Consider the following 97,032-nt stretch of genomic DNA (forward strand, 5'->3'; position numbering starts at 1 on the left):
GGCGTCGGCAACTACGCCATCGTTGCCAGCAACGCCCAGGGCAGTGGGCTGGGCAACTACGACATCACCTACGGCAACGGCACCCTGACCATCGACAAGGCCGCGCTGACCATCACGGCCAGTGACGCCAGCAAGACTGCCGGCCAGGTGGCGACCCTCAGCGGCTTCACCACCGCCGGGCTGGTGGCGGGGGACCAGGTCAGCGGTGTCAGCCTGGCCAGCCGCGGTGCCGGGGCAGGGGCTGCGGCCGGCAACTACGCCATCGTCGCCAGCAACGCCCTGGGCAGTGGCCTGGCCAACTACGACATCACCTATGTCGACGGCCTGCTCACCGTCACCGGGACCCTGCCTTCCAGCACCGTCACCGACCCGCGCGTGGCGACGGCGCAGAAGACTGGCAAGCAGTCCGGAAATGAAGCCGAACGGCCCCTGGTGGTGGTCACCCCGGCACTCTTCGCACCGGCCGAGTTCGGCGCGCAGCTCAACCTCGTCAACAACGGCATTCGTCTTCCCGAAGGAATCTGAAGATGCGTTCGACACCCGTGCTGGCCGGCCTTGCCGCCTCACTGATCAGCCTGTCCGTCTCCGCCGCCACCGCGCCGGATGCCGGCCAGGTGCAGCAGGGCCTCGACCAGCAACCCCTGCAGCTCAGCCCCCGGCAGTCCCTGCCGCTCAACCTGCCGGACGCACCCGCCGACCCGGCGGCGGACGCCGGCCCGCGCCTGCAGGTCAACGGCTTCACCCTGGAAGGCAACAGCGCGCTGGGCAGCGAGGAGCTGCTGGGCCTCTTGGCGGACCTGCCCGGCAAGGAACTCAGCGTCGGCCAGCTGCAGGCCGCCGCCAACCGCATCACCCGGCGTTACCGCGAGCAGGGCTACCCCCTGGCGCGCGCCTACCTGCCGGCCCAGGAGATCGAGGGCGGCGTGGTGAAGATCGCCGTGCTGGAAGGGCGCTACGGCGAGATCAAGGTGGACAACCCGGTGGGGCTGGGCGGCAGCGCCCTGGCGCCGCTGTCCTCGCTGAAGGCCGGTGACGCCGTGCAGGGCCAGCCGCTGGAGCGCAGCCTGCTGTTGCTGCAGGACACCCCCGGCGTGGAGGTGAAGTCCACCCTGCGCCCCGGTGCCAGCACCGGCACCACCGACCTGCTGGTGGGCCTGCAGCAAGCGCCCCTGGTCACCGGCTCGGTGGACATGGACAACTACGGCAACCGCTTCGTCGGCCAGTACCGCCTGGGCGGCACCCTGAACCTGAACAACCCGCTCAACCTCGGCGACCGTCTCAGCCTGCGGGCCATGGGCAGTGACCAGGACCAGCACTACGGCCGCGTGGCCTACCAGTTGCCGCTCGGCCCCTGGGCCACCCAGTTCGGCGTCGCCTACTCGGACATGGACTACGAGCTGGGCAAGGACTTCGAGGACCTGCGCGCCCACGGCAACGCGCGCATCGCCAGCGTCTACGCCATCCAGTCGCTGGTGCGCTCGCGGGACTTCAGCCTGTTCACCCAGCTGCAGTTCGACGACAAGCGCCTGAAGGACGACATCGACCTGTTCGACGAGAAGAGCGACAAGCACGCCCGCGTCGTCACCCTGACCCTCAACGGCAACAGCCGTGACGACCTGCTCGGCGGCGGGGTCAACAGCTTCGCCCTCGGCTGGAGCCAAGGCAGCCTGACCCTCGACGGTGCCCAGGCCCAGCGCACCGACGACGCCACCGCCGGCACCCGTGGACGCTTCCACAAGCTCAACCCCAGCCTGGTGCGCCTGCAGCGCCTCAGCGACCGCTTCAGCCTCTACACCCAGCTCCAGGGCCAGTGGGCCGACGGCAACCTGGACAGCTCCGAGAAGCTCTACCTGGGCGGCGCCTACGGTGTTCGCGCCTACCCCCAGGGCGAGGCTTCCGGCGACCAGGGCTGGCTGGCCAACGTCGAGCTGCGCTACGCCCTCACCGAGGCCTGGCAGTTGTCCACCTTCGTCGACCACGGCGAAGTGCGCCTGAACAAGGACACCTGGACCTCGGGCGACAACCACCGCAGCCTCTCCGGCGCCGGCTTCGGCGCCCTGTGGGCGGCCCATGGCTGGCAGGTCAACGCCGTGGCGGCCTGGAAGCTGGGCAACGCCGAAGCCGAGAGCGACGTGGAACGCACGCCTCGCGTCTGGGCCCAGGTGGTGCGCGCCTTCTGAGCCGTTGTCCCCTACCTGATGGTCAGGGGCAGCGCGGGCGGCGTAGAGTGGCGAACCCCTGCACCAGGAGCTCGCCATGTCACTGACGCACCTGCTCGTCCCGACCTTCTCGAATCAGCTGAACAGCCTGGCCCAATGGCTGGAGAAAGCCTCTCTTCATGCCCGTGAGCACGGCGAGGACGCCGACGCCTGGCTGGCGCTGAAGCTGGCCCCCGACATGTACCCGCTGGCTGCCCAGGTGCGTTTCGCTGCCTTCCAGGCGCTGGAACCCTGCTACCGGCTGCGCGGCCAGTCGATCCCGGAAGGCTGGCTGGAACGCCGTCGCCAGGCCTGGGCCGCCCATGACCACCCCGGCTCGCTGGAACAGGCCCAGGCGTGCCTGCGCGATGCCCTGGCCGAACTGGCTGCACTGGAACCGGCTGCGTTGGATGGCCGGATGGATGCGCCCATCGCCCTGGAGCTGCCCAACGGCATGGTCTTCGACATGAGCGCCGAGCAGTACGCCCGGGACTGGGCCCTGCCGCAGTTCTACTTCCACGCCATCACCGCCTACGCCATCCTTCGCCACCACGGCGTGGCGCTGGGCAAGGCCGACTACGTCGCGCACATGTTCGCCTACCTGCGGCCGGGGACCGTGCCGCAGGGGTAATGCTGCAAGGGGCCTCCACGAGAGCGGTGCTCCGGGTCGTTCGCCCAGCGCAACGGCCCGGGGTACGGCCGTCAGGCACGCATTTTTCACGCTCGGGTATCGGCTGCTGCGCACCGTGGAAACCCCGTCATTTCCTCCTATGCTCCAGCGGTAGTCGTCGGTAAACGACATCGTTTTGTCACGCACGACATGCGACCTCAAGGAGGCGAGGGCAGCGCCGATAGCCGGGTGGTTCCCCTCCGCGACGCGCCGTACCGCACGTGGCGAACACCCACTCTCGAGAGCACTTGGAATGAACATCAAGCAGAAGCTGACCTGGGCCTTCGCGGCCATCGCGTGCGTGCCCATCCTGCTGGTCGCCGTGGTGGTGATCTACAACCTGCGGTCCCAGGCCGAGGCGGACTTCCTCGATGGCAGCAACCGCGAGATCCGCCAGATCGACAACGCCATGGGCATGTTCTTCAAGGGCATCAGCGAGAACGTGGACTACATGGCCGCACTGCCCCAGGTGGTGGCCGCGCCGGTGCTGAAGAACTACACATCCGCCGATGCGCCGAGCATCCCGCTGCCGGAGACCAACAAGAAGCTGGAAGCCTTCTTCGACCGCTTCGCCAAGGCGCACCCGACCACCGCCTACCTGTCCTATGGCCGGGTCGACGGCGGCTACGCCATCTGGCCGGCCGACCCAGGGCTGAAGAGCTACGATCCCCGCGTCCGCCCCTGGTACAAGACCGCGCTGGCCAACCCCGGCCGCACGGTACGCACCGCTGCCTACTACTGGGCGCCCGACGATGCGGTGCTGATCGGCACCGTGCGCTCCGTCAACGATGCCCAGGGCAACCTGGCCGGCGTGGTGGGGCTGGACGTCTCCCTCAAGCAGCTCACCGACCTGGTCAAGCAGATCCGCATCGGCGAGACCGGCTACCTGATGCTGGTGGAGGAGAGCGGCAACGTGCTGGTCGACCCGAGCGACTCGGCGCACAACTTCAAGTCCCTGAACGACCTTGGCGAGGGCTACGCCAAGCTGGCCAATGCCCAGGGCCTGGTGCAGGTGGAGCTCAACGGCAAGCGCTACATGGCCAACGTCTGGGCCTCCCAGGGGCTCGGCTGGCACTTCATCGGCCTGATCGAACACGGCGAGGTGATGGCCAAGGCCAACGCGCTTGCCTGGCAGATCGGCATCATCGTGGCGGTGCTCGCCGTGCTGTTCGCGGTGGTCGGCGCGGTGTTCGCCAACCTCATCGTCAACCCGATCCGCAGCGTGGCCGATGGCCTGGAAGGCATCGCCCAGGGCGAGGGCGACCTGACCCGCAGCCTCTCGGTCACCGGCAAGGATGAAACCGCCGTGCTGGCGGGCTGGTTCAACCAGTTCCTCGGCGCCATCCGCCAGCTGGTGCAGCGCATCGTCGAAGCCTCGGCGGCCCTGCGGCACACCTCCGAGGGCAGCACCCGCGTGGCCCGCGAGATGAACGATGTCGCCGAGCGCCAGCGTGGCGCCGTGGAGATGGTCTCCACCGCCTTCAACGAGATGGTGGCCACTGCCAACGAAGTGGCCCGCTCCTGCAGCGCGGCGGCCACCTCCGCCGACGACGGCCAGCGCCAGGTGCACGCCGGGCAGACCCAGATCGAAGGCGCCACCGAAAGCGTGCTGCGCCTGAGCGAGAACCTGAAGCAGTCCGCCGATTCCCTCCAGGAGCTGGAGAAGGACAGCCAGAACATCAACGCCATCCTCGACACCATCCGTTCCATCGCCGAGCAGACCAACCTGCTGGCGCTCAACGCCGCCATCGAGGCCGCGCGGGCCGGCGAGCAGGGGCGCGGCTTCGCCGTGGTGGCGGACGAGGTGCGGGCCCTGGCGCAGCGCACCGCCGTGTCCACCGGCGAGATCGACAGCCTGCTGGGTGGCCTCGCCCGGCGCACCCAGGACGTGACCCGGCAGATGCAGAACAGCCTGGAAATGTCCCGCGCCAGCGTCGAGCGCATCGACCTCGCCAGCAAGAGCTTCGAGCAGATCCGTGGCGCGGTGGACCACATCCGCGACCAGAACACCCAGATCGCCACGGCGGCCGAGGAGCAGCACCACGTGGCCGAGGACATCAACCGCCACATCGCACAGATCCAGGACGATGCGCTGCTGGTGGAGAACCTCGCGCAATCGGCGCGGCGCGACTCCCACGAGCTGGCCCAGCTCTCCGAGCAGCTGCATGGGCTGGTGGGGCGCTTCAAGGCCTGAGCCCTTCCGGTTCGTACCTTCCACCGCCGGCACCCTGCCGGCGGTGGCGTTTCCGGCCGGGCGAACGTGGCTGTTGATCGCCCGGCTTCCTGCCAGGGTGTCGCTTCTGGTTGGTTGCATGCCGCTTGTCGGCCCTGGCCCGGCAACGCGCTTTGCTAGGTTGGACGGCCTTGACCGAGCCCACGGCCGACGACCACGGAGCAGCCCCTTGAGCCACGCCACCGCGTCCCACCGAACCGACACCGCGTCGAGCGACATCCCGCCACCTTCGGGTGACGCCAACCCGATCCTCACCGGCTACCGCGTCGGCCAGGACAATCTCCGTGGGCACTGGCTGGTGCCTTTCGACATCCACGGCGCGGTGTTCCTCACCTCGGCGCTCACCGTGCTGCTCTTCGTGGTGCTGACGTTGGTGTTCCGCGAGGCGGTGGAACCGGTGTTCACCGGCCTGCGCGACCTGCTCACCGGTCGCCTCAACGGCTTCTTCCTCGGTGCGGCGAACGTGTTCGTGGTGTTGTGCCTGGCCCTGGTGGTCTCGCCCCTGGGGCGGGTGCGCCTCGGTGGCACCCAGGCCCGGCCGGACTACTCCTACGGCAGCTGGTTTTCCATGCTGTTCGCCGCCGGCATGGGCATCGGGCTGATGTTCTACGGCGTCGCCGAACCCATCTCCCACTACCAGACCGCCCTGGCCGGCCTGCAGCTGGGCGAGGGCGGGGCGCGCATCGACTGGGCACCGTTGGCCGGTGCGCCGGGCAACCCCGCCGAGGCCGCGCGCCTGAGCATGGCGGCGAGCATCTTCCACTGGGGCCTGCACCCCTGGGCGATCTACGCCATCGTGGCGCTGGCCCTGGCGCTGTTTTCCTTCAACAAGGGGCTGCCGCTGTCGATCCGCTCGATCTTCCACCCCCTGCTCGGTGAGCGGGTGTGGGGCTGGCCGGGGCATGTGATCGACATCCTCGCGGTGTTCGCCACGCTGTTCGGCCTGGTCACCTCCCTGGGCCTGGGCGCCGAACAGGCGGCGGCCGGCATCGACTTCCTCTTCGGCACCGGCGCCTCGCTCACCGCCAAGGTGGTGCTGATCGTGGCTATCACCCTGGTGACGCTGTCCTCGGTGGCCGCCGGGGTGAACAAGGGCATCAAGCGCATGTCCGAGCTGACCATGGTCCTGGCCGTGGCGCTGCTGTTCTTCGTGGTCCTCGCCGGGCCCACCCGCGTGCTGCTGGCCGGCACTCTGGACAACCTCGGCGCCTACCTGCAGTACCTGCCGGCGCTGTCCAACCCGCTGGAGCGCAGCGATGCCGCCTTCAGCCAGGGCTGGACGGCCTTCTACTGGGCCTGGTGGGTGAGCTGGTCGCCCTTCGTCGGCATGTTCATCGCCCGCATCAGCCGGGGGCGCACCGTGCGTGAATTCCTCATCGCGGTGCTGCTGGTGCCTTCGCTGGTGTCGGTGTTCTGGATGAGCTCCTTCGGCGGCGCCGCGTTGCACCAGGTGTTCAGCGGCCTCGCCGGGGTGCAGGAGGCGGCCCTGGAGCTGAAGCTGTTCGTGATGCTCGCGCACCTGCCCTGGAGTGCGATCACCTCCTTCGTCGGCATCGTCCTGGCGCTGCTGTTCTTCATCACCTCGTCCGATTCTGGCTCCCTGGTGATCGACACCATCACCGCCGGCGGCAAGCTCAATGCACCGGTGGTGCAGCGGGTGTTCTGGGTCGTGCTGCAGGGCGTGCTGGCCATCGTCCTGCTGGTCGGCGGCGGCCTGGCGGCATTGCAGGCGATGGCGGTGTCCACCGGCCTGCCGTTCACCTTCGTCCTGCTGGTGGGGTGCGTCGCGGTGGTCAAGGGCCTGCTCAGCGAGCCCCGTGGCCAGGTGCGCCGCTCCATGGCAGGCGGGTAGGGCGTACAGGACCTCGCAGGCGTGAACGGGGTGGTGGCAGAGGGCGCGGATTTCCGCTCTACTGCCGCACCTTGGCGGGGGCGAGCGGCCTCCGCGTTCCCCTGCGACTGCGAGGTACACGGATGTTGGCTCAGGCCTTTCACTACAAATGCTGGGCGGACCGGCGCACCCTGGACGCCATCGCCCTGATCGATGCCAGCCGCTTTGCCGATTCGCTGGCCTTCACCCTGCAGCAGCTCAACCACATGGTCATCGTCGAAGACCTGTTCCGCGCCCGCCTGAGCGGCGTGGCCGAGCCGCACCCGGCCACCAACAGCCAGGCCATGCCGCCCTACGCGATGCTGCGCGAGCGGCTGCTGGCGTCCGGCCAGTGGTACGCCGCCCAGGCCGAGGACCCGGCCGATGGCGAGATCACCTTCCGCTTCACCGACGGCCAGGCCGGGCGCATGAGCCGCCAGGAAATGCTCTTCCACGTGCTCAACCACGGCACCTACCACCGGGGCAACATCGCCCATGCCCTGGACCTGGCCGGTGTGCCTCATCCCGCCGACACCTACACCGTGTACCTGCACGCGGTGCAGCCGGAGCGTCGACAACCCTCTGATGCGCCGGTGCGCTGAGGCCTCCCCGTGACGATACCGGCGCGATTGGCCCAGGTGTTCGAATGGCTGATGAAGCTGCTGCAGGCCGCCTTGACCCTGGGCTGCGCGATGGTGACCGGGGTCGTCTCCGGCATCGCCCTGGACGGCGGCCCCATTGCCGCCGTGGCGCTCACCCTCGCGCACCTCGCCCTGGCGCTGTGCGTGCATGTGGCTGGGCGCCCGCTGGGATGGCTTGACGGTGTTGCTGGTGCGGGTGCTGGCGGTGGAAATCCAGCCGATGCGCCGTGGCCTGCGGGTGCGCTGGTCCCGCCAGAAGCGCCTGCGCGGGCTGGGGGGCTACGTTTTCTGTGCCGACGCCGTGCCACCGCGCGGTCCCCGTGCGCGCCTGCGCATGATCGCCCTCGGGCCCGGCGCCAACCTGCTGCTGGCGGCGCTCGCAGCCCTGGTCGCGCTGCTGTGCATCGACTCGCCGCCGGCCTTTGGCATCGCCCTCGGCATGGCCAGCAGCAACCTGAGCATGGGCCTGGCCAACCTGGTACCCACCCTGCGCCCCATGCCCAGCGATGGCGCTCGCCTGCTCATGGCCTGGCGGGGCGCCGACGAGTCCGGCCCGGCGTTCGCCTACGCCCGCCTGCTGGCCCTCAGCGTGGCCGGTGTGCCCGCCGAGGCCCTGCCCGAGGCGGACCTGGCGAGCCTGGAGCAGCAGCCGATGCCCATGCCGCTGGTGGCGCTGGCCTACCGCCTGGATCGCGCGCAGGCGGCCGGTGATTGGGCAGCGGCGACGGCCATGCAGGCCCAGCTGGAGGCGTCGCTCACCGCGCACCCCCAGGCGCGTACCGAGTGTGCGGCGGTGGTGGCCTTGCTGCGGGGCGAGCTGGCCTTCAGCCAGGCCATGGCCAGTGGCCGTGCCGACGGCCTGGACGCCGTGCTGAACAACCGCGAGGTGGCCTGGTACTCACCGACCCTGCCGGCCCGTTGCCGAGCCTTGCAGGCACTGTTCAGCGGTGACGAAGCCGGGGCCGAGCGTGAACTGGAAGTAGCGGTGGCGCTGGGGGCCAACGCCAGGGTTCGCTCGTCCCACCCCCTGCAGCTCGCGCTCGCCGGGCATGTCCGCGCGTTGTTCAAGGGCCGGACCGCCGAAGGAGCGCTGCATGTCCCGTAGCCAGCGCCTGCTCGACCTGTTGCAGATCCTGCGGCGTCACCGCTACCCGGTGGCCGGTCACGTGCTGGCCGGCGAGCTGGGCATCAGCCTGCGCACCCTCTACCGCGACATCGCCACCCTCCAGCAACAGGGCGCCCACATCGAAGGTGGCGCGGGGCTGGGCTACGTGCTGCGCCCCGGCTTCGAGCTGCCGCCACTGATGTTCTCCCTGGAGGAGATCGAAGCCCTGGTGCTGGGCATGCGCTGGGTCGGTCGCCGTGGCGACCGCCGTTTGATGGGGGCTGCGCGGGACGTGCTGGCCAAGGTCGGTGCCGTGCTGCCACCGGCCCTGCGCGAGGAGCTGGAAACCAGCACCCTGCTGATCGGCCCGGCGCCGGCCAGCGACGTGTCCGACGCGCTGCTGGAGCAGGTCCGCGATGTCATCCGCCGGGAGCACCGGGTGCAGCTCGGCTACCGCGATGCCGACGGGCAGGCCTCGCAGCGGGTGGTCTGGCCGTTCGCCCTGGGCTACTTCGAGCAGGCCCGCGTGCTGGTGGCCTGGTGCGAGCTGCGCCAGGCCACGCGGCACTTCCGCCTCGACCGGGTGGAGGCCCTGCAGGACCTCGGCCAGCGCTACCCGCGCCGGCGCCAGGTGCTGCTGCGTGAGTGGCGCGCGCAGGAAGGCATCGCCGAGCAGTGAGGCTGCTGCCAGAAACTGACAGGGGAGGGGCCTAGCCTGTGCGCATCGAGTGACGACGCCCGTCGCTCCACACAAGGAGCCCCACCCATGATCGACTCCAGCCTGCTCAACCTGTACGTCGATGACCCGGCCCGCAGCGCCGATTTCTACCGGCGCCTGCTGACGGGGGACATCGTCGAGCAATCCCCGACCTTCGCCCTGTTCGTCTTCCCCAATGGCTTCAAGCTCGGCCTCTGGGGCCGTACCGGCGTCGAGCCGGCCACCACCGTGCGTGGCGGCGGCAGCGAGCTGTGCGTCCATGTCGACAGCGACGAAGAGGTGGACCGCCTGCACCAGCGCTGGCGCGAGCAGGGCGTGGAGATCGTCCAGGCACCGCTGGCCATGGACTTCGGCTACACCTTCACCGGCCTCGACCCGGACGGCCACCGCCTGCGGGTGTATCACCTGGCGATGTAGTGCCGGAAGCGGCGGCTCGCAAGCTTCAGCCCCGCTCGAATCCCCCGGCCAGCCCAGGGGATACCGGGCGGCCCCGGGTCAGAGGCCGACGAAGAAGCCGATGGCCAGTGCGTTGATGAGGTCGATGAAGAACCCGCACACCAGCGGCACCACCAGGAAGGCCTGGGGCGCGGCGCCGTACTGCTTGGTCACCGCGCTCATGTTGACGATGGCCGTGGCGGTGGAGCCCAGGCTGATGCCGCCGAAGCCGGCGCAGATGACGCTGGCCTCGTAGTTCCTGCCCAGCAGGCGGTAAACCACCCACACCGTGAACAGGACGGAGAGCACCACCTGCAGGCCGAGCGTGCTGAGGATGAAGCCGAGCATGCCGTGCAGCTCCCAGAGTTTGAGGCTCATCAGGGCCATGGTGAGGAACATGCCCAGGCAGATGTCGGAGATCAGCGACATGCCGCGCCCGGCCCCCGCCCAGCTCTGGATGCGGCGCGGGCTCAGCCATTGCAGGCCGTTGCGCAGGATGATCCCCGCCATCAGCGCACTGACGAACATGGGCAGGCGCAGGCCGGCCGAGCTCAGCAACTGGTCCAGGCCGTAGCCGAGCATCATGGCGAGGTTGAGCCACATCCAGGCCCAGAGGATGTCGTAGTAGCTCACGCTCACCTGGGAGGTGTCTTCGTAGGTGGCGCCGATGGCCAGGTCATGGTCCGGGGAGGTGGCCAGGCGATCGCGGCGGATCAGGTAGTTGGCGATGGGGCCGCCGATGACGCACGCCGCGATCAGGCCCACGGTGTTGCTGGCAACACCGATCTCCAGCGCGTTGCCGATGCCCAGGTCGCGGACGAAGGTGTCCGTCCAGGCCAGCGTGGTGCCGACCCCGCCGATCAGCGAGATGGACCCCGTCATCAGCCCGGCCTTCGGGTCGAGCCCGAACAGGCCGGCCATCCCCAGGCCCAGCAGGTTCTGCAGGATGATGAACAGGCTGGCGAGCGCGGTGAGCACCAGCAGCGGCCGGCCGCCCTTGAGCAGGGTGCGGACGTCGGACTTGAGGCCGATGCCGGCGAAGAAGTAGAGCAGCAGCCAGTCCCGGACCTTGAGGTCGAAACTGACCTGGATGTCCAGCGCCCAGTACAGGATGGCCACCACCAGGGCGCAGATCAGCCCGCCGATCACCGGCTCGGGAATGCTGTAGCGGCGCAGCAGTTCATAGCGCGAGCAGACAGCCTTGCCGGCGAACAGCAGCATGATCGCCAGCGTGAAACTGATGAAACCGCGAATCTCCAGGGTGTGTTCAAGCATCAGGGGCTCCCGGCAGGCAGCGCGGTTCTGGTGGCGCCGGACAGGGGCCGGGCCGTGCGATCCACGCCGTCGTGTGCAAAAAACAAGCGGCGAAGGCTAACCGAAACAGGCGGGGCCAGGATTGACCGGTGACGGCCCCGGGCGCGCCCTGCGTTCGCCGTTACTCCTGCGGAATGTTCGTCGCACTGGCCTGTCAGCCGAATGCGGGGGCTTTTCGACGGCACCTGGCCAAGGCTAGGTCATCAGAAAGAACCCCGAAGGCTATTCCGCATGTCTGCCATGCCTGTGGGCTGAATGCCTACGCAGTGGGCTCGGTAAGACGCTGCCGGGTCGCACGGCTCGATGAACGCGTGCAGCCGCTCTGGCCCGGCCCTTTCAAACAAAACCGCACACCGTTGCAACGCGAGCACGCGCCTTCAATTCCCGGGAAACGGCCTGGGGGAAGCTTGAGTCTCCATTCATCCCTCCCTGGAGAACCCCCATGGCCGTCGCCATCGCCGCCCCCGGCAAGACCCTGCTGGACCCGAAGAACCACACGCTGATCCTCATCGACCACCAGTCGCAGATGGCCTTCGCCACCAAGTCCATCGACGCTGTGACCCTGCGCAACAACGCCGCGCTGGTGTCCAAGGCCGCCCGTGAGTTCGGGGTGGACACAATTCTCACCACCGTCGCGGAGAAGAGCTTCTCCGGCCCGATCTTCGACGAGATCAAGTCGGTGTTCCCCGAGCATCAGGTGATCGACCGCACCACCATGAACACCTGGGAAGACCCGCGCATCGCCGTGGAAGTGAACCGCATCGGCAAGCCGAGGATCGTCCTCGCCGGCCTGTGGACCTCGGTATGCATCGTCGGCCCGGCCCTGTCCGCGCTGGACCAGGGCTTCGAGGTGTACGTCATCACCGACGCCTGCGGCGACGTCTCCAGCGAAGCCCACGAGATGGCCATCCAGCGCATGGTGCAGCTGGGCGCCCGCCCGATGACCGCCCTGCAATACCTGCTGGAACTGCAGCGTGACTGGGCCCGCGGCGAGACCTACGACCAGACCGTGAAGACCGCCATCGCCAACGGCGGCGCCTACGGCCTCGGCCTGATCTACGCCAAGACCATGTTCAATGCCTCGGAAGGTCACTGAGATGCGCATCGAACAGGTTCTCTACCGCGCCTCCGCCGAGGCCACCGGTGGCCGTGACGGTCGCGCCATCTCCTCCGATGGCGTGCTCGACGTCGCCCTTACCACGCCCCGCGAGCTGGGCGGCGCCGGCGGCGTCGGGACCAACCCCGAGCAGCTGTTCGCCGCCGGCTACTCGGCGTGCTTCCTGGGGGCGATGAAGTTCGTCGCCGCCCGCGACAAGCTGGCCATCCCCGCCGACGTGTCCATCGAGGGCGTGGTCGGCATCGGCGCCATTCCCAACGGCTTCGGCATCGAGGCCGAGCTGCGCATCAGCCTGCCGGGGCTCGATGCCGAGGCCGCGCGCACCCTGGTGGAGCGGGCGCACATCGTCTGCCCGTATTCCAACGCCACGCGCAACAACATCGACGTGACCCTCACCCTGATCGACTGAAGGAGCAGACACCATGCCCCGCATAGCCTTGCTGAGCGCATTGATCGCCCTGGCCGTCGGCCAGGCCCAGGCCGCTGACTACAGCGGCGTGGAACACAACACCCGGACATTTCTCGAAGCCCTGGAGAAGGGCGGCGGCAAACCGCTGGAAACCCTCAGCCCGCAGGACGCACGCGCCGTGCTGGTGGGCGCGCAGAACTCGGTGAAGGTCGACCTCTCCGGCATCAAGGTGGAGGAGAAGACCATCCAGGCCAACGGCCAGCCCCTGAAGCTGACCGTGGTACGGCCCACCGACGCCAAGGGCACGCCCCCGGTGTTCATGTACTTCCACGGCGGCGGCTGGGTGCTGGGCGACTACCCGACCCACGCACGGCTGATCCGCGACCTGGTGGTGAACTCCGGCGCCGTGGCCGTCTACGTCGGCTACGCCCCATCGCCCGAGGCCCGCTTCCCCACCGCCATCGACCAGGCCTATGCCGCCACCTGCTGGGTCGCCGAGCACGGCAAGGAGCTGGGCGTGGACGGCAGTCGCCTGGCGGTGGCCGGCAACAGCGTCGGCGGCAACATGGCCGCCGTGGTGGCGCTCAAGGCCAAGGAGCAGGGGGCGCCTGAACTGCGCTTCCAGCTGCTGCTGTGGCCGGTGACCGATGCCCGCTTCGATAACGCGTCCTACACCCAGTTCGCCCAGGGCTACTTCCTCACCCAGCCGATGATGAAATGGTTCTGGGACAACTACACCACCGACGCCCAGCAGCGCGCCGACATCCATGCCTCGCCGCTGCGCGCCAGCGCCGAACAGCTCAAGGGCCTGCCGCCGGCACTGGTGCAGACCGCCGAGTTCGACGTGCTGCGCGACGAGGGTGAGGCCTATGCCCGCCACCTGGACGCAGCGGGCGTCGAGGTCACCGCCGTGCGCTACAACGGCATGATCCACGACTACGGCCTGCTCAACCCCCTGGCCCACGTGCCGACGGTGCACACCGCGCTGCGCCAGGCCGGGGTCGAGCTGCGGCGGCACCTGCAATGAGCGCCCTCCGGCCCGGTGAAGGGCAGGGGGGCGATGATCCGGTCACCCTGCTCATCCGCCATCGCGTCCATGCCGCCCATGCCAGGGAGTACGAAGCCTGGCTGCGGCGCATCGTCGGTATCGCCCAGGGCTACCCTGGGCACCTCGGGGTGGACGTGATCCGCAGCCATGAGCAGGGCGTGCCGCTGTTCACCAGCGTGCTGCGTTTCACCGGGCCGGAGTGCCTGCAGGACTGGCTCGGTTCCGAGACCCGACGCCAGCTGGTGGCGGAAATCTCGCCGCTGCTGCTGGAGGACGAGGCCCTGGAGCTGAACCCGGCGCGGGAGTTCTGGTTCGCCCCGGCCAGCGCCGAACAGCCACCGCCCCCACGCTGGAAGCAGGCCTGCGTCAGCTTCCTGGTGATCCTGCCGCTCAGCCTGCTGGTGCCCTGGGCCTGGCAGCCGGCATTCGCCGCCTGGCCCTGGCTGGGTGGCTACCTGCCGAGCAACGTGGTGATCACCCTCAGCATCGTCCTGCTGGTGGTCTACCTGTTCATGCCGCGCGTGACCCGCTGGCTCGCGCCCTGGCTGGAAGGCCCCGGCCCCGGAGGTCCCCATGACCGATGAATCCACCCCCAATGGCCGGCGGCGGTTTCTCGCCGCCTCGTCCATCCTCGGCGCCGCTGGCGCGCTGTGGCCCGCGCTCCCGGTGTTCGCGGGCGAAGGCAAAGGAGCTTCCCCCATGCATCCCGATCTGATCCTCCACAACGGCCGGTTCCACACCGTGGACCGCGAGAAACCCACCGCCAGCGCCGTGGCCATCCGCGACGGGCGCTTCGTCGCGGTCGGCAGCGAAGCGGAGGTGATGCCCCTGCGCGGGCCCGCCACCCAGGTGGTCGACCTCAACCGCCGCACCGTCATCCCCGGGCTCAACGACTCCCACCTGCACCTGATCCGGGGCGGCCTCAACTACAACCTGGAGCTGCGCTGGGAGGGCGTGCCCTCGCTGGCCGATGCCCTGCGCATGCTCAAGGACCAGGCCGACCGCACGCCCTCGCCGCAGTGGGTGCGGGTGGTGGGCGGCTGGAACGAATTCCAGTTCGCCGAGCGGCGCATGCCGACCCTGGAGGAGATCAACCGCGCGGCGCCCGACACGCCGGTGTTCATCCTCCACCTCTACGACCGCGCGCTGCTCAACCGCGCGGCGCTGCGGGTGGTCGGCTACGACCGCAACACGCCCAACCCGCCCGGCGGCGAGATCGTCCGCGACGGCAACGGCGAACCCACCGGCATGCTCATCGCCCGGCCCAACGCGATGATCCTCTACGCCACCCTGGCCAAGGGGCCCAAGCTGCCGCTGGAGTACCAGGTCAACTCCACCCGCCAGTTCATGCGCGAGCTGAACCGCCTTGGCGTCACCAGCGCCATCGACGCCGGCGGGGGCTTCCAGAACTACCCGGACGACTACCAGGTGATCGAGCAACTGGCCCGCGACGGCCAGCTCACCGTGCGCATCGCCTACAACCTGTTCACCCAGAAACCGAAGGAAGAACTGGACGACTTCAAGCGCTGGACCGGCTCGGTGAAGTACGGCCAGGGCAGCGACTTCTTCCGCCACAACGGCGCCGGGGAAATGCTGGTGTTCTCCGCCGCCGACTTCGAGGACTTCCTCGAACCGCGCCCGGACCTCGCCGCCAGCATGGAGGCCGAGCTGGAGCCGGTGGTGCGCCACCTGGTGGAACAGCGCTGGCCGTTCCGCCTGCACGCCACCTACGACGAGTCCATCTCGCGCATGCTCGACGTGTTCGAGAAGGTCGACCGTGACATCCCCTTCAATGGCCTGCCGTGGTTCTTCGACCACGCCGAAACCATCAGCCCGCGCAACATCGAGCGGGTTCGGGCGCTGGGCGGCGGCATCGCCATCCAGGACCGCATGGCCTTCCAGGGCGAGTACTTCGTCGAGCGCTATGGCGCCCAGGCCGCCGAGAAGACCCCGCCAATCCAGCGCATGCTCGCCGAGGGCATTCCGGTGGGTGCCGGCACCGACGCCACCCGCGTCTCCAGCTACAACCCCTGGACCTCGCTGTACTGGCTGGTCAGCGGCAAGACCGTCGGCGGCCTGGCCCTCCAGCCCCAGGGCCTGCCCCGGGAAACCGCGCTGCAGCTGTTCACCCAGGGCAGTGCCTGGTTCTCCAGCGAGCAGGGCAAGAAGGGGCAGATCAAGGTGGGCCAGCTGGCGGACCTGGTGGCCCTCTCGGCGGACTTCTTCAGCATCGAGGACGAGCAGATCAAGTGGCTGGAGTCGGTCCTCACCGTCGTCGACGGCAAGGTCGTGCACGCCGCCGCCGAGTTCGACCGCCTCGGCCCACCGCAACTGCCGGTGCTGCCGGACTGGTCCCCGGTGGCCCGTGTTCCGGGCCACTGGCGGCCGGGCGCGCCGACGGTGGCCGCCGTGCACCAGTGCGCCGGCGCCTGCAGCGTCCACGCCCACAGCCACGAGCGGGCCCGCCAGTCGAAGGTGCCGGTGAGCGACTTCACCGCCTTCTGGGGTGCCTTCGGCTGCTCCTGCTTCGCCTTCTGAGGCCAGGACGCGCCTCCAGGCCCCGCCCTCGTGCGGGGCTTTTCCATTCCGGGGGCGGGGCGTGGAGCCATTAAAAAAAGCGGGTCTCAGGCCCGGATAACATCGTTTTTCAGGGGGTGGCCCATTCCCTATATTCGCCGGCACACAGCACTGCTGCTGACCTTGTCTAGCCGGATCGGGAATGGAAATGAGCAAGAACCTAGAAAGCCCCCGCGACGCCATCGCGGGTATCGGAACCCAGGTGGTCTGGGCGGGCGAGCAGGATGGCCACCCCTACAACGCCACCCAGACACCCATCGTCTTCAGCGCCGCCTATGGCTACCAGGACGTCGACCACTGGTACGACGTCGCCCTGGGCAAGCGCGAAGGCTACATCTACAGCCGCATGGGCAACCCGACGGTGACCACCCTGGAGGCCAAGCTCTGCGAACTGGAGCAGGCGGAATCGGCGGTCGCCTTCAGCAGCGGCATGGCCGCCATCAGCGCGGTGCTGCACACCTTCCTCTGCCAGGGCAAGCGCGTGGTCTCGACCCGCGACAGCTACGGCGGCACCAACAAGATCTTCGAAGAGTTCCTCCCGCGCATGGGCGTGGACGTGGTGCTCTGCGACACCCTCGACACCCAGGCCATCGAGGCGGAGATCGCCCGTGGCTGCGACCTGCTGTACCTGGAGACGCCCACCAACCCGACCCTGAAGGTGCTGGACATCCGCCGCCTGGTGGCAGCGGCCAAGCGCGTCGGCGCCCTGGTGGTGGCCGACAACACCTTCGCCACGCCGCTCAACCAGAACCCGCTGGCCCTGGGGGTGGACGTGGTGGTGCACAGCGCCACCAAGTTCCTCTCCGGCCACGGTGACGCCCTGGGTGGCATCGCCTGCGGCGCCGAGCACCTGATGGCCAGCGTCCGGCACTACCGCGAGATCAACGGTGCCGCGCTGGATGCCTTCTCCGCCTTCCTGATCATCCGCGGCATCAAGACCCTGGCCCTGCGCCTGCGCCAGCAGCAGCGCAGTGCCCAGGCCCTGGCCGAGTACCTGCTCACCGAGCCCCTGGTGGAAGCGGTGAACTACCCGGGCCTGCCCAGCCACCCCGGGCACGCCATCGCCCGTGGGCAGATGCGCGGCTTCGGCGCCATCGTCAGCTTCGTCCTGCGGGGCGGCATGGACACCGTGACCCGCCTGCTGCCACGCCTGCGCTACGCCCACCGGGCCGGCAACCTCGGCGCGGTGGAGACCATCTACGGTCCCGCGCGCACCACCAGCCACGTGGAGAACACCCTGGAGGAGCGCCTGGCCCTGGGCATCTCCGAAGGGCTGGTACGGGTTTCCGTCGGCATCGAGGAGACCGAGGACCTGCTGGCCGACCTGCAGCACGCATTCGCCGGCGTTCGCGCCGAACTCGCCGCCGTGGCACCTCGCCAGGGCGAACCTTCACTGACCGGATGTCGCACCGAGGTGGAACTCTGACATTCGCCCCACTCCTGGCCGGAGAGTCAGCGAGTCCTTCATGAAAAGGAATAACAAGAAAAACCTGACGGCAAACAGTTTGGTTCTGCCTTGAAGTTGTTCGCAGAAACGTCCTTGTCCGCACACTTTCATGAGATTCAACTTATGTCCCTACATACAACAAACGACAAAGCGACATCGGGGCCTGATTTCAAACAGGACATGCAGACCCGCCACATCGTCATGCTGGCGCTGGGCGGGGTGATCGGCACCGGCCTGTTCCTCACCTCCGGCTACACGGTCAACCAGGCGGGGCCGCTGGGCGCGGTCATCGCCTACGTCATCGGCGCGGTGATGGTGTACATGGTGATGATGTGCCTGGGCGAGCTGGCCGTGCACATGCCCGAGACCGGCTCGTTCAGCAGCTACGCCTCCCGCTACCTCGGAGCGGGCACCGGCTACACCGTGGCCTGGCTCTACTGGCTGACCTGGGCGGTGGCCATCGGCTCGGAGTTCACCGCCGCCGGCATCCTCATGGTGCGCTGGTTCCCGGACACCCCGGTGTGGATCTGGAGCGCGCTGTTCGCCCTGACCGTCTTCATCAGCAACGTGGTGTCGGTGCGGCTGTTCGCCGAGACCGAGTTCTGGCTGTCACTGGTCAAGGTGCTGGCCGTGCTGGCCTTCCTGGTGGTCGGTGCCGGCGCCATCTTCGGTGTCTTCGAGACCCGCCACGTGCAGAGCGCGGGCCTGGCCAACTTCACCCGCGAAGGGCTGTTCCCCACCGGTTTCTGGTCCATCGCCATGACCCTGCTGGCGGTCGCGTTCGCCTTCTCCGGTACCGAGCTGATCGGCATAGCCGCGGGCGAGACCCGCGACCCCAAGCGCAACGTACCGAAGGCGATCCGCACCACCGTGGTTCGCCTGGCGCTGTTCTTCGTCGGCACCATCTTCGTCCTGGCGACGTTGCTGCCCCGGGAGCAGGCCGGCCTGGTGGAGAGCCCCTTCGTCACGGTGTTCGAGTCCATCGGCATTCCCTACTCGGCGGACATCATGAACTTCGTGATCATCAGCGCGCTGCTCTCGGCCGCCAACTCCGGGCTCTACGCCGCCTCGCGGATGCTCTGGACCCTCAGCGACCAGGGCCACATGCCCAAGCGCTTCGCCACCCTCAGCCGCATGGGCACGCCGTTCAACGCCATCGTCGTGAGCATGGCCGGCAGCATCGCCTCGCTGCTCAGCAGCGTGTTCGCGCCGGACACGGTCTACCTCGCCCTGGTGTCCATCTCCGGCCTGGCCGTGGTGGTGGTGTGGATGAGCATCGCCGCCAGCCAGATGGCCTTCCGGCGCCACTACCTGGCCAACGGCGGCCGGCTGGAGGACCTGGGCTTCCGCGTGCGTGGCTACCCCTGGGTGCCGCTGGGCGCGTTGGTGTGCTGTGCCCTGGCGTGCATCGGGATTGCCTTTGATCCGGCCCAGCGAGTTGCGCTCTACTTCGGCGTGCCGTTCATTGCCTGGTGCTACTTCGTCTACTGGGTGACCTGCAAGCTGCGCGAACGGCGCCAGGCTTCACCCGTGGCCCCGGCAAGGGTACCGGGGGCGGCCTGAACCACGCCTTCCCATTGCGCCGTCCCGAGGTCCCGACCATGCACCCGAAAGCCCTGCCTCCCCTGAACTGGCTGCGCGCCTTCGAAGTCTCGGCGCGGTACCTCAACTTCACCCACGCGGCGGAGGAGCTGCACCTCACCCAGGGGGCGGTCAGCCAGCAGATCCGGCAGCTGGAAAGCCACCTCGGGGTGGCGCTGTTCAAGCGCCTGCCCCGGGGCCTCGGGCTGACCGAGGAAGGCCAGTCCTACCTGCCGGTGGTGCAGGACGCCATCACCCGGCTGGCGGTGGGCACCAACGAGATCTTCGGCCAGCACAAGCGCCGGCCGATCAAGGTCCGTGGCAGCCTGTCGTTCCTGCACTTCTGGCTGGCACCCCGGCTGGCGGACTTCCGCCGCGCCCACCCGCAGCTGGACATCCGCTACATCAGCAACCTCTGGGTGAAGGAGCTGGACGGCGAGGACGACGTGGAGATCCGCTGGGGCCACGGCCAATGGCCGGGGCTGGTCTCCCAGCGGCTGACCTGGGACACGCTGTTCCCGGTGTGCGCGCCGGAGCTGCTGGCCCAGGGCCCGCTGCGCGAGCCGCGCGACGTGGCCCGCCACCCGCTGCTGCACGTGCTGGGCTACGAGGAGGGCTGGGGCTACTGGTTGCAGCGCGCCGGCGCCGATGACGTCGACTACGCCACCGGCCCGCAGTTCGACACCCTGGTATCGACCCTGCGCCTGGCCGAGCTGGGGCAGGGCATCGCCCTGGCGCGCTCCTCCATGGTCGAGGACCTGCTGCGCGAAGGGCGCCTGGTGGAGCTGTTCGACTGCCGCATCGAGGCCAGCGAATCCTTCTACCTGGTCAGCGGTTCCGGCACCGACCTGCATCCGGATGCCCAGGCCTTCGCCACCTGGCTGGTGGCCCAGGCCCACCGTTCCACCTGAGCTTGGAGTGAACATGCATTACGTGAGTACCCGCAGCGCCTCGGTGCGCGCGGATTTCCGCAGCGTCGTGCTGTCGGGGCTGGCCCCCGACGGCGGCCTGTTCGTGCCGGCCAGCCTGCCGGTGTTCAGCGTGCAGGAGATCGCCACCTGGTCCTGGCTGCCCTTCGAGGAGCTGGCCTGGCGGGTGATCGCCCCCTTCGTCGGCCAGGCCATCGCCGAGGACGACCTGCGCGGGCTGCTCAAGGCCTGCTACCAGGGTTTCGGCCACCGCGCCATCGCCCCCTTGCGCCAGGTGGACCGCAACGAATGGGTGCTCGAGCTGTTCCATGGACCCACCCGCTCCTCGAAGGATTTCGCCGCCCAGCTGCACGCGCGCCTGGCCCGTCACTTCCTCGAACGGGAAGGGCGTGAGGCCCTGGTGCTCGGCGCCACCAACGGCGACACCGGCCTGGCGGCGGTTGCCGCCTTCGGCGAGTGCCCGTGCAGCCGGGTGGTGATGCTCTATCCCGAGCAGGGCGTGCCAGGCGATCGCCTGGTGGCGTTGCAGGCGGCCGAGTCCGCACGGGTTCAGGGCATCGCCGTGGCGGGCAGTTTCGACGACTGCCAGCGCCTGGTGTCGCGGCTCTTCAGCCAATGGCCCAGCGAGCACCTGGCCATCGGCTTCAACTCCTCCAACTGGGTCGGCGTGCTGGCGCAGATCGTCTTCTACTTCCACGCTGCGCTGCAGTTGGGCGGCGGCCAGCGTCCCATCGGCTTCAGCATTCCTGCCGCCAGCTTCGCCGAGGTCTATGCCGGTTACGTGGCGCAGAAGATGGGGCTGCCGGTGAACCAGATCATCGTCTCCACCAACCGCAACGACGCCTTGCACCAGTTCATCCACCGCAACCGCTATGGCACCTGCGAGGCCCGCTCGACGCTGTCGCCGGCCATGGATTTCTCGGTGTTCTCCAACGTCGAACGGCTGGTCTGGGAACTCTACGACCATGACGACCAGGCCGTGCGCCGGTTGATGGAGCACCTGGAGGCGAGCGGCGAACTGAGCATCGCCAACGCGCCCTGGCTGCAGGCGCGGATGCTGATCGACTCCTACGCCGTGGACGACGCCCAGACCGAGGCGGAGATCGTCGCGCTGTTCCGCGACACCGGCCTGTGCATTGACCCGCACACCGCCACCGGCGTCCTGGCCGCGCGGCTTTACCGGCGCAGCGTGGTGACCCCGATGGTCACCCTCGGCCAGATCGCGCCGGAGAAGTCCGCCGCGCTGCTGGCCCGCCTGGGCGCCTGGCCGGCACCGCTGCCGGCCCGGGCGGCGCCGCGCGCCCACGCCCGCTGCCATGCCCGCACGGACCTGGAGGGCCTGCGCCAGGCCCTGGCCGGGGCCTGAGGACGCGACCGCGATGAAGCGCATCCTCGACCCGCTGGACGAGCGGATACTGGCCGAGCTGACCGCCAACGCGCGGATCGCCCACGCCGAGCTGGGCACCAAGGTGAACCTGTCGCGCAACGCGGTGCGCCAGCGCATCGAGCGCCTGGAGCGCGACGGGGTCATCCAGGGCTACACCCTCAAGGTGGGCGAGGGGCGGCGTGCAGCGGCACTGATCAGCGCAGTGATCTTCGTCTACCGCCACGACCGCATGCGCGGTGAAGAGGTGCTGCGGGACCTGCGGGCTATTCCCGAGGTGACCCAGTGCGACGTGATGAGTGGCGAGTTCGACCTGATGCTGCGGGTCGAGGCCGCCACGCCGGATCGCGTCCACGGCGTCTGGCGGCAGATCGCCGGGATTCCTGGCGTGGCCAATACCGTCACCTCGTTCGTGCTTTCCGCCGTCATCTGACCCCCTCCTCGCTCCACGACCCGGGCCCCGGCACGCCACACGTGCCGGGGCCTTTTCGTCTGCGCCCGGTGCACGCCGCCGCAGCCCCAGGGGGCGGGCCGTGGGGCCGCTCCGGCACTGGGCAGAACGCCCAATGAATACAGCAGATTGGCCTATTCAACTGCCACAGGCCGGCTCTTAGGCTGACCCCATCGAGCAAACGCCGGATTGGAGGCACCTGATGACCGAATACAAGATCGCCCTCGTGGGCTTTGGTGGAGTGAACCGTGGCCTGGCCCGCCTGGTGGCCGAGCGCAACGGGGCCTGGCAGCGCGAGCTGGGCTTCAGCCTGAAAATCGTCGGGGTCACCGACCTGTTCCTCGGCTCCCTCATCGACCGCAACGGCCTCGACGCCGCCCAGCTGGCCAACCTGCCCGTCACCCAGGGGGCGCTGGCCAGCCTGCCGGGCGGCACCGCCGAGGCCTTCAACGAGGCCGTGATCAAGCAGTCCGGCGCGGACCTGATCGCCGAGGCCACCTTCACCAACCCGGTGGACGGCGAACCCGCCACCACCTTCTGCCGCTGGGCCCTGGAGAGCGGCAAGCACGTGGTCACCACCAACAAGGGGCCGATTGCCCTGCATGGCGCCGAGCTCAAGGCCCTGGCCAAGCGCAACGGCGTGGCCTTCGAGTACGAAGGCGCGGTGATGAGCGGCACCCCGGTGATCCGCATGGCGCGACAGACCCTGGCGGGAGCCGGCATGGTCGGCTTCGAGGGCATCCTCAACGGCACCTCCAACTACGTGCTGACCCGCATGGAGGAAGGCCTCGGCTTCGACGAGGCGGTGGCCAAGGCCCAGGCGCTGGGTTACGCCGAAGCCGACCCGACGGCGGACGTGGAAGGCCACGACGTGCGCCTGAAGGTGGTGATCCTCGCCAACGAGCTGCTGGATGCCCACCTCTCGGTGAGCGACGTCGCCTGCAGCGGCATCAGCGCCCTGACCCCGGCGGACCTGACCCAGGCCCGGGAGGAGGGTGCTCGCTGGAAACTCATCGGCTCTGCCCAGCGCCAGGCCGATGGCTCGGTGGCTGCGCGGGTGGAGGCCCGCAAGCTGGACCTCGGCCACCCGCTGGCCGGGATCAGCGGCGCTACCAACGCGGTGGCCTTCAACACCGAACTGCTGGGCGCGGTCACCGTGTCCGGACCGGGTGCCGGCCGTATCGAGACCGCCTTCGCGCTGCTCTCCGACATCGTCGCCCTCCATGCCACCCACGGCCGCCCGTAAGCCCAGGAGCCTGCCCATGACCGTTTCGTCCCTGGCCTTGGCCACCGCTGTCGAGCCCTCCGGCATCGACGTACACAACCCCTTCGACGGCAGCCTCGTCGGCAGCGTGCCCTGCCTGGGCGCCGCCGATGTGCCGGCCCTGCTGGCCAGTGCCCGCGAGGGTGTACGCCAGTGCGCGGCGCTGCCCCGGCACCGTCGCGCCGCCATCCTGGAGGAGGCCGCCCGCCGGGTGGAGCAGGAGGCCGCCGTCTTCGCCGCGCTGATCGTCGCCGAGGCCGGCAAGACCCTGCGCCAGGCCCAGAAGGAGGTGAAGCGCTGCATCAACACCCTCAAGCTTTCCGCCGAAGAGGCGCGGCGCAATGCCGGCGAGGTGGTGCCCTTCGAATCCTACGAGGGCTCCGAGTCCCGCCAGGGCTGGTTCACCCGTGAACCCCTGGGGCTGATCGTCGCCATCACCCCCTACAACGACCCGCTCAACCTGGTGGCGCACAAGCTCGGGCCGGCCATCGCCGGGGGTAATGGCGTGCTGCTCAAGCCGTCCGAACTGGCTCCGCTGTCGGCCTGCAAGCTGGTGGATTGCCTGCGCCAAGCGGGCCTGCCGGAGGCCGTGGTGACCATCGCCACCGGCGGCGCGGAACTGGGCAAGGCGCTGACCTCGGCCCGGGAGGTGCGGATGATTTCCTTCACCGGTGGCTTCGTCACCGGCGAGCACATCGCCCGCAACGCCGGCCTCAAGAAGCTGGCGATGGACCTGGGCGGCAACGCACCGGTCCTGGTGCTGGACGACTGCGAGCTGGAAGCCACCGTCGAATCCTGTGTCTCCGGTGCGTTCTGGGCCGCCGGGCAGAACTGCATCGGCACCCAGCGCCTGCTGGTGCAGGCCTCGATCTACGCCGAGTTCCGCGAGCGCTTCGTCGCCCGTACCCGCGCGCTGGTGGTGGGTGACCCGGCCCGTGCCGAGAGCGACATGGGCCCGATGATCACCGAGCAGGCCGCCCGCGCCACCGAACAGGTGGTGGCCGAGGCCCTCGCCGAGGGAGCGACCCTGCTGTGCGGCCAACGCCGCGAGGGTGCGCTGTATCACCCCACGGTGCTGGAAGGGGTGGACCATCGCAGCCGCCTGTGGCGCCAGGAGGTGTTCGCGCCCGTGGTGGTGCTGGAGCCTTTCGAGACCCTGGAGGAGGCCGTGGCCCTGGCCAACGAACCGGAGTACAGCCTGCACGCCGGCATCTTCACCCGCGACCTGCGTCGCGCCCTCTGGGCGGCCCGGCGCATCGAGGCCGGCGGCGTGATGATCAACGACTCCTCCGACTACCGCTTCGACGCCATGCCCTTCGGCGGCTTCAAGTACGGCAGCCTGGGCCGCGAGGGCGTGCGTTTCGCCTACGAGGACATGACGCAGCCCAAGGTGGTCTGCATCAACGACCTCAACTGAACCGTCAGGTGACGACCCTTTGCGGTCGTCCTTTGCACCGGACGACGCCGCTCGCCGCGCCGCCCGGTGCGTTTTTTTGGATATGTCTGCGTAGCTGTTGTGAACCTAAGGAAGGCATTGCGCACCGAACGTGATGCGCACATCGATGAAGATTTTGGCGAAGACGTTGGAGCGGCCAAACGCCCCTTTCAGGAGGCCGAGCGGCATCGTCGTGTAAGGGGTTGAGCGACATGGATGTCGCGAGAGCGCTGCCGGGCCAGGGATGGCCCGTCAGCGCGGGCCCCGGAACGATGATGGCGCGAGGGTAGTCTGGCGAAGCCAGACCCGTATGCAGGGGCAAGCGCTTTTGGTTCCTTTTCTGGCGACTGAGAAAAGGGACTCGCCTGGCAAGGCGAAACAGAAACCATCAGCAAAACTCGGCAATCGGCTTGGCAACAGACCTTCTAGCAACACTTAATGCAGACAGAGTTTTTTAGGGAGCCTTGCATGATCACGCGATTCCACGAGGGCCCGCGCATGGCCCAGGCCGTTGCCTACGGGCCGTTCTTCGAGACGGCGGGCATCTGTGCCGACGACCCGACGCTGGACATCCGCGCCCAGGCGCGCCAGGCCCTGGCGCACATCGACGCTTTGCTGGCGGAGGCCGGCCTCGGTCGCCGGGACCTGGTGCGGGTGCAGGCCTGGCTGGCCGACTACCGCGACTTCGACGCCTTCAACGAGGTCTATGACGCCTGGCTGGCGGCAGGTCCGAAGCCGGTCCGTGCCTGTGTGGGCAGTGCCCTGGGCGGCTACGCGGTGGAGGTCCAGGTGCTGGCCTATCGACAGTCGCCCGGCGCCTAGCGGGGGCGTGCCGTGACGCAGGGCACGGCGCGGTCAAACCGGGGGAGGCCGGCAACACGCGGGGCAGGTATGCTTTCGCTCCTTGTGTCGCACACGCTCCCCCGAAAAGAACATGAAGAATGTCGCCGTCCTCGTGTACCCCGACGTGCTGATGCTGGATGTCTCCGGCCCGGTCGAGGTGTTCTCCATCGCCAACCGCTACCTGCCGCCCGAGCAGCAGTACCGGGTGTTCACCGTCAGCACCGGCGAGGCCATCGTGCGGGCCTCCAACGGCATGCGCCTGGTGGCGGACCACCTGCTGGACGATGCGCCTCGCGAGCTGGACCTGCTGCTGGTCCCCGGTGGTCCCGGCGCCTACAACTTCAACCAGCCGGAGCTGCTGCCCTGGCTGCGCGAAACCGTGGCGCGCACGCCCCGGCACGGTTCCATCTGCACCGGTGCGTTCATCCTCGGTGAGGCCGGGCTGCTGGACGAGCGTCGCGTCACCACCCACTGGAACTACACCGAACGCCTGGCGCGGCGCTTCCCCCGGGCCCAGGTCGAGGTGGACCGGATCTACCTGCAGGACGGGGAGCTGGTGACCTCCGGCGGCATCACCGCCGGCATCGACATGGCCCTGGCGATCCTCGCCGACGACCACGGCCGCAAGATCGCCGTGGACGTGGCCAAGGTGCTGCTGGTGGCCATGAAGCGCCAGGGCGGCCAGGCCCAGTTCAGCCCGCTGCTGGCAGAGGTGGCGCGGGAGGACACCCCCATCGCCCGCGCCCAGCGCCATGTGCTGGACCACCTGGCGGAAGACCTCAACGTCGAGGCGCTGGCCGGGGTCGCCGGGCTCAGCAGCCGCCACTTCGCCCGGTTGTTCACCCGCGAGGTGGGCATGACCCCCACCGCGTTCATCCACGACGCGCGCATCGACCACGCCCGGCGCCTGCTGGAAAGCACCGACCTGCCGCTCAAGACCATCGCCTTCCGCAGCGGCTTCGGCAGCGTGCGCTGCATGCGCGAGCTGTTCACCGAACGCCTCGGGCTCACCCCCGCGCAGTACCGCCACCAGTTCGGCTAGTGGCCTCACCCGGGGCATGTCCGAATTACGCCCCTCGTTGTCCGCCTGGCTCCCCATGGTTTCGTTTTCGCCCGCAGGGCCGAGCGGCATCATGGCTTCCACGATTGCGCGCCGCCCTCCATCCCTTCCGGATGGGGCTTCGGCGTCCGCAGAAAAAGGGAGGAGGGGCCATGGAGACACAGGAGCAGGACCGTGCCCGCACGGCGATCCACCTGGCGCCCTGGCAGCTGCAACGGGCCAAGGAGCTGATCGCGGCCCACCTCGGCCGTTCGCTGACGGTGGCCTGGCTGGCCCGTGAGTGCGGCCTGTCGCGTTGTCATTTCTCCCGCGCCTTCCAGGGCAGCACCGGGCTGTCGCCCCACCAGTGGCTGACCCGCGCGCGGCTGGACCGTGCCCGGCAGTTGCTGCTGGGCGAGCGCACCGTTGCCGAGGTGGCCCAGGCCTGCGGTTTCACCGACCAGGCGCACTTCGCCCGGGTGTTCGTCCGTCATGTGGGCACGCCGCCCAGCCAGTGGCGGCTGGCGCGCCTGCGGGAGCAGAGCGGAGCGCGCATGAGCCGGGGCATCGAGCACCCGGCCCCGCGCCCGTCGCGGCTTACTTGCCGATCAGAGTGAAGTAGCTGGTCATCAGGTTGCGGTAGTTGGGGATGTGCTCGGAGAGCAGGTTGCCCAGCCCTTCGATGTCGTTGCGCCAGTCACGGTGCAGTTCGCAGGCGACGCTGAACCAGTTCATCAGCTGCACGCCGGCGGCGTTCATGCGCGCCCAGGCGGCCTGCTGCACGGTCTTGTCGAAGGTGCCCGAGGCATCGGTCACCACGAACACCTCGAAGCCTTCGGCAATGGCCGACAGCGCCGGGAAGGTCACGCACACGTCGGTCACCACGCCGGCGATGATCAGTTGCTTGCGCCCGGTCTTCTTCACGGCGGCGACGAAGTCCTCGTTGTCCCAGGCGTTGATCTGGCCGGGGCGGGCGATGTAGGGCGCATCGGGGAACTGGGCCTTCAGCTCGGGCACCAGCGGGCCGTTGGGGCCCTGCTCGAAGCTGGTGGTGAGGATGGTCGGCAGGCCGAAGAACTTGGCGACGTCGCCCAGGGCCAGCACGTTGTTCTTGAAGTCGCTGGGGGTGAAGTCCTGCACCAGCGAGATCAGGCCGGACTGGTGGTCGATCAGCAGGACGACCGCATCGTCCTTGTTCAGGCGGTTGTAGGGCTTGGACATGGTGTTTCTCCTTGTGGCGGTGGCCCGCAGCGGGGCGATTGGGGCGCCGTATCACCCCCGGGTCGTTGGCGGGTGGGTACGGGCGCTGCCGCCACTATCGGTGAGCGCACAGGGCGTCGGCTTGCATCGATGTGCTCGATTGGGAGGGCGGGGGATCGACGGCGGCGGACGCGGGGAGGGCAGGTGTGCCCTGAGGCGGTTCCGGCGTTTTCAGGAAGCGTGCGGGGTGCTCTGAAAGACCCGTTCCAGAGGGGTTGGATGGTTCGGGTGGCACGTCATTGAAGCAGGTGTGCGACACCCTGGCTTGTACATTTGTTCTTATTTCCGTGTCGCGTGGTTAACGCTTGAGATGGGAATTTCTTTCATCTAGGTTGAAAAAGTTCCGCTGAAAAGCGGCCCTGTTTCCGCCTGTTCGACGACGAGTTGCCACCATGATCCGCCTGGGTGACGCCTGGATTTCGCTGGAGCGAAGAGAAGCCTTCCTGAACGGTGCCCCGGTGCGCCTGGGCAGCCGCGCCTTCGATGTGCTGGAAGCCCTGCTCGCCGCCCCCAACCGCCTGGTGACCAAGGCCGAGTTGCTGCAGGCGGCGTGGCCCGACCTGGTGGTGGAGGAGAACAACCTGCAGGTGCAGGTCTCGGCCCTTCGCAAGCACCTGGGCCTGGATGCGCGCCTGCTGGAAACGGTGCCGCGCCGGGGCTATCGCCTCAACCTGCAGGCAACCGTGGTGGCGGCCGCCGAACCGCCTGTCCGACCGGTGCCCGCTGCGCCGGTCGGGCGCGCCGACGTGCATGTCATCGACGACGAGCCGGCCGTGCGCACGGCGCTGGTCCGCCAGCTGCGCTCGGCGGGTATCGAAGCCACGGCCTATGCCTCGGCGCCCGAGTTCCTCGCCCGCTGCCCCTGTGATCGCCCCGGCTGCCTGCTGCTGGACGTGCGCCTGCGCGAGGGCAGCGGCTTCGACCTGCAGGACGAACTGGCCCGGCGCGGCGTGCCGTTGTCGGTGGTGTTCATGAGCGGCTTCGGCACCATCGACATGTCGGTCAAGGCCATGAAGGCCGGCGCCGAGGGCTTCCTCACCAAACCGGTGGACGAGGCCCAGTTGCTGGCGGCGGTGGGCGAGGCCATGGGCCGGGCCTGCATCCTCCACCAGCAGCGCCATGCCCGGCAGGCGGTGCAGGCGCGCTATGCCAGCCTCACCCCACGGGAGCGCGACGTGTTCCGACTGCTGCTGGAGGGCCGCCAGAACCGCGACATCGCCCAGCAGCTCGGCCTGCAGGACGTGACGGTGAAGATGCATAAAAAGCACGTCATGACAAAACTCGGCGCGAGCAACCTGATACACCTGCTCGTGGCGGGCCGCACGCTGGGGATGCTGCCCCAGTTCGACCCGGTCGCCGAACCGGCCTGACCCGGCATGCACGCCGCCATCCCCTGTCCTCTGCCCAGGGCTAGCCATGAAGGTCGTGTGCGTCGTCGACGACGAACCCAAGGTCCGCAAGAGCCTCGACAACCTGTTGCGCTCGGTCGGCCTGCGCGCCGTGTGCTTCGAGTCCGGCGAGGCCTTCCTCGCCTCACGCTGGCCGGAGCAGGCCGATGCGCTGCTGCTCGATGTGCGCATGCCTGGCCTGAAGGGCGCTGAGGTGCAGGCGCTGCTGGCCGAGCGCCGCTGCCCGCTGCCGGTCATCTGCATGTCCGCCGAGGCGGGCGCGCAGGGCGCCGAGTCGGCCCTTGCCCGCGGCGCCCATGCCTTTCTCGCCAAGCCCTTCAGTGCCGAGGCGTTGCTGGCCGCGCTGGCGGGCCTGCCCGGGTGGGCTGCGTGAGCCCGCCGCCACTGCTGCATGACTTGCCCGACGCTCTGGCCGCCTGCTTCGACGAGCACTGGCTGGCCCGTGTCGATTGGCAGCCCCTGGACCGCAACGGCGAGCTGAGCCGCTGGCGGGTGCGCGACAGCCGTGCCGGCCGCCAGTGGCTGGTGGTGCGTGCAGGCCCCCAGGCCGCCCATTGGGAACTGGCCGGGCTGGATCATGAATACGCCCTGGGTTCGCGGCTGGACACGGCCTGGGCGTTGCTGCCGGTGGCGCGCCTGGGTGGCGCCGACGGCACCCTGCTGGTGCTGGACGACGACGCTGGCATGCCGCTCTCCCTCACCTGCCGCGAGCCCCTGGCGGTGGAGCCCTTCCTGCGCCTTGCCCTGGCCGCCGCCCAGGCGCTGGGCAAGGTCCATCGCAGCGGCCTGGCGCACCGCAACCTGTGCCCGGACAACCTGTTCCTGATGCCCGACGGGCGCATCCGCCTCACCGGCTTCGGCAAGGCTGGCGCCCTGGAAAACGCCGCTCCCGGGAGCCCGGCCCTCAACGATCGGCAACTGGCCTACCTGCCGCCGGAGCGCGACGGCACGCCCGAGGCCGACCTCTATGCCCTGGGGGTGTGCTTCTTCCAATGGCTCACCGGGCGCTACCCCTTCGTCGCGGGCGACCCGCTGGAGTGGCAGCACCGCCATGCAGCCGTCGCCGCGCCCGCACCTTCGCAGTTGCGGTCCGGCGTGCCCGCCGCAGTGGATGCGCTGCTGGCCGCCATGCTGGCCAAGCAGGCCGACGCCCGGCCGCGCCAGGCGATCCAGGTGGAGAGCGAGCTGCGCCGTTGCCTGGAGGCCTGGCGCGAAGGCGCCGCGCTGCACCGGACGGCAGGCGGTGCTGCGTTGCTGGTGGCCCGTGAGGCCGAACTGGCGACCCTGGCCGCCGCCCGCGAACGCCTGCGCAAAGGGCAGGGCGGGGCCGTGCTGGTGGCGGGCGAGGCCGGCATCGGCAAGACCTCGCTGATGCGCCGCTTCCGCCGCGAGGAGGATGACGCCAGCGTGCTGTTCGCCAGCACCAAATGCGAACTGTCCCGCCGCCGCGCGCCCTACGAGGCCCTGGCCGGGCTGTTCGGCGGCCTGTGCGAGCGCCTGCTGGCCGAAACACCGGCCCAGGCCCAGCGCTGGCGTGAACACCTGCAGGGCGTGGTGGGCACCCATGCCCAGCGGGTGGTGCGCCTCATTCCGCCGCTGGCGCCCTTGCTGGGGGATGGCCGTTTGCCGGCCGAGGCATTGCCGCCCAGCGAAGCGCGGCGTTACCTGCACGGCGTGCTGCAACGGCTGCTGGGCGCCCTGGCCCGGCGGGAGCATCCCTTGCTGCTGTTCGTCGACGACCTGCAGTGGATCGACGAGGAGAGCCGCGACTTCCTCTGCGAGCTGGCCCCTTCGGCCTTCGACCACTGCCTGCTGGTGCTCGCCTACCGGCCTGCCGAATGCCGGGCGGGCAGCCTTGCCGCGCCGTTGTTGGCCGCATGCGAGGGGCTTGGCGAGCGCTGTGTGCGCATCGACCTGGCGCCCCTGGGCGCGCAGGGCATCGGCGACCTGCTGGGCGCCGGCCTTAGCCTGCAGCCCGAGGCCCATGCCCGCCTGGCCGGGCACCTGGAGCAACAGGGGCACGGCAACCCGCTGTACCTCACCCAGTTCGCCGCCCTGCTGCGCGAGGCCGGCGATACGCCGCTGATGGCCGACGGCCCGGTGGTGGACGTGGCCAGCCTGCTGGAGGTTCGCCTGCGGCGCCTGCCGGAGAGCACCCGGGAATTGCTGGGTGCGCTGGCCCTGCTGGGCAACCGCACGCCGCTGGACGAACTGGCCCAGGCCAGCGGCCTGCCCGCCGATACCGTGGCCCATCACCTGCACCCCGCGCGAGAGGCCGGCCTGCTGGAGGAGCAGGCGGAGGGCCTGGCCTTCGCCCACGACGCCTTGCTGGAGTCGGTGCGCGGGCAACTGCCGGCGCAGCGCCAGGCCGGCATGCACGCCGGCTTCGCCCGCCAGTTGCTGGCCGGGCTGGCCACGCAGGCCCCCGCTGCGGCGGTGTTCCGGGTGGCCGCCCAGGTGCTGCGGGTGACCCCGGCCACGCTGGATGCCGAGGACCGGCGCCGCTTCGTCGACCTGCTGCTGCGTGCCGCCTGCCTGGCCGCCGACGCCGTCGCTCCCGGTCCGTTGCTGGACTACCTGCACCAGGCCGGGGCCCTGCTGCAGGGGCTGGACGACCCGGCCCGTGCCCGAGAGGTGGAGCTGTTGCACGTCCACGGGCTCATACTCGGCGCCGACTACCTGGCGGCCGATACCCGCCTGCAAGCGCGGCTGGCCGACACGGCGGATGCCCTGGAACGCATCGCCCTGCAGCGCCTGCGGGTGGAGATCCACTGCCTGCGGGGTGACTACCCCGGTGCCCTTGCGTGTGTCGCCGCCGCCCTGGCCGAGCGTGGCGTGGTGTTCCCCTGTGCGCCCACGCCGGAGCAGGCCGCCGAAGCCTGGCAGGCCCTGCTGGCCGAACTGGACGGCCGTCCGCCGGCGTACTTTGCCGAGCTGCCCGAGGCGCAGGATGCCGAGGCGCTGGCGGTGATGGAGCTGCTGGCCGCGCTGGTGGTGCCCGGGTCGTTCATCCAGCCGAACCTGATGCTGCTGGCCACCGCGCGCATCGCCCACATGGCCCTGCAGCACGGGCTCAGCGCAGCGGCCGTGCAGGCCCTGGCGTGGCTCGGCGTGGCAGCGGCCGAACGCTTCGAATGCCATGCCGAAGGCTTTGCCTTCAGTGCCGTGGCGCGGCGACTGGCGGAGCAGCCGGCCTATGCCGCCAGTCGCGTCTCGGCCCTGGTGGCTCTGGACCAGGTGAGCGTCTGGACCCAGTCGCTGCCCTTCGCCCTGGAATGCGCCGAGCAGGCCTACCGCGCCAGCCTGGCCCAGGGCTCGCCCAGCTTTGCCTGCTACGCCAACAACCACATCGTCTCGGACCTGCTGGTGCTGGGCGCCCCCATCGAACGCATGCTGGGGCAGATCGACAGCGGCCTGGAACTGGCGCGCAACCTGGAGTTCCTCGACGCGCAGACCATCCTCCACGCCCAGGCCCGCTACATCCGTCGGCTGGCCGGGGAGGGCGGCGGTCACCTGCCGATCCCGGACGTGGAGATCCTGCGCCAGCGGGTGGCGTGGAGCCACATGGGCCCGCTGCGCTTCTGGTGGAGCCTGTTCGAAGGCCTGCTGGCCTTCCTCGAAGGGCAGCTGGAAGAGGCGGCCGTGCACCTGGACGCCGCCTGGGCGCTGACCTGGTCCGCGCCGGTGCACATCCACCAGATCGACCTGGCGATGTTCAGCGTGCTCAACCGCGCCGCCCTGCAGACCGCCACCGGCCGGCCGCAGGACTACGCCGAGCCGCTGCGCCGCCTGCGCCTTTGGGCGGCGCTGAACCCGCGCTATTTCGCCGACCGCCTGGCCCTGGCCGAGGCCGAGGTGGCCCGCGCCGAAGGCGACCCGGTGCGGGCGCTGCGCCTCTACGAACGCGCCATCGCCTGTGCCGAAGCCTGTGGTGCCATCCACCTCAAGGGCCTGAGCCACGAGCTGGCGGCCCGCTGCCACGAAGCGCTGGAGCTGCCCGGCACCGCCCGTGAGCACCTGCGCCAGGCCCATGCCGCCTGGCGGCGCTGGGGCGCCCACACCCTGGCGGTGCAACTGGAGCAGGCCCACCCCTTCCTCTGCGAGGGCAGCAGCGTGGGGGATGGGCCCCGACCGGCTGCCGAGCAGCTGGACCGGCTGTCCATCACCCGCGCCTGCCAGGCGCTGTCCCGCGAGATCGAGCCCGCCGCGCTGATCGAGACGCTGCTGGCCAACGCCGCGATGCACGCCGGTGCCGGCTACGTCGCGCTGCTGCTCCACGAGGGTGGGAACCTGCACGTGGAAGCCTGCGGCCAGGCCGACCACGATGGGGTGACGGTGCGCCTGCAGCCCGAGGCGGAGGCCGCCCAGCTGGCGCCCCTGGGCCTGGTGCGCGAGGCCCTAGAACGGCGCGAACCGGTGCTGGTGGAAGGCCCCTACGCCCTGCGCTGCTACACCGGTGACCCCTACCTGGGGCAGCTGGAGAACGGCACCGTGCTGTGCCTGCCGCTGCTCAAGCAGCGCGAGGTGGTGGGCGCGTTGTACCTGGAGAACCGCCTCACCACCGGCGCCATCGACCCGGCCCGCATCGACCTGCTGGCGCTGCTGGCGGCCCAGGCAGCGATTTCCCTCAGCCATGCCCGGCTCTATGGCGACCTGCTGGCGGAGAACCGCCGGCGCCGCGACAGCGAGAGCACCCTGCGGCGTACCCAGGCGCTGCTGGCCCTGGGGCAGGAGGTGAGCCGCTACGGCACCTTCGTCTGGCGGGTGGGGCGGGAGCCGTCGTTCTGGTCCGCCGCACTGGTGGCCGAACTGCGCCTGGAGGCCCCGGCCGACGGCGCCTACCTCAGCCAGCCCGGCGCCCTGGTGCATGCCGACGACCGTGCGCGCTTCGGCCAGGCCCTGGAAACCGCCCTGGCCGAGCGGCAGGGTGCGCGCCTGGAGTTCCGTAGCGTCTCCATGGACGGTTCGCCGCGTTACCTGGAGCTGGTGCTGGAGCCCGCCGAACACGAGACCTTCATCGGCGTGGTCTCCGACGTGACCGAGCGGCGTCGCACCGAGGCCGAGCTGCGCGCGGCGCGCAGCGAGCTGGACCGTACCTCCCAGGCCACCATCCTCGGCGAGCTGGCAGCCTCCATCTCCCACGAGATCAACCAGCCCCTGGCCGCCATTCTTTCCAATGCCGGCGCCAGCATCCGCTGGCTGGAGCGCGACTCGCCCTCGGTGGAGGAGGCCCTGGAGGGCCTGCGCGACATCCTCGCTGAGTGCCGTCGCGCTGCCGATATCGTCCGTGCCACCCGCGCCCTCGCCCGTCAGGCACCGAGCCAGCGGCGCCCCCTGGCATTGGGCAAGGTCATCCGCCAGGTGCTGGCGATCACCCGCGCCGAGCTGGACGACAAGCACGTGGACGTCAGCCTGCGGCTGGCCAGCGGCGTCACCGTCGAGGGCGACGCCATCCAGCTGCAGCAGGTGATGCGCAACCTGATCCAGAACGCCGTGGAGGCCATGCAGTGCCAGCCGCCCAGCACCCGTCGGCTGGTGCTGGAGAGCCAGGTCCTCGGCAGCGAGGTGCTGGTGCTGGTGGAAGACAACGGCCCGGGCGTGGCCGAGGAAGCCCAGGGGCGCATCTTCCAGGCCTTCTTCAGCACCAAGGCCAGCGGCATGGGCATGGGGCTGGCCATCTGCGAGTCGATCCTCTGCGCCCATGGTGGGCGGCTCGGCGCGATCCGTGGCCGACGCGGCGAGAGCCTGTTCTTCTTCACCCTGCCGCTGGCGGCCGGGTGAGGGCGGTTTAAGGGTTTTTCAGGTTCGCCAAAGGACGCCTCGGCTGCCGCCGGGCGAGGCTCTGCCCATCCCCAAGGAGAGCCGCCATGACCGCACTGACGCTCGTCGCCGACACCGCCCTGGATGCCGAGACCTACCGCCTGACCCAACGCCTGCAGTCCGCCCTGGAGGGCGCGCCCCAAGGCGATGGCTCGGTGCTTTCGTCCCTCAGCCGGCAACTCTGCGACCACCTGCTGGCGCGCTACCGGGGCGCCGAGCGCACCTCTGGTGAACGGGCCGCGCTGTCGCCCTGGCAGGAGAAGCGGGCCAAGGAGATCCTCGCCCGCAGCCTGCACAGCCGCCTGCTGATCGCCGACGTGGCGCAGCAGTGCGCCATGTCCCGCAGCCACTTCTCCCGCGCGTTCAAGAAGACCACCGGCCTTTCGCCCCAGGAATGGACCCTGGACCTGCGCGTGCGCACCGCGAAGCAGCTGCTGGCCGAGGACCGCCTGTCCATCGCCCAGGTCAGCCTGGAATGCGGCTTCGCCGACCAGGCCCATTTCAGCCGCACCTTCAGCCGCCTGGTGGGCATGACGCCCAAGCACTGGCGCCAGCTCAATCGCGAGCAGGCCCGCGCCTGACTGTCTTCAGGGATATGGCCCTGGGGATAGGGTGGCGGTTCACGTCCGTTGCCGCCGGCCCTTGCGGGGTTCGGGTTGCGGCGGCTCCCCGGTCTCGCGCCAGCGCCTGAGCAGCATTTCGATGAACAGCTCGGCGGTGCTGGAAAGCGGCTCGCCGTCGCGGCGGACCAGGCCGATGGTGCGTTCGATATGCGGGGGCGGCAGGTCCCGTGAGCAGAGGTTCTCGTGCTCGGCGTCGGGCATCGCCATGCGCGGCAGGATGGCCACGCCGAGGCCGCTCTCCACCAGGCCCAGGGAGGTGGACAGGTGCTGCACTTCGTAGAAGCCGTTGAGGCGGATGCCGTGGCCGGAGAGGGCGCTGTCCAGCAGCATGCGGTTGCCGCTGTCGCGGCTGACGGTGATCAGCCGGACGTTCTGCAGGTCCGGCCAGCCCACTTCCGGTAGCGCGGCCAGCGGGTGGTCGCTGCGCATGGCGAGGACGAACGGGTCCCGCAGCAGCGGGGTGAAGCTCACGTCCGGGTGCTGGGCGCTGATCATGTTGATACCGAAATCGGCGTCGCCGCTCACCACCCGTTCCAGCCCTTCGTTGGCACTGACGTCGAGGATGCGGATGCGGATGCCCGGATAGGCCTCGTTGAACACGCGGATGACGCTGGGCAGGAAGTAGAACGCTGCGGTGGGAATGCAGGCGATGGTGACGGTGCCCTTCTGGTGGGTCTTCAGCTCGCGGATGCCCTGCAGCGACGACTCGTAGTCCTCCAGCATGCGCCGTGCACGGGGCAGATAGTCCTTGCCCACCTCGGTCAGCCAGGTGCGCCGTGTGGTGCGCTCCAGCAGCTTGGCGCCGAGGGTTTCCTCCAGCTTCTGCAAACGACGGGAGAGGGCGGGCTGGGACAGGTGCAGGGCCTGGGCGGCTTCCTGGAAGGACTGCGATTCGGCCACCCGGACGAAGGCGGCAAGGTCAAGGAACTCTATTCGATGCATGAAAAGTCAGCCCGTTTGCTGGTTTGTGCATTAATCCGATTTGGTTATTTATCGTGGTCGATATTTGCATTTGAAGCATTAAAACGGCGCTGACAAGCTCTGTCCATCGTTGAAACGGTCATGGGTTAGACCAAGATGATGAACAGCATCCCCTGCATGATCATGCGCGGCGGCACCTCCCGCGGCCCCTTCATCCACATGAACGACCTGCCCGAATCCGTCGAGGCACGGACCGAGGTCCTGCTCGACCTGATGGGCTCCGGCCACCCGCTGCAGGTGGACGGTATCGGCGGCGGCAACTCGCTCACCAGCAAGGTGGCCATCGTCGGCCGCTCCTCCCGGCAGGACGCTGACGTGGACTACCTGTTCGCCCAGGTGGACGTCATCGAGCGCCGGGTCGACTACACCCCCAACTGCGGCAACATGCTTTCTGCCGTCGGCCCCTTCGCCATCGAGACCGGCCTGGTGGCGCCGACCTACGGTGAGACGCGGGTGCGGGTGTTCAACCTCAACACCCAGCGCATCATCGAGTGCGTCGTGCCGACGCCCCGTGGCCGGGTGGAGTACGAGGGCGAAACCTGCATCAGCGGCGTGCCGGGCCGCGCGGCGGGGATCCGCCTGAGCTTCCTCGACGTGGCCGGTGCCAAGACCGGTGCGCTGCTGCCCACCGGCCAGGCCCTGGAGTGGATCGACGGGGTGGAGGTCAGCTGCATCGACGCCGCCACGGCAACGGTGCTGATCCGCGCCGCTGACCTGGGGGTGGACGGCCATGCCGACCCCGCCGTGCTGGATGCCGATGGGGCGCTGCTCGCGCGGCTGGAACGCATCCGCCTGGAAGCCGGGCGGCGCATGGGCATGGGCGATGTGAGCGGCTCGGTCCTGCCCAAGCCCATCCTCCTGAGCCCCGCTCGCCAGGGCGACGCCACCCTCTGCGCCCGCTACTTCGTGCCCCAGCGCTGCCACAAGGCGCTGGCGGTGACGGGGGCCATCGCCCTGGGCGCGGCGGTCAACGTACCGGGCAGCCTCGCCCAGCGCCTGGCCCTGGACAGCGGCCGCACCGAGGCGGGGCGGACGCTGGAAGCGGTGCGCATCGAGCACCCCTCCGGCCACCTCGACCTGCAGGTCGAGCTGCGCGGCGGCAATCCCCTGGACATCGCCCGCGTCTCACTGATCCGGACGGCCCGCAAGATCATGGACGGGCGCCTGTTCTACCTCCTTCCCGAGGCCCTGCACTGACCGCCGGGCCTCACCTCCCATCCCCGACATAACAAACACAAGACGGGTAATCGACATGCATGCCACAGCCTTCGCACACCCCTTCCGATCCAGCCGGCCACTGCGGCCGTACCCCGACGCGACAGCCTGACGGGCCCTTACCCGCTCCCTCGATCAGCGGCTTCATGGCGGGCGGTTCGCGCCGCCCGCCCGAGGCAGGAACCTAATAACTACAAGAGTCCAACGCCATGCTTTCTCTGCTCGGTTTGTCCATGGTGGTCGTGTTCACCTACCTGATCATGACCAAACGCCTTTCCCCGGTCGTGGCCCTGACCCTGGTCCCCATTGCCTTCGCGCTCGCCGGCGGCTTCGCCCCCGAACTCGGCAAGATGATGCTCGACGGTCTGAAGACGGTCGCCCCTTCGGCCGCGCTGCTGCTCTTCGCCATCCTGTTCTTCGGCATCATGATCGACGCCGGGCTGTTCGACCCGCTGATCCGCCGCATCCTCCAGACGGTCAACGGCAACCCGGTGAAGATCGCCATCGGCACCGCATTGCTGTCGCTCATGGTCGCCCTGGACGGCGACGGCACCACCACTTACATGATCACCGTCGCCGCCATGCTGCCGCTGTACCGGCGCATCGGCATGAATCCGCTGGTCCTGGCCTGCATCGCCATGCTCTCGCTCAGCATCATGAGCGGCATGAGCCCCTGGGGCGGTCCCGCCACCCGCGCCATCGCGGTGCTCGGGCTGGATGCCAGCGCGTACTTCATTCCCATGCTGCCGACCATGGTCGGCGGGGCGCTGTGGGTGGTGTTCACCGCCTGGGTACTGGGGCGCCGCGAGCTGAAGCGCATCGGCAGCGTGCACCTGAAGACCGGCGGCGACGATTGCTACATCAAGGCCATCCTGGCGGACAGCCCGCACAAGCGGCCGCGCCGCATCCTGCTGAACCTGCTGCTGGTGATCGGGGTGATGACCGCCCTGGTCATGGGGCTGATGAACGCGGCGGTGCTGTTCATGCTCGGCTTCGTGGTGGCGCTGATGGTCAACTACCCGCGCCTCGAAGAGCAGAAGGAGCGCATCCTCGCCCACTCGGGCAATGCGATGACCGTGGTGCTGCTGGTGTTCGCCGCCGGTGTGTTTGCCGGGATCTTCTCCGGCACCCAGATGGTCGATGCCCTGGCCAACTCCCTGGTGCAGATGATCCCCGCCAGCTGGGGCCGGATCTTCCCGCTGGTGGTCGCCATCACCAGCATGCCGCTGACCTTCGTCCTCTCCAACGATGCCTACTACTTCGGCATGGTGCCCATCCTGGCCCAGGCGGCCTCGGCCTACGGCATCGATCCGGTGGAGATCGCCCGCGCCTCGGTGCTGGGCCAGCCGGTGCACCTGATGAGCCCCCTGGTCGCCTCCACGCTGCTGCTGATCGGCATGGTCGACCGGGACATCGGCGACTTCCAGCGCTTCACCCTGAAGTGGGCGGTGCTGACCTCGCTGGTCATCACCGCACTGGCCCTGCTCAGCGGCGCCATCAGCCTGGTCGCCTGAGCCTCCCCGTCCGTCAGCGTCCCGCCCCCTTCCGGGAGCGGGCGATTTCCCACCCGTGAGGTGCACCATGTCTCCCCATCACGCCCTGCGCCGCAGCGGCGCGGTACTCGCCTGCGTGGCCGCCGCGCTTGCACCCGAGGCCGTTGCCGAGGGCTTCTTCGCCGACAGCAAGGCCACCCTGCAACTGCGCAACCTCTACTTCAACGACGACTTCAAGGACGAGTCCGGGATGTCGCCCCGGGCCGCTGCCAGCGCCCAGTCCCGCCGCGAGGAGTGGGCCCAGGGGTTCCTGCTGGATGCCCAGTCCGGCTATACGCCAGGCCCGCTGGGGTTCGGCCTCGACGCCCTCGGCCTGCTGGGCGTCAGGCTGGACTCCGGACGCGGACGGGCCGGTACCGGGTTGCTGCCGCGCCATGACGATGGCCGGGCGGCGGACGAGTTCTCCAGCCTGGGCCTCACCGCCAAGGCGCGCCTGGGCGGAACCACCCTCCGGCACGGCACCCTGCAACCCAGGCTGCCGGTGCTGGTGCGCAACGATGCCCGCCTGCTGCCGCAGACCTTCGAGGGCACCCAGGTGTCCAGCGTCGACATCCCCGGCCTCAGCCTCACCGCCGGCTACCTGAGGGAGGGCCGCCAGCGCGATTCCAGCGACGACCGCCCCCTCACGGCCGATGGCTACGGCGGCGACCGGGGCGAGGGCTTCTGGTTTGCCGGCGCCGACTACAAGGTCGGCAAGCCGCTGGTGCTCAGCTACTACCTGGGCGAGCTGGAGGCCTTCTATCGGCAGCACTACCTGGGGCTGGTGCACACCCTGTCCCTGGGGCCCGGCAGCCTGACCAGCGACCTGCGCTACTTCCGCAGCCGCGATGTCGGGCAGGCCCGCAACGGCGAGCTGGACAACCACATGCTCAGTGCCCTGCTGACCTACAGCGTCGATGGCCATGCCCTGAGCGCCGGCTACCAGCGCCTGAATGGGGAAGGGGGCTTGCCCTTCGTCGAAGGCGCCACCGTCTACAGCTTCAGCAATGCCGGGGTGGGCAAGTTCGTCGAGGAGGACGAACGCACCTGGATGCTCGGCTACGCCTACGACTTCGCCGCCCTCGGCGCGCCGGGGCTGAGTGCCGGCCTGCGCTACTTCAAGGGACGGGATGGAACCACCGTACTGCGGGGGGCCGAGGTGGCGGCCAATGAGTGGGAGCGTGATCTCGACCTGGCCTATGTGGTGCAGACGGGCGCCCTCAAGGGGTTGGGCCTCAAGTGGCGGCACATCGCCTACCGCTCCAGCTACAGCCGCGACCGCGACAACAACCGGCTCTACCTGACCTACGACATCGCCCTCTGGTAGGGCCGGATGCTGCGTGCCCAGCGGACCACCCGGGCGCTCGGACGGGCGCCCTGCAACCCAAGGAGATACCCCCGATGGACTGGCTGACACAGCCTGAATTCTGGATGGCCCTGGCGCAGATCGTCGCCATCGACATCCTGCTGGGCGGCGACAACGCCGTGGTCATCGCCCTGGCCTGCCGCCACCTGCCCGAGGCACAGCGTCGCCGGGCGATCCTCGGCGGCGTGGCGGGTGCCATCGCATTGCGCATCCTGCTGCTGTTCTTCGCCCTGCAACTGCTCGCCTTGCCTTTCCTCAAGCTGGCCGGGGCGCTGATGCTGCTGTGGATCGGCATCAAGCTGCTGCAGCCCGAGCCGGAGGCCGCCCACGAGGTGGCGGCCGGCACCGGTTTGTTCAGTGCCATCAGGACCGTCATCGTCGCCGACGCGGTGATGAGCCTGGACAACGTGCTGGCCGTGGCCGGTGCGGCCGGTGGCAACCTGCTGCTGGTGAGCCTGGGCGTGCTGATCAGCATCCCCATCATCGTCTGGGGCAGCCAGCTCGTCCTGCGCCTGCTGGATCGCTACCCCCAGGTGGTGCTGCTGGGCGGCGGCCTGCTGGGCTGGATTGCCGGCGGCATGCTGGTGACGGATGTGGCCCTGGCCGGCTGGTTGCCCGAGGCCGCCTGGGTCCGGCCGCTGGCATCCGCTTCCGCTGCCGCGCTGGTCATCGCCTGCGGGCTGCTGGTGGGCCGCCGGCAACCGACCGTCCCGGCTGAGGGGGGGCAGGCCGACCCCGAGGGCTGAGGTGCTGGGCATTGTGCGATCCGGTTCATGGCGGCATTCGGCAGCGAAGGATGCAGGGCGGGACGGCGGACGGCACCCTCCGGATCGACCGCCCTTGTCCACGAGGTAGCCCGAATGTCCAACCTGCGCCGTCGCTGGTTGCCCCTTGTGTCGGCCTCGACCCTGGCCAGCCTGCTGGCCCTTGCCGCCCCCACTCACGCCCAGGAGCCCACCATGCAGATCCGCCTCGAGCTCGACGATACGACCCTCACCGCCACCCTCGACGACACGCCCAGCACCCGCGAATTCCTCGCCCAGCTGCCGATGGAACGGGTCCTCCAGGACTACGCCGAGACCGAGAAGATCAGCGACCTGCCCAGGCGGCTGACCACCGAAGGCGCGCCCGACGGATACACGCCCAGGGCCGGTGACCTGGCCTACTACGCGCCCTGGGGCAACCTAGCGATCTTCCACAGGGATTTCCGCTTTTCCCGCGGGCTGGTGCGGCTGGGCCGGCTGGATGGTGGGGTGGAGGCCTTGCGCCAGGCCGGGCCGCTGAGGGTGGTGATCCGTCGGCTCGAACCCTGAGGACGGTAAAAGCGAAGCGGCGGCCCAAGGGCCGCCGCGGTGTTTCAGGGGGTGTACTGCTCGGTACTGACCGGTTCCAGCCAGTCCACCGCCTTGCCGTCCTGGGCGTCCTGCAGGGCGATGTGGCGCATGGCCTGGGTGGCCGTTGCACCGTGCCAGTGCTTGACGCCCGGTGCGATGCGCACCACGTCACCCGGGTTGATGACCCGGCGCGGCTTGCCCCATTCCTGCACCCAGCCCTGGCCGGAGGTGACCAGCAGGGTCTGCCCGCGCGGGTGGCTGTGCCACACCGTGCGGGCGCCAGGGGCGAAGGTGACGTGGGCGCCGCTGGCCGGGCTGTAGTCGGTGGCGGTGAAGAGCATGTCCACCACCGCCTGGCCGGTGAAGTAGTCGGCCGGACCGCTCTGGCTGGCCTGGGCGCCATTGGCTTGCACCTGGATGCCTTCGGCCTCGCCGGCAAGGGCCGTGCCGGTGCAGAGCTGGGCGAGCAGCAGGGTGGTGCGGAACGGGTGCTTCATGGCGGTTCTCCGGTGTGGTTGGGGCCGACACCTACGCGTCGGCAAAGCGCGCCCGGGACAGGGGCAGGCTGCGTAGCCGCTGGCCGGTGAGGGCGGCCACGGCATTGGCCACGGCCGGTGGCACGCCGGGCAGGCCCGGCTCGCCGACGCCGCCCATGGGCGCACCGCTCTCGACGATGCGCACGTGTACCCGGGGCATGCGCGCCTGGGGCAGCACGGCATAGGCGCCGAAGTTGCGGGCACGTGGCTGGCCGTTCTCGTACACCACCTCTTCCAGCAGGGCGGAGGACAGGCCCAGGGCCACGGCCGACTTCACCTGCGCTTCGACGATGGCCGGGTTGACGATGGAGCCGGGGTCGAAGGCCACCCAGACGTCGTGGACCACGATCTGCCCCTGCTCGATGGACACCTCGGCGATGGTCGCCACTTCGCTGCCGAAAGGGGAGGCCATGGCCACGCCCCGGGCCCGCCGGCTGCCGTCGGCAGCGGTGAAGGGGCCGCGCTTCCAGCCACCGGACAGCGCCGCCACCGCTTCCAGCAGGGTCTTGTGCCGGGGTTGCTCGGCCAGCAGGTGCAGGCGCAGCGCATAGGGGTCCTGCTGGCCGGCATCGGCCAGTTCATCGAGGAAGGACTCGTAGAAGAAGTCGTTCATCGAGTGGCCCACCGAGCGCCAGAAACCGAGGGTGGGCGGGTGCTCTACGTACACCTGCGACACGCGCCGGTGGGGGATGGCGTAGACCTTGCCGGCCAGGCCTTCCACGGCGTTGTCGTTGGCCTTGCCCTGGACCCGGCCGAACCAGCGTTCCGTGGCGCTTTCACCCATGGTCTCGGCCACCAGCGCGTGGGGCAGCCCCTGGGCATCGAGGGTGGCCCGCAGGCGTGTCACGCCCATGGGGCGGAAGGCGTCGCGGAGGAACTCCTCCTCGCGGGTCCAGATCAGCTTGATCGGCGCCTTCACCGCCTTGGCCAGCAGGATGGCCTGGGTGAACGGGTTGGCGGTGCCGTAGAGGAAGTGCCGGCCGAAGAAGCCGCCCAGGGGCGGGGAGTGCAGGATGACCTTCTCCGGCGGCAGGCCGGCCACCTTGGCGGCAGCCTGCTGGAACATCTCCGGGGCCTGGTTGGGCAGCCACAGCTCCAGGGTGCCGTCGGCGTTGTAGCGGGCGAGGGTGGACGGCGGCTCCAGCTGGCCATGGGCGAGGTAGGGCGCGTCGTAGGTGGCTTCGATGACCGTGGCCTGCGGCCCGAACTGGGCGTCGGGCTGGCCGCTCTGCTCGGCCACCACACCCGGCCCCGGCGTGGCTGCCAGGCGCTCGCGAAAGGCCGCCGAGGAGAAGTCCGCCGGCATGGCGTGGGCGGTGCCTGCCGGTGCCTCGCGCCAACTCACCCTGAGGCTTTCCACCGCACGGCGGGCCTGCCACCAGCGCTGGGCCACCACGGCCACGGCGCCAGGCAGGCGGTGGACGGAGTGCACGCCGGGCATGGCCTTGACCTCGGCCTCGTTGGCCAGGGCTTCCGGCTCCATGCCCATGCGCGGGGCGTGCTGAACGGCGGCCAGCAGCATGCCGTCGAGCGTGAGGTCGATGGTGTAGGCCACCTTGCCGGTGGCCTTGTCGCGGGCGTCGAGGCGCTTGACTGGCTTGCCGATCCAGCGGAAGTCCTTCCTGTCGCGCAGTTTCACCTCGGCGGGAGGCGTCAGGGCGGCGGCCAGGGTGGCCAGTTCGCCATAGCCCAGGGTGCGGCCGGAGGCGGGGTGGACGACCTCGCCAGGGCGCGTGTCGAGGCTGGCCAGCGGTACGTCGAGCTTGGCGGCCGCCACCTGCAGCAGCATCTGCCGCGCACTGGCGCCCAGGCGGCGCATCACCTCGATGCTGGAGCGCACCGAGAAGCTGCCGCCGGTGAAGCGGGCACCGTTGACCAGCAGGTAGTCCGGCCCGGGTGGCGCGCACTCGACGCTGAAGCGTTCCGGAGCGATGTCCAGCTCCTCGCCGACGATCTGTGCCAAAGCGGTGTAGATGCCCTGGCCGCCCTCGACGAAGGGGCTGCGCAGCAGGGCACTGCCGTCGGCACGGATCTCCAGGAAGGCCGGCAGGCGCGTGCCGGGTTTCACCGTGGCGACTTCGGCCGCGCGCAGCACCGGGGCCGGCAGCAGCGCGCCGAGCACCAGGGCACCGAGGCTGGCGCCGACGAACCGGCGGCGTGAGAGGTTGAGCGGCGTGCCATCGATGGGCAGCGTGCCGAGGAACTGCGATAGGTTCATGGCGGTATTCCTCAGGCCTTGGCCAGTTGCTGCACCGCATCGGCGATGGCGTTGTAGGTGCCGCAGCGGCACAGGTTGACCATGGCGTTGGTGATCTCCTGCTGGCTGGGCCTGGCGTTGCGCTTGAGCAGGGCGGTGGCGGTGAGCACCTGGCCGGATTGGCAATAGCCGCACTGGGGCACCTGGTGCTCGACCCAGGCCTCCACCACGTGCTGGCCCACCGGGTCCTGCTCGATGGCTTCGATGGTGGTGATGGCCATGTTGGCCACGGCGCTCACCGGCATCACGCAGGCGCGCAGCGGCTGGCCGTCGGCGAGCACGGTACAGGCGCCACACTGGGCCGCGCCGCAGCCGTACTTGGTGCCGGTCAGGCCGAGTTCCTCGCGGATCACCCACAGCAGCGGGGTATCGGGGCTGGCGTCCACCTGGCGGCGGGTCCCGTTGATCATCAGTTCCATCGTCGTGTCCTCGGTGGGGCGTTCTGCACGCGGGAGTGGGGCCAGGTATTAGCCCAGAGACGTGGCGCCGGGGAAACGCCGCCCCGCCGAATGCCCCTATGCACGGCATCGAACAATCCATTCATCGATGCCGTTCATGGCCACATTCGAGGCGGCGATATGGGCCGTATGGCCCGTCGCTGCTAGGGTCGCGAACTTTCCCGTCGTGTCAGGACACCGCCATGCAACAGCTGGACATGCTGGTCATCGAACGCGCCCTGGCCTGGTCCCGCGAGGGCCGGGTCATCTGGCTCAACACGGTGCTGGCCACCTTCGGTTCCGCCCCTCGCGAGCCTGGCTCGCTGCTGGTGGCGCGTGAGGATGGCCAGCATGTCGGCTCGCTCTCCGGCGGCTGCGTGGAGGAGGACTTCCTCGAACGGCTGGTGGCCGGTGACTTCAACCAGGCGGTGACGCGCATTCGCTACGGTGACCCCGATGGGCCGCAGGGCGCGCGCATCCGCCTGCCCTGTGGCGGCATTCTCGCGGTGTTGGTGGAGCGCCTGCTGCCGGTGCCGGACACCTGGGCGCACCTGGAGGCGCTGCAGGTGGCGCTGGCCGGGCAGCGTGCCTGCCGTCGCCACGTGGACCTGGAGCACGGCGGCCTGCGCCTGGAGCCGGACGATGGCCTGGGTACCCGGCTGGAGACCGCTGCCGACGAGCGCAGTGTCGCCATTCGCGTCGGTCCGGTGGCGCGCCTGGTGATCGCCGGGATTTCCCCGGTCTCGGTGTTCTGCGCCCAGTTCGCCCAGGCCATGGGCTTCGAGGTGATCGTCTGCGATCCACGCGAGGAGGCGCTGGCGGGCTTCGCTGTGCCCGGCGTGGAGGTACGGCCGGTGCTGCCTTCGCTGTTCATCGCCGCCGATGGCTGCCATCGCGCCACCGCCGTGGTGGCCCTGACCCACGACCCGCGCATCGACGACCTGGCGATGATCGAGGCAGTGCGCACGCCGGCCTTCTACATCGGGGTGATGGGCTCCCAGCGCACCTCCCGCGCGCGGGCCGAGCGCCTGCGCCGCTCCGGCGGCCTGGACGAGGCCCAGGTCGCCCGGTTGCACATGCCCATCGGCCTGGCGCTGGGCAGCCGCACGCCCGCCGAGATCGCCCTGGCGGTGATGGCGGATGTGCTGCGGGTGTACCGGGGGCGGCCGCGGGACGCGCTGTGACGCGCCCTCAGCGGGCGTCCACCTTCAGTGCGGCGATCAGCGCCGACATGGCGCCGGAGGGCTGGCGGCGGCTGGGGTAGTAGAGGTGGTAGCCGGCCCAGTAGGGGCACCAGTCCTGCATCACCGAGCGCAGGTGGCCGCTGCGGATGTAGGGCAGGGCGATGTCTTCCGGCACATAGGCGATGCCGAGGCCGGCGATGGCCGCGTCGAGGCAGTCGTAGATGCTGTTGAAGATCAGCTGGCCGGGCACCCGTACGTTGCAGGCCTGGTCGCCCTGGCCGAACTCCCAGGCCCACAGCCCGCCATAGGTGGGCAGCCGCAGGTTGATGCAGCTGTGCGCCTGCAGGTCGTCCGGGTGGTGCGGCAGGGCGCGCCCTTCGAGGTAGCGCTGGGTGGCCACCACGGCGAAGCGCAGGTCGGGGCCGATGCGTACGGCGATCATGTCTTGGGCCAGGCTGTCCCCCAGGCGTACGCCGGCGTCGAACTGCTCGGCGGCCAGGTCGACAAGCTGGTTGTTGGAGTGCAGCTCGACATGGATGCCCGGGTGTTGCGGCAGGAAGCGCTTCAGCCGGGGAAACAGCACGGTCCGCAGGGCATGGTCGGAGGCGGTGATGCGGATGCTGCCGGTGGGGCTGTCGCGCAGGTCCGCCAGGTCGGCCATGCCGGCGTCGATCTCGGCCAGGCGTGGGGCCACGGTGCGCAGCAGGCGCTCGCCTGCCTCGGTGGGCGCGACGGTGCGCGAGTTGCGTGCCAGCAGGCGGGTGCCGAGGCGCTGCTCCAGGCCCTTCACCGCGTGGCTGACGGCCGATTGGGAGATCCCGAGGTGGGCGGCGGCACGGGTGAAGCTGCCCTCGCGGGCTACGGCCACGAGGGCCACCAGGCCGCTGAAGGCATCGCGGAGAAGGTCGTCGCTCATGCGGGGGCTCCTGGGCGGGTGGGGATCAACGTGCATCACCGATGGCGGGGCCGTGCCCGGCCTGCTGGCGACCCGGTTTGCGGATGCGCCAGCCGGAGCCGATCAGCACGCCGGAGAGTAGCAGCATCACGGCGCCTCCCAGCAGGGGCGCGCTGCTGCCGAAGCGGTCGAGCAACTGCCCGCCGAGGGCGTCGCCGAGCATGATGGCCAGCTGGATGGCGGCCACCATCAGGCCGCCGCCGCTCTCCGGTTCGTCGTCGATCTCGCGGGCCAGCCAGGTGGACCAGCACACCGGGATGGCGGCATTGATCGCGCCCCAGCCGACCATGAGCGCAGCCACGGCCCCCAGCGAGTGGCCCAGCTCGACCAGGCCCAGTGTGACGACGGCCAGGGCCAGGGGCAGGTAGCGCAGCAGTGGGTAGAGGCGCTCGCGCTGAAGCATGTGGCTGGCGAAGTGGGTACCGGCGAACCCGGCCAGGCCCAGGCCCAGCAGCAGGCCCGAGAGCTGCCGGGCATCGATGCCGGTGGCGTGCTCCAGGAACGGGCGGAAGTAGGTGAAGGCCCCGAATGCGCCGGCGAAGGTGAGCATGGTGGCGAGCATGCCCAGTTGCACATGGCGCCGGCGCAGCAGGCCGAACAGACGACCCACCGGTATGCTCGCCAGGGGCGGCATCGACGGCAGGCTGTGCAACTGCCAGAGGAGGGTGGCCAGCACCAGGGGCACCAGGCCGCCGAACACCACGCGCCAGCCGAACAGGCCGCCCAGGTAGGCCCCGATGGGGGCGGCGAAGGCCGTGGCCACGGCATTGCCCATGAAGATCCAGCCCAGTGCGCGGGGCACCTCGCTTGCCGGCACCAGGCGGATCACGGTTGCCGTGGAGAGCGACCAGAAACCACCGATGGCCAGGCCCAGCAGGGCGCGGGCGGTCATCAGCAGGGTGAAGCTGGGGGCCAGGGCGATCAGCACCAGCGACAGCAGCATCAGCACGGTCATGGCCATCAGCACCCGGCGGCGGTCGTAGCGCCCGGCAAGGGGGGCGATCAGCAGGCTGGCCAGCACGGCGAACAGGCCGGAGATGGAAATGGCCTGGCCGGCCTGGCCCTGGGTGGCGTGCAGGTCCTGGGCGATGGGGGTGAGCAGGCTCACCGGCATGAACTCCGAGGCGATCAGCAGGGCAACGCAGAGGGCCAGGGAGCCGACGGCACTGCCGAGGGCGGTGTTGCCTGGGGTGGACGGGATGGGGCGCATGGGATTCTCGCGGAAAGGATGGGCCCTGGCGCTGCCTGGGCAGCACCGCGAGCGGTAGGTAGGGAAAGGCCGGAGTGGCGTTCGTTCAGGTGGGGGCCATCATAGGCAGCCGGGCACCGGCGAAGAACCGCAGGGGTTGCACGCGGCCATGAGCCGGATTGGACAATCGCGTCAGTCCGGGTGGCGCAGGGCCTCGATCACCACCTGCATGGCCCGGGACAGCTCGCGCTGGTTCGAGTAGTACAGGTGGTAGCCGGGGAAGGTGCTCCACCAGTCCTGCAGCACCGGCACCAGGTGCCCGGCATCCAGGTGCGCCTGCACCCGGTCCAGCGGCACGTAGGCCAGGCCGAAGCCGGCGACGGCGGCGCTGACGATGGCACGCACTTCGTTGAACACCAGTTGCCCGTCGACCCGAACGTTCAGGGCCTGGCCGTCGCGGCACAGCTCCCAGGCCCAGAGGTTGCCGCGGGTGGGCAGGCGCAGGTTGATGCAGCGGTGCTCGGCCAGTGCCTGGGGCGTGGCGGGCGCCGGGTGCCGTGCGAGGTAGGCGGGCGCGGCCACCAGGGCGAAGGTCAGGTCCGGGCCGATGCGCACGGCGGTGATGTCCCGGGCCAGGCTGTCTCCCAGGCGCACGCCGAAGTCGAAGCGCTCCTGGACGATGTCCACCAGGGTGTTGTCGGCGTGCAACTCCAGGTTCAGTTGCGGATAGCGGGGCAGCAGGGGCTCCAGCCGTGGCCAGAGCAGCGTCTCGATGGCGTGCTCGGTGGCGGTGATGCGCAGGGTGCCGGTCGGCAGCTCGCTGAGGTCGGTGACCCACCTCAGTTCGGCTTCGATGGCCTGCAGGCGCGGCGCGACCACGGCGATCAACTGCTCACCGGCCTCGGTCACCGAGACGCTGCGGGTGGTGCGGGTCAGCAGGCGCACGCCGACCCGCGCCTCCAGGCTGCGGATGGTGTGGCTGAGCATGGATTGCGACATGCCCAGGCGCGCGGCGGCACGGGTGAAGCTGCGCTCCTCGGCCACGGCCAGCAGGGCGAGCAGGTCGCTGTAGGGTTCGCGGGGCATGGCGGTCCGGGCGGGGGAGGGTGTGCGGGAATTCTTGCGGGGCCGAGGTCCCAGCGCAAGGGGCGCCCGGGGTGGGCGCCCGTCGGCGGTCAGGCGGAAAGGGTGGCCGAGTCGATGACGAAGCGGTACTTCACCTCGCCCTTGAGCATGCGCTCGAAGGCGTCGTTGATCTGCTCGGCGCGGATCAGTTCGATGTCGGCGACGATGCCGTGCTCGGCGCAGAAATCGAGCATCTCCTGGGTTTCGGGAATGCCACCGATCATCGAGCCGGCGATGCTGCGGCGCTTGAAGATGAGCTTGAACACCTCCGGCGGGGTATGCGGACTGGCCGGTGCGCCTACCAGGGTGAGGGTTCCATCGCGCTTGAGCAGGGCCAGGAAGGGGTTGAGGTCGTGGGGCGCCGCCACGGTGTTGACGATCAGGTCGAAGCTGCCGGCGTTGCCGGCCATCTCCTCGGCATTGCGCGACACCACCACCTCGTCGGCGCCCAGGGCAAGGGCGGCCTCGCGCTTGCCCTCGGAGGTGGTGAAGGCCACCACCTGCGCGCCCAGGGCATGGGCCAGCTTGATGCCCATGTGGCCCAGGCCGCCGATGCCGACGATGCCCACCTTCTTGCCCGGACCCGCCTGCCAATGGCGCAGCGGCGACCAGGTGGTGATGCCGGCGCACAGCAGCGGTGCCACGGCGGCCAGTTGCTCCTCGGGGTGGCGGATGCGCAGCACATAGCGTTCGTGCACGACGATGCGCTCGGAGTAGCCACCCAGGGTCCAGCCCGGCGCGTCCGGGGTGGGGAAATTGTAGGTGCCGACCATGCCGTCGCAGTAGTTCTCCAGGCCAGCGTCGCAGTCGGCGCAGTGCTGGCAGCTGTCGACGATGCAGCCCACACCCACCAGGTCGCCCGGTTCGAGCGTCGAGACATGGGCGCCTACGGCGCTGACGCGGCCGACGATTTCGTGGCCCGGCACGCAGGGGAACCGGGTGCCGGCCCACTCGGCGCGGACCTGGTGCAGGTCGGAGTGGCAGACGCCACAGAAGGCGATGTCGATCTGCACGTCATGGGCGCCGGGCGCGCGGCGCTGGATGGTCATGGGTTCGAGCGGCTTGTCGCCGGCATGGGCGCCGTAGGCGTGAACGGTCATGGTGGGCTCCTTCAGCTGGTGGGCTTACTTGAGGTGGGCGCGGAAGAACGCGGTCAGGCGATCGAAGGGGATCAGCCCCACACGGTCGTACAGGTCCACATGCCCGGCGCCGGGGATCACCACCAGCTCCTTGGGCTCGGCCGCACGGCGGTAGGCGTCTTCGCTGAACTCGCGGGAGTGGGCGTCCGCGCCAGTGATGAACAGCAGGGGGCGCGGCGAGATGGTTTCGATGTCTTCGAACGGATAGAAGTTCATGAACTTCACGTTGCTGGTCAGGGTGGGGCGAGTGGTCAGGTCCGCGCTCTGCCCGGCAGGCGTGAAGGCGCCACGGGGCGTGCGGTAGAAGTCGAAGAACTCCCGCTGGATCGGGTCGGTGTCAGGCTCAAGACGGGTGACCGTGCCGCCGGTGTAGCGTGTGGCACCGCCGGTGTACTCCACGTAGCGCTGCTGGGCGGCCTCTTCGAGGATGCGCTTGCGCTGTTCCAGCGTCAGGGAGTGGTGCAGTGCCTGGCGATTCGCCGCACCCATGTCGTACATGCTGACGGTGGCGATGGCCTTCATGCGCGGGTCGATCTTGGCGGCGGCGATGGCGAAGCTGCCGCTGCCGCAGATGCCGAGCACGCCGATGCGCTCGCGGTCGACCCGGTCATGGGTGCCGAGGTAGTCCACGGCGGCACTGAAGGCTTCGGCGTAGAGGTCCGGGGAGACGGCGTTGCGCGGCTGGCCTTCGCTCTCGCCCCAGAAAGGCAGGTCGATGGCCAGGGTGATGAAGCCCTGCTCGGCCAGTTTGGTGGCGTACAGGTTGGCGCTCTGTTCCTTCACCGCGCCCATGGGGTGGCCGACGATCAACGCCGCATTGCGGCTGCCGGGGGCGATGTCGCGGGGGATGAACAGGTTGCCGACCACGCGCATGCGGTACTGGTCGAGGAAGGTCACCCGTTGCTGGGTGACCTTGTCGCTGGTGTAGAAGTTGTCTGCCTGATGGGACATGTCTGCTGCCGTTGCCACGAGTGAGTTGAACAGGAGGCCGAGGGCCAGGAGGAAGGTCTTCATGGTCTGCTCCGAGCAGGTGCCGTGGAGAGCAGGACTCTAGGGCGCCTGCGCCGGGCCAATAAGTGGGCTTTAGCGCAGGCGGCGATGCACCAGATTGCATAATCCGGTGCGTCACAGTGGAGCGCCTCGCAACCGTGGCGCCTCGGTCGAGCTCATGGTTCTCGGGGAATTCCGCACGTTTCAGGCGTTGCCCCTGAATCGCCCGGTCAGCCGCGCAACCCGTTCGCCGAGGGGCGGGCGGTGTCCAGGTCACTGCAGTTGGGCGACAGTTCGGGCGCTACATCGTCGGGCTGGGCCATGACGCCCGCCAGCCGCCGTACCCGCAGGCGGGGCGGTTGAAGGTGGTGTTCCAGGCATTCCATGACCCGGGGAACTGCGCAATGGTCATCCAGTACCCGCATCGCGCGTTGATGGCGCCACGGGTGCGGGTGGTGCCGGAGTGCCTGCCGGAGGCGTTCGCCCAGGACGCTGCCCTGCGGCGTTAGAAGCCTTTCGCAGCCTGAATGCAAGCACCCCGCCGGGTGGCGGGGTGCAGGGGGTCAGCCTTTCAGCGGGGGCGTGCGCGGCGGGACGATCCGGCGCGAGCCGGTGGACTCGAACGCGGCGGCGTAGCGCAGCAGGGCGTTGTCGTCATAGGCGCGGCCGGCGAAGGTCAGGCCCACCGGCATGCCGATGTCGGCCATCACGCCCATGGGCACGGTGACGGTGGGTACGCCCAGGTGGCGGATGGCGAGGTTGCCGTTGGCGACCCATACGCCATTGCTCCAGGCGATGTCGGCGGAGGCCGGGTTGACGTCGGCATCCGCCGGGGCCACGTCGGCCACGGTGGGGAACAGCACGGCGTCCAGGCCCTGGGCCTGCATCCAGTCCTCCAGGTCGATCTTGCGGGTGTACTCCAGGGCGCGCAGGCCGTCGGGCAGGGTCTCGATGCGGTCCCAGGGGGTGATGCCGCGCTCGGCCATGGTCACGTACTCGGCCATGCTCGCCGCCAGGTCGCCCTCGCGGTTGGGCAGGGTGCCGGGTTCGTGGGGGAAGATCTGCGGGCCATCCACGTCCTTCAGGCGGTTGAGCTTCGGATCGCCGTTGGCCTGGAGGAAGTCGTCGAAGGCCCAGGCTGTCAGGTCCCACAGCTCGTGGTGGAGGAACTCCTTGGCGACGATGCCGCGGTTGAACACCGTGGGCGCGCCGGGGCGGTCGCCCTCGCAGTTGGAAACCAGCGGGAAGTCCACTTCCACCACTTCGGCGCCGGCCGCTTCCAAGGCCTGGCGCGCCTGCTCCCACAGGGCGATGACGCTGGGGCGGGTGTGGATGCGCTGGCCGGTGGGGCCGCCGATGCCGGGGTTCTCGCTGGTGCCGGCGTCCGGGTCCTGGTTGATGAACATGCGTGGCACGCCGAAACGCTTGCCGGCCAGGGCTTCGGTGCCGGCGGCCAGGTCCTGGTAGCGGGCGGGGCGGACTTCGCTCACCGAGGGGATCGGCACCCAGGGCTGCAGGCGCCAGAGGTCGCCGCGCTTCTCGGCGTCCTCGGCGACGATCACGTCGAGCACGTCCAGCAGGTCGGCCATGGTGCGGGCGTAGGGCACCACCACGTCCATGGTCGGGGTCAGCGGCCAGTTGCCACGGATGGAGATCACCCCACGGGACGGGGTGTAGGCGCACAGGCCGTTGTTGGAGGCGGGGCCCCGGCCGCTGGACCAGGTCTCCTCGGCCAGGCCGAAGGCGGCGAAGCTGGCAGCCGTGGCGGTGCCGGCACCGTTGGAGGAGCCGGAAGCAAAGGGCGCGGTGAGGTAGCCGGCGTTGTAGGGGCTTTCGGCACGGCCGTAGACGCCACGCTGCATGCCGCCGTTGGCCATGGGCGGCATGTTGGTCTTGCCCAGGCAGATGGCGCCGGCGGCGCGCAGGCGTTCGATGGTGAAGGCGTCGCGGTAGGCCACCAGGTCCTTGAAGGCGGGGCTGCCGGAGGCGGCCGTCAGGCCCTTGACCAGGTAGCTGTCCTTGGCGGTGTAGGGGATGCCATCCAGCGGGCCGAGGGTTTCGCCCCGGGCGCGGCGGGCGTCGGAGGCCTCGGCTTCGGCGAGGGCCTCGGGGTTGCGCACCACCACGGCATTGAGGGCGGTGGTGGTGTTCGGGCCGTCATAGGCGTCGATGCGGGCGAGGTAGGCCTTCACCAGCTCGACGGCGGTGGTCCGGCCCGACTCCAGCGCAGCGCGCAGGTCGGCAATGGAAACTTCGGTTACTTCGATCATGGGGTCACCGCTGGCAGGTGCCGCGTGGCACGCGTGGTTCGGAATTCGGCGGGCAGGGCCCGGGGCTCGATGCCTCCCGGGCCGTGGGCCGGGCGAGTCGAGGCGACCTATTTAGCATCTGGCGGCGTCGGGCGGAATCTCCTGGTCGCGTTTTCGCATGTGGGTGGCCTGTTCGCGTCCGCCAGCGGGTTTTGGCGAGGCGGTTTTTCCTCTTGTAGACTTCCCCCGCCTTGTCAGAAAAGAACGCCGCATGAATCGGCCGTATCCTGCACCTGCCTTCCTGAACACGCTTTCCCTGCCCAGCCTCTTCGGTCTCTGGGCGTGCCTGCTCGTGGCCCTGGTGCTGGCAACCGCGCCGGCTCGGGCGGAGGAGGTGGTGGATGCCGCGGCGATGAGCGAGCAACCGCTGTCGCTGACCGACGCCCTGGGCCTGCTGGAGGACCCGCAGGCCCGCTACGGCCTGGACGATGTGCGCAGTCCGCCGCTGGCCGAGCGTTTCGAGGGTGGGAGAGCGCCGGCCAACGCCCTGGCGCTGGGCTTCACCCGTTCGGCGTTCTGGCTGCGGGTGGCGCTGCACAATCCGGGCGACGTGCCGCTGCGCCGGATGCTGGTGGTGGACAACCCGCGCGTGTCCCAGGTCGACGCCTTCCTGCCGGACGGCCAGGGGGGCTATCGCGCGGTGCTCACCGGCAGCGACCGACCGTTCGACACCCGTCTCTACCCCAATCGCAACTTCGTCTTCCCGCTGCTGCTGGCCCCTGGCGAGACCCAGGTGGTGTACCTGCGGGTGGCGTCCAAGATTGGCCTGCTGGTGCCGCTCAAGCTCTGGGACGAGGCGGCCTTCCATGTTGCCGAGCGCGAGGACTACGCGATCCAGGCGTGGTACTTCGGCATCGCCACCGCGATGATCCTCTTCAACCTGCTGCTGTTCGCCGTGCTGCGCGACCGCACCTACCTGTTCTACGTCATCTACGTCGGCCTGATGATGCTGGGCTTGGCCAGCAAGAACGGCCTGGCACCGGAGTCGCCCTGGGACGCCTTGCTGCTGAATTCCAACGAGGCCTATTACTCCGGCGTGTCCCTCGCCCTGGTGGGCATGCTGCTGTTCACCCGGCGCATGCTGCAGACCCGCGAAAGCCTGCCGCGTACCGACCGGCTGATGCTGGCGCTGGTGGGGCTGTACCTGCTGACCCCGGCGCTGTACTGGATGGCGCTGCCGGTGTTCGCCCGCGCGGCAGTGCTGCTGAACCTGGCCACGGCCTTGCTGATCGTCGGCGTGGCCGTGGCCTGTGCCTTCAGGCGCCAGCGCACCGCGTACTTCTTCATCGGTGCCTTCGCCCTGCTCATCGCCGGGGGCACCACCACCATCCTGCGGGCCATCGGCCTGTTGCCCACCAACGTCTTCACCGTGGACGGCACCCAGCTCGGCTCGGCAATGGAGATGATGCTGCTGGCCTTCGCCCTGGCCGATCGCTACAACGTCATGCGCCGCGAAAAGGCCCGGGTGAAGGACGAGCTGCTACGCGCCCAGCAGCAACTGGTGGAGACCCTGCAGCAGTCGGAACGGCTGCTGGAGCAACGGGTGGCCGAACGTACCGACGAGTTGCAGGTGCTCAATCGTCGACTGAAGACCCTCAGCCTCACCGACGGCCTGACCGGCATCGCCAACCGGCGGCACTTCGACGTGATGCTGAGCCAGGCCTGGAGCCATGCGCAGCGCAACGGGGAGCCGCTGGCCCTGGCCGTGATGGATGTGGACTGGTTCAAGCCCTACAACGACCACTACGGCCACCCGGCCGGCGACGCCTGCCTGCGCCAGGTGGCGCAGGCCCTGAGCGCCACGCTGTGCCGTTCCAGCGACCTGATGGCGCGCTACGGCGGCGAGGAGTTCGTCTTCCTCGCCCAGAACAGCGGCGTCGAAGGGGCGCTGGGCCTGGCACGCCGCGTCGCCGAGGCCATGGAGGCGCTGCACCTGCCCCATGAGCGTTCGCCCCTGGGCCACGTCACCCTGAGCATCGGTGTGGCCGCAATGGTGCCGCAGCCCGGCCAGCTCCCCGAGGTGTTGTTGCAGCGTGCCGATGCCGCGCTCTACGAGGCGAAGCGAGGCGGTCGCAACCAGGTGGTGGTCGACGGCTGACGGCCTTCGGCATTGCAGAACACCCTGCGCCGGAGGGGCCACCCTTGCATCCTGCAAATGGCAGGGTGATGTCGAGCGCACGCAAGTGACTGATTTGCCTGGGGACCCGCCACGGGGGTGGTGTGGCATGAGGTCTGCACCCAAGGGAGGACACCGAACCCAAGGAGCCTCCCCATGAGCATCGCCATCCAGGAACTCTTCCAGGCATTCCCCGGCTACGAGATCGCCATCACTCCCCGGCCCGACGGCATGCTGCTGCTGTGCCTCAAGCACGGTGACGCAGAGCCCCTGCGCAAGGCCATCGACGGTGACGTGGTGTTCTGCGAGCAGCGCGTGCGCCGTGTCATCCGTGAGTTGACCCGCGACCTGAAGCTGGCCGCCGGGGAAGTGAGCTGGAAGGGCGAGGGCAACCAGTGGGTGCGTGCCGAGCTGCCCACCTTCACCGGTGACCCCATCCACTTCACCGCCGCCAAGACCCTGTTCGCCCGCCGCGCCGTGCGCCGCCCGGGCCAGGCCCTGGCCGACGCGGTGCGTTGATCAGCGCTGGGCCACCAGGAACAGGCGCGGGAACGGCAGCAGCACGCTGCCGTCGTCCAAGGTCGGGTAGGCCTCAGCCAGTTCGGCCTGGTAGGCCGCCAGGAAGGCCTGCTGGTCGGCATCGTCCAGCGGTGCCAGGAAGGGGCGCAGCCCGGTGGCGCGGAGCCACTCGATGATGGCCCCCGGGCCGCCCGCCAGCGGGTGGTAGTAGGTGGTGCGCCACAGGTCGACGCGGGCGCCGGCCTGGGTCAGCAGGCGGTAGTACCACTTCGGTGCATGGCGCGCCTCCCGGGCTCCGGCCGCCTCGCGCAGGGCGTCCGCCCAGGGGCCGCGGGCAGCCACTTCGCGCATCAGGCGGTGGGAGTCCTCGTCGAGGTTGTCGGGCATCTGTACCGCCAGGCAGCCGCCGGGTGCCAGTTGCGCCAGCAGGCGCGGCAGCTGGGTGCCATGGTCCGGCAGCCATTGCAGGGAGGCGTTGGCAAAGATCAGGTCCGGTGCCACCTGGGCAGTCCACTGGGCGATATCGCCTTCGAGGAAGGTCACGCCCGGCAGGCGCTGGCGAGCGGCGTCGAGCATGTCGGGCGAGCTGTCCAGCCCGCTGATGGCTGCGTGCGGGTAACGCTCCACCAGCAGTTGGGTGGAGTTGCCGGGGCCGCAGCCGAGGTCGATGGCGTGGTGCACGTCGGTCAGCGGCACCCGCGCCAGCAGCTCGATGGCCGGGCGGGTGCGTTCGTCTTCGAACTTGCGGTACTGCTGGGCGGACCAGGTCATGGCGGGCTCCTCCGACGGGAAGCGCCCATCATCCTCGCAGCCGCCTGTTCACGCCAGCGCGGGCGGCTCCGATGCTGCCGGGCGGTAGAGCACCAGGCGGTAGGTGACCAGGCAGATCATCCAGTCGAACAGCAGCGTCCAGACGTTGTGCGAGAGAAAGTGCGCGCCCTGCATCATCCGTCCCAGGGACAGCACCGACCCCAGCACCAGCGCGCCCATCAGGGCCGCACGGGCCAGCCGTGGGCGGCGGTCCCGCAGGAAGAAGAACAGTGCCAGCAAGGCAAAGCCGCTGGAGGCGTGTCCGCCCGGCCAGCAACGCCCGGGGTGGTCGGTGGGCGCACGCTGGGACAGCAGCGGGGTGTAGACCTCCTCGCCACCGAAGGCCGTGAGATCCCAGGGGCAGTGCACCTCTGTCAGTGCCTTGAGCGGCGTGACGATGGCGGTGGACAGTCCCAGCGCCAGCACCAGGTAGCCCAGCGAGCGGCGCCAGCCGGCCATGCGCTTGAACACCAGGCTGGCGACGAAGCCCACCAGGGCGAACACCGCCATCACGATCACGGCCTGCTTGACCCGGTCATGCAGGATGGTTTCGAGGAAGTAGCTGTGCCCGCCGACGAATCCGGTGGCCGGGTCGTAGAAGGCGTTGGCGATGGCGAAGTCCAGGCGCGTCGGGTCGAGCACCAGCAAGACGGCCATGCAGACCAGGGGCAGCACCGCCCACAGGCGGAAGTTGAACGGCCGCGAGACGACCGTCGCGCGGGGCGGGGTATCGGCCTCCAGTTCGGTAGGGAAGGTGGCGTCGGGGGTGTGGTTCATGGTCGGTCCTTATACGGTCAGGCCCTCCCTGCCGGACGTGCAGGTGGGCATGGGCGCCGACCTTAAGCGCGGGCGTGTCATTTTTGCGTGAAAAACACAGTGCTGAAGTCCCCGTGAAAACCCGCACGGCGATTGATGTTTTTTTCACGCGGTTTTGACACCCGGTTGATTGATGCCCCCCTAGTCTGGCCCTCCCTGTCACTGGGAGTGGATGGAATGACTGACCCCCGTCGGGCCCAATCGGGCAGCACCCTGGAGCCGGCTTTCGTGCCCGCGTCGCTGGACGCGGCTGCGCCCCGGCCGAGCCTCTGGCGGCGGCTGGCCAACTGGCGCGAGGACCAGGTGGCGCGCCGCGCGCTGCGCCTGGCCGGGGAACCCTGCCTGGTGCTCGACCTGCCCTGTGGCAGCGGCCGCTTCTGGCCGGTACTGGTGGGCTGGGCCAACCGCATCGTCATCGGCGCCGACGAATCCGCGCGCCGCCTGGACGTGGCCCTGCACGAACAGCCGGCGAACGTGCTGCAGCGCATCCGCCTGCTGCAGACCTCCGCCTTCGGCATCGACCTGGGCGAGAACGCCGTCGACTGCATCTTCTGCATGCGCCTGATGCACCGGCTCGGCGAGCCCGGTCAGCGCCTGGCCATGCTGCGGGAATTCCACCGGGTCACCCGCGACACGCTGATCCTCTCGCTCTGGGTGGACGGCAACTACCGCGCCTGGCGTCGCCGCCGGCTGGGCCGTGGCGACCGCGACCGACACGTCGCACGCCGCAGCGAGGTCGAGGCCGAGTTCCGCCAAGCCGGCTTCGAGATCATCGGCCACCAGGACGTCCTGCCGGGCTGGGCGATGTGGCGGGTGTATACCTTGCGCAAGGTGGAGTGAGCTGGCTGTCTCATAGGTCGACTGCGTCGCTCAGCCCTTGCAGCCCTCATCCAGCAACAGTTCAGCAGCCGGAGCGCCGGCTCCGGTGTCCACGCGCAGCAGGCAGGGGTGGCGCACGGTGCTTTCCAGTACCTGGCTCTGCACCGGCAGCAGGTCGCCGATGAAGGCGCTCTGCAACACCGGGTTGCCCTGGAAACGGTTGCCGCCGAGCACGATCTGCTCCAGCCCTTCTACCCGCACCATGGCTTTGCCAATGCCCCCCAGGGTGTTGCCGGTGAGCACCAGGCGGCCGGGCAGGCGTTGGGGGTTGCGCAGGCTGACGGCGTATTCGGGGCTGTTGCCGATCTGGTTGCCCACCAGGAACAGCGCGCCGCCGACATTATTGGCGTCGATGCCGCTGCCTTGGGTGTTGCCGATGAGGTTGCCCTCCAGCAGCAGCGGCCGGAGTTCGCTGGGTGCCAGCTGGTTCAGCAGGATGCCGGTGCCGCGGGAGGCACCCAGCAGGTTGCGGCGGATGCCCAGGGCACCTTGCTGCTCTACCACTTCGATGCCGGCCTTGGCGGTGTTCAGCACGCTGTTGTCGGCGATCAGCCCGCTGACCTGGCCGCGTGCGCGCAGGCCGCTGTTGTTCTGCACGCCGTCGATACGGTTGCCCAGGACTTCGACCTGGCTGTCTTTCAGGTCCACCGCGTACTGCTGCTGGTCGCTGAAGCGCGACCCCTGCACCCGCGCGCGGGCGTGCTGCAGCTCCAGGGCGGTGGACAGGTCGTTGAAGGTGCTGTTGCGCACCAGCACCCGTGCCGGTGCTGTGGAGGCGGGCTGCTGGGGGCTCAGGGCCGTGGTGATGCCCCGGGTGAAGTTGGCGTTGTAGCCGAGCCGCTCCAGGTGTGAATCCTCGATGTGCAGGGTGCTGCCGGCCCAGGCCATCACGAAGGGGCGATACGGGTCCTGGGTGTCGCCTGCCGATTCGCCTTTCCAGCTGGAGAGGGTGGCGCCTTTGAGCTGCAGCAGCCCTCGGTTGATCAGCGCGGTGCCGGAGGGGGTGTACAGGTACAGCGTGCTGCCTTCGACCCGCAGGGCTGCGCCAGGGGCGATCACCAGCGGGTAGCTGAGCAGGTAGCCGTCCTTGTGCCGCTTCAGCACGCGGGGGTCGTTGAGTGCGCTGGAGAGCTGTTCCAGGGTCAGGCTGCCGCCGCTGATCACCACCGCTTGCGGGTGGTGGGCCTGGTAGCCGGCGATGGCGCGGAACAGGCCGTTCCTGGCGAAGGGCTCGAAGTACCAGCTGCCCTGCTGGGAGGAGAACATCGTCTCCAGGCTGGCGTGTGCGCGGCCTGCGGGCACGGCCGTTTCCAGGGGCGGGAGGACTGCCTGGGCGATGGCGTCGCGGGCGTGCTGGAGCTCGGCCTGCTGGCCATCCCATGGCAGCAGGCTGAGGGCCGGATGGGGCGGCTGGTAGCTGGCCGCCTGGGCATCAAGGCCCAGCAGCAGGGGCAACAGGCCTGCGAGCAGGCGGCGGCCGGAGCGGAATATGACCTGGCGCATGTGCGGTCCTTCTTTCAATCCTGGGTCGGGTACATCGGCTTGATGGGGCCGCCGATCTGGCTGTAGTTGTCCACGTCGCCGCCCATTTCGTCGTAGAGCCGCCGGGCCCAGGGATGGCCCGGGTAGCGGTGCAGGTAGGGGATCAGCCAGGCGAGCTTGTAGGGCGCGGCCTCGTCCTGGTCGTGTGCCTGCAGCTCCGGCAGCTTCTCGGGTTCGAGCTGGCTGCGGGCGGCGAAGCTGGCCAGCAGCCACAGCGTCTGGCGCTCGTCGCCGCTGAGCGGCCGGCCGTTGGCTTCGGCGCTCTCCACCAGCAGCACCAGCGGGACCAGGGCGTACTGGGTGTAGGTGCTGGCGAGCTTGCCGCGGGCCACTTCCAGGGGCAGGTAGGCGTAGTCGCCGTTGGTGCTCCGCTGGGCCTGGGCGAGGCCCCGCCGCAGGCTGTAGTCGGCCCAGGCGATGAAGTCTTCGCGCTCCACCAGCATCCCCACCGAGGCCACGGCCCAGCCGGCCCAGTAGTCATGGTTGTTGAAGTAGGGGAAGTCCGGAACGTGACGAGGCTGGTACTCGGCGATCACCCGTTCCGCCAGGCGCTCCAGCCAGGCCTTCTGCTCGCTGTCCAGCTCATAGCGGCCGTCACTGAGGGCACGCACCTTGAGCAGGGTGGAGCCGATGGCAGCCAGCGCCCATTTGCGTGCGGCGATGCCGGTCTTGCTGGCGTCGGGGTTTTCCAGCGCGCGGGCGTGGGCCCAGTGGCCGAGCCAGGTGTCGAGGCAGGCGAGGGCCTGGTTGGCCCGCTCGGGGCGCTTCGCCCGCTGGAACTCCTTGGAGGCGCGGATCAGCCCGCCGATGTAGCCCTTCACCTGGTCCTGGACCTTCTTGGCCTGGATATCGGGCGTGGCGCTCAGGCGCGATTTGGTGACATCGCGCTGGTCGTACTTGCTCTCGAACTGCAAGGCGCCCGTGTAGGGCTCGGGCGCGGGGTACGGGCAGCCCAGGCTGCGGTAGTCGCCCACCATGGCGGCCTGGGGCGTTGCCTGGTTGGCCCAGAGGGAGTTGACCGCCTGTGCCGGGCTCATGGGCAGCACCAGCAGCAGGGCGAGGGCGCAGAGCAGGTGGCGGCTCAGCGGCATAACTGCACGTCCACCTGGGTCGATTGAGCGATGTCCACGGTGGGTTCCATGAACACTGAAAGCAGGTTGGCACCCTTGAACGCCTCGGCCCGGCTGAGTTCCAGGTAGTAGTGGCCACCGGTGACGACGGCCTCGCGGCGGAACCACACCTTGTCCCGGGCGCCATTGTCGTAATAGACGATCACGTAGAAGTCCTTGAGGTTGCGGTCGCTGATGCGGATGTCGAGGAAACCGTCCATGCCGCTCAGGTCGCGGCGCTGGTCGCCGGCATTGCTGAGCAGTTCGATGCGCTGGTTGACCTTGAGCACACCGGTTTGCAGTGTGTTGCGGGCCAGGGGCTCGGCGCGGCAGCCACCCTTGATGGCGGGAATCAGCTGGCGGTAGCTGAGCGGGTCTTGCAGGCGGTAGTTGGCCGGCAGCTCCCAGACGATGAGCCTGGGCGGCTTGTCCGGCGAGTAACTGTCCGATTGCAGGTACTCCAGCAGCGCGCCGTCCTGGCCGGCGCCGGGGAGGGCGTAGTTGAGGATGTCCACGTCGAGGTACTGCTTGAGGAAACCGTCGAAGTTGAACTGCTTGCTTTCGTCCTCCCGCGCGGCCGAGTTGGAGGTGCCGACCAGCACCACGTCCGGGTCCGGGGCGTCGTCGAACAGGGCGTCGGCATCGTCGCTGACCGGGATGGTCTGGAAGCCGCGCACGTACTGGAAGCCGTAGTTGTTGCCGCAGATGCGCGAGAGCGCCAGGTTCATGGTGCCGTCCTTGGGCACCATCACGCCGGGCTCGGTCTGGTAGTGCTTCTTCGCCAGGCCGGCGTACAGCGGATGGCGGCGGATTTCGTCGGCCACCAGGCGGGCAGTGGCCTCGGCCCCGGCCGGGGTCCAGTGGTGGTCACGGCGGAAGAAGTATTCCTTCTGCGGCGGGTGCTCCACCAGTTGCATGACGTCCGGCACGATGGCGCCGCCGGCCCGCAGCTGCCCCGCGAAGTGGCGCAGGCTGGCGCTGGCCTTGGCGTAGTCGAAGCCGTAGGCGCGGTCGGGGCGGATCTTGTCCCGGTGCATCAGCCCGCGGGTGGGCTGGATGGCGATGACCACGTCGGTGCCCTGGGCCTTGAAGGTGCGCATCAGCCGGGCGAATTCGGGCTCCATGGCGGTGGGGATGCCGAAGTCGTTGGTCAGGTCGACCACGGAGCGAAACAGCCAGCGGTCCTTGCCCGGCGCAATCTCGCGCATGAGCTTCATGTTGCCTTCGGCGTACTGCTGGGGATCGGTCAGGCCGGGGCAGAGCAGGCATTCCAGGTCGCCGCAGGTGGGCGCCTCGGCAGCGAGCGCCGGGAGGCTGGCGAGGGCCAGGAACAGGGCCAATCCGTGCTGCAAGGTCTTCTTCATGGTCGAGGCGGGTTCATCCGTTGTTGAGGTGGGCGCCCGTGGGGACGGGCGCCGATCCCTGTCGTCGCATCACTCGGTGGGGTCGACGCTGTTGGCCAGGCTGAGGGTGCGGTAGCCGCCGGCCTGGGGCAGCAGCACGTAGCTGTAGGAGCGGCCCTTCTTCAGGAAGAGTTCGTCGAACTGCGCCAGGCTCTGTTCGCCGGCGTAGGCGGCGAAGCCGATCTTGATCTCGTTCACCATGCGGCTGCCGGTCTGGTTCTTGCCCAGTGCCTGGACGATGTCGTGCTTGCCGTCGCGGGTCTTCAGCGCCACGTCCTGGCCGGTGAGGTTGTAGAAGGCCACCTGGGCTTTCTTCGGCTCGTTGACGAAGGCGTCGGCGATGACGATCAGCTCGCTGCCGGTGTAGAGCAGGGTGGTGGCGGTGTTGGCCTTCAGCTCGGGCTCGACGGCCAGGGTGCCGGTGGCGATGCGGTGCTTGCCCTGGGGCACGAAGCGGTAGCCGCCGATCTGCCCGGCCGGCACTTTCTGCGGGTTGACCTTGCCGCTCAGGGTCACGTCGATGCCCTTGTCGGAGAGGTTGAGCACCCGCACGAAGGCGGAGTCGGCCGGGGCGACGGCGTCGTAGAGGTCGGCATTGGCATCCTTGGCGGCTTGGGCCGGCAGGTGGATGGCCAGCAGCAGCGCCAGTGCGCTCAGCAGACGGGAAGTGATTCGCATGAGGGGTCTCCTTGGTCGTCGAATCAGAAGTGGCTGGGCTGCTCGGCGCGGGCGCGCGCGGCAACCATGTTCTGGGCGAGCACGGTGCGCACCGGGAATTCCCAGATCACCGTGTCGAGGCCGGGGTCGGCCAGTTGCGGCCCTTGCAGCAGCAGCTCCATGGCCTGGAAGGGGCCACGGGCTTCCTGGGCCAGGGTCACCAGGTCGCTGTGCAGGTATTCCTTCATGAAGCCGACGAAGTTCCAGTCGTCGATCTTGCTGTAGCTGGTGCCCACCAGCAGCAGCGGGCTGCCTTCGTCGTCGAACAGCGCCGCATCGCTGACCGTCTGCTCGGCCTTGAGGGTCTCGAACAGGGGCAGGTCGACCGGGGCGAAATCCGTGGCGGCCAGGCCGGTGTCGAACTGCACGTAGTTCATCAGGTCACCCTTGTGCGGCTTGCTGCCCACCTGCTGCGAGCGGTAGGCCGTGGTGCCGACCAGGGCGGGGTTGCCCCGGGCGAAGGTGGCCGCTGCGAGGCGTGCGCCTTCGGGGCTCCAGTGGGTGTCGTTGGGCAGGAACAGGGCCTGGTCGTCCCGCGCGGCGAGAAAGGCGTGGCGCACCGGGGTGACGTCGACGCCTGCGGCTTTCAGTTGCTCGACGAAACGGTCGTACAGCGCCACCGCGCGCAGGTCGGGCTGCACGCGGGCGCGGGCGGCGTAGATGTCCAGTTTCATCGGCACGGGCAGCAGCACCAGCTTCTTGCCGTGCGCCGCCAGGCGGTCGTGCACCTGGACGATGGCCTGCACCTGCTGCTGCAGGTTGGCGGGCAGGTCGCGGGTCACCAGGTATTCCTGGTTGGTGAAGAGCCAGCCATCCCGGCCGAGCACCACGCCGCTGGTGGCTTCGCCGAAGAGCAGGAAGCGGATGTCCGCCCAGGCCTGCACGGACGGCTCGCGGAGGAAGAAGCGCTTGTCGTAGAACTGCTCGAACTTGCGCAGCAGCTTGCCGTCCACGAACAGCGACCAGGTGTCGGTCTGGGTCTTGCCGAAGCTGAACACGGCCGGCAGGGAGTAGAGGAACATGCCGCCCAGCAGGGCGATGAACAGCAGTCCATTCCACAGGCTGGCCGACGTGATCACGGGGAATTTCATCGGGTCCGCTCCTAGAACTGGAAATACAGGAAGGGCGAGAAGGAGTTCGCCGCCAGGCTGCTGAGGGCGACGAAGAAGCCGCTCCAGAGCACCAGGGCCTGGACGCCGCCGAAGTGCTGCATGACGTAGCCGTCCTTCAGTCCGGCGTAGTAGCGAACGTTGTTGCGGCCGGCCAGCACGAGCCAGGCCAGCGCCACCAGGTTGAAGGCCATGGCCATGCGCGAGGTGCCGAGGATGTACAGGTCGAGGCTGCCGAGGCCGTTCAGGCCCAGCAGGCCGGCGTAGATGTCCAGGCTGTGGCGCAGGTCGTTGGTGAAGAACAGCGGCATGCTGAGGAGGATGAGCACGGCCGTGCGCATGTTGCGCCAGAAGCGGTAGGGCGTCGTGATCTTGGTGGCGATGCCCAGCTGGCGCTCGATCACCATGGCCACGCCGAAGAACAGCCCCCAGAAGATGAAGGCGAAGCTGGCGCCATGCCACAGGCCCGACAGCAGCATGGTGAGGACCAGCGCCGGCATCGGCCCGGCCACGCGCTTGCGCACCAGCGGCATGAACACGTAGTCCCGCAGGTAGTGGGCCAGCGTCATGTGCCAGCGCTGCCAGAACTCGGTGACGCTCTGGGCCACGAAGGGCTGGTTGAAGTTCTCCGGGAAGCGGAAGCCCATCATCAGCGCCAGGCCGATGGCCATGTTGCTGTAGCCAGCGAAGTCGAAGTAGAGCTGGAAGCAGGCCGCCAGCAGGCCGAACCAGCTCTCCACCAGTTGCAGCTCGCCCTGGGCGATGAACAGGCCGCTGACCGGCGCCAGGTTGTCGGCGATCAGCACCTTCATGATGAAGCCGACCATGAAGCGCCCCACGCCGATGGAGAACAGCTCCAGGGAGTGGGTGCGCTGGCGCAGCTGCGGTGCCAGCTGGCTGTAGCGCAGGATGGGCCCGGCCACCAGGTGCGGGAAAAGGGCGACGAAGGCGGCGAAGTCGATGAAGTTGCGCGTCGGCTCGGCGTCCTTGCGGTAGATGTCGATGATGTAGCTCAGGGCATGGAACACATAGAAGGAGATGCCCAGCGGCAGCAGGATGTGCTCCAGGGTGAAGGTGTTGATGCCCAGCGGGGCCAGCAGCGCCGCCAGCACCTCGGCACCGAAGTTGGCGTACTTGAAGTAGCCGAGGGTGGCGAGGTTGCCGATCACCCCCAGCCACAGCAGGCGGCTGGCAGCCTGGCGGTTGCCGGCCTCCTGCTGTTGCCTGATGCGCAGGCCGAACCAGAAGTTCCAGTAGGTGATGCCGACGAACAGCAGCAGGAAGTCCGGCCGCCACCAGGCATAGAACAGGTAGCTGGCGGCGACGATGACGCTGGAGCGCCACGCCGGCCGGGCGAGGAAGTACACCAGCAGGAAGACCGGCAGGTAGAGGAACAGGAAGACGTTGGAGGCGAAGATCATCGGATGCTCCCTCAGTAGCGCATGACGAGGCCGAAGGAGATCTGGAAGTCGTCGCCGCTCTCCAGGGCGTCGCCGGCCCGGAGGTAGCTGGCGCTGACCAGCGCGTTCAGGTCGAGGTGCTTGCCCTCGTAGGCGAGCGGGAACATCTTCCAGTAGTAGTTCAGGTCCAGCACCTGGCCGACGTCGCGCTGGCCGTTGCCGCGTCCGGCGCGGATCGCCTGGCGGCGGTCGCGGGCCTGCTGCTGGTCCACGCGCACCGGCAGGTCGCCGTCGGCATCGCGCAGGTAGAGGTCGCTCAGGCGGATGTCCAGCGAGCTGCGGGCCGTGGGCCGGGTTTCCAGGGCCACGCCGTAGTACTTCAGGTTGCGCATGTTCAGGGCCACGAAGGAGCTGACCAGGCGGGTGCTGTAGCTGGACGGGTTGACGATGCGGTCGGACTGGATGCGGTTCAGGCGGAAGCCGTCGGCCTCGTTGTCCGGGGCGTCGGTCAGGCCCGCGCGCAGGGCGATCCGGGGTTCCCAGGGCGCGTCGTGGAAGCGCTTGCCGACCTCGCCCAGCATCAGCCAGCCACGGCTGTCACCCCGCTCGCTGACGCCGTCGGCGTCGGTGGTGCGGGTGCGCCCCCGGAGGCGTACCGCTTCCAGGTGGTAGTCGCTGAACAGCGGGCTGACGCGCAGGTCGTCGCCGCTGAAGAACAGCCCGGCGCGGGTGCCGGTGAAGTCCTGGGCGTCGTCGGGGTCGGCGTTGCTCCGGTCGTCCTCGTGGAGCACGCGTGCGCCGACCCAGTTGCGCTCGCTCCAGCGCCAGGCGTACTCGCCCATGGCGTAGCGCGTGTTCTCCTCGGTGGGGTCGAGGCTGTTGACGTCGGTGTTGTAGTTCCAGAACTTCTGCGCCACGGCGACGAAGCCATGGGAGAAGGCGTCGCGGTAATCGAAGCGCAGCGATTCGATGCTGTCGTCCCACCAGATGCCGTAGGTGTCGTAGAAGCGCTGCCGCCCGGCGGAGAAGGAGAAGCGCGGGTCGTCCCCCAGCAGGTTGCGGCGCACATAGAGTTCGCGCAGTTCGCTGTAGAAGTGCTCCGGGCGTTCGTTGCGGGTGCTCTGCTGGAAGTTGTCGTCCTGCAGCGGCGTGGCGGACTGGCTGGAGTCGTAGTTGATCCAGGCGCGGCCGAAGACTTCCCATCTGGCCCAGCGTTTCTCCGGGGAATACCAGTGGTAGCTCGGCTCGTAGCGCAGGCTGTAGAAGCCCTTGCGGTCGGCGCCCAGCACCGAGTCCTCGGGGCCGTAGCCGCCCTGCAGGGTGAGCTTGTTGAAGAACTCCGAGGTCACCGGGGGCAGGGTGTCCAGCGAAAGCGCAGCCGGCTCGGCGGGTGTCGCGGCCGGGCCGAAGGCGTCCTCTTCGGCGGCCGCGACCGCGCCGCTGACCGTCACGGCACCGATGCACAGCAGTGCCTTCCACTCGTTCACAGGCGGTACTCCTTGTAGATCGCGTCACGGGCGAGGGTGGCCCGCTGCAGCTCGTCGCTGCTCATTTCCTTTTCCAGGCGCTTCAGCAGGCCGTTGGCGCGGAACTCGCCCAGGCCCTTGGCGGCCTCGGCGTAGGCGTGGGCCTTGACCTTGTCGTGGCAGATAGCGCGGCCGAAGTTGTAGAGGCTGGCGATGCGGTAGTAGGCCGAGGGCGAGCCGTTGAGCGCCTGCTGGTGGAAGATCGCCAGGGCCTTGTCCAGGTCCGGCTCGTCGAGGCCGCCTCGGCTGTAGAGGTCCCCGAGCAGCAGCTGGGCTTCGGGGTAGTTGGCGTCGAGCAGTTCCTGGATCAGTCCATGGGCCTTCTCCGGGTCGAGGGTCAGCCAGTTGGTGACCATCAGCACCGAGGCCTTGAGGGCCTTGGCCCGCAGCGGGTCGGTGCGGGCAATGCGCTCGATCAGGGCGAAGGCTTCGTCGGCGGTGAAGTCCTGGGGGGAGGAGGTCATGTTGTTGACCTTGCTCACCATGGCCGGCACCCACTTGCGCTCGATGGCGTTGTCCAGCCAGGCGCGGACTTCGGCATTGGTCTGCGCCAGCAGTTTGGCCTGGGCTTCCGCGCGAGCCTTGTCGGCGGCGCTGGCCTCGGTCTTGGCGTCGCCTTCCAGGCCTGCGTCGGCCTCCCGCAGGGCACGGTTCTCGATGGCGATGAGGCCACTCTGGGTGGAGTAGATGCTGTCCAGCAGGGTGCCGATGCGGTGCACCGCCTCCACGGGCAGGCGCTCCTTGTGCTCGAACAGGGTCTTGGCGAAGGCGGGGAAGGCGGTGTCCTGCGCGTCGCCGAGGAAGTCGTAGTAGCGCAGCACGGCGCGGGTGTCGACGAACACCGCAGCACGGTACTCGCGCTCGGCGTCGTCGCGGCGGCCCTGGCGTTCGGCGAGCACGGCCTTGTACAGCTGGGGCCGGCAGAACTCCAGGCAGGACGACTCGTAGAGGCCGATCAGCTTGGCCACGCGGGGCGCCTGGAAGTACTCGGGGAAGACCAGGAAGATCTCCAGGGCGGCATCCAGGGTGCGCGGGTCGCGGGCATGGGGGAATCGGTCCAGCGCCTCGCGCACGTAGCCGGCATTGGCCTTGCGCATGCGCGGGTTGCGCTCCAGCAGGCGGCTCAGCGAAGACAGCGCGAGCACCTCGCCACGGCCCTCGGCGAAGGCCTCCTTGTACAGCGCGAGGGCTTCTTCGCCGTTGGCGGCATCACCGGCGGCGAGGCGGTCCCCCAGCAGCAGCTTGGACGCCAGGTCGCCGCGCTCGGCGAGGCTGCGCAGGTCGGCGATGACGTCGGCGTTCGGGTCCTTGTAGAGGGCGTAGCGGATCTGTTCGAGGCTCTGGACGGCGCCGGCCGGACCGGCGCAGCCCAGCAGCATCGCTGCGACCAGGACTGTGGATTTCCCCTTCATCGTCTGGCCTCAGCGGGTGGCGCCGAGCAGCGGTAGGCCGAGGTAGAAGTCCACCGCCACCGGTTGCTGGTAGGCCTCGCGGGGCAGGGGCTGCTCGGGCTTGAGGGTCAGCACCACGCTCTGGGTCTGGGCGTCGACGCTGGAGGCGACGATCTCCCCGGCGATCACCTGGTCGCTGCCGTACACGCTCATGTCCACTGCGCGCACGCGGTTCATATCGGGCAGCTTGGCGAAGGGCACGCTGGCGCGCACCACGAGGTCCTCGTCCTTCGGCAGCAGGTGCACCAGGGGGGCCTGCTTGTAGTTGAAGCCGTCCAGGCGGCGGCTGGGGAAGTACAGGTCGCAGTCGCAGGGGCTGTTGATCAGGGTCTCCACGGTGGCGCGGTTGAGCAGGGCCTGGACATCGCCGGGGGCGAGGTTGGAGAGGGCGGCCATGTCCGCCGGGCTGGTGAAGCTGGTGGCCAGCTGGGTGGAGATGCTGGCCAGCGGCTCGCCGGTGGTGACCGAACGCTGGCCGGGCTTGAGCAGGTACTTGACGTAGCCGTTCTCCGGCATGGTGAGCACGTAGGCGTCGGCACTCACCGTGGCCTGTGCGGCGGGGATGCGGAAGAACAGCAGGTAGGCCTTGTAGCTGACGATGCCCAGGGCAGCGAGGCCGATGAGGCTGAAGGCGAGGGTGCCGGCGGCGGCCTTGAGGCGGTCCAGCGGAGTGCGGGCGAGGGCGTGTTTCTGCTTGCGCTCCTTGATGTAGTTCTCGCGCTGCATGACGTTGAACAGCCCGTTGATGTCGGCGATCTCGCCGGACATGTAGGACGAGATGATGTAGCGCAGGATGTCGCGCTTCTGCGCGTCCAGCTCGACGAACTGCGCGCCGACCTCGTTGCCGCGCTGGGAGACGATCTTCAGCTTGGCGTCGATGTTCAGGTCCAGCTTGGCCAGGCGCAGCTTGATGGAGGCGTTCATCAGGGTGCCGAGCTTGAGCGGCTGGGCATGGATGAGGCCGATGCCGCCGAGGGAGATGTCCTGGATGTCGCATTCCAGGCCGGTGAGGCCGCCGCCGCTGAGGATGACCTTGGCGGGAATGCGGGTGCGCACGTGCTGGCGCTCGTCGATGGCTTCGTGGATGACGTTTTCGGGTACGAGGGTCGTGCTGCTCATGGCTGTCGCGCCTGCTTAGATTTGAGTGAGTTCGAGGAGCACCGAAACGACGCCCAGGAAGATCGCGATGGAGGAAAACATCATGGCCTTGGAGGACCAGCGGTTGAGCCGGACGTCGAAGCTGACGCCGCGGTTGCTCAGGGTGGTCTTCTGGCGGGTCCAGCTCTGCTGGTCCATGTGGAAGAGGGCGTACACCTTCATGATCGAACCCACGATCTGGTTGTAATAGAGAACGAACGGATACAGGGCATCCACCGGGTGGCCGCTGAAGTGGAACAGCAGCGTCACCAGCGTCCGCGACAGCAGCACCCAGAACAGGTACACCAGCAGGTACTGCACGCCGAACAGCAGGGCGGCGGCCACCGAGGCGGTGAGGCCCATCAGGCAGGTCCACATGGACAGGCGCTGGTCGTAGAGCACGTACAGGGTGAAGGCCCCCAGGCGATCCCGGCCCAGCAGGCTGGTGGCGCGGAAGTTCTGCCGCAGTGAGTTGCCGTACCAGCGGAACATCAGCTGGCGCGTCGCACGGAAGAAGTTGCTGTCCGGCGGATGCTCCACGGTCAGGGTGTGGCTGTCGGGGACGTAGAAGGTGTCCCAGCCGGCGCGCATCAGGCTGAACCAGGAGGACTTGTCGTCGCCGGTGAGGAACTGGAAGCGCCCCAGGCGCCAGTGTTCGAGGAAGTCCGCCTCGACGTCGCGGATGAACTCCGGGTCGGTCATCACGCTGGCGCGGAAGAACGACAGCCGGCCGGTGAGGGTCAGCACGCGGCGGTAGAGGGCCATGGAGCACATGTTGATGTGCCGCTGGACGAAGCGCATGGTGTGCCACTCCTTGACCAGCTTGCCGCCCTCCACCTCGCAGTATTCGTTGGTGGTCAGGCCGCCGACGCTGGGCAGCAGGGCGAACATCTTCACCGCCCGCTCGACGCAGCCGGGCAGCATGATGGTGTCGCCGTCCACCACGCCCACCACCGAGTTCTGCAGCGGCATCTGCCGCGACAGCGCACGGAAGGCGTGGGCCAGGCCATCGCGCTTACCGGTGCCGCGGGCACGCACGATGATCAGCCTGATGTCGCTGCGCTCGCGCACCTCGTCCCGCATGATCGCCTTGATGAAGTTCTCGTCACCCTTCTCGACGATGGAGGCGATCACCGTGCAGGGCACGCCCAGGCGCTGCACCTCCTGGAACACCGAGCGATAGACCTTGAAGGTGGTGGTGGTGGGAATGCGGAAGCTGGTCACCACCATGAACAGGTGGTCCGGCAGCGCCTCGTCACCCATCGCCTCGACCTGCTTGCGCATGCGCGGGAACTTCCAGTGCAGGAAGTACATCCCCCTCAGGAAGTGGATGGCCGCGTTGCTGTAACGCCAGATGCCGATGGCCCCGATGATGAAGATGAACTTGTGGTGGGCCGGGTCCAGGTACTCCGGGGCCACCATCTCCGAGGCCAGGGCGACCAGCGCGAACAGGCACGTCCAACCGATCAGCTTGCGCAGGCGTCCGCAGGACGCGGCGTCTGAAGCGTGCATCCAGTACTACTCCATTCGTTCGATACGACTTCCATTGGCACGCGCGCCGCTTGGCATCCGTGCCTCCCCGCAACGGGGCCGCGAGGGCCCCGCTGCGCTCAGTCCATCAGTTCCGGTGTGCGCCCGTAGACGTCATCCAGCCGCTTGATGTCGTCCTCGCCCAGGTAGCTGCCGGACTGCACCTCGATCAGCTCCAGGGGGATCTTCCCGGGGTTGGTCAGGCGGTGAACCGAGGCCACCGGGATGTAGGTCGACTGGTTCTCGCTGAGCACGAACTGCCTGTCGTCACAGGTGACGAAGGCTGTGCCGGACACCACGATCCAGTGCTCCGCGCGGTGGTGGTGCATCTGCAGCGAGAGGCTGGCGCCCGGTTTCACGGTGATGCGCTTGACCTGGAAGCGCGTGCCCTCGTCGATGCTGTCGTAGGCGCCCCAGGGACGGTGCACCCGGCTGTGGCTCTCGGCCTCGGGGCGGGATTGCTCCGCCAGGTGCCCGACCAGTTGCTTGATCTCCTGCACGCGGTCCTTGTGGGCGACCATCACGGCGTCCTTGGTCTCCACCACCACCACGTCGTCCAGGCCGACCAGGGTGACCAGCTTGTGCTCGCTGTGGACCAGGCTGTTGCGGCTGTTCTGCAGCACGACGTTGCCGCGCGTGACGTTGCCGGCGGCGTCCTTGCGCTGGATCTCCCAGAGCGATGACCAGGAGCCGACGTCGCTCCAGCCGGCGTCCAGGGGCACCACGCAGGCGTGCCGGGTGTGCTCCATCACGGCGTAGTCGATGGAGTCGTCGGGGCAGTGCTCGAAGCTCGCCGGGTCGATGCGGAGGAAGCCGAGGTCCTGCTCGCTGCGGGCCAGGGCTGCCTGGCAGGTCTCGTAGATGCCAGGCTCGTGCTGCTTGAGCTCCTCCAGGTAGCGGCTGGCGCGGAACAGGAACATGCCGCTGTTCCAGAAGTGATTGCCCGCCTCGACGAAGCGCCGGGCCGTGGCCAGGTCGGGCTTCTCGACGAAGCGCTCCACCGGCAGCACGCCCTCGGGCAAGCCATTGCCGTGGGAGGCGGTGCGGATGTAGCCGTACCCCGTCTCCGGGCTGGTGGCCGGCACGCCGAAGAGCACCAGGGCGCCTTGCTCCGCCGCCAGTCGGGCGCGTGCCAGGGCACTGTGGAAGGTCTGGACGTCGTCGATGACGTGGTCGGCCGGCAGCACCAGCAGTAGTTCGTCACGCCCGGCTTCGAGCAGCGTCAGGGCGGCGATGGCCACGGCCGGCGCGGTGTTGCGGCCGAAGGGTTCCAGCAGGATGGACTGGGCCTTCCTGCGGATGCCGGCCAACTGGTCGGTGACGATGAAGCGGTGGGCTTCGTTGCAGACCACCATCGGCGGCTCGAGCCCTTCGAGGGCCAGGCGCTCCACGGTCTGCTGGAACAGGGTGTTCTCGCCGACCAGGGCAAGAAACTGTTTCGGATACTGCTTGCGCGATAGCGGCCAGAGGCGCGAGCCACTGCCGCCGGACAAGATGAGCGGAATCATGCCGTCTCTCCCGGGCGTTCAAGAGTCAGTTCACAAGGGCGTTCAACGTCGTGTTGCCTGGCGACGGCGTGCTTCTCGGTGGGGCCGGTGGTGGCCCCGTGGCAGCCTGTCGCGTCACGCCGCAGCGGTGGTACGCACCGCTGCGGCAGGGGTCACCAGCAGATGCCTTCCTTGCCCTGGCCGCTGGGGGTCTGCATGAAACCCACCAGGTCCAGGACCTGCTTGTCGGGTGCAACGGATGCCAGGACTTCACCGAACTGGCGGTCGTTGTTGCCGAGGATGATGACGTCGGAGTCGTCCAGCACTTCGTTCAGGTCCTTGCGCAGCAGGGCCGACACGTGGGGGATCTTCGACTCGATGTAGTCCTTGTTGGCGCCGAATACGCGGGCGTACTCGACGTTGCGGTCGAAGATCTTCAGCTCGTAGCCCTTGCCGATGAGCATCTCGGCGAGCTCCACCAGCGGGCTCTCCCGCAGGTCGTCGCTGCCGGCCTTGAACGACAGGCCGAGCAGGCCGATCTTGCGCTTCTCGTAGGCGGTGACGAGGTCGAAGGCGCGCTCCACCTGGACCTTGTTGCTGCGCATGACCGAGGCGAGCATCGGGTGCTCGACGTCCAGGGCGCCGGCGCGGTAGGTCAGGGCGCGCACGTCCTTGGGCAGGCAGGAGCCGCCGAAGGCGAAGCCCGGGCGCAGGTAGTAACGGGACAGGTTGAGCTTGTGGTCCTGGCAGACCACGTCCATCACCTCGCGCCCATCGACGCCGCAGGCCTTGGCGATGTTGCCGATCTCGTTGGCGAAGCTCACCTTGACCGCGTGCCACACGTTGCACGTGTACTTGATCATCTCCGCCACCTCCACGGGCTTGCGGATGATGGGCGCGTCCAGCTCGCGGTAGAGCTCTTCGAGGAGGTCGCCGGACTCGCGATCCAGTTCGCCGATGACGGTCATGGCGGGGTAGTCGTAGTCCTGGATCGCCGTGCTCTCGCGGAGGAACTCCGGGTTGGTGGCAACGCCGAAGTCGACACCGGCACGTTTGCCGGAGCAGTCCTCGATGAGGGGGATCACCACGTTCTTCACGGTGCCCGGCAGCACGGTGCTGCGCACGACCACGGTGTGACGCGTGGACTTGCCGCGCAGCGCCTCGCCGATCTGCCGGCACACGGCTTCCAGGTAGACCAGGTCGAGGTCGCCGTTGCGCTTGCTCGGGGTTCCCACGCAGATGAACGACATGTCGGTGGCCATGATGGCTTCCCGCACATCGGTGGTCCCGCGCAACAAGCCCGCATCGACCCCCTTGCGCAACAGTTCTTCGAGACCCGGTTCGACGATGGGTGACTTTCCTGTGTTGATCAGATCGATCTTTTGTCGGGAAACATCAACTCCTACAACTTCATGTCCCCGGGAAGATAAACAGGCCGAACAGACTGCGCCTACATAACCGAGACCAAAAATGCTGATCTGCATATATCCCTCTGCACAATAAAAGAATCGCCACCCCTCCATGGAGGACTGCTGTCATTTGTAGTTTTTATCTGACACTTCTGGAGGATGTTTCACTGGCTGAATTAAGCACCTTCTTCCAGACTAAGAGGAATTAATTGCAGTATTCAACACTTGGTCGAAAAAAATTTATTTCCCTTTTAAATCAATAACTTAAAAATCGCATTTTACATGGCGTCAAAAATCATACGCAAACTCGCCTAATTTTTGGCGTCAATAAAATATCTATTTTATAGCGCGACTCGCTATAAAAAACTGTGTTTCAGAGTAGGAAAATTCCAGGTGTGAGCGGTACTTTTAAATTGGCTGGATTGTTTGTTTTAGTTGTTTTGATGCGCACTTATTAAATTGGAAATTTTGTTATTCGGAGCGCGCTTTATTGTTGTTTAAGTTGTTCTCAAGTAGATGCAGAGGCGCGTGAGGGCTGTCGACTGCATGTTCTACAGGGCGTGTCCGTTGAACGGTCCTGCCTAATTTCCATGTCGTCCGCCGCGTTTCATCAGGGACAGTCAATCACTCGCGAGCCTCACCATGTCCCGACAGCATCCCCTGTCGAGCCTGCCCCTGCCTGGGGGGCGGCGCCTCGACGTCGACGAATCCCAAGACCGTCTGCACCTGTTTCTGGATGGCCAGCCCCTCCTGGAGCTGGGCGCCCAGCCCGGCGAGCAGCCGCTGCTCAAACCCCTGCAGCCTGCGCTGCCCGATGCTGATGCGCTGGGGTTGGCGAGCTACCTGTGGTTCGCCCGTGAGCCTGGGTGCCAGGCGTTGCGCTGGCAGTTGAGCGTCGCTCCGGCAGAGGCGCTGGCTGAGGGCTGGCTGGTGCCGGCGCAGGAGCCTGGCGTGTTCGTGTGCGAGCGTGGGGTGTTCTGGCAGCGGCCGGCGCCCTGGGTGCAGGCGCAGCCGGCATACCCGGAGCGGTTGGTGATGAGCGAAGGGCGGCGCCACCCACGCCGGCCGCCCAAACCGAGTGGCGAGGTGTATCGGCGTTTCGACGCGCGGCTGGGGGCCTGGTTCTCCCTGCGCACGCTGGACATCGAGGCCGATCTGGAGCGCTTCAACCGCTGGCAGAACTCACCCCGGGTGCTGGCGTTCTGGCAGGAGGGCGGCAGTCTCGACCATCACCGTGCCTACCTGCAGCGCCTGGCCGACGATCCGCACACCCTGACCCTGGTGGGCTGCTTCGACGACGAGCCGTTCGCCTACTTCGAGGCCTACTGGGCCAAGGAGGACCGCATCGCGCCGTTCTATGCAGTGGACGACTACGACCGGGGCATCCACATGCTGGTGGGGGAGGAACACCATCGCGGGCCGCACAAGGTGGCCGCCTGGCTGGCGGGGCTGACCCACTACCTGTTCCTCGACGACCCGCGCACCCGTCGCGTGGTGGCCGAGCCCCGCGCCGACAACGCGCGGATGATCGGCCACATGCAGGGCCTGGGGTTCTACCGCGAGAAGGAGTTCGACTTCCCCCACAAGCGCGCCGCCCTCATGGCCATCAGCCGCGAGCGCTTCTTCGACCGCTGCACGCTGGCCTGAGCCGCACCCGGGCTGAAGCCCGGGCTACAGCGTGGCGCTACCCGTAGCCCGGACTTCAGTCCGGGAATCCTCCCGATTCAGATCCCGGACGTAAGCCCAGGCGACGGGGTGGGGATTGGCAGGGAAGGGCTGGGGTTGCGCTATGCCACTCCCGGGCTGAAGCCCGGGCTACAGGGTGGTGCTACCCGTAGCCCGGACTTCAGTCCGGGAGTCCCCCCAATGCAGATCCCGGGCATAAGCCCAGGTGACGGGGTGTGGGTTGGCGGGAAGGAGCGGGGCAGGGAAGCCCCGCGTCAGGCGGGAGGGTCAGGCGATGCGTTCGGGTTGTTCGGCGTCGTTCTGTGCGCGGGTCACCTTGCGGCAGTGCACCAGGGCGTCGCGGATCATGAAGTTGACCAGGGTCGGCGAGACGCCCAGCTCCTTGGCGATGTCCTTCTGCGGCACGCCGTGCAGGCGGTACATCTCGAAGGCATAGCGGGTTCGGGCTGGCAGCTCGCCGAGGGCATCGGCGATGTGTTCCAGGGTGGCGTAGTTGATGTGCGAGGCCTCGGGCGAGGCGCCTTGCATCACCACCACGTTGAGGCCTTCCTCCTCGGTGCCGGCATAGCGCTGCTCCAGGGCCTGCTTGCGGTAGTGGTCGATGGCCAGGTTGCGCACGATCTGGAACAGGTAGCTGAGCTGGGCCTTGATCGAACTGGTGATCCTCGGCGCCGACTGGAGGCGGAAGAAGGCGTCCTGCACCACGTCTTCGGCCCGGGTCCGGCAGCCGGTCACCCGCATCGCGATCTTCACTAGGATGGAGCGATTGTCGATGAAGACCTGCAGAAGTGGGGAATCAAACCGGCTAGTTGAGAGTTGATCCGTCATGGAAATCACCTTGCACATGGGTAGGCATAGGGCCCGGTTACCTGTGGGCTCCCGTTCAGCGGGGTAACAAATTATGACCAATGATAATCATTGTCAAATGCGATAGATAAGCAATTCACATCGAAACGAAGCAGATCACACCGAGGTTTCCAGCGTGTTGCGGGGCCATGACGGAACCGGGACGGCGGTTGTGAAAAAAGAATGTGCGCGGGGGCTTGAGGAGTAGGAAGGGCTGTAGGACTGGCCTACAGGAGCCGGCCCCTCGCCGTGATGACAGGCGACGCGTCGACCGGGGCCTGAGAGCCCACTCCGGACCGCTAATTATTCCCGTTCGCCATCCGTACTCCTCAGTGCAAGCACGGGCAGGTCGCCCGGCCCAACCCGCATGAGGAGACAGACATGGTGTTCGATCGTGATGACGTGGTGTTCCAGGTGGTCATCAACCACGAGGAGCAGTACTCGATCTGGCCGGACTACAAGGCCATCCCCGCCGGCTGGCGCGCTGCCGGCAAGAGCGGGCTGAAGCAGGAGTGCCTGGCGTACATCGAGGAGCACTGGACCGACATGCGCCCGCTGAGCCTGCGCAAGCAGATGGAACAGGCCAAAGGGGTGGCCTGAGGTGAGCGCGCCGATCAGCCTGCGCCTGTTCTGCCTGCCGTACTCCGGCGCCAGCGCCATGGCCTACAACCGCTGGCGGCGCATCCTGCCCGCCTGGCTGGTGGTGCAGCCGCTGGAACTGCCGGGGCGCGGCATGCGCATGGACGAGTCGCTGCACACCCGCCTCGACACGCTGGTGGCGCAGCTCGCCCGCGAGGTCGCGCCCCAGGTGCAGCAGCCCTACGCGCTGTTCGGCCACAGCCTGGGCGGGCTGCTCGCCTTCGAGCTGGCCCACGCCCTGCGCGAGAAGGGGCTGCCCGAGCCCCTGGCGCTGTTCCCCTCGGCCACCGCCGGCCCGGCCCGGCGCAACGTCGATGACTACCGCGAAGCCAAGAGCGACGCCGAGCTGATCGCCAGGCTGCGCAGCCTCCAGGGCACCCCCGAGGAGGCGCTGGCCAACGAGGAGCTGCTGCGCCTGACGCTGCCCATCCTGCGCGCCGACTTCCTCGTCGCCGGCAGCTACGCCTACCGCCGGCGCGAGCCGTTGCAGGCGCCCATCCACGTGCTCGGCGGCAAGGCCGACGAGTTGCGTGTGGATGAGCTGCTGGACTGGCAGGACGAGACCGCCACCGGCTTCTCCCTCGACCTGTTCGAGGGGCACCACTTCTTCCTCCAGCAACAGGAGGCCGCCGTGCTGCGCACCCTCAAGCGCTACGCCGAGCAGCACCTGCTGCGCCTGCGCGCCCGCACGTCGCGCCAGGTTCCGCTAGCGGCCGGCTGAGCCGCCCGGCGCGGCCGTCGTGCCGGGCGCGCCCCTTCGTTTCAACGAACCCCGAATTCAAGCCGCATCAGGCAGGACGACAACATGATGGACGCCTTCGAACTCCCCAGCACCCTGGTCCAGGCCCTGCAGCGCCGCGCTGCCGAACAGCCGGAGCGCCTCGCCCTGCGCTTTCTCGAAGGCGAGGGCGACGGCGTGGTCATCAGCTACCGGGAGCTGGACCGGCGCGCCCGGGTGATCGCCGCTGCCCTGCAGGCGGAAGCGGAGTTCGGCGACCGCGCGGTGCTGCTGTTCGACAGCGGCCCCGATTACGTCGCGGCGTTCTTCGGCTGCCTCTACGCCGGCGTCATCGCCGTGCCGGCCTACCCGCCGGAGTCCGCACGCCGCCATCACCAGCTGCGCCTGCTGTCGATCATCGATGACGCCGAGCCGGCCCTGGTGCTGACCAGCGCCGCCCTGCGCGAACCCCTGCAGCAGCTGAGCACCGACCTGGGCGCTGCCGGCCCGGCGCTGCTCTGCGTCGAGGACCTGCAGGACGAACTGGCCGACGCCTGGTGCGAGCCGGTGCTGGCCGCCGACGACATCGCCTTCCTGCAATACACCTCCGGCTCCACCTCGCTGCCCAAGGGCGTGCAGGTGAGCCACGGCAACCTGGTGGCCAATGAGCTGCTGATCCGCCGTGGCTTCGGCATCGGCGCGGACGACGTGATCGTCAGCTGGCTGCCGCTCTACCACGACATGGGCCTGATCGGCGGCCTGCTGCAACCCATCTTCAGCGGCGTGCCCTGCGTACTCATGTCGCCGCGCTACTTCCTCGAACGCCCGGTGCGCTGGCTGGAGGCCATCGCCCAGTACGGCGGCACCGTCAGCGGCGGCCCCGACTTCGCCTACCGCCTGTGTTGCGAGCGGGTCAGCGCCGCGGCCCTGGCGCGGCTGGACCTCAGCGGCTGGCGCGTGGCCTTCTCCGGCTCCGAGCCGATCCGCCAGGACAGCCTCGAACGCTTCGCCGGCCAGTTCGCCGCCTGCGGCTTCTCCGCCGCCAGCTTCCTCGCCTGCTACGGCCTGGCCGAGGCGACCCTGTTCGTCACCGGCGGCGTGCGCGGCCAGGGCATTCCCGCCCTCGGCGTGGACGGCGCCGCACTGGCTCGGAACCGCATCGAGCCGGGCGCCGACAGCCTGCTGCTGAGCTGCGGCTTCGGCCAGCCCGGGCACGCGGTGATGATCGTCGAGCCGGCCACCGGCGCCGCGCTCGGCGAGAACCAGGTGGGCGAGATCTGGGCCAGCGGCCCGAGCATCGCCCACGGCTACTGGCGCAACCCGGAAGCCACCGCCAAGGCCTTCGTCGACCGTGACGGCGTGAGCTGGCTGCGCACCGGCGACCTGGGTTTCAAGCGTGATGGCGAACTGTTCGTCAGCGGCCGCCTCAAGGACATGCTCATCGTCCGTGGCCACAACCTCTACCCGCAGGACATCGAGCGCACCGTCGAGACCGAGGTCGAGCTGGTGCGCAAGGGCCGCGTCGCCGCCTTCGCCGTCGAACAGGACGGCGAGGAGGGCATCGGCATCGCCGTGGAGATCGGCCGCAGCGTGCAGAAGGCCCATGCGCCGGAAACCCTGATCCGCATGATCCGCATGATCCGCCAGGCCGTGGCCGACGCCTGCCAGGAGGCGCCGCGCGTGGTGGTGCTGCTCAACCCCGGCGCGCTGCCCAAGACCTCCAGCGGCAAGCTGCAACGCTCCGCCTGCCGCAGCGGCCTGGAAGACGGCAGCCTCGACGCCTACGCCTGCTTCCCCGATGCCGCCGCCAGCGCCACGCCGGTTGCCAGCAGTGAGGCGGCCGGTGACCTGCAACAGCGCATCGCCGCCCTCTGGGCCGAGCAGTTGCAGGTGCCGGTGGTGAACGCCGACGACAGCTTCTTCCTGCTCGGCGGCAACTCCATCGGCGCCGCCCAGGTGATGGCGCGCCTGCGCGACGAACTGGGCCTGGAACTGGAACTGCGCCAACTCTTCGAGGCCCGCTCCCTGGCCGAATTCACCGCCGCCGTACAGGCCCAGCAGGCCAGCGGTGCGCCGCGCCAGGGCGCCATCCCGCGCCTGCCGCGCAACCAGGACCTGCCGCAATCCCCGGCGCAGAACCGCCTCTGGTTCCTCTGGCAGTTGGACCCGCAGAGCGCCGCCTACAACATCCCCGGTGGCCTGCGCCTGCGGGGCGAGCTGGATGAAGGCGCCGTGCTGCGCAGCTTCCAGCAACTGGTGCAGCGCCATGAAGCGCTGCGCACGCGCTTCCTCGAACGCGACGGCGTCGCCCTGCAACGCATCCTGCCGTCTCAGGAGCTGAGCCTCTCGCGCCTCGACCTCGGCCACCTCGACGGTGCCGAGCGCGAGGCCCGCGCCGCCCAGCTGCGCGAAGAGGAAGCCCAGGTGCCCTTCGACCTGGAGCAGGGCCCGCTGCTGCGCCTGACCCTGGTGCGCCTGGACGACGAACAGCACCAGCTGTGGCTGACCCTGCACCACATCGTCGCTGACGGCTGGTCGCTGAACCTGCTGCTGGACGAATTCTCCCGCCTCTATGGCGCCGCCTGCGGTGGCCCGGCGGCGGACCTGGCGCCCTTGCCCCTGGGCTACGCCGACTTCGCCGCCTGGCAGCGCCAGTGGCTGGCCGACGGCGAGGCCGAGCGCCAGCTGGCCTGGTGGCGCGAGCAACTGGGCGACGAGGCCCCGGCCCTGCAACTGCCCACCGACCGCCCGCGCACCGCCCAGCGCAGCCACGCCGCCGCGCGCCACAGCCTGCGCCTGGATGACGACCTGGCCAAGGCCCTGCGCGCGCTGGCCCAGGCCGAGCATTCGACCCTGTTCATGGTGCTGCTGGCGGCCTTCCAGGGCCTGCTGTTCCGCCTCAGCGGGCAGGCGGACATCCGCGTCGGCGTGCCCGGCGCCAACCGCCAGCGCCTGGAAACCCAGGGCCTGGTCGGCTTCTTCATCAACACCCTGGTGCTGCGTGGCCAGCTCGACGGCCGCCGCACCTTCAGCGCACTGCTGGCCCAGGCCCGCGAGGCCACCCTTGGTGCCCAGGCGCACCAGGACCTGCCCTTCGACCGACTGGTGGACGCCCTCGGCGGCGAGCCGTTCCAGGTCATGTTCAACCACCAGCAGCGCGACCTCTCCGCGCTGCGCCGCCTGCCGGGCCTGCTCGCCGACGAGCTGCCCTGGCACAGCCGCGAGGCCAAGTTCGACCTGCAACTGCACAGCGAGGAAGACGCCCGTGGCCGCCTGACCCTGGCCTTCGACTACGCCACCGAACTGTTCGACTCTGGCAGCGTGCGCCGCCTGGCCGAGCGCTTCGTCAGCCTGCTGCGCCAGGTAGCCGAGCAGCCTGAGCGGGCCCTGGGCGATATCCAGTTGCTGGACGAGGCCGAGCGCAGCCAACTGGCCGGCTGGGCGCGTGCGCCGCAGCCCGTCGCCAGCCTCTGGCTGCCCGAGCTGCTGGAACGGCAGGCTGCCGCCGACCCGCAGCGCATCGTCCTCAGGTGGGCCGAGGGGCAGCTGGACAGCGCCACGCTGCACCGCCGCGCCAACCGCCTGGCCCATCGCCTGCAAGCCCTGGGCGTCGGCCCGGACGTGCCGGTGGCCATCGCCGCCGAGCGCTCGCCGGAGCTGCTGGTGGGCCTGCTGGCCATCATCAAGGCCGGCGGTGCCTATGTGCCGCTGGACGTCGACTACCCCCGCGAACGCCTCGCCTACATGCTGCAGGACTGCGGCGCGCGCCTGCTGCTGACCCAGTCGCACCAGGTGGAACGCCTGCCGATTCATGAGGGCGTCCGCGTCATCGAGCTGGACCGGGAGGAGGGCGACTGGCCCGACAGCCCGCCGACTGCCGCCGTGCACGGCGACAACCTCGCCTACGTCATCTACACCTCCGGCTCCACCGGCCAGCCCAAGGGCGTCGGCAACACCCACGCCGCCCTGGCCGAGCGCCTGGCCTGGATGCAGGCGCAGTACCGCCTGGACGCCAGCGACGTGCTGCTGCAAAAGGCGCCGGTGAGCTTCGACGTCTCCGTCTGGGAATGCTTCTGGCCGCTGGTCACCGAGGCGCGCCTGGTATTGGCCGCACCCGGCGAGCACCGCGACCCGCGCCGCCTGGTGCAGTTGGTGCGCGAACACGGCGTGACCACGCTGCACTTCGTGCCGCCGCTGCTGCAGCTGTTCATCGAGGAAGCGGGCGTCAGCGAATGCACCTCCCTGCGCCGCCTGTTCTCCGGTGGCGAGGCGCTGCCCGCCGCCCTGCGCGACCGGGTGCTGGAGCGCCTGCCGGCGGTGCGCCTGGACAACCGCTACGGCCCCACCGAAACCGCCATCAACGTCACCCACTGGCAATGCCGCACCGAGGACGGTGAGCGCTCGCCCATCGGCCAGCCCCTGGGCAACGTGCTCTGCCATGTGCTGGATGCCGAACTCTCGGCGCTGCCGGTCGGCGTGCCGGGCGAGCTGTGCATCGGCGGCGCGGGCCTCGCTCGTGGTTACCTGGGCCGCGCGGCGCTGACCGCCGAACGCTTCGTGCCCGACCCCTTCGGCGAGCCGGGGGCGCGTCTTTACCGCACCGGTGACCGCGCGCGCTGGGGCACCGACGGCGCGCTGGACTACCTCGGCCGCCTCGACAGCCAGGTCAAGCTGCGTGGCTTCCGCGTCGAGCCCGAGGAGATCCGCGCGCGCCTGCTGGCCCTGCCCGGTGTCGGCCAGGCCGTGGTGGTGCTGCGCGACGGCCCCGGCGGCCCGCGCCTGGTGGGCTACTACTGCGCCAACGGCGCTGCCGAAGAGGAAGCCCGGCAGACCGAGCGCCTGCTGCAGGCCCTGCGTGACGAGCTGCCGGACTACATGGTGCCGGCGCAATTGATGCGCCTGGAGGCACTGCCCGTCGGCCCCAGCGGCAAGCTGGACCGCCGCGCACTGCCCGAGCCGGCCTGGCAGCAGGCCGAGCACCGCGAGCCGGCCACTGAGCTGGAGCAACGGGTCGCCGCCATCTGGCGCGAGGTGCTGGGCATCCAGCGCATCGGCCTGGACGACGACTTCTTCGCCCTGGGCGGCCACTCGCTGCTGGCTACCCAGATCGTCTCCCGCACCCGCCAGGCCTGCGACGTCGAGCTGCCGCTGCGCGCGCTGTTCGAGGCCAGCACCCTGGCCGGTTTCTGCGCCGAGGTGGCGCGCATCCAGGCCAGCGGCCAGGTGGACAGCCAGGGCGTGATCGCCCGCGTCGACCGCCGCCGCCCGGTGCCGCTGTCCTACTCCCAGCAGCGCATGTGGTTCCTCTGGCAGCTGGAGCCGGACAGCCCCGCCTACAACGTCGGCGGCCTGGCACGCCTCAGCGGCCCGCTGGACGTGGCCCGCTTCGAGGCCGCCTTGCAGGCCCTGGTGCAGCGCCACGAGACCCTGCGCACCACCTTCCCCAGCGAAAACGGCGTGCCGCGCCAGCAGGTGGCTGAGCAATCTTCCCTGGTGATGGGCTGGGAGGATTTCTCCGCCCTGGATGCCGCAACGCGCGAAGCCCGCCTGCAGGCGCTGGCCGATGACGAGGCCCACCGGCCCTTCGACCTGGAGACCGGCCCGCTGCTGCGGGTGGTGATGGTCAAGGGCGGCGAGCGCGAGCACCACCTGGTGGTGACCCTGCACCACATCGTCACCGAAGGCTGGGCGATGGATATTTTCGCCCGCGAGCTGGGCGCGCTCTACGAGGCCTTCCTCGACGACCGCGAATCGCCCCTGGCGCCCTTGCCGGTGCAGTACCTCGACTACAGCGCCTGGCAGCGCCAGTGGCTGGAAGGCGGCGAGCGCCAGCGCCAGCTGGACTACTGGACGGCCCAGCTGGGCCACGAGCACCCGCTGCTGGAGCTGCCGACGGACCGCCCACGCCCGCCGGCCCAGAGCCACCGGGGCGAGCTGTACCGCTTCGACCTACCGGCCGCACTGGCCGAGCGCGTGCGCGCCTTCAACGCGGCCAACGGCCTGACCCTGTTCATGACCATGACCGCCACCCTGGCCGTCCTGCTGCACCGCTACAGCGGCCAGCAGGACCTGCGCATCGGCGCGCCGGTGGCCAACCGCATCCGCCCGGAAAGCGAGGGGCTGATCGGCGCCTTCCTCAACACCCAGGTGCTGCGTTGCCAGCTCGACGGGCAGATGAGCGTCGCCGCGCTGCTGGAGCAGGTGCGCCACACCGTGATCGAGGGCCAGTCGCACCAGGACCTGCCCTTCGACCAGCTCGTCGAGGCCCTGCAGCCGCCGCGCAGCAGCGCCTACAACCCGCTGTTCCAGGTGATGTGCAACGTGCAGCGCTGGGAGTTCCAGCAGACCCGCGAGCTGGCGGGCATGAAGGTCGAGTACATCGCCAACGACGCCCGCGCCACCAAGTTCGACCTCAACCTGGAAGTCACCGACCTCGACCATCGCCTCGGCTGCTGCTTCACCTACAGCTCCGACCTGTTCGACGAACCGCGCATCGCGCGCATGGCCACCCACCTGTGCAACCTGCTGGAGGCGCTGCTGGGCGACCCCGCGCGGCGCCTGGCCGAGCTGCCGCTGCTGGGTGAAAGCGAGCGCCTGGCGCAGCTCGAAAGCCTGGGCGAGGAGCCCGGCGAGCACCGCCTCGACGGCTGCATCCATCGGCTGTTCGCCGAGCAGGCCGCGCGCACGCCCACGGCACCAGCCCTGACCTTCGCCGGCGAGACCCTCGACTACGCCACCCTGGATGCCCGCGCCAACCGCCTGGCCCACCTGCTGCGCGAGCGCGGCGTCGGCCCCGAGGTGCGCGTCGGCCTGGCCCTGGAGCGTTCGGCGGCCATGGTGGTCGGCCTGCTGGCCATCCTCAAGGCCGGCGGCGCCTACGTGCCGCTGGACCCGGAATACCCCACCGAGCGCCTGCACTACATGATCGAGGACAGCGGCATCGTCCTGCTGCTGGGCCAGGCCGCGCTGTTCGACACCCTGGGCGAGCTGCCGGCCGGCGTCGGCCGCTGGTGCCTGGACGAGGACGAGGCCGCGCTGGCCGCTTACCCCGCCAGCGCGCCGGTGGACCTTGCGCGGCCGCAGCACCAGGCGTACCTCATCTACACCTCCGGCTCCACCGGCAAGCCCAAGGGCGTGGCGGTCAGCCACGGCGAGATCGCCATGCACTGCCAGGCGGTGATCCGTCGCTTCGGCATGCGCGCCGACGACTGCGAGCTGCACTTCTATTCCATCAACTTCGACGCCGCCAGCGAGCGCCTGCTGACGCCGCTGCTGTGCGGCGCGCGCCTGGTGCTGCGGGCCCAGGGCCAGTGGGGCGCTGAGGACATCTGCCAGCTCATCCGTGAGCAGGGCGTCACCATCCTCGGCTTCACCCCCAGCTATGGCAGCCAACTGGCCCAGTGGCTCGGCGCGCGGGGTGAAACCCTGCCGGTGCGCCTGGTGATCACCGGGGGCGAGGCGCTGACCGCCGAGCACCTGCAACGCATCCGCGCAGGCTTCGCGCCCCAGGCCTTCTTCAACGCCTACGGCCCCACCGAGACGGTGGTGATGCCCCTGGCCGCCCTGGCCCCGGCGCAGCTGGAGGAGGGCGCCGCCAGCGTGCCCATCGGCCGCATGGTCGGCGCGCGGGTGGCCTGCATCCTCGACGCTGACTTGGCCCTGGTTCCGCCCGGCGCCATCGGCGAACTCTATGTCGGCGGCGCCGGCCTTGCCCGTGGCTACCACCAGCGCCCGGGCCTCACCGCCGAACGCTTCGTGCCCAACCCCTTCGTCACCGACGGCGGGCGCCTGTACCGCACCGGCGATCTCGTGCGCCAGCGCGACGACGGCCAGCTGGAATACCTCGGCCGCATCGACCAGCAGGTGAAGGTGCGCGGCTTCCGCATCGAACTGGGCGAGATCGAAGCGCGCCTGCTGGAACACCCGGCCGTGCGCGAGACCGTGGTGCTGGCCCTGGACAGCCCCAGCGGCAAGCAACTGGCCGGCTATGTCGCCTGCGCGGCAGCAGAAGAGGGCAGCGATGCGCAACAGGCGCTGCGCGAAACCCTCAAGGCGCACCTGCGTGCCCAGCTGCCGGAACACATGGTGCCGGCGCACCTGGTGCTGCTCGCCAGCCTGCCGCTGACCCCCAACGGCAAGCTCGACCGCCGCGCCTTGCCCGCGCCGGACCCAGAGCACAACCGCCAGCAGTACCTGGCACCGACCAGCGAGCTGGAGCAGAGCCTGGCGGCCATCTGGCGCGAGGTGCTCAACGTCGAGCAGGTCGGGCTCGCCGACAACTTCTTCGAGCTGGGTGGCGATTCCATCCTGTCGATCCAGGTGGTCAGCCGTGCCCGCCAGCAGGGCATCCACTTCAGCCCGCGCGACCTGTTCCAGCACCAGACGGTGCAAACCCTGGCCGCCGTCGCCCGCCGCGAGGCGCTGACCCAGGTGGACCAGGGCCCGGTGACCGGCGACATGCCGCTGACGCCGATCCAGCACTGGTTCTTCCAGCAGGCGCCGGAAAACGCCGCCCACTGGAACCAGTCGCTGCTGCTGGAAGCCGGCGAACGCCTGGACGCCGCCTACCTGGAGCAGGCCTTGCAGAGCCTGGTTGAGCACCACGGCGCCCTGCGCCTGTCCTTCACCCGTGAAGGCGACACCTGGCACGCCGAGCACCGCGCACCCGCCAGCAAGGCCGACGGCCTGCTGTGGCAGGCGCAGGTGGGCGATTTCGCCGAGGCGGAAACCCTGCTGGCCGACGCCCAGCGCAGCCTCGACCTGGCCAACGGCCCGCTGCTGCGCGCCTTGCTGCTGGAAGGCCCCGACGGCCGCCAGAAACTGCTGCTGGCCATCCACCACCTGGTGGTGGACGGCGTCTCCTGGCGCGTGCTGCTGGACGACCTGCAAACCGCCTATCGCCAGTTGCAGGCCGGGCAACCCCTGGCGCTGCCGGCGCGCACCAGCGCCTTCAAGCACTGGGGCGAACGCCTGGCGGCCTATGCCGGCAGCGAGCCGCTGCGCGAAGAGCTGCCCTGGTGGCAGGCGCAGCTCGGCGGCGACGACGCGCCGCTGCCCTGCGACCGCGAGGCCGAGCAGGACCTGGAGCGCGACGCCCAGCGCCTCACCCTGCGCCTGGATGCCGAGCGCACCCGCCAGCTGTTGCAGCAGGCGCCGGCCGCCTACCGCACCCGTGTCGACGACCTGCTGCTCACCGCCCTGGCCCGCGTGCTGTGCCGCTGGGCCGCGCGTGACTCGGTGCTCGTGCAACTGGAAGGCCACGGCCGCGAGCCGCTGTTCGACGACATCGACCTCAGCCGCACCGTCGGCTGGTTCACCAGCGCCTACGTGCTGCGCCTGACCCCGGCCGACAGGCTCGGCGCGGCCATCAAGGCGATCAAGGAACAGCTGCGCCAGGTACCCCACAAGGGCCTCGGTTTCGGCGTGCTGCGTTACCTGGCCGACCCGGCCACCCGCGCCGCCATGGCCGCGCTGCCGCCGGCGCGCATCACCTTCAACTACCTGGGCCAGTTCGACGGCAGCTTCGCCGAGGGCGTGCTGCTGCGCCCGCTGGAAGAGAGCGCCGGCCCGGCCCACGACGCCGACGCCACGCTGCCCAACTGGCTGAGCGTGGACGGCCAGGTGTTCGGCGGCGAACTGCTGCTCAACTGGACCTACAGCCAGGCGCGCTACGACCGCGCCACGGTGCAGGGCCTGGGCGAGGCCTTCATCGCCGAGCTGCAGGCGCTCATCGCCCATTGCCTGGAGGAGGGCGCCGGTGGCCCGACGCCGTCGGACTTCCCCCTGGCGCACCTGAGCCAGGAGCAGATCGACCAGCTGCCGGTGCCGGCTGCCGCCATCGACGACATCTACCCGCTCACGCCCATGCAGGAAGGCCTGCTGCTGCACACCCTGCTGGAGCCGGGCACCGGCATCTACTACATGCAGGACCGCTACCGCATCGACAGCGCGCTGGACGTGGAGCGCTTCACCCGCGCCTGGCGCGCGGTGGTGGCGCGGCACGAGGCGCTGCGCGCCTCCTTCGTGTGGAACGCCGGCGAAACCATGCTGCAGGTGATCCACAAGCCCGGCGCCACGGAGGTGGACGTGCTGGACTGGAGCGACCTGCCCGAGGAGGGCCACGAGGAACGCCTGCAGGCGCTGCACCGCACCGAGCGCGAGGCCGGCTTCGACCTGCTGCACCAGCCGCCCTTCCACCTGCGCCTGATCCGCCTGGGCGAGGCGCGCTACTGGTTCATGATGAGCAACCACCACATCCTCATCGACGCCTGGTGCCGTGGCCTGCTGATGAGCGACTTCTTCGAGGTCTACGCCGCCCTGGGCGAGGGCCGCGAGCCGCAGCTGCCCCTGGCGCCGCGCTACCGCGACTACATTGGCTGGCTGCAACGCCAGGACCTGGGCCAGGCCCGTGCCTGGTGGCAGGGCAACCTGGCGGGCTTCGAGCGCACCACCCACCTGCCCAGCGACCGGCCGATCCTCCGCGAGCACGCCAACGACAGCGGCGGCATGCAGGTGGGCGACCGCATCACCCGCCTGGAAGCCGCCGATGGCGCCCGCCTGCGGGAACTGGCGCAGCGTCACCAGCTCACCGTCAACACCCTGGCCCAGGCGGCCTGGGCCCTGGTGCTGGCGCGCTACAGCGGCGAGCGCGACCTGGTCTTCGGCGTCACCGTGGCCGGGCGCCCGGTGGGCCTGCCGGAGATGCAGCGCACCGTCGGCCTGTTCATCAACAGCATCGCCCTGCGGGTGAAGTTGCCCGCACCGGGCCAGCGCGTGGGCGTGCGTGACTGGTTGCAGGGGCTGCTGGCCAGCAACCTGGAACTGCGCGAGCACGAGTACCTGCCCCTGGTGGCCATCCAGGATTGCAGCGAACTGCCCAAGGGCCAGCCGCTGTTCGACAGCCTCTTCGTGTTCGAGAACGCGCCGGTGGAAGTCGCGGTGCTGGACCGGGCGCAGAGCCTTTCCGCCAGCTCGGATTCCGGTCGCACCCACACCAACTTCCCGCTCACCGTGGTCTGCTACCCGGGCGATGACCTAGGCCTGCACCTGTCCTACGACCGGCGCTACTTCGAGGAGGCGACCATCGACCGCCTGCTGGGCGAGTTCAAGCGCCTGCTGCTGGCCCTCGGCGAGCACATCGAGGCCGACATGAGTGCGCTGCCGCTGCTGGGGGATGCCGAGCGCGAGCTGCTGCTCAACGGCGTCAACGACAGTGCCCGCGACTACCCGCTGGAGCAGGGCTACGTGCGCCTGTTCGAGGCCCGCGTCGCCGCGCACCCGCAGCGCATCGCCGCCCGCTGCCTCGACCGCCAGTGGAGCTACGCCGAGCTGAACCGCCACGCCAACCGCCTGGGCCACGCCCTGGGCACCGCCGGCGTCGGCCTCGACCAGCCGGTGGCGCTGCTCGGCGAGCGCGGGCTCGACCTGCTGGGCATGATGGTCGGCACCTTCAAGGCCGGCGCCGGCTACCTGCCGCTGGACCCGGCGCTGCCCACCCCGCGCCTGACGCGCATCCTCGAACTCAGCCGCGCCCCGGCGCTGGTGGCCACCCGCGCCTGCCGCGACCAGGCCATGCTGCTGCTGGAGGAGCTCGGCTGCGGCCAGCGTCCGCGCCTGCTGGTGTGGGAGGACGTGCTGCAAGGCGCCTGGCCGGAGCAGGACCCGGGTATCCACAGCGGCCCGGCGAACCTCGCCTACGTGATCTATACCTCCGGCTCCACCGGCCTGCCCAAGGGCGTGATGGTCGAGCAGGCCGGCATGCTCAACAACCAGCTGAGCAAGGTGCCGTACCTGGCGCTGACCGAGGCGGACGTGATCGCCCAGACCGCCTCGCAGAGCTTCGACATCTCGGTCTGGCAGTTCCTCGCCGCGCCGCTGTTCGGTGGCTGCACCGAGATCGTCCCCAACGCCATCGCCCACGACCCGCAGGCGTTGCTGGCCCATGTGCGCGAGCGCGGCATCACGGTGCTGGAAAGCGTGCCCTCGCTGATCCAGGGCATGCTCGCCGAAGACCGCGCCGTACTCGGCGCCCTGCGCTGGATGCTGCCCACCGGGGAGGCCATGCCGCCGGAGCTGGCGCGCCAATGGCTGCAGCGCTACCCGGCGGTGGGGCTGGTCAACGCCTACGGCCCGGCGGAATGCTCGGACGATGTGGCGTTCTTTCGCGTCGACGCCGCCTCCACCGAGGGCACCTACCTGCCCATCGGCAGCCCCACCGACAACAACCGCCTGTACCTGCTGGACGACACCTTCGAACTGGCGCCCCTGGGCGCCGTGGGCGAACTCTGCGTCGCCGGCACCGGCGTCGGCCGCGGCTACGTCGGCGACCCGCTGCGCACCGCCCAGGCCTTCGTGCCCAACCCCTTCGGCGCGCCGGGTGAGCGCCTGTACCGCACCGGTGACCTCGCTCGTCGCCGCGCCGATGGCGTGCTGGAGTACGTCGGCCGTGTCGACCACCAGGTGAAGATCCGTGGCTACCGCATCGAACTGGGCGAGATCGAAGCCCGCCTGTTCGAGCGCCAGGACGTGCGCGACGCCGCTGTCAGCGTTCAGGAAGGCCCCACCGGCAAGTACCTGGTGGGCTATCTGGTGCCACGCGAGGCCGAGCGTTTCGCCAATGCCGCCTCGCCGGCCAGCCGCCTGGCGGAAGAGGGCGCCTGGTTCGAAGCCATCAAGCAGCAGCTGCGTGGCGACCTGCCGGACTATATGGTGCCGCTGCACTGGCTCGTGCTCGAGCGCCTGCCGCTGAACGCCAACGGCAAGCTCGACCGCAAGGCCCTGCCGCCCCTGGAATTCGGCCCGCTGCAGGCCCAGGACTACCTGGCCCCACGCAGCGAACTGGAAACCACCCTGGCCGGCATCTGGGCCGAGGTGCTCAAGGTCGAACGGGTCGGCGTGCGCGACAACTTCTTCGAACTCGGCGGCCACTCCCTGCTCGCCACCCAGATCGCCTCCCGCGTGCAGAAGACCCTGCAACGCAACGTGCCCCTGCGGGCCATGTTCGAGTGCAGCACGGTGGAGGAGCTGGCGAGCTACATCGAGTCGCTGGAAGGCAGCGTCGTCACCGAGGAGAAGGCCGCACGGCTGGAGGACCTGATGGCCAGGCTGGAGATGCTGTAACGGCAGCAGGGCACGCAGAGCGGGGAGGGCTCCGCGTGCCCCGGCTGGACGGACGGGCGCACGGTGTTTTCAGAAAATACCTGAACGCCTGCACATAAACGGCTGATAAACCGCTTAAGAAGAACGTGCTAGCGCCGATAGCAAGGGACGGCCCTGCGTCTGTGCCCGGTCGATTGCCGACCGGACGCCGACAACGCCTGTGGCCACCTCATGCCTTTGCACCTTTTTGAGCGAGTTCCTCCATGCGAACCCTGAAATTCAGCCACAAGATCATGGTGGCAGCCTCCCTGGTGGTGATCGCTGCCTTCGCGTCCTTCGCGCTGTACAACGACTACCTGCAGCGGAACGCCATCCGCCAGAACCTTGCCAACTACCTCAACGATGTGGGCCAGGTCTCCACGGGCAACATCCAGCACTGGCTGGTGGGCCGCATGCAATTGCTGGAGAACCTGGCCGAGTCCATCGAGGACGACAGCAGCGAGGCGGCGTTGGCCAAGAGCCTGCAGCACCGCAGCATCGCCTCCGCCTTCCTTTATGCGTACTACGGCCAGGCGAGCGGCACCTACACCCAGTTCCCGCCCAGCGAACTGCCCGCCGGCTACGACCCGCGCCAGCGGCCCTGGTACAAGCAGGCGGCGCAGACCAGCGGCCCCGGCCTGACCGAGCCCTACCTGGCCGCCGATCCGCGCGACGGCCTGCTGATCACCATCACCCGCCCGGTGAACGCCTCGGGCACCCTACAGGGCGTCGTCGGCGGTGACCTCAAGCTGAAGACCGTCGACGAGATCCTCAACTCCTTCGACCTGGGCGGCATGGGCTACGCCTTCCTGGTGGACGACAAGGGCACGGTGCTGGTCCACCCCGACCAGCAGCTGGTCCTGAAGAAGCTGCCGGACCTGTTCGCCGGCACCGCGCCGCGCCTGGAGTCCGCCCTGCAGAGTGTGAGCGACCGCAGCGGCGAGGCGCGGATCGTGACCTTCCTGCCGGTGGAAGGGCTGACCGGGGTGCGCTGGTACGTGGGCCTGTCCGTCGACGAGTCCAAGGCCTTCGCCGCCCTGCAGGAGTTCCGCGTTTCCGCGCTGATGTCCACCATCATCGGCGTGGTCGCCATCCTCCTGCTGCTGGGCGGGCTGATCCGCATCCTGCTGCGCCCGCTGCACGTGATGAGCCACGCCATGAGCGGCATCGCCGAGGGCGAGGGCGACCTGACCCAGCGCCTGTCGATCGACTCCCGTGACGAGTTCGGCGAGCTGGCCGATGCCTTCAACCGCTTCGTCGAGCGCATCCACAAATCCATCCGCGAAGTGGCGTCCGCCACGCGCGAGGTGCACGAGCGGGTGAGCACCGTGGTGCAGGCGTCGAACGCCTCCATGACCAACTCCAGCGAGCAGGCCGCCCGCACCGACAGCGTGGCCGCCGCCATCAACGAACTGGGCGCTGCCGCCCAGGAGATCGCCCGCAATGCCGCCGACGCCTCGGAACAGGCCAGCGACGCCCGCCGCGATGCCGAGGAAGGGCAGGGCATGGTCGAGCGCACCCTGGTGGCGATGGGCGAGCTGTCGGAGAAGATCCAGGCGTCCAGCAACCACATCGAAGTGCTCAGCCAGAAGAGCAATGACATCGGCCAGATCCTCGACGTCATCAAGGGCATCTCCGAGCAGACCAACCTGCTGGCACTCAACGCCGCCATCGAAGCCGCCCGCGCCGGCGAGGCAGGACGTGGCTTCGCCGTGGTGGCCGACGAAGTGCGCAACCTGGCCCAGCGCACCCAGAGCTCGGCGCTGGAGATCCAGCAGATGATCGAACAGCTGCAGACCGGCGCCCGCGAGGCCGTGACGACCATGGGCGAAAGCCGCCACTTCAGCGACGACAGCGTGCGCATCGGCGGCCAGGCCGGCGAAAACCTGCGCGGCGTCACCCGCCGCATCGGCGAGATCGACGGCATGAACCAGTCCGTGGCCACCGCCACCGAGGAACAGACCTCGGTGATCGAAAGCCTGAACATGGACATCACCGAGATCAACGTGCTCAACCAGGACGGCGTGCACAACCTGCAGGCCAGCCTGAAGGCCTGTACCGAGCTGGATCAGCAGGTCAGCCGGCTGAAGCAGCTGGTGGATACGTTCAGGATTTGATGGGGTGGTCCTGGCCCGGTGAACGGGCAGTGGATCGAGTCCTAGCGAATGAAACAGCCCGCCTGATGGCGGGCTGTTTTTTAGCGTGAAAATTGCTCGCCTGACATCAAGGAACTGAGTCCATGCATGACATCACTGATAACGAATCCGTAATGCAAGAAGCAGAACGATTGCTGGATGAGGGGAACCCGCAGGTGGCACGCTCGATCCTCGCTCCCTACGTCGCGCAGCGAGTACCCGCGGCGCTGTTTCTCTATTCGTCGGTCAGTGCTCCCAGGGAGGGTATCGAGGCGTTCGAACGCAGAAGCTTCGAGATGCTCAGTGAGGCCGCTGAGCTGGGCCATGCCCCCGCAATCACTGCCTTGGCGAAGTGCTTCGATACAGGGGATCGGGTTGAGCAGGATTGCAAGCGGGCAGCCATCCTGTTCGAGCAGGCTGCTGCCTGTGGCCACCCGCAGGCGAAGCTCTATCACGGGTTGAATCTGTTCTACGGGTCGAATGGCATCAGGGCAGACCGGAAAGAGGCTATACGACTGTTGCAAGAGGCTGCAGCCGAGGGTGTGCAAGATGAGCGGACATCCCTCAGTTGATGGGCGCCCCCAACCGGCTTCGGTGCGAGGAGTGGGGTAGACGCTGAGCGTTAAGCCTGCTGCCGCTGGTAGTGCGTCTCTGTCCTGTGGCCAACACGCTACCTGACGCGGTAAAGCACCAGCGTTCCGAGGTTGATCAGGCGACCTGGTACGTAACGCTCGACCACCAGCCGTTCTTCCCAGCGCTTCTCGTGGAGGGCATCCGGCTCATGGATGATGGTCAACAGATTGCCCTTGAGCTTGAAGCGCAGTGTGGTCTGGACGCGGTTACGGATCGCCATGCCCTTGCGGTCCATGCGCAGGGTGCTTGAGCCGAATACCCAGTAGCCTCGCAGGGGGGAGTCGAAATCCAGATCCGACCATTTGCCTTGCAGATCGGCCAGGGTCAGCAGTGGTGGGCTGGCCTTCTCGGCTGCTTCGTAACTCGTCCGTGCGTCCGCTTTCGGAAGGGCACTCTTGTCGGGTTGCTCGGCACTGTCGGTTGTCTTGGTCGGGGATGGGGTTTCATGCGCGATCACTTCCTGATTTTCAGGTGTGCCGCAGGGCCGGTCGGAGAACTGGGTCGTGCCATCGGCCACCTTGCACTTGAAGATGGCGGCTGAGGCCGAAGCGACGGGGGCGAGGAGCAAGGCAGAGGCAAGCAGGGCGCTGACAAGTCGCATTGAACATCTATGTAGTCGTGAGGGGTGTCGGATTGTTGCTCTGGGATGCGACAGCACTCTGCACGGGGCCGGCGTGCACGAGTTGGTCGCTCGGGGTACCTGTATGACTCTCACTCCATCGCCTGCCGGTACTGCCGTGGCGTGAAGCCGGTGAGCTGCTTGAACTGGCGGCTGAAGGCGCTGTGGTCGGTGTAGCCGCACTGCAGGGCGACGTCGGTGATGGGCAGGTCGGTCTGCAGCAGGCGGTGGGCGTGTTCCAGGCGGGCCTTGCTGATCATCTGCCGGGGCGTGAGGTGGAACACCCGCTTGCAGTGGCGCTCCAGCTGGGCGACGGAGAGGCGGGCGATGCGGGTGAGGGTCTCCAGGGTGATGGGCTCATGGAAGTGCGTGCGGATGTGCTCGTCCACGGCGGCCAGGCGTTCGTAGGCGGGGTGGCTGGCGCTGGCCGATTGCAGGTCCACCGAGATGCCCACCAGGCCGATCACCTGCCCGGCGCGGTCGTGCATGGGGCGTTTGTGGGTCAGGCACCAGCCGGGCTCGCGGCTGCCGTAGAGGTGCAACTCCAACTGGTCCTCCAGCACCTGGCCCTGTTCCAGCACGCGGCGGTCCTGCTCGGTGTAGCCGGGGCCGAGCTGGGCGGGGAAGACCTCGGCGCTGGTCTTGCCCAGCAGCGGTTGCAAGGTTTTCAGGGGGTCATGCCGAGATAAAGGAAAATTAGGACATACGCGCTGCAACTGATTGTATTTAAATATTTTTCAAGCAACGCTGAGCTGCTCAGGGTGGGCTTTATAGGCTTTTATAGTCAATTATAGAAACGGCTCTGAACGCCTGATTGAAGTTATGCCGAGGTAAGGGGGAATCAGGGGTATGCCGAGATGAGGAAAAAATAGTGCATTCGTTCTGTAACTTGCTGTATTTAAACGAACAGAATGGAAGTCCTGCTCAAGCGAAGGCGCGCTTAGCGTAATGGCTTCAGCCAGATACCGCTGAGGATCAGTTCGGCCTGCTGCGAATTAAGTAGGCCGATCTGGAGTTGGCAAAGGCACCGGGGTGGCGATATCAAGGCTCTGAGCCCAAGTCTCGACCAATGCGTGATCGATCACCAAACCCTCGCTCACGTCGGCTAATGCCTCGCGTGTTAGATCAGCGAGTCGTTGGTCGTCATTCATTGAATTGGCCATTCCGCGTCCATTTTGCCGTGCCCTGCTGCTACCTGACGGGCGTTGGCTCTGAATAGCCCGTCTTCACGCCCTGGGTGGCGGCGTAATGGCGGGTTTGGAAAGCCAGGACATCCTGCATCTGCTTGCT

At 68.9% G+C, this 97,032-nt stretch carries 71 protein-coding genes and 1 pseudogene; 43 read left to right on the top strand and 29 right to left on the bottom strand.

Annotated elements, in window-relative coordinates:
* The 9 genes from BM198_RS15820 to BM198_RS15860 all read left to right on the top strand — a co-directional run.
* A partial coding sequence (locus tag BM198_RS15820) for an MBG domain-containing protein (protein WP_208610367.1) occupies nt 1–525 on the top strand: 525 nt, incomplete at its 5' end.
* Between the two features lie 2 nt (nt 526–527).
* On the top strand, nt 528–2,180 hold the full coding sequence (locus BM198_RS15825; RefSeq protein WP_074971218.1) for a ShlB/FhaC/HecB family hemolysin secretion/activation protein: 1,653 nt from the start codon (nt 528–530) through the stop codon (nt 2,178–2,180).
* A gap of 76 nt (nt 2,181–2,256) precedes the next feature.
* Nucleotides 2,257–2,829 carry a DUF1993 domain-containing protein gene (locus BM198_RS15830; RefSeq protein WP_074971220.1) on the top strand — a complete coding sequence of 191 codons (573 nt, stop codon included), beginning with the start codon at nt 2,257–2,259 and terminating at the stop codon, nt 2,827–2,829.
* 292 nt (nt 2,830–3,121) lie between these two features.
* Entirely contained in the window at nt 3,122–5,062 is a 1,941-nt protein-coding gene (locus BM198_RS15835; RefSeq protein WP_074971222.1) for a methyl-accepting chemotaxis protein, read from the top strand.
* A 208-nt stretch (nt 5,063–5,270) separates the two neighbouring features.
* Nucleotides 5,271–6,953 (top strand): BCCT family transporter, encoded by a 1,683-nt coding sequence (locus BM198_RS15840; protein ID WP_074971224.1) that lies wholly within the window; start codon nt 5,271–5,273, stop codon nt 6,951–6,953.
* Between the two features lie 122 nt (nt 6,954–7,075).
* Nucleotides 7,076–7,573, top strand: a complete 498-nt coding sequence (locus BM198_RS15845; RefSeq protein WP_074971226.1) for a DinB family protein — start codon at nt 7,076–7,078, stop codon at nt 7,571–7,573.
* 187 nt (nt 7,574–7,760) lie between these two features.
* A complete protein-coding gene (locus BM198_RS15850) occupies nt 7,761–8,717 on the top strand; it encodes a hypothetical protein (protein ID WP_074971228.1) in 957 nt (318 codons plus the stop codon).
* A complete protein-coding gene (locus BM198_RS15855) occupies nt 8,707–9,396 on the top strand; it encodes a helix-turn-helix transcriptional regulator (protein ID WP_074971230.1) in 690 nt (229 codons plus the stop codon). The genes BM198_RS15850 and BM198_RS15855 overlap by 11 nt, the downstream gene beginning before the upstream one ends.
* An 87-nt stretch (nt 9,397–9,483) precedes the next feature.
* On the top strand, nt 9,484–9,852 hold the full coding sequence (locus BM198_RS15860) for a VOC family protein (RefSeq protein WP_074971232.1): 369 nt from the start codon (nt 9,484–9,486) through the stop codon (nt 9,850–9,852).
* A gap of 78 nt (nt 9,853–9,930) precedes the next feature.
* Here BM198_RS15860 and gltS read toward each other — a convergent pair whose 3' ends face one another.
* A complete protein-coding gene (gene gltS / locus BM198_RS15865; protein ID WP_074971234.1) occupies nt 9,931–11,145 on the bottom strand; it encodes a sodium/glutamate symporter in 1,215 nt (404 codons plus the stop codon).
* A gap of 481 nt (nt 11,146–11,626) precedes the next feature.
* On the opposite strand from gltS, the gene BM198_RS15870 reads away from it, so the two are divergent.
* From BM198_RS15870 to BM198_RS15940, 15 genes are all read left to right on the top strand, one after another.
* Nucleotides 11,627–12,280 carry a hydrolase gene (locus BM198_RS15870; protein ID WP_074971236.1) on the top strand — a complete coding sequence of 218 codons (654 nt, stop codon included), beginning with the start codon at nt 11,627–11,629 and terminating at the stop codon, nt 12,278–12,280.
* Between the two features lies 1 nt (nt 12,281).
* Entirely contained in the window at nt 12,282–12,710 is a 429-nt protein-coding gene (locus tag BM198_RS15875) for an organic hydroperoxide resistance protein (RefSeq protein ID WP_074971238.1), read from the top strand.
* Nucleotides 12,711–12,723: 13 nt separating this feature from the next.
* Nucleotides 12,724–13,737, top strand: coding sequence for an alpha/beta hydrolase (locus BM198_RS15880; RefSeq protein ID WP_074971241.1), 1,014 nt, complete (start codon nt 12,724–12,726; stop codon nt 13,735–13,737).
* Nucleotides 13,734–14,342 carry a putative antibiotic biosynthesis monooxygenase gene (locus tag BM198_RS15885; RefSeq protein WP_074971243.1) on the top strand — a complete coding sequence of 203 codons (609 nt, stop codon included), beginning with the start codon at nt 13,734–13,736 and terminating at the stop codon, nt 14,340–14,342. Before BM198_RS15880 ends, BM198_RS15885 begins: the two co-directional genes overlap by 4 nt.
* 115 nt (nt 14,343–14,457) lie before the next feature.
* The gene (locus BM198_RS15890; protein ID WP_139233637.1) at nt 14,458–16,296 is read left to right on the top strand and encodes an amidohydrolase; all 1,839 of its coding nucleotides are present in this window, start codon (nt 14,458–14,460) and stop codon (nt 16,294–16,296) included.
* A 187-nt stretch (nt 16,297–16,483) separates the two neighbouring features.
* A complete protein-coding gene (locus BM198_RS15895) occupies nt 16,484–17,761 on the top strand; it encodes a cystathionine gamma-synthase family protein (protein WP_074971335.1) in 1,278 nt (425 codons plus the stop codon).
* 201 nt (nt 17,762–17,962) lie between these two features.
* On the top strand, nt 17,963–19,345 hold the full coding sequence (locus tag BM198_RS15900; RefSeq protein WP_139233632.1) for an amino acid permease: 1,383 nt from the start codon (nt 17,963–17,965) through the stop codon (nt 19,343–19,345).
* 38 nt (nt 19,346–19,383) lie between these two features.
* Entirely contained in the window at nt 19,384–20,274 is an 891-nt protein-coding gene (locus BM198_RS15905) for a LysR substrate-binding domain-containing protein (RefSeq protein ID WP_044403897.1), read from the top strand.
* A 13-nt stretch (nt 20,275–20,287) separates the two neighbouring features.
* Nucleotides 20,288–21,658 (top strand): pyridoxal-phosphate dependent enzyme, encoded by a 1,371-nt coding sequence (locus tag BM198_RS15910; protein ID WP_074971249.1) that lies wholly within the window; start codon nt 20,288–20,290, stop codon nt 21,656–21,658.
* 13 nt (nt 21,659–21,671) lie between these two features.
* Nucleotides 21,672–22,109: an Lrp/AsnC family transcriptional regulator gene (locus BM198_RS15915; RefSeq protein ID WP_044403893.1), complete on the top strand. Its 438-nt coding sequence runs from the start codon at nt 21,672–21,674 to the stop codon at nt 22,107–22,109.
* A gap of 220 nt (nt 22,110–22,329) precedes the next feature.
* Nucleotides 22,330–23,373 (top strand): homoserine dehydrogenase, encoded by a 1,044-nt coding sequence (locus BM198_RS15920; RefSeq protein WP_074971251.1) that lies wholly within the window; start codon nt 22,330–22,332, stop codon nt 23,371–23,373.
* Nucleotides 23,374–23,389: 16 nt separating this feature from the next.
* The gene (locus BM198_RS15925) at nt 23,390–24,808 is read left to right on the top strand and encodes an aldehyde dehydrogenase family protein (protein WP_074971253.1); all 1,419 of its coding nucleotides are present in this window, start codon (nt 23,390–23,392) and stop codon (nt 24,806–24,808) included.
* 486 nt (nt 24,809–25,294) lie between these two features.
* Nucleotides 25,295–25,648, top strand: coding sequence for a RidA family protein (locus BM198_RS15930; protein WP_074971255.1), 354 nt, complete (start codon nt 25,295–25,297; stop codon nt 25,646–25,648).
* Between the two features lie 112 nt (nt 25,649–25,760).
* On the top strand, nt 25,761–26,711 hold the full coding sequence (locus BM198_RS15935) for a GlxA family transcriptional regulator (protein WP_074971257.1): 951 nt from the start codon (nt 25,761–25,763) through the stop codon (nt 26,709–26,711).
* A gap of 170 nt (nt 26,712–26,881) precedes the next feature.
* Nucleotides 26,882–27,325 (top strand): helix-turn-helix domain-containing protein, encoded by a 444-nt coding sequence (locus tag BM198_RS15940; RefSeq protein WP_074971259.1) that lies wholly within the window; start codon nt 26,882–26,884, stop codon nt 27,323–27,325.
* On the opposite strand, the gene ycaC is transcribed toward BM198_RS15940, so the two are convergent.
* Nucleotides 27,306–27,929 (bottom strand): isochorismate family cysteine hydrolase YcaC, encoded by a 624-nt coding sequence (gene ycaC / locus BM198_RS15945; RefSeq protein WP_074971261.1) that lies wholly within the window; start codon nt 27,927–27,929, stop codon nt 27,306–27,308. The genes BM198_RS15940 and ycaC overlap by 20 nt on opposite strands.
* Nucleotides 27,930–28,360: 431 nt before the next feature.
* Here ycaC and BM198_RS15950 point away from each other — a divergent pair, with 431 nt between their 5' ends.
* From BM198_RS15950 to BM198_RS15965, 4 genes are all read left to right on the top strand, one after another.
* Complete coding sequence (locus tag BM198_RS15950; RefSeq protein WP_044404808.1) at nt 28,361–29,338, top strand: response regulator; 978 nt, start codon at nt 28,361–28,363, stop codon at nt 29,336–29,338.
* Between the two features lie 55 nt (nt 29,339–29,393).
* A complete protein-coding gene (locus BM198_RS15955) occupies nt 29,394–29,750 on the top strand; it encodes a response regulator (protein WP_074971336.1) in 357 nt (118 codons plus the stop codon).
* On the top strand, nt 29,747–35,158 hold the full coding sequence (locus BM198_RS15960; RefSeq protein ID WP_074971263.1) for a trifunctional serine/threonine-protein kinase/ATP-binding protein/sensor histidine kinase: 5,412 nt from the start codon (nt 29,747–29,749) through the stop codon (nt 35,156–35,158). The genes BM198_RS15955 and BM198_RS15960 overlap by 4 nt, the downstream gene beginning before the upstream one ends.
* An 86-nt stretch (nt 35,159–35,244) precedes the next feature.
* A complete protein-coding gene (locus BM198_RS15965) occupies nt 35,245–35,778 on the top strand; it encodes an AraC family transcriptional regulator (protein ID WP_074971265.1) in 534 nt (177 codons plus the stop codon).
* A gap of 39 nt (nt 35,779–35,817) precedes the next feature.
* Here BM198_RS15965 and BM198_RS15970 read toward each other — a convergent pair whose 3' ends face one another.
* Entirely contained in the window at nt 35,818–36,762 is a 945-nt protein-coding gene (locus tag BM198_RS15970) for a LysR family transcriptional regulator (protein ID WP_074971267.1), read from the bottom strand.
* 138 nt (nt 36,763–36,900) lie between these two features.
* On the opposite strand from BM198_RS15970, the gene BM198_RS15975 reads away from it, so the two are divergent.
* From BM198_RS15975 to BM198_RS15995, 5 genes are all read left to right on the top strand, one after another.
* Entirely contained in the window at nt 36,901–37,998 is a 1,098-nt protein-coding gene (locus BM198_RS15975; protein ID WP_208610368.1) for a 4-oxalomesaconate tautomerase, read from the top strand.
* A gap of 227 nt (nt 37,999–38,225) precedes the next feature.
* Complete coding sequence (locus BM198_RS15980) at nt 38,226–39,530, top strand: CitMHS family transporter (protein WP_044404795.1); 1,305 nt, start codon at nt 38,226–38,228, stop codon at nt 39,528–39,530.
* A gap of 67 nt (nt 39,531–39,597) precedes the next feature.
* A complete protein-coding gene (locus tag BM198_RS15985) occupies nt 39,598–40,875 on the top strand; it encodes an OprD family porin (RefSeq protein ID WP_074971271.1) in 1,278 nt (425 codons plus the stop codon).
* A 74-nt stretch (nt 40,876–40,949) separates the two neighbouring features.
* A complete protein-coding gene (locus BM198_RS15990) occupies nt 40,950–41,660 on the top strand; it encodes a TerC family protein (RefSeq protein ID WP_074971273.1) in 711 nt (236 codons plus the stop codon).
* A gap of 114 nt (nt 41,661–41,774) precedes the next feature.
* The gene (locus BM198_RS15995; RefSeq protein ID WP_244165701.1) at nt 41,775–42,227 is read left to right on the top strand and encodes a cyclophilin-like fold protein; all 453 of its coding nucleotides are present in this window, start codon (nt 41,775–41,777) and stop codon (nt 42,225–42,227) included.
* A gap of 44 nt (nt 42,228–42,271) precedes the next feature.
* On the opposite strand, the gene BM198_RS16000 is transcribed toward BM198_RS15995, so the two are convergent.
* Genes BM198_RS16000 through BM198_RS16010 form a run of 3 tightly spaced genes read right to left on the bottom strand, consistent with a single transcriptional unit; the run spans nt 42,272 to nt 45,460 of the window.
* Nucleotides 42,272–42,745, bottom strand: coding sequence for a (R)-mandelonitrile lyase (locus tag BM198_RS16000; protein ID WP_083422397.1), 474 nt, complete (start codon nt 42,743–42,745; stop codon nt 42,272–42,274).
* A gap of 31 nt (nt 42,746–42,776) precedes the next feature.
* Nucleotides 42,777–45,002 (bottom strand): xanthine dehydrogenase family protein molybdopterin-binding subunit, encoded by a 2,226-nt coding sequence (locus tag BM198_RS16005; RefSeq protein WP_074971275.1) that lies wholly within the window; start codon nt 45,000–45,002, stop codon nt 42,777–42,779.
* Nucleotides 45,003–45,013: 11 nt separating this feature from the next.
* Nucleotides 45,014–45,460: a (2Fe-2S)-binding protein gene (locus BM198_RS16010; RefSeq protein WP_074971277.1), complete on the bottom strand. Its 447-nt coding sequence runs from the start codon at nt 45,458–45,460 to the stop codon at nt 45,014–45,016.
* 221 nt (nt 45,461–45,681) lie between these two features.
* Between BM198_RS16010 and BM198_RS16015 the strand changes: the two genes are divergently transcribed.
* Nucleotides 45,682–46,662 carry an XdhC family protein gene (locus tag BM198_RS16015; RefSeq protein ID WP_074971279.1) on the top strand — a complete coding sequence of 327 codons (981 nt, stop codon included), beginning with the start codon at nt 45,682–45,684 and terminating at the stop codon, nt 46,660–46,662.
* Between the two features lie 7 nt (nt 46,663–46,669).
* Here BM198_RS16015 and BM198_RS16020 read toward each other — a convergent pair whose 3' ends face one another.
* From BM198_RS16020 to BM198_RS16045, 6 genes are all read right to left on the bottom strand, one after another.
* Nucleotides 46,670–47,578, bottom strand: coding sequence for a LysR family transcriptional regulator (locus BM198_RS16020; protein WP_074971281.1), 909 nt, complete (start codon nt 47,576–47,578; stop codon nt 46,670–46,672).
* Between the two features lie 25 nt (nt 47,579–47,603).
* Entirely contained in the window at nt 47,604–48,827 is a 1,224-nt protein-coding gene (locus BM198_RS16025; protein ID WP_244165702.1) for an MFS transporter, read from the bottom strand.
* A gap of 171 nt (nt 48,828–48,998) precedes the next feature.
* On the bottom strand, nt 48,999–49,892 hold the full coding sequence (locus BM198_RS16030; protein WP_074971283.1) for a LysR family transcriptional regulator: 894 nt from the start codon (nt 49,890–49,892) through the stop codon (nt 48,999–49,001).
* An 89-nt stretch (nt 49,893–49,981) separates the two neighbouring features.
* Nucleotides 49,982–51,031, bottom strand: a complete 1,050-nt coding sequence (locus BM198_RS16035; protein ID WP_074971285.1) for an NAD(P)-dependent alcohol dehydrogenase — start codon at nt 51,029–51,031, stop codon at nt 49,982–49,984.
* A gap of 24 nt (nt 51,032–51,055) precedes the next feature.
* Nucleotides 51,056–52,084, bottom strand: a complete 1,029-nt coding sequence (locus BM198_RS16040; RefSeq protein WP_074971288.1) for an alpha/beta hydrolase — start codon at nt 52,082–52,084, stop codon at nt 51,056–51,058.
* A gap of 539 nt (nt 52,085–52,623) precedes the next feature.
* Nucleotides 52,624–54,330, bottom strand: coding sequence for an amidase (locus BM198_RS16045; RefSeq protein WP_074971290.1), 1,707 nt, complete (start codon nt 54,328–54,330; stop codon nt 52,624–52,626).
* A 250-nt stretch (nt 54,331–54,580) separates the two neighbouring features.
* Here BM198_RS16045 and BM198_RS16050 point away from each other — a divergent pair, with 250 nt between their 5' ends.
* Nucleotides 54,581–56,467: a diguanylate cyclase gene (locus BM198_RS16050; RefSeq protein WP_083422398.1), complete on the top strand. Its 1,887-nt coding sequence runs from the start codon at nt 54,581–54,583 to the stop codon at nt 56,465–56,467.
* A gap of 174 nt (nt 56,468–56,641) precedes the next feature.
* Nucleotides 56,642–57,004, top strand: coding sequence for a DUF3509 domain-containing protein (locus BM198_RS16055; RefSeq protein ID WP_044404789.1), 363 nt, complete (start codon nt 56,642–56,644; stop codon nt 57,002–57,004).
* Here BM198_RS16055 and tam read toward each other — a convergent pair whose 3' ends face one another.
* Both tam and BM198_RS16065 read right to left on the bottom strand, forming a co-directional pair.
* A complete protein-coding gene (gene tam / locus BM198_RS16060; RefSeq protein WP_074971292.1) occupies nt 57,005–57,775 on the bottom strand; it encodes a trans-aconitate 2-methyltransferase in 771 nt (256 codons plus the stop codon).
* 48 nt (nt 57,776–57,823) lie between these two features.
* Nucleotides 57,824–58,471 carry a phosphatase PAP2 family protein gene (locus tag BM198_RS16065; protein WP_074971341.1) on the bottom strand — a complete coding sequence of 216 codons (648 nt, stop codon included), beginning with the start codon at nt 58,469–58,471 and terminating at the stop codon, nt 57,824–57,826.
* A gap of 336 nt (nt 58,472–58,807) precedes the next feature.
* Between BM198_RS16065 and BM198_RS16070 the strand changes: the two genes are divergently transcribed.
* Nucleotides 58,808–59,470 carry a class I SAM-dependent methyltransferase gene (locus BM198_RS16070; RefSeq protein ID WP_052807570.1) on the top strand — a complete coding sequence of 221 codons (663 nt, stop codon included), beginning with the start codon at nt 58,808–58,810 and terminating at the stop codon, nt 59,468–59,470.
* A 30-nt stretch (nt 59,471–59,500) separates the two neighbouring features.
* Here the strand turns inward: BM198_RS16070 and BM198_RS16075 are convergent, their stop codons facing one another.
* The 12 genes from BM198_RS16075 to BM198_RS16130 all read right to left on the bottom strand — a co-directional run bounded on the left by BM198_RS16075 (nt 59,501) and on the right by BM198_RS16130 (nt 75,404).
* Nucleotides 59,501–61,012, bottom strand: coding sequence for a right-handed parallel beta-helix repeat-containing protein (locus BM198_RS16075; protein ID WP_074971294.1), 1,512 nt, complete (start codon nt 61,010–61,012; stop codon nt 59,501–59,503).
* A gap of 14 nt (nt 61,013–61,026) precedes the next feature.
* Nucleotides 61,027–62,142, bottom strand: a complete 1,116-nt coding sequence (locus tag BM198_RS16080) for a polysaccharide lyase (protein WP_074971296.1) — start codon at nt 62,140–62,142, stop codon at nt 61,027–61,029.
* The gene (locus BM198_RS16085) at nt 62,133–63,524 is read right to left on the bottom strand and encodes an alginate O-acetyltransferase AlgX-related protein (protein ID WP_074971299.1); all 1,392 of its coding nucleotides are present in this window, start codon (nt 63,522–63,524) and stop codon (nt 62,133–62,135) included. The genes BM198_RS16080 and BM198_RS16085 overlap by 10 nt, the downstream gene beginning before the upstream one ends.
* 69 nt (nt 63,525–63,593) lie before the next feature.
* Nucleotides 63,594–64,241, bottom strand: a complete 648-nt coding sequence (locus BM198_RS16090) for an alginate O-acetyltransferase AlgF (protein ID WP_139233634.1) — start codon at nt 64,239–64,241, stop codon at nt 63,594–63,596.
* A 23-nt stretch (nt 64,242–64,264) separates the two neighbouring features.
* The gene (locus tag BM198_RS16095; RefSeq protein WP_074971301.1) at nt 64,265–65,371 is read right to left on the bottom strand and encodes an alginate O-acetyltransferase AlgX-related protein; all 1,107 of its coding nucleotides are present in this window, start codon (nt 65,369–65,371) and stop codon (nt 64,265–64,267) included.
* A gap of 11 nt (nt 65,372–65,382) precedes the next feature.
* Nucleotides 65,383–66,810: an MBOAT family O-acyltransferase gene (locus BM198_RS16100; RefSeq protein WP_074971303.1), complete on the bottom strand. Its 1,428-nt coding sequence runs from the start codon at nt 66,808–66,810 to the stop codon at nt 65,383–65,385.
* An 11-nt stretch (nt 66,811–66,821) separates the two neighbouring features.
* Nucleotides 66,822–68,276: an alginate export family protein gene (locus tag BM198_RS16105; protein WP_074971305.1), complete on the bottom strand. Its 1,455-nt coding sequence runs from the start codon at nt 68,274–68,276 to the stop codon at nt 66,822–66,824.
* The gene (locus BM198_RS16110; RefSeq protein WP_244165703.1) at nt 68,273–69,694 is read right to left on the bottom strand and encodes a tetratricopeptide repeat protein; all 1,422 of its coding nucleotides are present in this window, start codon (nt 69,692–69,694) and stop codon (nt 68,273–68,275) included. Before BM198_RS16110 ends, BM198_RS16105 begins: the two co-directional genes overlap by 4 nt.
* A gap of 42 nt (nt 69,695–69,736) precedes the next feature.
* Nucleotides 69,737–70,885, bottom strand: coding sequence for a PilZ domain-containing protein (locus BM198_RS30655; protein ID WP_074971309.1), 1,149 nt, complete (start codon nt 70,883–70,885; stop codon nt 69,737–69,739).
* A gap of 15 nt (nt 70,886–70,900) precedes the next feature.
* Nucleotides 70,901–72,415, bottom strand: a complete 1,515-nt coding sequence (locus BM198_RS16120) for a glycosyltransferase (RefSeq protein WP_074971311.1) — start codon at nt 72,413–72,415, stop codon at nt 70,901–70,903.
* Between the two features lie 98 nt (nt 72,416–72,513).
* A complete protein-coding gene (locus BM198_RS16125) occupies nt 72,514–73,941 on the bottom strand; it encodes a mannose-1-phosphate guanylyltransferase/mannose-6-phosphate isomerase (RefSeq protein WP_074971313.1) in 1,428 nt (475 codons plus the stop codon).
* A gap of 152 nt (nt 73,942–74,093) precedes the next feature.
* Complete coding sequence (locus BM198_RS16130; protein ID WP_074971315.1) at nt 74,094–75,404, bottom strand: nucleotide sugar dehydrogenase; 1,311 nt, start codon at nt 75,402–75,404, stop codon at nt 74,094–74,096.
* 567 nt (nt 75,405–75,971) lie between these two features.
* Between BM198_RS16130 and BM198_RS16135 the strand changes: the two genes are divergently transcribed.
* The gene (locus tag BM198_RS16135) at nt 75,972–76,976 is read left to right on the top strand and encodes a GNAT family N-acetyltransferase (RefSeq protein ID WP_074971317.1); all 1,005 of its coding nucleotides are present in this window, start codon (nt 75,972–75,974) and stop codon (nt 76,974–76,976) included.
* A 306-nt stretch (nt 76,977–77,282) separates the two neighbouring features.
* On the opposite strand, the gene BM198_RS16140 is transcribed toward BM198_RS16135, so the two are convergent.
* Nucleotides 77,283–77,843, bottom strand: a complete 561-nt coding sequence (locus BM198_RS16140) for an RNA polymerase factor sigma-70 (protein WP_074971343.1) — start codon at nt 77,841–77,843, stop codon at nt 77,283–77,285.
* A gap of 399 nt (nt 77,844–78,242) precedes the next feature.
* On the opposite strand from BM198_RS16140, the gene BM198_RS16145 reads away from it, so the two are divergent.
* From BM198_RS16145 to BM198_RS16165, 5 genes are all read left to right on the top strand, one after another.
* Nucleotides 78,243–78,461 (top strand): MbtH family protein, encoded by a 219-nt coding sequence (locus tag BM198_RS16145; RefSeq protein WP_074971319.1) that lies wholly within the window; start codon nt 78,243–78,245, stop codon nt 78,459–78,461.
* A 1-nt stretch (nt 78,462) separates the two neighbouring features.
* Nucleotides 78,463–79,221: a thioesterase II family protein gene (locus tag BM198_RS16150; protein ID WP_074971321.1), complete on the top strand. Its 759-nt coding sequence runs from the start codon at nt 78,463–78,465 to the stop codon at nt 79,219–79,221.
* Between the two features lie 84 nt (nt 79,222–79,305).
* Nucleotides 79,306–92,337 (top strand): non-ribosomal peptide synthetase, encoded by a 13,032-nt coding sequence (locus BM198_RS16155; protein ID WP_074971323.1) that lies wholly within the window; start codon nt 79,306–79,308, stop codon nt 92,335–92,337.
* Between the two features lie 242 nt (nt 92,338–92,579).
* Nucleotides 92,580–94,472, top strand: a complete 1,893-nt coding sequence (locus tag BM198_RS16160; protein WP_074971325.1) for a methyl-accepting chemotaxis protein — start codon at nt 92,580–92,582, stop codon at nt 94,470–94,472.
* Nucleotides 94,473–94,594: 122 nt separating this feature from the next.
* Nucleotides 94,595–95,062 (top strand): tetratricopeptide repeat protein, encoded by a 468-nt coding sequence (locus tag BM198_RS16165; RefSeq protein WP_074971327.1) that lies wholly within the window; start codon nt 94,595–94,597, stop codon nt 95,060–95,062.
* Nucleotides 95,063–95,160: 98 nt separating this feature from the next.
* Here the strand turns inward: BM198_RS16165 and BM198_RS16170 are convergent, their stop codons facing one another.
* Together BM198_RS16170 and BM198_RS16175 are read right to left on the bottom strand one after the other, a co-directional pair.
* Nucleotides 95,161–95,724 carry a DUF4124 domain-containing protein gene (locus BM198_RS16170; RefSeq protein ID WP_074971328.1) on the bottom strand — a complete coding sequence of 188 codons (564 nt, stop codon included), beginning with the start codon at nt 95,722–95,724 and terminating at the stop codon, nt 95,161–95,163.
* A gap of 110 nt (nt 95,725–95,834) precedes the next feature.
* Nucleotides 95,835–96,413 (bottom strand): annotated as a pseudogene (locus tag BM198_RS16175) (helix-turn-helix domain-containing protein); the annotation flags it as partial.
* Nucleotides 96,414–97,032: the final 619 nt, after the last annotated feature.

It is taken from the genome of Metapseudomonas otitidis (assembly GCF_900111835.1).
In the GTDB taxonomy this organism is placed as follows: domain Bacteria; phylum Pseudomonadota; class Gammaproteobacteria; order Pseudomonadales; family Pseudomonadaceae; genus Metapseudomonas; species Metapseudomonas otitidis.

What these genes read in the sequence shown, in the direction of transcription:
- BM198_RS15905 (WP_044403897.1), top strand. Translation starts at nt 19,384, where the DNA reads ATGCACCCGAAAGCCCTGCCTCCCCTGAACTGGCTGCGCGCCTTCGAA.
- BM198_RS16040 (WP_074971288.1), bottom strand. Translation starts at nt 52,084, where the DNA reads ATGAAGACCTTCCTCCTGGCCCTCGGCCTCCTGTTCAACTCACTCGTG.
- BM198_RS15990 (WP_074971273.1), top strand. Translation starts at nt 40,950, where the DNA reads ATGGACTGGCTGACACAGCCTGAATTCTGGATGGCCCTGGCGCAGATC.
- BM198_RS15915 (WP_044403893.1), top strand. Translation starts at nt 21,672, where the DNA reads ATGAAGCGCATCCTCGACCCGCTGGACGAGCGGATACTGGCCGAGCTG.
- BM198_RS16015 (WP_074971279.1), top strand. Translation starts at nt 45,682, where the DNA reads ATGCAACAGCTGGACATGCTGGTCATCGAACGCGCCCTGGCCTGGTCC.
- BM198_RS15950 (WP_044404808.1), top strand. Translation starts at nt 28,361, where the DNA reads ATGATCCGCCTGGGTGACGCCTGGATTTCGCTGGAGCGAAGAGAAGCC.
- BM198_RS15830 (WP_074971220.1), top strand. Translation starts at nt 2,257, where the DNA reads ATGTCACTGACGCACCTGCTCGTCCCGACCTTCTCGAATCAGCTGAAC.
- BM198_RS15835 (WP_074971222.1), top strand. Translation starts at nt 3,122, where the DNA reads ATGAACATCAAGCAGAAGCTGACCTGGGCCTTCGCGGCCATCGCGTGC.
- BM198_RS15975 (WP_208610368.1), top strand. Translation starts at nt 36,901, where the DNA reads ATGAACAGCATCCCCTGCATGATCATGCGCGGCGGCACCTCCCGCGGC.
- BM198_RS15940 (WP_074971259.1), top strand. Translation starts at nt 26,882, where the DNA reads ATGGAGACACAGGAGCAGGACCGTGCCCGCACGGCGATCCACCTGGCG.
- BM198_RS16155 (WP_074971323.1), top strand. Translation starts at nt 79,306, where the DNA reads ATGATGGACGCCTTCGAACTCCCCAGCACCCTGGTCCAGGCCCTGCAG.
- BM198_RS30655 (WP_074971309.1), bottom strand. Translation starts at nt 70,885, where the DNA reads ATGAGCAGCACGACCCTCGTACCCGAAAACGTCATCCACGAAGCCATC.
- BM198_RS15855 (WP_074971230.1), top strand. Translation starts at nt 8,707, where the DNA reads ATGTCCCGTAGCCAGCGCCTGCTCGACCTGTTGCAGATCCTGCGGCGT.
- BM198_RS16045 (WP_074971290.1), bottom strand. Translation starts at nt 54,330, where the DNA reads ATGATCGAAGTAACCGAAGTTTCCATTGCCGACCTGCGCGCTGCGCTG.
- BM198_RS16140 (WP_074971343.1), bottom strand. Translation starts at nt 77,843, where the DNA reads ATGACGGATCAACTCTCAACTAGCCGGTTTGATTCCCCACTTCTGCAG.
- BM198_RS16145 (WP_074971319.1), top strand. Translation starts at nt 78,243, where the DNA reads ATGGTGTTCGATCGTGATGACGTGGTGTTCCAGGTGGTCATCAACCAC.
- BM198_RS15860 (WP_074971232.1), top strand. Translation starts at nt 9,484, where the DNA reads ATGATCGACTCCAGCCTGCTCAACCTGTACGTCGATGACCCGGCCCGC.
- BM198_RS15935 (WP_074971257.1), top strand. Translation starts at nt 25,761, where the DNA reads ATGAAGAATGTCGCCGTCCTCGTGTACCCCGACGTGCTGATGCTGGAT.
- BM198_RS15930 (WP_074971255.1), top strand. Translation starts at nt 25,295, where the DNA reads ATGATCACGCGATTCCACGAGGGCCCGCGCATGGCCCAGGCCGTTGCC.
- BM198_RS16130 (WP_074971315.1), bottom strand. Translation starts at nt 75,404, where the DNA reads ATGCAGATCAGCATTTTTGGTCTCGGTTATGTAGGCGCAGTCTGTTCG.
- ycaC (WP_074971261.1), bottom strand. Translation starts at nt 27,929, where the DNA reads ATGTCCAAGCCCTACAACCGCCTGAACAAGGACGATGCGGTCGTCCTG.
- BM198_RS15980 (WP_044404795.1), top strand. Translation starts at nt 38,226, where the DNA reads ATGCTTTCTCTGCTCGGTTTGTCCATGGTGGTCGTGTTCACCTACCTG.
- BM198_RS16000 (WP_083422397.1), bottom strand. Translation starts at nt 42,745, where the DNA reads ATGAAGCACCCGTTCCGCACCACCCTGCTGCTCGCCCAGCTCTGCACC.
- BM198_RS16005 (WP_074971275.1), bottom strand. Translation starts at nt 45,002, where the DNA reads ATGAACCTATCGCAGTTCCTCGGCACGCTGCCCATCGATGGCACGCCG.
- BM198_RS15870 (WP_074971236.1), top strand. Translation starts at nt 11,627, where the DNA reads ATGGCCGTCGCCATCGCCGCCCCCGGCAAGACCCTGCTGGACCCGAAG.
- BM198_RS15925 (WP_074971253.1), top strand. Translation starts at nt 23,390, where the DNA reads ATGACCGTTTCGTCCCTGGCCTTGGCCACCGCTGTCGAGCCCTCCGGC.
- BM198_RS15995 (WP_244165701.1), top strand. Translation starts at nt 41,775, where the DNA reads ATGTCCAACCTGCGCCGTCGCTGGTTGCCCCTTGTGTCGGCCTCGACC.
- BM198_RS15985 (WP_074971271.1), top strand. Translation starts at nt 39,598, where the DNA reads ATGTCTCCCCATCACGCCCTGCGCCGCAGCGGCGCGGTACTCGCCTGC.
- BM198_RS16065 (WP_074971341.1), bottom strand. Translation starts at nt 58,471, where the DNA reads ATGGCCGTCTTGCTGGTGCTCGACCCGACGCGCCTGGACTTCGCCATC.
- BM198_RS16160 (WP_074971325.1), top strand. Translation starts at nt 92,580, where the DNA reads ATGCGAACCCTGAAATTCAGCCACAAGATCATGGTGGCAGCCTCCCTG.
- BM198_RS16120 (WP_074971311.1), bottom strand. Translation starts at nt 72,415, where the DNA reads ATGCACGCTTCAGACGCCGCGTCCTGCGGACGCCTGCGCAAGCTGATC.
- BM198_RS16075 (WP_074971294.1), bottom strand. Translation starts at nt 61,012, where the DNA reads ATGCGCCAGGTCATATTCCGCTCCGGCCGCCGCCTGCTCGCAGGCCTG.
- BM198_RS16090 (WP_139233634.1), bottom strand. Translation starts at nt 64,241, where the DNA reads ATGCGAATCACTTCCCGTCTGCTGAGCGCACTGGCGCTGCTGCTGGCC.
- BM198_RS16055 (WP_044404789.1), top strand. Translation starts at nt 56,642, where the DNA reads ATGAGCATCGCCATCCAGGAACTCTTCCAGGCATTCCCCGGCTACGAG.
- BM198_RS15920 (WP_074971251.1), top strand. Translation starts at nt 22,330, where the DNA reads ATGACCGAATACAAGATCGCCCTCGTGGGCTTTGGTGGAGTGAACCGT.
- BM198_RS15875 (WP_074971238.1), top strand. Translation starts at nt 12,282, where the DNA reads ATGCGCATCGAACAGGTTCTCTACCGCGCCTCCGCCGAGGCCACCGGT.
- BM198_RS15900 (WP_139233632.1), top strand. Translation starts at nt 17,963, where the DNA reads ATGCAGACCCGCCACATCGTCATGCTGGCGCTGGGCGGGGTGATCGGC.
- BM198_RS16110 (WP_244165703.1), bottom strand. Translation starts at nt 69,694, where the DNA reads ATGCTGCTGGGCTGCGCCGGTCCGGCCGGCGCCGTCCAGAGCCTCGAA.
- BM198_RS16035 (WP_074971285.1), bottom strand. Translation starts at nt 51,031, where the DNA reads ATGACCGTTCACGCCTACGGCGCCCATGCCGGCGACAAGCCGCTCGAA.
- BM198_RS15910 (WP_074971249.1), top strand. Translation starts at nt 20,288, where the DNA reads ATGCATTACGTGAGTACCCGCAGCGCCTCGGTGCGCGCGGATTTCCGC.
- BM198_RS15825 (WP_074971218.1), top strand. Translation starts at nt 528, where the DNA reads ATGCGTTCGACACCCGTGCTGGCCGGCCTTGCCGCCTCACTGATCAGC.
- BM198_RS15850 (WP_074971228.1), top strand. Translation starts at nt 7,761, where the DNA reads ATGTGGCTGGGCGCCCGCTGGGATGGCTTGACGGTGTTGCTGGTGCGG.
- BM198_RS15890 (WP_139233637.1), top strand. Translation starts at nt 14,458, where the DNA reads ATGCATCCCGATCTGATCCTCCACAACGGCCGGTTCCACACCGTGGAC.
- BM198_RS16135 (WP_074971317.1), top strand. Translation starts at nt 75,972, where the DNA reads ATGTCCCGACAGCATCCCCTGTCGAGCCTGCCCCTGCCTGGGGGGCGG.
- BM198_RS16170 (WP_074971328.1), bottom strand. Translation starts at nt 95,724, where the DNA reads ATGCGACTTGTCAGCGCCCTGCTTGCCTCTGCCTTGCTCCTCGCCCCC.
- BM198_RS15895 (WP_074971335.1), top strand. Translation starts at nt 16,484, where the DNA reads ATGAGCAAGAACCTAGAAAGCCCCCGCGACGCCATCGCGGGTATCGGA.
- BM198_RS15965 (WP_074971265.1), top strand. Translation starts at nt 35,245, where the DNA reads ATGACCGCACTGACGCTCGTCGCCGACACCGCCCTGGATGCCGAGACC.
- BM198_RS16050 (WP_083422398.1), top strand. Translation starts at nt 54,581, where the DNA reads ATGAATCGGCCGTATCCTGCACCTGCCTTCCTGAACACGCTTTCCCTG.
- BM198_RS16100 (WP_074971303.1), bottom strand. Translation starts at nt 66,810, where the DNA reads ATGATCTTCGCCTCCAACGTCTTCCTGTTCCTCTACCTGCCGGTCTTC.
- BM198_RS16080 (WP_074971296.1), bottom strand. Translation starts at nt 62,142, where the DNA reads ATGCCGCTGAGCCGCCACCTGCTCTGCGCCCTCGCCCTGCTGCTGGTG.
- BM198_RS16165 (WP_074971327.1), top strand. Translation starts at nt 94,595, where the DNA reads ATGCATGACATCACTGATAACGAATCCGTAATGCAAGAAGCAGAACGA.
- BM198_RS15885 (WP_074971243.1), top strand. Translation starts at nt 13,734, where the DNA reads ATGAGCGCCCTCCGGCCCGGTGAAGGGCAGGGGGGCGATGATCCGGTC.
- BM198_RS15970 (WP_074971267.1), bottom strand. Translation starts at nt 36,762, where the DNA reads ATGCATCGAATAGAGTTCCTTGACCTTGCCGCCTTCGTCCGGGTGGCC.
- BM198_RS16085 (WP_074971299.1), bottom strand. Translation starts at nt 63,524, where the DNA reads ATGAAGAAGACCTTGCAGCACGGATTGGCCCTGTTCCTGGCCCTCGCC.
- BM198_RS16070 (WP_052807570.1), top strand. Translation starts at nt 58,808, where the DNA reads ATGACTGACCCCCGTCGGGCCCAATCGGGCAGCACCCTGGAGCCGGCT.
- BM198_RS16025 (WP_244165702.1), bottom strand. Translation starts at nt 48,827, where the DNA reads ATGCGCCCCATCCCGTCCACCCCAGGCAACACCGCCCTCGGCAGTGCC.
- BM198_RS16020 (WP_074971281.1), bottom strand. Translation starts at nt 47,578, where the DNA reads ATGAGCGACGACCTTCTCCGCGATGCCTTCAGCGGCCTGGTGGCCCTC.
- BM198_RS16095 (WP_074971301.1), bottom strand. Translation starts at nt 65,371, where the DNA reads ATGAAATTCCCCGTGATCACGTCGGCCAGCCTGTGGAATGGACTGCTG.
- tam (WP_074971292.1), bottom strand. Translation starts at nt 57,775, where the DNA reads ATGACCTGGTCCGCCCAGCAGTACCGCAAGTTCGAAGACGAACGCACC.
- BM198_RS15845 (WP_074971226.1), top strand. Translation starts at nt 7,076, where the DNA reads ATGTTGGCTCAGGCCTTTCACTACAAATGCTGGGCGGACCGGCGCACC.
- gltS (WP_074971234.1), bottom strand. Translation starts at nt 11,145, where the DNA reads ATGCTTGAACACACCCTGGAGATTCGCGGTTTCATCAGTTTCACGCTG.
- BM198_RS16125 (WP_074971313.1), bottom strand. Translation starts at nt 73,941, where the DNA reads ATGATTCCGCTCATCTTGTCCGGCGGCAGTGGCTCGCGCCTCTGGCCG.
- BM198_RS16010 (WP_074971277.1), bottom strand. Translation starts at nt 45,460, where the DNA reads ATGGAACTGATGATCAACGGGACCCGCCGCCAGGTGGACGCCAGCCCC.
- BM198_RS15880 (WP_074971241.1), top strand. Translation starts at nt 12,724, where the DNA reads ATGCCCCGCATAGCCTTGCTGAGCGCATTGATCGCCCTGGCCGTCGGC.
- BM198_RS16030 (WP_074971283.1), bottom strand. Translation starts at nt 49,892, where the DNA reads ATGCCCCGCGAACCCTACAGCGACCTGCTCGCCCTGCTGGCCGTGGCC.